The sequence below is a fragment of the Pseudomonas sp. RL_105y_Pfl2_101 genome (assembly GCF_963970585.1).
Lineage (GTDB): Bacteria > Pseudomonadota > Gammaproteobacteria > Pseudomonadales > Pseudomonadaceae > Aquipseudomonas.
On the sequence record NZ_CAXAPG010000014.1, the window covers coordinates 1 to 115,343 of the forward strand.

The window sequence follows — 115,343 nt, forward strand, 5'->3', positions numbered from 1 at the left end:
CCCAAGCAGATCATCTGTGCAGCGATGCGCAAGCTACTACATTTCGTTTACGCCGTTCTCAAATCGGGTCAGCCATTTGACCCAAAATTTGCCCTTGCTCGATGAGGGGCAAGACGGTATCTACAGGCCCAGCAGGAGCAAGCTCCCTCGCCACTAATCGGTGTGATGTCTTCTGAATTGTCTGGAGAGCCCACGTCCCATGCACAAGCTCGATCGCTACGACCTCAAGATCCTGCAGATCCTCGCCGAGGATGGGCGGATTACCAAGTCGAGCCTGGCCGAGGCCATCAACCTGTCGGTGACCCCGGCCTGGGAGCGGGTGCGCAAGCTGGAAGCGGCGGGCCTGATCATCGGCTACCGGGCGCAGATCGATTGGGGCGCGGTGTTCAAGCGTCAGCAGGTGCTGGTGGAGATCACCCTGGCCCGGCACACCGCCCAGGACATGCGCCGTTTCGAGCTGCGCATGATCGGCGCGCCAGAAGTGGCGTTCTGTTACGCCACTGGCGGCGGTGTGGATTACCTGGCGATGATCCAGGCGCCGGACGTCGATGCCTATCAGCGTTTCGTCGACCAATTGCTGCTCGAAGACCTCGGCATCGAACGCTACTTCACCTACATCGTGACCAAGACCATCAAGACCGCCGGGGCCTTACCGGCGGCGTTGGCCGAGCTGTCCTGAGCACCGCAGAAAACACGGTTTACCGCCCTCGATTCAGAAAAAACCCAGGGTTTGCCCCACGCTAAACCCTCAATTACCCAAGCGCCGCTGCCCTAGCATGGACTCACGCACACGCTCTGGAGTGAACGTCATGCCTTTCCAACATCCGCTGCTGTTCAAAGCGCTTTGCTACATCGACGGCCATTGGGTCCACAGTGACAGCGGCCACAGTGTGGCCGTCCACAACCCGGCCACCCGCACCGTCATCGGCCATGTGCCGATGCTGGATCAGCCGCAGATCGTCGCGGCGGTGGACGCGGCGCATCGCGCATTCCCGGCGTGGCGTGAGCAGAGCCTGGAGACCCGGGGCGCACTACTACGGCGCTGGGCGGCACTGATCGTCGAACACAGCGAAGACCTTGCGCACATTCTCAGCCTGGAGCAGGGCAAGCCGCTAGCCGAGTCTCGTGGCGAAATCGCCTACGCCGCCAGCTTCATCCCGTGGTTCGCCGAGGAAGCCTGGCGGTTGTACGGTCAGAACATCCCCAGCCATATCCCCAGTGCGCACTTGGGGACAATCAAGGAACCGGTAGGCGTCTGTGCACTGCTCACGCCGTGGAATTTCCCTTCGGCGATGATCACCCGCAAGGCCGCCGCTGCCCTGGCCGCCGGTTGCACCGTGGTGATCAAGCCGGCCCACGAAACGCCTTACTCGGCCTTGGCGCTGGCGCAACTGGCCGAGGAGGCAGGCTTTCCTGCCGGGGTGTTCAACGTGGTATTGGGCGAGCCGCAAATGGCCATGGAAACCCTGGTCAAGGATCGTCGCGTACGCTCGGTGAGCTTCACGGGCTCGACGCGGGTGGGCAAGCTGGTGTTGCAGGCGGCAGCCCAGGACGTGAAGAAAGTCGCGCTGGAACTGGGCGGTAACGCGCCATTTATTGTCTGCGCCGATGCCGACCTGGCCTTGGCGGTGAAAGTCGCCGTGGAGGCGAAGTTCCAGACCTCGGGGCAGGACTGCTGTGCGGCTAACCGAATCATGGTGCAGCGTCCGGTGTACCAGGCATTCCTCAGTCGTTTTGCTGCCGCGGTGCGCGCCTTGCGCGTCGGGCCGGCCATGGTCGATCAACAGGAACAGGAGGTGGAGATCGGGCCGTTGATGCATCAAGCGGCATTCGATGCGACCGCTGACCGCGTCGCCGATGCGCTGGCCCTTGGCGCTCAACGCCTGGTGGGCGGTGAGGCCCATGCCTTGGGCGGGTTGTTTTATCAGCCCACGGTGCTGGCCGACGTCACGCCGCAGATGCGCATCTACCGTGAAGAAAACTTCGCGCCCATTGCCGGGGTGATGCCATTCGACACCTTGGACGAAGCCATCGAAATGGCCAACGACACCGAGTATGGTCTGGCGGCCTATATTTGTTCCAACCGCCTGGACCTCATTTATCCGCTGATCCGCCGTCTCGACCACGCCATGGTCGCGGTCAATGGCGTCAAGTTCACCGGCCACCCGATTCCCTTCGGTGGCATGAAAGCCTCGGGCCTTGGTCGCGAGGGTGGCAGCGAGGGCTTCGAGCCCTTTGTCGAAACCAAATATTTTTGCCTGCACCATCAAGGCCAGTTCCCAGGAGAGTCCGCATGAGCCAAGAACTCAACATGCTGTTCGAACAAGACCGTGCGCATTTCATGCACCCCTCGACCCACGCTCACGATCACGCCAGCGGCGCGCTCAAGGGGCGGATCATCAAGAGTGCGTCAGGCATTCGCATTCGCGACCATGAAGGCCGTGAGTTCATCGATGCCTTTGCCGGCCTCTACTGCGTGAACATCGGTTACGGCCGCACCGAGGTGGCCGATGCCATCTATAAGCAGGCCAAGGAACTGGCCTACTACCATACCTACGTCGGCCATTCGAGCGAGGCGATCATCGAGCTGTCCAGTCGCATCATGGACTGGGCGCCGGAAGGGATGAAGAAGGTCTATTACGGTTTGTCCGGCTCCGACGCCAATGAAACCCAGGTCAAACTGGTGCGCTACTACAACAATGTGCTGGGCCGGCCGCTGAAGAAGAAAATCATTTCACGTGACCGTGGTTACCATGGCTCGGGCATCTTGACCGGTAGTCTGACGGGGCTTGCGACCTTCCACCAACATTTCGACCTGCCGGTCGAAGGGGTCAAGCACACCGTGTGCCCACACTGGTATCGCAAGGCCCCGGCGGGCATGGACGAGGCGGCCTTCGTGCGCTATTGCACCGATGAGCTGGAAAAAATGATCCTCGCCGAAGGCCCGGATACCGTGGCGGCGTTCATTGGTGAACCGCTGATGGGCACCGGGGGCATCATCGTTCCGCCCGCCGGTTATTGGGATGCGATCCAGGCCGTGCTGAAAAAATACGACGTGCTGCTGATTGCCGATGAAGTGGTCTGCGCATTCGGTCGCCTGGGTTCGAAGATGGGCAGCCAGCGCTACGGCATGAAGCCGGACCTGATCACCACAGCCAAAGGCCTGACCAGTGCCTATGCCCCCTTGTCGGCGGTGATTATCGGCGAAAAGGTCTGGAGCGTGATTGAAAAAGCCTCCCAGACCGAAGGGGCCATGGGCCATGGCTGGACCTATTCCGGGCATCCGATTTGCGCGGCGGCGGCACTGGCGAACCTCGACATCCTTGAGCGGGAAAACCTCACGGCCAACGCCGAGGATGTTGGCGGCTACCTGAATCGTCGCCTGCGTGAAACCCTTGAGGGGCATCCGCTGGTGGGCGAGGTGCGCGGTGACGGCATGCTGGCGGCGGTGGAGTTCATGGCCGACCTTGAACAGCGCACGGCGTTCGACTCGGCACTCAAAGTCGGCCCGAAGGTCTCGGCCGCCTGCCTGGAACGCGGCATGATCGCCCGCGCCATGCCCCACGGCGACATCCTGGGCTTCGCCCCGCCACTGATCCTGACCCGCGAGGATGCGGACCTGATTGTCGACATCACCAAAGGTGCTATCGATCAGGTGGCAGGTGAAGTGTTGGCTTAAGCCCGCTTTAAATGTGGGAGCGAGCCTGCTCGCGATAGCGGTCTGTCTGAACCGGCGATGTTGGATGTGCTGGCGCCTTCGCGAGCAAGCCCGCTCCCACAGAAGATTGTCAGTAGTCGCAGGATTTGTGTTCACTACGACCAAACTGTGGGAGCGAGCTTGCTCGCGATAGCGATCTGCCTGAATCGGTGATATTGGATGTGCCGGCCTCATCGCGAGCAGGCTCGCTCCCACAGGGGGGATTTTCTTGAGCCAATAAAAAGCCCGCCCGATCATGTGATCGGGCGGGCTTTTGGGGTGTTGCTTGGCGATTACTTCTTCAAACCGTAATGCTCATCGAGCATGCCGGGCGAATTCGGGGTCTTGGGGGCGTAGTCCCGGGGCGGTTCCTGATCCTTTGGCGGGGTCAGGCGTTCCCGTGGAACCTGCGTCGAATCGGCGTGCAGGGCAGCCAGCAGGCGTTGGCGAGTCTGCTCGTCCAGGGCTAGGCGATTGGCACCCTCGGACAAATGATCCTGGACTTCCTGGTAGCTCTGGGTGAGTTTTTTCACCAGGGATGCGGTGCTGTTGAAGTGAGTGACCACTTCATTCTGATAACTGTCGAAACGTTCCTGGATGTCGTCCAGCTGACGTTGCGTGCTGTTGGGCACCGCGTTGGGCAGCAGTCGGGCAAGCAGGAATCCAATGGCGACACCGGCAACCAGGGCAAGAGTCGGCAACAACCAAACTAAGAGCGAGTGTTCCACGAGTCCTTCCTCTATAAACGGCTTTGCTTTACGTTAACGGCTCGGACCTGCGCTGTATACCGCGAAGAACATCGCAATCATGCCAGGCACAGACTTTAGCTAGACGAGTCGACCCTATTCGAGGTCACGGAGTTCTTTCCCTTGCTTATGCGCGAAACCCCTGTAGTCATCGATGGCCCGGTGGGCCAACTGGAAGCCTTGTACCTGGACAGCGAGGCTCCCCGTGGCCTGGCGTTGATTTGCCACCCGAACCCGGTGCAGGGCGGGACCATGCTCAACAAAGTGATCTCGACCCTGCAACGCACCGCCCGCGATGCTGGCCTGGTTACGTTGCGTTTCAATTATCGTGGCGTGGGTGCCAGTGCTGGCACTCATGACATGGGCACCGGCGAAGTGGACGATGCCCAGGCTGTCGCCCAATGGTTGCGTGAAAAATACCCGCAATTGCCCCTGACCCTGTTCGGTTTTTCCTTCGGCGGCTTCGTCGCCGCCAGCCTGGGCGGGCGTCTGGAAGCCCAGGGTCAGGCGGTCAAGCACCTGTTCATGGTGGCCCCGGCGGTGATGCGTCTGGACGAGCAGTCGCCCTTGCCCACGAAGGGGGAGTTGACCGTGATTCAGCCGGAAACCGACGAAGTGGTCGATCCGCAGCTGGTTTACGAATGGTCCGACACGCTCCAACGCCCCCATGAGCTGCTGAAAGTGGCAGAATGCGGACACTTTTTTCATGGCAAGCTGACCGATCTCAAGGATCTGATCCTGCCTCGCCTCTCGAATTGACAGCAGTCTGACAAGCGATAACCCATGACGACGCGTACCCGTATCCTGACCGGCATCACCACCACCGGCACCCCGCATCTGGGCAACTATGCCGGCGCCATCCGTCCGGCGATCCTCGCCAGTCGCGAGAACAACGCCGATTCGTTCTACTTCCTGGCCGACTATCACGCCCTGATCAAGTGCGATGACCCGCTGCGTATCCAGCGTTCGCGCCTGGAAATCGCCGCCACGTGGCTGGCCGGCGGCCTGGACGTGGACCGCGTGACGTTCTATCGCCAGTCCGATATTCCCGAGATCCCGGAGCTGACCTGGCTGCTGACCTGCGTCGCCGCCAAGGGCCTGCTCAACCGCGCCCACGCCTATAAGGCGTCGGTGGACAAGAACGTCGAGGCCGGCGAAGACCCGGACGCCGGCATCACCATGGGCCTGTACAGCTACCCGGTGTTGATGGCCGCCGACATTCTGATGTTCAACGCCCACAAGGTGCCGGTCGGTCGCGACCAGATCCAGCACGTGGAGATGGCCCGCGACATCGGCCAGCGCTTCAACCACCTGTTCGGCCAGGGCAAGGAGTTCTTCACCATGCCCGAGGCGCTGATCGAAGAAAGCGTCGCCACGCTGCCGGGCCTCGATGGCCGCAAGATGTCCAAAAGCTACGACAACACCATCCCTTTGTTCAGCAGCGCCAAGGAGATGAAGGAGGCGATCTCGCGGATCGTCACCGACTCGCGCGCCCCGGGCGAAGCCAAGGATGCGGACAATTCGCACCTGTTCACCCTGTTTCAGGCCTTCGCCACTGCCGAACAGTCCGCGGAGTTTCGCAGCGAACTGCTGCAAGGCCTGGGTTGGGGCGAAGCCAAGAACCGTCTGTTCCAGTTGCTCGACAGCGAATTGGGTGAATCGCGCGAGCGTTATCACCAGTTCATCGAGCGTCCATCGGACCTGGAAGACATCCTGCAACTGGGCGCAAAAAAAGCCCGGGCCGTGGCTACGCCGTTCCTCACCGAACTGCGCGAGGCCGTTGGCCTGCGCTCGTTTGTCAGTCAGGTTCAGGTGACCGCCAGCACCAAGAAGAAAGCCACCAAGGCTGCCCGCTTCGTCAGTTTCCGCGAAGACGACGGCAGTTTCCGCTTCCGACTGCTGGCCGCCGACGGCGAGCAACTGTTGCTGTCGCGCAACTTTGCCGATGGCAAGGCTGCCGGCCAGGTCACCAAACAACTGCAGGCCGGCCAGCCGCTGGATGTGCGAAGCGCCGACCTGGGTTTCAGCGTCTGGCTCGACGGCGAGTGCGTGGCCAATAGCCCAGCCTTTGCTGACAGCGCCGCCCGGGATGCCGCCGTCGATGCGTTGCGCGTTGCCTTGACGCCTGCCCAGGACTGATCCCGGCGCATCACTCGACCATCGGCCCGAATACGGGCCGATTGCCATTCCTCTGGGCCATCGCTACAGTGACGGCCCGTTTTTGTTGCCTTGCTAACGAATATGACGCCCCTAGAACGATATCAAGCTGATCTGAAACGCCCGGAGTTCTTCCACGACGCAGCCCAGGAAACGGCGGTGCGGCATTTGCAGCGCCTGTACGACGACCTGGTCGCGGCGGCGAACAACAAGCCCGGCCTGTTGGGCAAACTGTTCGGAAAAAAAGACCAGGCTCCGGTCAAGGGCCTGTATTTCTGGGGCGGCGTGGGCCGTGGCAAGACCTACCTGGTGGACACCTTCTTCGAAGCGTTGCCGTTCAAGGAGAAGACACGGACGCACTTTCACCGCTTCATGAAGCGCGTGCACGAGGAAATGAAGACCCTGGGCGGCGAGAAGAACCCGCTGACCATCATCGCCAAGCGGTTTTCCGACGAGACCCGAGTGATTTGCTTCGATGAGTTCTTCGTTTCCGACATCACCGACGCCATGATCCTCGGCACCTTGATGGAAGAGCTGTTCAAGAACGGCGTGACCCTCGTCGCGACCTCGAACATCGTGCCGGACGGCCTGTACAAGGACGGCCTGCAGCGGGCGCGTTTCCTGCCGGCCATCGCGCTGATCAAGGAACACACTGAAATCGTCAACGTCGACAGCGGCGTCGACTACCGCCTGCGTCACCTCGAACAAGCGGAACTGTTCCACTTTCCGCTGGATGCCGCTGCCCAAGAGAGCCTGCGCAAGAGCTTCCGCGCCCTGACGCCGGAATGCACCCAGGCCGTGGAAAATGATGTATTGGTCATCGAAAATCGCGAAATCCGCGCCGTGCGCACTTGCGATGACGTGGCCTGGTTCGACTTCCGCGAACTGTGCGACGGCCCCCGCAGCCAGAACGACTACATCGAACTGGGCAAGATTTTCCACGCCGTGCTGCTGAGCAATGTCGAGCAGATGAGCGTCACCACCGACGACATCGCCCGTCGCTTCATCAACATGGTCGACGAGTTCTACGACCGTAACGTGAAGCTGATCATTTCGGCCGAAGTCGAACTCAAGGACCTCTACACCGGCGGTCGCCTGACCTTCGAATTCCAGCGGACCTTGAGTCGCTTGCTGGAGATGCAGTCCCACGAATTCCTGGCACGGGCGCATAAGCCGTAGGGAATACGTAAATACAGGCCCAGCGATTGCAGCGATGCTGTTCATTCAAGGCAAGTAAAGAACCGGTAGCGCGGGAGCTGGCTCCCGCCGAGCTGGGCAGCAGCCCCTCTCGCTACAACGACTCAGGTAAGTCTCAAGGCTACTGAAACTGGATGCCCTCTTTCAGATAGCGAGCCAAATCATTCTGTCGCTGGCAACCAATCAGTAGCCACAAGAGAATCCTGGCTTTGCGTGGACAGGTAAAGCCAGCCATTGATGCGCCTCGGCGAATCAAATCCATCTCGCCCCCCTTGAACCCGTAAGTTGAACGAGCCGTGGATCCTGATCCGCAGCGAGTTGCAATAATGACTGGGATTTTTTTGGCAATGGCATCAACCGGCGCAGTCCAGGTTTCAGAAAGGTGTCCTGCACCGAAACCGGCGATGACTAACCCGTCGTAGCCCAGCGTGAGAATGTTTTCCAACAACAGGGTGTCGGCGGACAGTGATGCTTGTAGCAAGGCAACTTTTTGTGTCGTTTGCTTCGGTAACGGCAAGACGTTGCGTTGCAGCGTCGGACGTAGGTAGTGAACGTTGCCTTCCAATAACAGACCGGTCGGGCCCACGATCGGTGAAGAAAAAGCCTGTAATGCCATCGAATCGGTTTTGCGAACAGCCTGCGCCGAATGAATCTGCCCGTTCATGACCACTTGAACACCACGCTGCCGGCTGCTCTTGGCCAAGCCAACCCGGCAGGCATCCAAAAGATTCCCCGGCCCGTCGGCGCCTGCCTGGGTTGCCGAGCGCATTGCGCCGGTCAGGACCAATGGTTCGTCGTGGTCCCATAGCAGATCGAAAAATGTCGCAGTTTCTTCCAGCGTATCCGTGCCTTGAGTGATGACAATCCCCACGGCACCTTGCTCGATTTGATAATTCGCCCAGCAGAGAACGCTCAATAAAAACTCGAAATCCAATGATGCGCTGGGCAACATTCCCAGTGTTTCGACGGTGACATGTGCCTGCGTCGTCAACTCCGGTACCGAAGCCAGCAGGGTTGCGCCACTGATGGTCGGGACTATTCCTTCTCCGGCGGCCCGGGCCTGCATGCTCACGGTACCGCCGAGTGACGCGATGGCCAGCTTGGGTAGGTCCATGTAATACCTCACTTTTGTAATGAGAAATGGCTGTACCCGCCTCAAGGTCGCAATACAGCCATAGGATGATGGGGTCAGTGGGTTATCAGAAATCCGATAAACGGAATGATAAGAAGGGTACTGATAGCCATGGACAGGACATTGGCGATGAAAGCGTGCATGTCGGCGGGTAACCGTTTGGCAATTGCGCACGCCAGCGGCGGCGCAATCAATGCACCCAGCAAAGCACTTGACCCAATCACCAGCCAACTGCCGCCGTAGGTCAAAATCGCCGCAGGTACGACAGATACCAACGGAATGTAGGTGGGATACCATCCGCGCAGCATCCACTGGCGACGCCAGATCATCACGCCCAGTGCCGAGGTCAGTGCTTGTGCGCCGATCAATTGGGGCAGCAAGCCCGAGCCGTAGACCGGGCTCATCGGGCTTAAGGTGTAAGCCAGCAACGCGCCCAGTATCAGTCCGAGGCTGGCCCATTCATTACCGAAGAACGGCGCTTCGGAAAAGTCTGCCAAGACCCGGCGCAAACTCCAGACGACACCGTAGTCTGGCGCCTTGGCTGTAGTGGGCAGCGATTGCGGTTCGGATGCTTTTCCGCACGTTTGCGACTGCATCAGGCTCGGCAGGTGGCGACACAGTAGAAACGCAATGACGCTGGCCACCGCCATTCCCGAGACATTGCCGATAACGACCGGCAATCCCAGTGGATTGCAGACGTAGTTGACGATCAACAAACACGCAGGGGTGACCAGCAAGGCGCCCATGATTGCGCCATTGACCGCTACCTTCCAGCCGCCGCCAAACATCAGCACCATCGCCGCGGGTAATGAAACGAAAGCTGCAAACGTGGGCTGCCAAGCTGTGGCTGTCACGGTCCAACCCCACAGAAGGTTACTCAGCAAGAGCCCAAGCAATGAACTGGTGACGAGCCACGGCCAAAGACCGCTGCCATAGCAGATGGAAAAGCCTTGCCAGGCTTTTCCTGTCCGATTGGCCCGGTACGCGAGATATGCTCCGGCGAGCAGTCCGATAGAGGCAAACTCATGTTTGTAGAACGCGACCTCGCTGATATCCCCCAACACCCAGCGTAACCAAGCACTTGGCTGCGGCAGGTTGGATACCATGTGGCTGTAGTCTGGCCAGTGGGCGGGCCAGGAGGCGCGGTTCGTGAACGAAAGCCAGATCACCAGCGCTATCGCGCCGAGCATTAACAGGATGATGGCGATATCCAGCGGTGATCTGGCGGTATGCTGGCGTTGGTCGAGCTTTTCGCTTGTAGTTTCCATTGATTCGCTCCCTTATCAGCGCGGCAGACAAGGGTGCTGGGTATAACCGAGCATTTGATCGTAAAGATCGGCTCGACGATCTCGGTGCAGGTCATTCAAATTGTTCCAGATGGCAGCGCTACGGGAACTGGTCAGGTCAATATCGGCAAAAAGAACTTCTTGTTGGTCAGCGGAGGCTACCGCGCTGATCGGCCAGCCGTTGGTGCCTGCGATCAACGAACAGCCCAGATAACGAGCACCTCTCTCTTCCCCTATGCGGCTTGCCGCTGCGATAAATACGTTGTTCACGTGCGCGGCTGTCATCGTCAGGTACGACGCCATGCATTTGCCGGCGTCATCGAATAGAGGCGGTGGTGTCCAGACCCAATTGTTCAGGCTGCAAATGATGTCCGCGCCTTGCTGGCTGAGAATTCTCGGTACTTCCGGGAACCAGATGTCCCAGCAGATCAACAACCCAATGCGGCCTATTGGCGTTTCGAATACTGGAAAACCCAGATCGCCTGGCGTGAACCAAAGTTTTTCCAGGTTCCATAAGTGTGCTTTTCGATACTTGCCGATAAAACCGTCAGGCCCTACCAGAACGCCAGTGTTGAAGAGGCGCATGCCCTCGCGTTCCGTCAAACCGGCCACCAGGTAAACCTTGTGTTGACGGGCGAAGTCCATCCAGGCCTGCACACTCTGCCCGCCGGGGATTGATTCTGAGTGTTCGAACGCATCCTGCCGGTTGCTGAATAAATAGCCGGTGTTTGATAGCTCGGGCAGAACGATGAGGTTCGCTCCACCGTTTACCGCATCCAGGGCCAGCGCAAGGCCACGGTGCAGATTCTCTTCACGATTTTTTATACCGACCTGGGGGTCGAATTGCACAACCGCTACACGAACAGGACTGGTTGGCTCGTTCATTTTCGTAAACCTCTTTTTATTGTTATTCACGCTGTTTAATGGCGTGTTCATAAGAGGTGAAACGGGCGCGGAGCGTAAGTCAGCCGTTTCCTTTTGGGCTGTAGGGCATCTCCCAAGATGAATGTGATGAGCCCTTGGCAGTAGGAAATGAAGGCGGAGCCAGTGCACGTCGTGCATGGCTCCAAGGGCAGAGTGGCGTCAGGGCGCGGTTCTGTAGTGCGGATAGTCGCTCATGGAAAAACCACCATTGAATATCGCGGCGGTTTTGTTGCAGATATGAATGACTGCGTCGACGGCGCCTCGAAAGCAAGGCTCTGTCCAGCCCGCATCCACTGAAAATGACTCGCCAGAAAAGTACAGGCCTGAATGATGTCCGAAATCCCTGTTGTACTTCATCAGGCCCACGGCATCGTAGTAGGTGCCAGGTCGGTATAGCTTTGCACAACCCAACGCATTTTTATCGGTCATCCACCGTTGGACCACGGCTCGATCGAGCCCGATGTAGGGAGAGATTCTCTCGCGGACATTGGTGCATTTCATGAGTATTCGATCCAGCTCTTTGGCGCACTTGGTTACCAGCTCCTTGTCGGTGAAGGAGGCGAGCTTGGTTGCGTCGTCTTCCCACGTGTAGCTCAGGAGAATGCAGTCATAACTGTAGTTATCGTTGTAGCGGTAGGTGTAGACGTCGTGAATGAAACTGTCGGTGACGATGGCCTGCGGAATTTTGCTGTTTTTCGAAAGGAATGATTTTTTCAATGGCGCAAAGACCTTGCAACTGGTCTCCCAATGGGCTGTTTTATAGGCATTGATTGTCTCGAAGGGCAGCATTTGCGGCGTGAAGTTTTCAAGCTCGATCCGAGTTTCGATCAGCCAGGAAGGTAGCGTCATGATGACGGAGTCGAAATCCTCAAAACGGTGTTGGGTCTGTTCGGGTTGGCTGTATTTCCAGTTGTAGTGGACGCGCGTCTTTTGGTTGGCCAGTTTTACCAGTTTTGTTACTGATGAATCCGTGAGCAAACCATTGTTTCTTTCGCGGCAGTGTTCGTAGAAAGACTTTCGAGTTTCATCGGTTTTCATGAATAGCAGGCACTCGTCCAATGCCGCGAGCCCGATGTAGCGGGGACTGTCGAAAATCAGGCCCTTGGAGTCAAAAACCGCTTCGCTATGCAGGTAGGGCGAGGCGAGCGGGTCACCCGTCGAGTCCACCCGACCATGAATCAGTTGCAGGTGACTGCTGAATCCAAAGATGGCGGTACGCAGGGGATAAAGCGAGCAGACGTCATAGAAGGCACCCCAGCTGCCATCGCCTATGCCAATCGCATAAAAAATCGCCGACTCTTCCAGGGACATTCCCATGCCGCCAAAGTCCCCCGGTGAGCGCTCATCCCAGGTTTGCAAGGCCGGCATAGTCACCAAGTCGCGAAACGAAACGCTTTCGTACTTTGCAACAATGGCGGCCCACATGGTTTCCCATCCCTCGCTGGCGTAAACCTCTGCGACGTGTCGAGTCATGCGGTCGGCAAAGGCTTTCCACTTGGAGTAGACTGCTGCAGTTCCTTGCCGGGAGGCGGTGTGTGACCGTCTTCATTCTTCCAGATTTGCATTTGCGGAGTCGGTTCACCGCCGATGCTGCCCTCACGCAGGTAAATACCTGTCGAGTGGACCCATTGGCTTCCTGGATTGGCGAAATCTGAAGTCGATAAGTCAAATGCCTTTGTGTAATAAGCCATCATCGACCGCCCTTCTGTCGGCGGCTCATCCGCCCGGTTAAAGAAGGGCATGCGCATCGCACCCATCTCAAAGGGTGTATGGCTCGCGGTGGAATGTTTGCTTCCGGGTACGGTCAGGTGCCTGCCGCCTATGCGCCTGGATTGCTCCATTAAGGTTATGTGGGTGAATCCGCAACGATAAAGCTCTCTGGCGGCAGTCAATCCGGTGATGCCGGCGCCTATGATGCAAATTCTGTGTCGTGGGTCAGTGGCCTTGGCGATGCCATTTTTTTGCTCGACCAGCATTCGGTAGTCGAAGCACAAATCGGGTGGGTTAGGAAAGCGAGCCGACCACTTGTTCTTAGCCGAACGTTTGGTTCGGGCGACCTCCTTGGCGGCAGCGGAGGGATAGTTGTAACTTGATCCGATGGTCATTATTGCTCTTCCCTGAAAGATTCTTCAGGGAGCGATGTTGCGATACTCATACGGTGATGTATGTGAGCAAAATCCCGCCCTCGGACGCTCTGCATTCCGTTTCTTATGTAGGAATATGCAAGAAAGGCTGGCCGTGTGCCGCACATGCTCGAAAGTGGGAGCGAACTGGCTCGCTCCCACAGTGGGTTTTTGCCATGACCTCGGGCTACGCCGCCTGCTGAAACTGCTGTCGATACTGGTTCGGCGACAGGTCGGTATGTTGCCGGAACAGCCGGGCGAAAAAGCTCGCGTCGTCGTAGCCGACTTCATAGCTGATGGTCTTGATGCTCTTGCGGCTGCCGGAGAGCAGGCCCTTGGCGGTCTCGATCCGCATCCGCTGCAGGTAATGCAGTGGTTTGTCACCCGTGGCGGTCTGGAAGCGGCGCATGAAGTTGCGGATGCTCATGCCATGTTCCCGGGCAACATCCTCGAAGCGGAATTTATCGGCGAAGTGCTCTTCGAGCCATTGCTGGATCTGCAGGATGATCACGTCCTGGTGCAGTTTCTGCCCGCCGAAGCCGATCCGCCCAGGCGAATAGCTGCGTTGCACCTCATACAGGATATCCCGCGCCACAGCCTGGGCGACGTTGGCGCCACAGAAGCGTTCGATGAGGTAAATGTAGAGGTCGCAGGCTGAGGTCGTGCCGCCGGCGCAAAACAGGTTGTCGGCGTCGGTCAGGTGCTTGTCCTGGTTCAGGTATACCTGGGGGAAGCGTTCCTTGAAAGCATTGAAGAAACGCCAGTAGGTGGTGGCTTCCTTACCGTCGAGCAGCCCGGCCTCCGCCAGCCAGAACACCCCGGTGGCTTCGCCGCAGAGTACTGCACCGCGCGCGTGTTGTTCGCGCAGCCAGGGCAAGACCTGGGGATAACGTTGGCAGAGGGTGGCGAAATCATCCCAGAAGGCCGGCAGGATGATGACGTCGGTGTTTTCCAGGCCACCGTCCACCGGCATGATCACATCGCTGAAGCTGTTCACCGGTTTGCCATCGGGGCTGACCAGTCGGGTTTCAAACGCCGGCGTCAGGCCGTGGCCCAGTTGTTTGCCATAGCGCAGGCTGGCCAGGTGGAAAAAATCCTTGGCTTGCATGAGGGTGGAGGCGAAGACCCGGTCGATTGCCAGGATGCTGACGCGCCGCAAGGGCGTGGAGGCGTGCATAGACATAATTCATCTTTATTTTTATAGGGGAAAGTGGTCAACAGACGGCTGGATCGTCTTATTTTTTGTCGGATGTGTCCAGTGTCCTGTCATACCCCACAGGCTTAGGCTCTGTCGGATAACCACGCCTAACAATAACCAAAGGTGCGCCATGATCCCAAGAACACTGTTCAGTCCCGAGCACGAACTGTTTCGCGACAGCGTACGAACCCTCCTCGAAAAAGAAGCCGTGCCGTACCACAGTCAGTGGGAAAAACAGGGGCATGTCGATCGCCAGCTCTGGAATAAAGCCGGGGAGGCGGGCATGTTGTGTTCGCACCTTCCAGAAGCCTATGGAGGGCTGGATGCCGACTTCCTCTACAGCACGGTGGTGATTGAGGAGATCGGGCGCCTGGGGCTGACAGGGATCGGTTTTTCGCTGCACTCCGACATCGTTGCACCGTACATCCTGCATTACGGTAGCGAAGCGCTGAAACATAAGTACCTGCCGAAGCTGGTGTCTGGCGAAATGGTCACGGCCATCGCCATGACCGAGCCGGGCGCCGGTTCCGACCTGCAAGGGGTGAAGACCACGGCGGTGCTGGACGGTGATGAATATGTCATCAACGGCTCGAAGACCTTCATCACCAATGGCTTCCTGGCAGACCTGGTGATCGTGGTCGCCAAGACCGATCCGAAGGCCGGCGCCAAGGGCACTAGCCTGTTCCTGGTGGAGGCGGGTACGCCGGGCTTTGAGAAGGGCAAGCGCCTGGAAAAAGTCGGCATGAAGGCCCAGGACACGTCGCAATTGTTCTTCCAGGATGTCCGCGTGCCGAAGGAGAACCTGTTGGGGCAGGCCGGCATGGGCTTCGCCTACTTGATGCAGGAGCTGCCCCAGGAGCGTCTGACCGTCGCCATAGGCGGCCTGGCATCGGCCGAAGCGGCGCTGCAATGGACCCTGGACTACACGCGCGAGCGCAAGGCGTTCGGCAAATCCATCGCGGACTTCCAGAACACCCGTTTCAAGCTCGCGGAAATGGCCACCGAAATCCAGATTGGCCGGGTCTTCGTCGATCGCTGCCTGGAGTTGCACTTGCAAGGCAAGTTGGACGTGCCGACGGCGGCGATGGCCAAGTATTGGGGCACCGACCTGCAATGCAAGGTGCTCGACGAGTGCGTGCAGTTGCATGGCGGCTACGGCTTCATGTGGGAGTACCCGATTGCCCGGGCGTGGGCGGATGCGCGGGTGCAGCGGATCTATGCCGGGACCAATGAGATCATGAAGGAGATTATTGCGCGTTCGCTTTGATGCCGTAGTGACTGTTAGGCCGCTATCGCGAGCAGGCTCGCTCCCACAGGGGTTGTATGTCGATCACAAATGAGTGGTCAGTCATCAATCCAATGTGGGAGCGAGCCTGCTCGCGATGAGGCCTATGGATCACGGCGCCGGGTTCGGCTGATCCTTGTGAATCGCCTCGATCCCCGCCAGCACTTCATCCGACAGTTTCAGCTCGACACTGGCGATGTTGCTGTCCAGTTGCTCCAGCGTGGTGGCGCCAATGATGTTACTGGTCACGAACGGCTGCCGGGTGACGAACGCCAGGGCCATTTGCGCCGGGTCCAGGCCATGTTCGCGGGCCAGGGCCACATAGCGGCTGCACGCCGCTTCCGATTGTGGATTGAAGTAGCGCATGAAGCGGCTGTATAGCGTCAGGCGGCCCTTGGCTGGCCGTGCGCCGTTTTCGTATTTACCTGACAGGAAGCCAAACGCCAGTGGTGAATAAGCCAGCAAGCCGCATTGCTCGCGAATGGCGATTTCCGACAGGCCGATCTCGAAGCTGCGGTTGAGCAGGTTGTACGGGTTCTGGATCGACACCGCCCGCGGCCAGCCACGGGCCTCGGCCAGGGCGAGGAATTTCATGGTGCCCCACGGCGTTTCGTTGGACAGGCCGATATGGCGGATCTTGCCGGCGCGGACCTGCTCGTCCAGGGCTTCGAGGGTTTCTTCCAGTGGGGTGAACGTTTCGTCGGCCTTGTGCTGGTAGCCCAGTTGACCAAAGAAGTTGGTGCTGCGCTCCGGCCAATGCAGTTGGTAAAGATCGATCCAGTCGGTCTGCAGGCGCTTGAGGCTGGCGTCCACGGCTTCGACGATGTGGCGGCGGTTGTGCTTGAGGTTCTTGTCGCGGATGTAGTCGATGGTGTTGCCGGGGCCGGCGATCTTGCTCGCCAGGATCCAGTCGGCACGGTCGCCACGGCTTTTGAAATAATTGCCGATGTAGCGCTCAGTGGTGGCGTAGGTTTCGGCCTTGGGTGGCACCGGGTACATCTCGGCGGTGTCGATGAAATTGATGCCGGCAGCCTTGGCGCGTTCGATCTGGGCGAAGGCCTCGGCCTCGCTGTTCTGCTCACCCCAGGTCATGGTTCCGAGGCACAGGGCACTCACGTTCAGATCGGTACGGCCTAGCGGGCGATAGTCCATCGGGAGCTCCTTGGGCAAAACAATCATAAAAGCAGGTTGAAATATTTTTCGCAATCTGCATAATTGCGCACCTCTTTCTGCAGTGGAAGTGATGCGCCGCCGCCGAAGAATCTTGCCGTTGAACGGACGCGCCGACCCGAGCCCCCGAAAGCGTCTGTATCCGGCTGCCTTTGACTTGTCAAAGTACGCACTATTCAGTAAGATCCGCCGTCTAATTTACAGGGCGGCCCCTGAGGCTATAAAGAATGAAAACTTTTACTGCTAAACCGGAAACAGTAAAGCGCGACTGGTTTGTCGTCGACGCTGCTGGTCAGACCCTGGGTCGTCTGGCCACCGAAATCGCGAGCCGTCTGCGTGGCAAGCACAAGCCTGAGTACACCCCTCACGTTGACACCGGTGACTACATCGTTGTGATCAACGCTGAGCAAGTACGTGTTACTGGCGCTAAAACCACTGACAAAATGTACTACTCCCACTCCGGTTTTCCTGGTGGCATCAAGTCGATCAACTTTGAAAAGCTGATCGCCAAAGCCCCTGAGCGCGTGATCGAGACCGCGGTTAAAGGCATGCTGCCTAAGAACCCTCTGGGTCGCGACATGTATCGTAAGCTGAAGGTTTATGCGGGCGCTGCTCACCCTCATACTGCTCAGCAGCCCCAAGAACTGAAGTTTTAACGGAATAGTTCATTATGTCGGCGACTCAAAATTACGGCACTGGCCGTCGCAAGACTGCAACCGCACGCGTTTTCCTGCGTCCGGGCACTGGTAACATCTCCATCAACAACCGCTCCCTGGATAACTTCTTCGGCCGCGAAACTGCCCGCATGGTAGTTCGTCAGCCGCTGGAACTGACCGAGACCGTCGAAAAATTCGACATCTACGTCACTGTTATCGGTGGTGGTGTAAGTGGTCAAGCTGGCGCAATCCGCCACGGCATCACTCGCGCCCTGATGGATTACGACGAGACTCTGCGTGGTGCTCTGCGCAAAGCCGGCTTCGTAACTCGCGATGCTCGCGAAGTTGAGCGTAAGAAAGTCGGTCTGCGTAAAGCGCGTAAGCGTCCGCAGTACTCGAAGCGTTAATTTCGCTTCCGCTTTCAAAAGGCGCCCAGTTCCTCACGGAGCTGGGCGTTTTTTTATGGGCAAAAGAATTGCTCTGTGACAACTTGCCACATTCGCAGAGCCCCTATACTACAAGGCTTGGCGGTTTGGCCGCATGGTAATTACCTTGTCAGAATTGGGGCTTTTCATTACCATTCGGCAAAATTTTTATAAGTTCAGATTTTTACTTAGTAGACGCCTGATCTAACAGGCCACAAAGCTGATGGGAGAGGACTGAATGAGCAATGACGGCGTGAATGCAGGCCGGCGTCGCTTCCTGGTAGCAGCCACATCCGTGGTGGGTGCTGCAGGAGCGGTGGGGGCTGCGGTCCCGTTCGTGGGGTCATGGTTTCCCAGTGCCAAGGCGAAAGCCGCAGGTGCACCGGTGAAAGTGAATGTCAGCAAGATCGAGCCAGGCCAGCAGATGATTGCTGAGTGGCGCGGCCAGCCGGTGTTCATCGTCCGCCGTACAGAGGAAATCCTGGGGAATCTGAAAAAGATCGAGGGTCAGTTGTCCGACCCGTCCTCCAAGAACTCGGTCCAACCGGAATACGTCAATCCTGAAACGCGTTCGATCAAGCCGGAAGTCCTGCTGCTGATCGGAATTTGTACGCACCTGGGTTGCTCGCCAACGTTCCGTCCTGAGGTGGCGCCTGCCGATCTGGGCAAGGACTGGGTCGGTGGTTATTTCTGCCCTTGCCACGGCTCCCACTATGACCTGGCTGGTCGCGTCTACAAGTCGCAGCCTGCACCTCTGAACCTGCCAGTTCCCCCGCATTCCTATGAGACCGACGACATCATTGTCATCGGCGTCGATACGGAGAAAGCGTGATGAGCAAATTCATGGATTGGGTTGATGCGCGCTTTCCCGCGACCAAAATGTGGGAAGACCATCTCAGCAAGTATTACGCTCCGAAGAACTTCAACTTCTTCTATTTCTTTGGCTCCCTGGCGCTGCTCGTTCTGGTCAACCAGATCGTTACCGGTGTCTGGTTGACCATGAGCTACACCCCGTCGGCGGAAGAAGCGTTTGCTTCCGTCGAATACATCATGCGCGACGTCGAGTACGGCTCGATCCTGCGTCTGCTGCACTCCACCGGCGCTTCGGCGTTCTTCATCGTGGTCTACCTGCACATGTTCCGTGGCCTGCTCTACGGTTCGTACCAGAAGCCTCGTGAGCTGGTGTGGGTCTTCGGCATGCTGATCTACCTGGCGCTGATGGCCGAGGCCTTCATGGGCTACCTGCTGCCGTGGGGCCAGATGTCCTACTGGGGGGCCCAGGTGATCATCTCGCTGTTCGGTGCGATCCCGGTCATCGGTGACGACCTGACCCAGTGGATCCGTGGTGACTACCTGATCTCGGGCATTACCCTGAACCGCTTCTTCGCCCTGCACGTGGTCGCCTTGCCGATCGTGATCCTCGGCCTGGTGGTGTTGCACATCCTGGCCTTGCACGAAGTCGGTTCGAACAACCCGGATGGCGTGGACATCAAGAAGCACAAGGACGAGAACGGCGTACCGCTGGATGGCATCGCTTTCCATCCGTACTACACCGTGAAAGATATCGTCGGCGTAGTGGTCTTCCTGTTCATCTTCTGCTCCATCGTGTTCTTCTTCCCGGAAATGGGTGGTTATTTCCTCGAGAAGCCGAACTTCGAGCAGGCGAACGCGTTCAAGACGCCTGCGCATATTGCTCCAGTTTGGTATTTCACGCCGTTCTACGCGATCCTTCGGGCAATTCCGGACAAGCTGATGGGCGTTATTGCCATGGGCGCAGCCATCGCCGTGCTGTTCGTCCTGCCGTGGCTGGATCGCAGCCCCGTCAAGTCGATGCGCTACAAAGGCTGGCTGAGCAAGATCTGGCTCTGGGTATTTTGCATCTCGTTCGTGATCCTGGGTGTGCTCGGGGTACTGGCGCCGACGCCGGGGCGTACGCTGCTCTCGCAGGTCTGCACGTTCCTGTATTTCGCCTATTTCATTCTGATGCCGTTCTACACCAGGCTCGAGAAGACCAAACCGGTTCCGGAAAGGGTGACTGGCTGATGAAAAAGTTATTTGCAGTTTTGATTCTGGCTGTGCTTCCTGCTGTCTCTTTTGCCAACACGCTTGAGCCTGAGCTTGAAAAGGTTGAAATTGACGTCGCTGATAAGGTCGCCTTGCAAGATGGTGCGCGTACATTTGCCAACTATTGCATGGGCTGTCACAGCGCGAAGTTCCAGCGCTATGAGCGCGTAGCCAAAGATTTGGATATCCCCGCAGATCTCATGCAGAGCCATCTGATATTCACGGGTGCCAAAATCGGTGATCACATGGAGATCGGCATGCAACCTGCGGACGCCAAGACCTGGTTCGGTGCCGCGCCGCCGGACCTGACCCTGGTCGCTCGTGTGCGTGGGACGGACTGGCTCTATGGTTACCTGCGTTCGTTCTACGAAGATCCTGCACGTCCATGGGGCGTGAACAACAAGGTCTTCCCGAGCGTCGGCATGCCTAACGTACTGGTCGGCCTTCAGGGTCGCCAGGTGGTAGGCTGCAAACAGGTTCAGATCGTCGAGGACGGCAAAAAGCAATTCGATCCGCTGACTGGCACCGCTTTGACTCATGAAGCCTGCGATCAGCTGACCATTGTGCCGAACACTGGCAGCCTGACGCCGGAGCAGTTCGACGAGAAGGTCAAGAACCTGGTGACCTTCCTGGCCTACTCGGCCAACCCGGTGAAGCTGGAGCATCAGCGCATCGGTACCTATGTATTGCTGTACCTGGCGTTCTTCTTCGTATTCGCTTACCTGCTCAAGCGTGAATACTGGAAAGACGTGCATTGATAAAGCTGTAAGCCATTGCTGTTAATCGTGCGCGCCCAAGGGCGTCTCTAGACATGTAACGAGCCTGGCCTGCCAGGTGTTACGGGAGACGCCCTCTGGGCGCGCTCGTTTTTCCGTTTTTCGATAATTTCAACAAGCGAGGAGGATCGCCATGGGCGTGACCAATCGGTTGGCCTGTTACTCCGACCCCGCTGACCACTATTCCCACCGGGTACGCATCGTACTGGCAGAGAAGGGTGTCAGCGCCGAGATCATTTACGTCGAAGCGGGCCGTCAGCCGCCGAAGCTGATCGAGGTGAACCCTTACGGCAGCCTGCCCACACTGGTCGATCGTGACCTGGCTTTGTGGGAGTCGACCGTGGTGATGGAATATCTGGATGAGCGTTATCCGCATCCGCCTTTACTGCCGGTGTACCCTGTCGCGCGTGCCAACAGCCGTTTGCTGATCCATCGCATCCAGCGTGACTGGTGCGGGTTGGTGGACCTGATCCTGGATTCCCGGACCAAGGAGCCGGCGCGGGTCGTGGCGCGCAAGGAGCTGCGTGAAAGCCTGACCGGCGTATCGCCGCTGTTCGTCGACAAGCCGTTTTTCCTCAGTGAGGAACAAAGTCTGGTGGATTGCTGCCTATTGCCCATACTCTGGCGTTTGCCGATTCTGGGTATCGAACTGCCGCGGCCTGCCAAGCCGCTGCTTGATTATATGGAGCGCCAATTCGCGCGTGAGGCATTCCAGGCGAGTCTGTCTGGTGTCGAACGTGACATGCGCTAAGGCTTAGGGAGCCGCTATGAACTCCAGTCGACCTTATCTGGTCCGCGCGCTCTACGAGTGGATTGTGGACAACGATTGCACCCCGCACATGCTGGTCAACGCCGAGTTTCCGTCGGTGCAGGTGCCGCAGGGTTTTGCCAATGACGGGCAAATTGTCTTGAACGTGTCGCCAGCCGCTGTGCGTCACTTGCATATGGATAACGATGCCGTCAGCTTCGAAGGGCGCTTCGGTGGCGTGCCGCACACTTTGTACGTGCCTATTGCTGCGATCCTGGGGATTTATGCTCGGGAGAATGGCCAAGGCATGGTGTTTGAGCTGGAAGCGCCGCTCGATGGCGAGGAAGCGTTCGAGCCGGATGATGACTTGCCGCCACCGGATGACGAGCCACCGCGTCCTAGCGGTCGGCCGAGTTTGAAAGTGGTGAAGTAGGTAGACATGTGCCAGATACAGGCTGTTTGAAAGCTTGGTGACTTGGTTAAGAAAATGCCCGTATCGTGAGATGTGGGCATTTTTTTTGTGTCATGGTTGGTGTGTATATCCGTTACCGCAGCAACGGATATACACACCAGCCAACCAAAACGAAGCGAAGCGATAAAAAAAACGGCGCATTCCTTTCCAGGAAAAAGCGCCGTTCTTGTACCTGCATTTATATCAGTCAATATACTCAAACAACTTGACGATTTTCTGCACCCCGGACACACCCTGCACCAAGTTGGTCGCCTGCGCAGCCTCTTTTTTGGTCAACAACCCCAGCAAATAGACAATGCCATTCTCGGTCACAACCTTGATACGCGAGCCGGGAATACTGGCGTCGGTGAGCATCTGGGTCTTGATCTTGGTGGTCAACCAGGCATCGTTCTGGCGTGCCAGCAGCGAGGAAGGTTGCAGGACCTGCAGTTCGTTGTGCACGGTCTTGACCCGTTGCACGGCGCTCGCTTCCTGTTCGGCCTTGGCCTTGAGGTCGGCGCGTGGGGTCTGGCCGGCCAGCAATACGACGCCGTTGAAGCTGGTGACGACGATGTGCGAGTTGTTGTCGAGGTCCGGGTCGGCCTTGGCGATGTTCACGCCTACCTTGGTTTCAATCAGGGAGTCGTCGATCTTGCTGCCGAAGGTGCGGGTGCCGCGGTCATCTTCAATCGGCTTTTCCCGGCTGGCGTTAACCACCGATGTGCAGCCGCTGATGCCGAGGCACAGGGTCAGGGCCAGAAGGCCTAGGCGATTAGGGGTCATTCTTCACTCCCGAACAGTTGGCTGTCGATCAAGTCGCAAAGGCAGTGGATCGCCAGCAGGTGGACTTCCTGGATGCGTGCGGTGACATTGGCCGGTACGCGGATCTCGACGTCTTCTGGCAATAGCAGGGACGCCATGCCGCCGCCGTCACGACCGGTCAATGCTACGACAATCATTTCGCGATCATGTGCGGCCTGGATCGCTTGAATAATATTGGCTGAGTTGCCGCTGGTGGAAATCGCCAGCAGTACATCGCCGGGTTGGCCCAGGGCGCGGATCTGTTTTGAGAATATCTCGTTGTAGCTGTAGTCGTTAGCAATCGAGGTGATCGTCGAGCTGTCGGTGGTCAGGGCGATCGCTGGCAGGCTCGGGCGCTCGCGTTCGAAGCGGTTGAGCAGTTCCGAGGAAAAGTGCTGGGCGTCGCCGGCCGAGCCGCCATTGCCACACGAAAGCATCTTGCCCTCGTTGAGCAAGGCGTTGACCATCACTTGGCTGGCTTGCTCGATGTGCGGTGCAAGTACGTCCATCGCCTGTTGCTTGGTGTCGATACTGGCCTGAAAAAGCTGGCGAATTCGCGATTGCATGTCCATCTGTGTGACCTTAAGTAGCGCGGCTTATCGGCACAAACATGTGCGGCGCGCAAAGCAAAGAGCAAAAAAGTTATGTGAGGGCATCCGGCTCGGCATGGGCGCTCAACTGTCGAAGGCGTTCTGCAGCCAGTTCAACTGGGCGGCGTTGCTGTCGATGGCAACCACGTCGAAGCGGCAGGGATGATCGGCCCAGCGGGGCTCGCTGTGCAGAAAATACTGCGCGGCGAAGACCAGCTTCTGGCGCTTGCGCTCGTCAATGCTGTCGAGCGCGCCACCCCATTGAGTATTTTTTCTGTAGCGAACCTCGACGAATACTACTGTATCGCCGTCAAGCATGACCAGATCAAGCTCGCCGCGTTTGCACAACCAGTTCTGCGCCACCAGCCGCAGGCCTTGTTGCTGGAGATGCGCGAGGGCCTGGCCCTCGGCATCCCGTCCGCTTTGTTGGCGTGATCGGTCGGGCATCAGCGCTGGGTATCCGGCAGGCGCTGCACCTGGCCGTTGACGAACTCGGCCCAAGGCAGTTGACGCTGTACGCGCTGGGTCGAAGACACTGCCAGGCTACCCGACAGGCCTTCGATGCGGCTGTCTGGCAGTGTCTTGAGCTGACCCAGACGCGGCGCCAGGCGATAGGCGTCTAGCCCCATCGCGTACAGCCGGCCCAGGCTGCCACCTGCCTGGGGCCACTGGGCGGTGACCTGCTTGCGCAGCGGGTCATTGGCGTCGAGCAGCCAAGGGGTTTCGCAGAAGCGGATACCGCCCATGTCTCTGTATTGGTTCTGGTCGCCGCTGGCGCTGAACACTGAAGACGTTGCGTAGACCGGTACATCGCCTGCGTACTGGAAGTTCAGGGTCGGCTTGATCTGCTGGGCCTGTTGCGGCGTCGAGGCCAGGAAGATGAATTCGATGTCCTGGCGATGGGACGGCTGGGCCGCGACCGTGGTGCCGACGGTGTTTTGCAGGCTCTTGGCGCGAGCTTCGCTCTTGCGCAGCTGGAACATGTCGGCGATCTGCTGGGCCAATTGCACCGGCTGGTCGATCCGTTCGATTGCGATGATGGTGCCGCCATTGGCCTGCCAGTCCTGGCTAAAGGCTTTCAGGACGCGATCGCCCCATCCACCCTTGGGTACCATGACGGCGGCGCGATGCAGGCCATCGGCGCGGGCGCGACGGGAGACTTCGCGGGCTTCATCCTCGGCTGCCAGGCCGAACTGGAACAGTTGCGGTGGCCCTTGTTCGCCTTCGCTGTAGTTCAGCGCCAGGGTGGTGATCGGCAGTTGCGTGTGGGTGCTGATCTGCTTGACCAGTGGTTTTTCCAGCGGTCCGACTACCAGTTGCACGCCGTCGGCCTGGGCCTTGCGATAGAACTCGTCCATGGAGGTCAGGCCGGAGCTGTCATAGAACTGGATGCTTGGTTGCTTCTGACCGGCCTGCTGGGCCTGGTAGTGCGCGGCCATGAAACCCTCACGCAAGGCCTTGGCAACCGCAGTCAGCTGGCCGTGCTGTGGCAGCAGCAGGGCGATCTTGCTCAGTGGCTGGCTCGCCAGTTCCTTGAGTTTGACCAGGGGTGTCGGCAGTTGTAGGGCGGCGGGGTGTTGTGGATTCTGTTCGCGCCAGTGGTCGATGGCTGCCTGCTGTTGTTCCAGGGTGCCAGCGATCTTGACGGCCTGGGCCAGGCTCAGCCAGCCGCCTAGGTCGTCGTTGGCGCTTGGCTGCAACTGGTCGGTGGGCAGCGAGGCGATCAACGACCAGATTGCTTCGTGGTTTTTGGCCGCCGCGTCATTTTCCAGCAGGGGCGCGATGAAAATACGTTCCTTGGCGGCGGCCAGGGTCTGGCCGTCGGCCTCCAGGGCGCGGGCGCGGACGGTACCGGTGCGGACCTGCTGCTCCACCGGCATTTCGCTCAGGTGTTGCAGGCTTGGGTGGCTCAGGGCGGTCAGTGCCGCCTTGGGCTGGTTGCGGGTCATCGCCAGCTCAGCCGACAGCGTGCTGGCGAAAATCTGCTGACCGGGCTTGAGTTGTTCCATCGGCACTTGTTGCAGGATCTGTGCGGACTGGCCGGCATTGCCCTGACGGTAGGCCAGGTCGGCAGCGCTCAGGCGCAGCAGGGCGGCTTTTTCCGGATTTTTGCTTTGAGTGGCCTGTTCGAGCAATTGCTCGATACTGGCATCCGGGGTGCGTGGAAGTTCGCCAAGGCTGGACGAGGGCGAGCTGGCGCAGGCCGCCAGGAGGGCAGCGAGGCAGAGGGCGGAGAGCAGCCGCAGGCAAGCGATCATGTAAGTGTTCCTGATACGAGATCAAATTAGCGTCGAATTGTACCCAAGCGCTGGCCGGGGCGCGATGTTAGTGGTGTGAATCGGTCAATTTAGGTCGTTCAGCGATCGCGACGCAGCACATAAAGAGCGGGTATTGAGTCCTTGTGGCGTTGTGGCAAGTGCCCGTTGGCCTCTGTGGGAGCGGCGCAGCCTGCGATCTTTTGATCTTTCGCTTGGGATTCAAGTATCTGGGGAAAGATCGCAGTCTCGCTTTGCTCGTCAGCTCCTACCTAAGCAGCCGAGGCGGCCGCTACACGCTACAATGGCGGTTTTTACCGATCATGAGGTGTGTGTCTTGACTGCTCCAGGTGCTTTGAATTCCGCTGCCGGCTCGCTTTACGTGGTGGCGACGCCCATCGGCAACCTGGACGATATCAGTGCCCGGGCGCTGAAAATCCTGCAAGAGGTTGCGCTGATCGCAGCTGAAGACACGCGCCACTCCCTGCGTCTGCTGCAGCATTTCGGCATTTCCACGCCGTTGGCGGCCTGTCATGAACACAATGAGCGGGATGAAGGCAGTCGTTTCATTACCCGGCTGCTGGCGGGCGATAACGTCGCGCTGATTTCCGATGCCGGTACGCCGCTGATTTCCGACCCTGGCTATCATCTGGTGCGTCAGGCCCGGGCGGCCGGTATCAGTGTGGTGCCGGTGCCGGGCGCTTGTGCATTGATCGCGGCACTGTCGGCGGCAGGCTTGCCGTCGGACCGTTTCATCTTCGAAGGTTTTCTGCCGGCCAAGGCGGTGGGGCGGCGAGCGCGCCTGGAGGCCATAAAGGAAGAGCCGCGCACGCTGATCTTTTATGAAGCGCCGCACCGCATCCTTGAGTGCCTGCAAGATATGGAGTTGGTGTTCGGCGCGGAGCGCCCGGCGTTGTTGGCTCGTGAGTTGACCAAGACCTTCGAAACTCTCAAGGGGTTGCCGTTGGCGGAGCTGCGGGCGTTTGTCGAAGGCGACAGCAACCAGCAGCGCGGCGAATGTGTCGTGCTAGTGGCGGGTTGGACAGCACCGGAAAGTGAAGACGCTGTCAGCAGCGAGGCGATGCGCGTCCTGAACCTGCTGCTCGAGGAAATGCCCCTCAAGCGCGCCGCTGCCCTTGCTGCACAGATCACTGGCGAGCGCAAGAACGTGCTGTATCAAGTTGCGCTGGAAAAACAGAAAGGCCCGTGAAACCGGGACACGGGGCTGGCCCATGGCTTTTAGCGCTTGTTCTTCAAGCGCTCTACCGTTAACCTTCGCGGCGGAGAGTCGATCGGACAGTCGCTGCCCTCTATGAAAATTAGGGGGGGGAGGAAAGTCCGGGCTCCATAGGGCGAAGTGCCAGGTAATGCCTGGGAGGCGTGAGCCTACGGAAAGTGCCACAGAAAATAACCGCCTAAGCGCTTCGGCGCCGGTAAGGGTGAAAAGGTGCGGTAAGAGCGCACCGCACGGCTGGCAACAGTTCGTGGCTAGGTAAACCCCACTTGGAGCAAGACCAAATAGGGTCCCAAGGCGTGGCCCGCGCTGGGACCGGGTAGGTTGCTAAAGATGTCCAGTGATGGCCATCGTAGACGAATGACTGTTCAAGACAGAACCCGGCTTACAGATCGACTCTCCACCTTTTCCCTCCCTGCCGGAATCACTGGCAGACGCAGTTCCTAATACCAAAAAAATCTTACTCTTAACAAATCACTTTAACTTGTGTGCGCAGCCCCCTGTGCTGCTTGAGTTTTTGGTGAAATTTCCTACGTCAAATTCTTGTTGCCCCTCCTGAAACGCTCCTAAATCTCCGATCTATAAGGCTTTTCCTTCATTGCGCGCCTTGACGGTGCGGTGGGCGCATTCCTATAGTGTGCGCAAGTGGCGGAAAGTGGCATGAAGTGGGTTTTTTTGAAGGTAAAACGCCAAAAAGTGGAGAAACGCAGACGTGTTTCGCGGAGCTAACGCTATCAGTCTCGATGCAAAAGGGCGGCTCGCCATGCCCAGCCGGTATCGTGACGAGCTCGTTTCGCGAAGTTCGGGGCAGTTAATCGTCACGATCGACGCCGTTGACCCATGTTTGTGCGTTTACCCTCTTGATGAGTGGGAAATCATCGAAACCAAACTGCGCGCACTGCCTTCGTTGCGTGAAGAAAATCGCCGCTTACAACGCTTGCTGATCGGTAATGCCGTCGACCTCGAGCTCGATGGCAGTGGTCGTTTCCTGGTGCCACCGCGCCTGCGCGAGTACGCCAAGCTGGACAAGCGCGCGATGCTGGTGGGCCAACTGAACAAGTTCCAGCTGTGGGACGAAGATGCCTGGAATGCGGTTTCTGCCGCTGACCTCGCTGCTATTCAACAACCGGGCGCCATGCCTGATGAACTGCGTGATTTGATCCTGTGACTATTGAAAGCGGCTTTAACCACATCACCGTACTGCTTGACGAAGCCGTCGAGGCTCTCGCCGTACGTCCTGATGGCTGCTATCTGGACGGCACATTCGGGCGTGGCGGACACAGCCGGTTGATTCTCAGCAAGCTCGGTCCGGGTGGCCGGTTGCTGGGGTTCGACAAGGATCCTCAAGCGATTGCCACCGGGCAAGCGCTGGCGGCCGAAGACGGCCGCTTTGTCATTGTGCAGCGCAGCTTTGCCGAGCTGGCTTCGGAAGTCGCCGAGCGTGGCCTGGCCGGCAAGGTCAGTGGCGTGTTGCTCGACCTGGGCGTGTCTTCGCCACAACTGGACGACCCGGAGCGCGGCTTCAGTTTCCTCAATGACGGCCCGCTGGACATGCGCATGGACCCGTCCCGTGGGATCAGCGCCGCCGAATTCGTCAACACTGCCTCGGTGGAAGAAATCGCCCGTGTCTTCAAGGAATACGGTGAAGAGCGTTTCTCCGGCCGCATGGCCCGTGCCGTGGTCGAGCGGCGCGACATCAAGCCATTCGAGCGCACCGGCGATCTGGCCGAGGTGCTGAAGGTTGCCAATCCGGCTTGGGAGAAAGGCAAGAATCCGGCGACCCGGGCTTTCCAGGGCTTGCGCATCCACGTCAATAACGAGCTGGGCGATCTGGAAGTCGGTCTCGAAGCGGCGCTTGAAGCGCTGGAGATCGGCGGTCGGCTGGTGGTGATCAGCTTCCATTCCCTGGAAGACCGCATCGTCAAGCTGTTCATGCGCAAACTCACCAAGGGCGAAGCCGATAACCTACCGCGCAACCTGCCGGTGCGTTTCGAAGCCTTCGTGCCAAAAATCAAGGTCCATGGCAAGGCGCAGTTCGCCTCCGAGGCTGAACTCAAGGCCAACCCGCGCGCCCGTAGCGCGGTCATGCGTGTTGCGGAGAAGTTGCGGTGAGCAGGCTCTTCGCCAAGCCTTTGCCTGGCGGCAGCTTTTTCATGCTGCTGCTGTTTGTCGGCGTGCTCGTGTCGGCCATCGCCGTGTCCTACAGCGCGCATTGGAATCGGCAGTTGCTCAATACCCTCTACAGCGAACTGAGCGTGCGCGACAAGGCGCAGGCCGAGTGGGGCCGGCTGATCCTGGAACAGAGCACCTGGACTGCCCATAGCCGCATCGAAGTCTTGGCCACCGAACAACTGAAAATGCGTATCCCTGGCGCTGCCGAAGTGCAGATGGTGACGCCATGATGAAACTCGAAGGGGCGCTGTTCCCGTGGCGGTTTCGCCTGGTCCTGGGCTTGCTCGGGATCATGGTGGCGGCCATTTCCTGGCGCATCATCGACCTGCAGGTCGTCGACCGTGCCTTCCTCAAGGAGCAGGGTGACGCCCGTAGCGTGCGACATATTCCGATCCCGGCGCACCGTGGTCTGATCACCGACCGCAATGGCGAACCCCTGGCCGTGAGCACTCCGGTGACCACCTTGTGGGCGAACCCCAAGGAAATGCAGTCGGCCAAGGAAAAATGGCCCGCACTGGCGGCGGCGCTTGGACAGGATCCCAAGGCCCTGGCTGAGCGCCTCGAAGCCCAGGCCAACAAAGAATTCATCTACCTGGTGCGCGGGTTGACGCCCGAGCAAGGCCAGAGTGTGCTCGACTTGAAAATCCCCGGTGTCTACGGCATCGAAGAGTTCCGGCGGTTTTACCCGGCCGGTGAAGTCACCGCCCACATGGTCGGGTTTACCGACATTGATGACCGAGGGCGGGAGGGTGTCGAACTGGCCTATGACGAATGGCTCGCCGGGATTCCCGGCAAGCGCCAGGTCATCAAGGATCGGCGCGGCAGGCTGATCAAGGATGTCCAAGTCACCAAAAACGCCAAGGCCGGAAAGCCCTTGGCGTTGTCCATTGACCTGCGCCTGCAATATCTGGCCAACCGTGAGTTGCGCAACGCCATCGTCGAGAACGGTGCCAAGGCCGGCAGCCTGGTGATCTTGGACGTGAAGACTGGCGAGATCCTGGCGATGGTCAACCAGCCGACCTACAACCCGAACAACCGTCGCAACCTGCAACCGGCGATGATGCGCAACCGCGCGATGATCGACGTGTTCGAACCGGGCTCGACCATGAAAGCGGTGTCGATGGCCGCCGCCCTGGAAACCGGGCGCTGGAAACCGAGCGACACGGTCGAGGTGTACCCGGGTACCCTACAGATCGGCAAGTACACCATCCGCGACGTGTCCAGGACTGAAGGCCCGGTACTCGACCTGACCGGCATCCTGATCAACTCCAGTAACGTCGGTATGAGCAAGATCGCCTTCGATATCGGCGGCGAGACGATTTATCACCTGGCCCAGAAAATTGGCCTCGGCCAGGACACCGGCCTGGGCTTCCCGGGCGAGCGTGTCGGCAACCTCCCGAACTACCGCGATTGGCGCAAGGCTGAAACCGCCACGTTGTCCTACGGCTACGGTGTTTCCGTGACAGCGATCCAGTTGGTCCACGCGTTTTCCGCGCTGGCGAACAATGGGCGGATGGCACCGCTGACCCTGATCAAGGCCGACAAGGCGCCGCAGACTACCCAGGTGATCCCGGAGAGCGTCGCCAAGACCATGCAGGGCATGCTGCAGCAGGTGATCGAGGCGCCGCGTGGTGTCTATCGCGCCCAGGTCCCGGCCTATCACGTGGCAGGCAAATCGGGTACGGCCCGTAAAGTCTCCGTGGGCATCAAGGGCTACGCCGAGAACTCCTACCGTTCGCTGTTTGCCGGCTTCGGCCCGATGAGCGACCCGCGCTACGCCATCGTCGTGGTCATCGACGAACCGAGCAAGGCTGGCTACTTCGGTGGCCTGGTCTCGGCGCCGGTGTTCAGCAAAGTGATGTCCGGGACCTTGCGCCTGATGAACATTACCCCGGATAACCTGCCGCCGACCCAGCAGGCCAATACCGCACCGGTCGTTCCCTTGAAAGCCGAAGGAGGGCGTGGCTGATGTCCCTGAGCCTGAACAAGATCTTTGCCCACGCCGGTCACGATCTGCTGATTCGTGAATTGGCCCTGGACAGCCGCAATGTACGCGCCGGGGACTTGTTCCTGGCGGTGCCGGGTGCCCGTGTCGATGGTCGCGACCATATTGCCGATGCCCTGAAACGTGGCGCGGCTGCCGTGGCTTATGAAGTGCAAGGCGCGACCGTGCTGCCGATCACCGACATTCCACTGATTCCGGTCAAGGGGCTGGCGGCGCAGTTGTCGGACATCGCCGGGCGTTTCTACGCAGAGCCGAGCCGTCACCTGAACCTGGTGGGCGTGACCGGCACCAACGGCAAGACCAGCGTGACCCAACTGGTGGCCCAGGCCCTCGACCTGCTCGGCCAGCATTGCGGCATTGTCGGCACCTTGGGCAACGGCTTCCATGGCGCACTGGAAAGTGGCCTGCACACCACGCCGAACCCGATTGCCGTGCAAGCGACCCTGGCGGACCTGAAGAAGGCCGGTGCCAAGGCCGTTGCGATGGAAGTCTCTTCCCACGGTTTGGACCAGGGCCGTGTGACCGCGCTGGCGTTCGATGTCGCGGTGTTGACCAACCTGTCCCGAGACCACCTGGATTACCACGGCACGATGCAGGCCTATGGTGAAGCCAAGGCCAAGCTGTTTGCCTGGAATGACCTGAAGTGCCGGGTCATCAACCTCGATGACGAATTCGGTCGGCAACTGGCTGCCGAAAAGCGCGAGTCCCGGTTGATCACCTACAGCCTGGAAGATGCCAGCGCCTACCTTTATGTACGCCTGGCGCAATTCAATGACGAAGGCGTGCGCGCCACGCTGGTCACGCCCCAGGGCGAGCACCATTTGCGCAGCACCTTGCTCGGCCGTTTCAACCTGAGCAACGTATTGGCGGCCATCGGCGCCTTGCTCGGCCTGGACTACGCGCTGGACGAAATTCTCAAGGTCTTGCCGAAGCTCGAGGGCCCGGCCGGTCGCATGCAGCGCCTGGGTGGCGGTACTCAACCGCTGGTGGTGGTCGATTACGCCCATACCCCCGACGCGTTGGAAAAAGTTCTCACGGCCCTGCGTCCTCACGCCAAGGGCAAGTTGCTGTGCCTGTTCGGCTGCGGTGGCGATCGCGATCGCGGTAAGCGCCCGCTGATGGCCGAAGTGGTCGAGCGCTTGGCTGACGGCGTGCTGGTCACCGACGACAACCCACGCAGCGAAGACCCGTTGCGGATCTTCGACGACATCCGCGCCGGTTTTGCCGCCGCGGATAACGTCACCTTCGTGGAGGGTCGCGGCCTGGCCATCGCCCAGTTGATCGCCAGCGCCTCGGCGGACGATGTCATCGTCCTGGCTGGCAAGGGCCACGAGGATTATCAGGAAATCAACGGCGAACGCCATGCTTTCTCTGATCTTGTGGAAGCCGATCACGCCCTGACCGCGTGGGAGGTGGCCCATGCTTAAAGCCCTGAAGCTCAGCGAACTGACCAGCGCCCTGAATGCGCGCCTCATTGCCGCGGACGCCACCTTCAACGGCGTCAGCATCGACAGCCGGGCGATCGCGTCGGGGCAATTGTTCGTCGCCCTGGCTGGGCCGCGCTTCGATGGTCACGATTACTTGAACGAAGTGGCGGGCAAAGGTGCGGTCGCGGCACTGGTCGAGCGCGAAGTGACCAACAGTACGCTGCCGCAATTGCTCGTCAACGATACCCGCCAGGCTCTGGGCCAGCTCGGTGCGCTGAACCGCGCGGCGTATGGCAACCCGGTCGCGGCCATCACCGGCTCCAGCGGCAAGACCACGGTCAAGGAAATGCTTGCCAGCATCCTGCGCACCCGCGGTCCCGTGTTGGCGACCCGTGGCAACCTGAACAACGACCTCGGCGTGCCACTGACCTTGCTGGAACTGGCGCCGGAGCACAGTGGCGCCGTGATCGAGCTGGGCGCTTCGCGGCTCGGCGAGATTGCCTATACCGTGGGCATGACCAAGCCCCACGTGGCGGTGCTTAATAATGCCGGGACCGCCCACGTCGGCGAGTTCGGCGGACCGGAAAAAATCGTCGAGGCCAAAGGCGAAATCATCGAGGGGCTGGATGCCGATGGCGTCGCCGTGCTGAACCTCGACGACAAGGCTTTCGAAATCTGGAAGACCCGGGCGGGTGGGCGCAAGGTGCTGACCTTTGCCCTGAACAACCTCGCCGCGAATTTCTACGCCAGCGACCTGGGCCGCGATGCTCGCGGTTGCCCGGCCTTCAACCTGCACAGCCCGGATGGCGCTGAGCGGGTGCAATTGAACCTGCTCGGCATTCATAACGTTGCCAACGCCCTGGCCGCAGCGGCTGCCGCCCATGCGCTGGGCGTGTCGCTGCCGGGCATTGTCGCCGGGTTGAACGCCGTGCAGCCGGTCAAGGGGCGCTCCGTCGCGCAACTGGCCAGCAACGGCATGCGCGTGATCGACGACACCTATAACGCCAACCCGTCGTCCATGTGCGCGGCCGTGGATATCCTCACCGGTTTCACCGGTCGCACCGTATTGGTGCTGGGGGACATCGGTGAACTGGGCGATTGGGCGCAACAGGGGCATCACGACGTCGGTGCCTATGCGCGCGGCAAGGTCGACGCGCTGTATGCGGTCGGTCCGATGATGGCCCATGCGGTCGCCGCGTTTGGCGAACACGCACGGCATTTCACCACTCAGGCTGAACTGATCCAGGCCTTGGGCGCCGAGCAGGACCCGAACACCACCTTATTGATCAAGGGCTCACGCAGCGCAGCGATGGAAAACATCGTCGCGGCGCTGTGCGGCGCCTCCACGGAGAAACATTGATGCTGCTGCTGCTAGCGGAGTACCTGCAACAGTTCCACAAAGGCTTCGCGGTCTTCCAGTACCTGACCCTGCGCGGGATCCTGGGGGTGCTGACCGCGCTGTCGTTGTCGCTGTTCCTGGGCCCGTGGATGATCCGCACCCTGCAGAGCCTGCAAATCGGCCAGTCGGTCCGTAACGACGGCCCGCAATCGCACCTGTCCAAATCCGGCACCCCGACCATGGGCGGCGCGCTGATCCTCTCGTCCATCGGCATCAGCACTTTGCTCTGGGCCGACCTGGCGAACCGGTATGTCTGGGTCGTGCTGCTGGTAACCTTGTTCTTCGGCGCCATCGGCTGGGTCGACGACTACCGCAAGGTCATCGAGAAGAACTCCCGTGGGCTGCCAAGCCGCTGGAAGTATTTCTGGCAGTCGGTGTTCGGCCTCGGCGCGGCGATCTTCCTCTATATGACCGCTGCTTCTCCGGTGGAGACCACCCTGATCCTGCCGATGCTCAAGGACTACAGCATCCCGCTGGGCGCAGGTTTCATCGTGCTGACCTACCTGGTGATCGTCGGTTCGAGCAACGCGGTCAACCTCACCGACGGTCTCGATGGCCTGGCGATCATGCCCACGGTCATGGTCGGCGGTGCCCTGGGGATCTTCTGCTACCTGTCGGGTAACGTGAAGTTCGCCGAATACCTGCTGATCCCCTATGTGCCGGGGGCGGGCGAGTTGATCGTGTTCTGCGGTGCGCTGATCGGTGCCGGCCTGGGCTTCCTGTGGTTCAACACCTACCCGGCGCAAGTCTTCATGGGCGACGTTGGCGCGCTGGCGCTGGGCGCGGCCCTGGGCACCATCGCCGTCATCGTTCGTCAGGAAATCGTCCTGTTCATCATGGGCGGTGTGTTCGTGATGGAGACCCTGTCGGTCGTCATTCAGGTTGCGTCCTTTAAATTGACCGGCCGCCGGGTATTTCGCATGGCGCCGATCCATCACCACTTTGAACTCAAGGGCTGGCCCGAGCCACGAGTGATCGTCCGTTTCTGGATCATCACCGTGATTCTGGTCCTGGTCGGCCTTGCCACCCTGAAGCTGAGGTAGAACGAGTGTCCCTGATCGCTTCTGACCACTTCCGCATCGTTGTCGGCCTCGGCAAGAGCGGCATGTCCCTGGTTCGCTTCCTGGCGAACCGGGGTGTGTCGTTTGCCGTGGCTGATACGCGGGAAAATCCACCTGAGCTGGCCACGCTGCGCCGTGACTATCCGCAGGTGGACGTGCGTTGTGGCGAGCTGGACGTCGAATTCCTGTGCCGCGCCGACGAGCTCTACGTGAGCCCCGGCCTGGCCCTGGCGACTCCGGCCCTGCAGGCGGCCGCTGCCCGTGGCGTGAAATTGTCCGGCGACATCGAGCTGTTCGCGCGTAATGCCAAGGCGCCGATCGTCGCCATCAGCGGTTCCAATGCCAAGAGCACCGTCACCACCCTGGTCGGCGAAATGGCCGCGGCGGCCGGCAAGCGCGTCGCCGTGGGCGGCAACCTCGGCACCCCGGCGCTGGACCTGCTCAGTGACGACGTCGAGCTGTACGTGATGGAGCTGTCGAGTTTCCAGCTGGAAACCACCGACCACCTGGGTGCCGAAGTGGCGACCGTGCTCAACATCAGCGAAGACCACATGGACCGCTACAGCGGCCTGCCGGCTTATCACCTGGCCAAGCACCGGATCTTCCGTGGCGCTCGGCAAGTGGTGTTCAACCGCCAGGACGCCCTGACCCGTCCATTGTTGGGCGACGGTATGCCGTGCTGGTCCTTCGGCCTGGGCGTTCCGGATTTCAAAGGTTTCGGGTTGCGCGAAGAGAATGGCGAGAAATACCTGGCCTTCGAGTTCCAGAACCTGATGCCGGTGCGCGAGCTGAAGATTCGTGGCGCTCACAACCAGGCCAATGCCCTGGCCGCGTTGGCCTTGGGGCATGGGGTCGGCCTGCCGTTCGACGCCATGCTCTCGGCCCTGCGCGCCTTCGCCGGTCTTGAGCACCGCTGCCAGTGGGTGCGCGACCTGAACGGTGTGGCTTGGTACAACGACTCCAAGGCCACCAACGTCGGTGCCGCACTGGCGGCCATCGAAGGGCTGGGCGCGGACATCGACGGCAAGCTCGTGCTGATCGCCGGCGGCGACGGCAAGGGCGCCGACTTCAAGGACCTGCGCGACCCGGTGGCGGCCAACTGCCGTGCCGTGGTGCTGATGGGCCGCGACCGCGAATTGATCGCCCAGGCGCTCGGCGACGCCGTGCCGCAGGTTCGCGTCGGCTCGCTGGACGAAGCGGTGCAGCAATGCCGCGCCCTCGCGCACCCGGGCGATGCGGTGCTGTTGTCACCGGCCTGCGCCAGTTTCGACATGTTCAAGAACTACGAAGAGCGTGGGCAGTTGTTCGCCCAGGCTGCGGAGGACTTGGCATGAACCTGCTGAGCATCATCAAGCCGTACCCGTCGCCGTTGATCACTGGGCGTGGCATCGACCTGGACTTTCCGATGCTCGTCGGTTGCCTGGCCTTGCTGGGCCTGGGCCTGGTGATGATCACGTCCGCGTCGTCGGAAGTGGCGGCGGTGCAGTCGGGCAACACGCTTTATCACATGATTCGCCACCTGATTTACCTGGTGATTGGCGTGGGCGCGTGCATCGTCACCATGATGGTGCCCATCGCCACCTGGCAACGCCTGGGCTGGCTGATGCTGCTCGGTGCCTTTGGCCTGTTGGTGATGGTGCTGTTGCCGGGGATTGGCCGCGAGGTCAACGGCTCGATGCGCTGGATCGGCTTCAGCTTCTTCAACGTACAGCCTTCGGAGATCGCCAAGGTCTTCGTGGTGATCTACCTTGCCGGTTACCTGGTGCGTCGCCAGAAAGAAGTGCGCGAGAGCTGGATGGGGTTCTTCAAGCCGTTCATCGTGTTGCTGCCGATGGCGGGCCTGCTGCTGATGGAGCCGGACTTCGGCGCCACGGTGGTGATGATGGGGGCGGCGGCGGCCATGTTGTTCCTGGGGGGCGTCGGGCTGTTCCGTTTCACCCTGATGGTCGCGCTAGCGGTGGGGGCCGTGACGGTGCTGGTACAGGCGCAACCGTATCGGATGGCGCGCCTGATCACCTTTACCGATCCGTGGGCCGACCAGTTCGGTTCCGGCTATCAATTGACCCAGGCGCTGATCGCCTTCGGTCGCGGCGAATGGCTGGGCGTGGGCCTGGGCAACAGCGTGCAGAAACAGTTCTACCTGCCGGAAGCCCACACCGACTTCGTGTTCTCGGTCCTGGCCGAAGAGCTGGGTGTGGTGGGTTCCTTGTGCACCCTTGCCCTGTTCGTGTTCGTCTGCGTGCGCGGCATGTACATCGGCTTGTGGGCCGAGAAGGCCAAGCAGTTTTTTGCCGCGTATGTGGCGTATGGCCTGTCATTCCTGTGGATCGGCCAGTTCCTGATCAACATCGGCGTGAACGTCGGCCTGCTGCCGACCAAAGGCCTGACGCTGCCGTTCCTCAGTTATGGCGGCAGCTCCCTGGTGATCTGCTGTGCCTGTCTGGGCCTGTTGCTGCGCATCGAATGGGAGAGTCGAACCCACCTGGGCAGCGAAGAGATGGAGTTTCAAGAGAGCGACTTTGCCGAGGAGCCGACTCATGGGCGCTAACGTACTGATCATGGCGGGCGGTACCGGCGGGCACGTATTCCCGGCGTTGGCCTGTGCCCGGGAGTTCCAGGCGCGCGGCTACACCGTGCACTGGCTGGGAACGCCTCGGGGTATCGAGAACGAACTGGTGCCCGGCGCCGGCCTCGAACTGCACCGAATCGACGCCAGCGGCCTGCGGGGCAAGGGCAAGTTGTCGTTGCTCAAGGCGCCGTTGATGCTGCTCAAGTCGGTCTGGCAGGCGCGGGCGATCATCCGTCGGTTGCGGCCGGTGTGCGTAGTGGGGTTTGGCGGTTATGTGACCGGTCCTGGCGGCGTTGCGGCAAAACTGGCCGGTGTGCCGGTGATCGTCCATGAGCAGAACGCCGTGGCCGGTACCGCCAATCGGTTACTGGTGCCGTTGGCCGCCCGGGTCTGTGAAGCCTTTCCCGACACCTTTACCCTGTCGGGCAGCCGCCGCACCACCGGTAATCCGGTGCGTACCGAGCTGTTTTTCGATACGCCGCGCCCAGCCCTGGCTGGACGCAAGGCACGTTTGCTGGTCCTGGGCGGAAGCCTGGGGGCAGAACCGTTGAACAAATTGCTGCCCGACGCCCTGTCGCAGGTCGCCCCCGAACTGCGCCCGGAAGTGTTTCACCAAGCCGGCAAAAACCACGATGAAGTGACCGCCGAGCGCTACCGCGCCGTCGGCGTCGAGGCGCAAGTGCAGCCTTTCATCAAAGACATGGCCCAAGCCTATGGCTGGGCCGACCTGGTGGTCTGCCGCGCAGGCGCGCTGACCATCAGTGAACTGGCTGCCGCCGGTCTGCCCTCGATGCTGGTGCCTTTGCCCCACGCCATCGACGATCACCAGACCCGTAACGCCGACTATTTGGCCCGTGAAGGCGCTGCCTTCCTGATGCCGCAAAGAACGACTGGCGCCGCGGATCTTGCCGCCCGCCTGACAGAGGTTTTGATGCAGCCGCAACGACTTGAAGACATGGCCCGTGCCGCACGCCGCCTGGCCAAACCCGATGCCACGACCCAAGTGGTCGATACCTGCCTGGAGGTGGCCCATGGTTGAGAATCGCAAAGCCATGCCGCAACCGGAAATGCGCCGTATCCGCCGCATCCACTTCGTCGGTATCGGCGGCGTGGGCATGTGCGGGATCGCCGAGGTGCTGCTGAACCTGGGGTACCAGGTTTCGGGTTCCGACCTGAAGGCCTCCCCGGTCACCGAGCGCCTGGAGTCCTTCGGCGCGCAGATATTTATTGGCCACCGTGCCGAGAACGCCGCCAATGCCGACGTGCTGGTGGTTTCCAGCGCCGTGAACACCTCCAACCCGGAAGTCGCCACCGCCCTGGAACGCCGCATCCCCGTGGTACCACGGGCCGAGATGCTGGCCGAGCTGATGCGCTATCGCCACGGCATCGCCGTCGCCGGTACCCACGGCAAGACCACCACCACCAGCCTGATCGCCTCGGTGTTCGCGGCCGGTGGCCTGGACCCGACCTTCGTGATCGGCGGTCGGCTGAATGCCGCGGGCACCAATGCCCAACTGGGCACCAGCCGCTACCTGATCGCCGAAGCCGACGAAAGCGATGCGAGTTTCCTGCACCTGCAACCGCTGGTGGCCGTGGTTACCAACATCGACGCCGACCACATGGCGACCTACGACGGTGACTTCAACAAACTGAAGAAAACCTTCGTCGAGTTCCTGCACAACCTGCCGTTCTACGGTTTGGCGGTGGTGTGCCTGGACGACCCAGTGGTGCGCGAGATCCTGCCACTGATCAAGCGCCCGACGGTGACCTACGGGTTTGGCGAAGAGGCCGACGTGCGCGCCATCAATGTGCGCCAGCAGGGCATGCAGACGTTCTTCACCGTGCTGCGCCCTGATCGCGAGCCGTTGGATGTGTCGGTGAACATGCCCGGCAACCACAACGTGCTGAACGCCTTGGCCACCATCTGCATCGCCACTGACGAAGGCGTCAGCGACGAAGCCATCGTCCAAGGCCTGTCCGGGTTCCAGGGCGTGGGCCGACGTTTCCAGGTCTACGGCGAACTGCCGGTGGACGGCGGCAACGTGATGCTGGTGGATGACTACGGTCACCACCCGACCGAAGTCGCGGCGGTGATCAAGGCCGTGCGCGGTGGCTGGCCTGAGCGCCGCCTGGTGATGGTCTACCAGCCGCACCGCTACAGCCGCACCCGCGACCTGTACGACGATTTCGTCCAAGTATTGGCCGACGCCAATGTGTTGCTGTTGATGGAAGTCTACCCGGCCGGTGAAGAGCCGATCCCGGGGGCCGACAGCCGCCAGCTGTGCCACAGCATTCGCCAGCGCGGGCAGTTGGACCCGATCTACATCGAACGCGGCGTGGACCTCGCGCCGCTGGTCAAGCCGCTGCTGCGCGCCGGCGACATCCTGCTGTGCCAGGGTGCCGGTGACATCGGTGGCCTGGCCCCGAAACTGTTGAACAGTCCGTTATTCGCCGGGGCAATCGTGGCTGCCAGCGAGGGGAAACTGAAATGATTGCTGCCTACGCCAACCTGGTCTCGACCCTTGATCCGAAAGCCTTCGGCCGCGTTGCCGTGCTGTTCGGCGGCAAGAGCGCCGAGCGCGAGGTGTCCCTCAAGTCCGGCAACGCCGTGCTGCAAGCCCTGCAAGGCGCCGGTGTCGACGCATTCGGCATCGACGTGGGCGACGACTTCCTGCAGCGCCTGCTGAGCGAAAAGATCGATCGCGCGTTCATCATTCTTCACGGTCGTGGCGGCGAAGACGGCAGCATGCAAGGCCTGCTCGAGTGCCTGGGCATTCCCTACACCGGCAGCGGCATCCTGGCTTCAGCCCTGGCGATGGACAAGCTGCGCACCAAGCAGGTCTGGCACAGCCTCGGCATTCCGACGCCGCGTCACGCCGTGCTGGCGTCCGAGGCCGATTGTATTTCGGCGGCCACGGAACTGGGCTTCCCTTTGATCGTCAAACCGGCCCATGAAGGTTCAAGTATCGGCATGGCGAAAGTGAATTCGCTGCCTGAGTTGACCACGGCATGGAAAGACGCCAGCTCCTACGATTCGCAAGTGTTGGTCGAGCAATGGATCACCGGTCCCGAGTTCACCATCGCCACCCTGCGTGACCAGGTGTTGCCTCCGATTGCGCTGGGTACGCCCCACACGTTCTACGACTACGACGCCAAGTACGTCGCCAACGATACCCAGTACCGCATTCCCTGCGGGCTGGACGCCGCCAAGGAAAAAGAACTGATGGAACTCACGGGCAAGGCCTGTGAGGCGCTGGGTATCGCCGGTTGGGGCAGGGCGGACGTGATGCAGGACGCCGATGGGCAGTTCTGGTTCCTGGAAGTCAACACCGCGCCTGGCATGACCGACCACAGCCTGGTGCCGATGGCGGCTCGCGCCGCCGGTCTGGATTTCCAGCAACTGGTGCTGTCGATCCTGGCCGCCAGTGTTGGCCATCAAGAGCCAAGAGGTTAAGCCATGCAAGGCGCATCGCTTCGTCATCAGCCATCCGCACCCGGTCGCAAGCCGGTGCCGCGGGGTGCCAGCCGAATGGTGGCCAAAGAGCCGATGTCGGCGCGCTTGCCGAAAGCCAATTTTGGCTTTCTCAAGAGCTTGTTCTGGCCGGTGCTGCTGGTGGCGTTGGGGTTCGGTACGTATGAAGGCGCGCAACGGTTGCTGCCTTATGCCGACCGCCCAATCGCCCGGATCAACGTCCAGGGCGACCTGAGCTACATCAGCCAGCAGGCCGTGCAGCAGCGGATCGCTCCCTTCGTCGCGTCGAGTTTCTTCACCATCGACCTGGCGGGCATGCGCAAGGAACTGGAGCAGATGCCTTGGATCGCCCACGCCGAAGTTCGGCGGGTGTGGCCTGACCAGGTGTCGATCCGCCTGGAAGAACAATTGCCGGTGGCCCGTTGGGGCGACGAATCGTTGTTGAACAACCAGGGCCAGGCGTTTACGCCGCGGGAACTGGCCAACTACGAACATTTGCCACAACTGTTCGGCCCACAGCGGGCCCAGCAGCAAGTGATGCAGCAATACCAGGTGTTGAGCCAGATGTTGCGGCCACTGGGCTTCTCCATCGCACGCCTGGAGTTGCGTGAGCGCGGCAGTTGGTTCCTGACCACTGGCGCGGGCAGCTCGGGGCCGGGCATCGAGCTGTTGCTCGGGCGCGGGAACCAGGTGGAAAAGATGCGCCGTTTTATCGCCATTTATGACAAGACGCTCAAAGAACAGATTACGAACATTGCGCGCATCGATCTGCGCTACGCCAACGGCCTGGCTGTTGGCTGGCGGGAACCTGTAGCGCCCACGACGGCCGAACCCGCCGTCGCGAAGAATTAAGAAGAGGCAGGACCCATGGCAAACGTGCAAAGCGGGAAAATGATCGTCGGTCTTGATATCGGCACTTCCAAGGTGGTGGCGCTGGTAGGCGAAGTCGCGGACGACGGCACGCTGGTCATCGTCGGGATCGGTACACACCCGTCCCGCGGCTTGAAAAAAGGCGTGGTGGTGAACATCGAGTCCACCGTGCAATCGATCCAGCGCGCCATCGAAGAGGCGCAACTGATGGCCGGTTGCCGGATCCACTCGGCGTTCGTCGGCGTGGCGGGCAATCACATCCGCAGCCTGAACTCCCACGGCATCGTGGCAATTCGTGATCGCGAGGTCAGTTCCGCCGACCTTGAGCGCGTACTCGACGCGGCCCAGGCCGTGGCGATCCCGGCGGACCAGCGTGTACTGCACACCCTGCCGCAGGATTACGTGATCGATAACCAGGAAGGCGTGCGTGAGCCCCTGGGCATGTCCGGCGTGCGTCTGGAAGCCAAGGTCCACGTGGTGACCTGTGCGGTGAACGCTGCGCAGAACATCGAGAAATGCGTACGTCGCTGCGGCCTGGAAATCGACGACATCATCCTCGAGCAACTGGCCTCGGCCTACTCGGTGCTGACCGACGACGAGAAAGAACTGGGCGTGTGCCTGGTGGACATCGGCGGCGGCACTACAGACATCGCGATCTTCACCGAAGGCGCCATTCGCCACACGGCGGTGATTCCGATTGCCGGCGACCAGGTGACCAACGACATCGCCATGGCGTTGCGCACCCCGACCCAGTACGCCGAGGAAATCAAGATCCGTTACGCCTGCGCCCTGGCGAAGCTGGCCGGTGCCGGCGAAACCATCAAGGTGCCAAGCGTCGGCGACCGTCCACCGCGCGAACTGTCACGCCAGGCCCTGGCCGAAGTGGTCGAGCCGCGTTATGACGAGCTGTTCACGCTGATCCAGGCCGAACTGCGTCGCAGTGGTTACGAAGACCTGATCCCGGCCGGCATCGTGCTGACCGGCGGTACGTCGAAGATGGAAGGCGCGGTCGAGCTGGCCGAAGAAATTTTCCACATGCCGGTGCGCCTGGGCGTGCCCCATGGCGTCAAGGGCCTGGATGACGTGGTCCGCAACCCGATCTATTCCACTGGCGTGGGCCTGTTGATGTACGGCTTGCAGAAACAGTCCGACGGGATTTCGTTTTCGGGCATCGGCAGCCGCGACAGCTACAGCAGCGACGAGCCGAAGGCTCCGCTGTTCGAGCAGCTCAAGGCTTGGGTCAAAGGCAACTTTTAAACAGTTTCAAAGCTTCAAGCGGCAGGTTTCAGGCTTGGCGCAGGAAGACGCAGCAAACGCAGTAGGCGAAAAAACTAGAGAATGAAAGGAGAGGGAAAATGTTCGAACTCGTAGACAACATCCCCGCTAGCCCGGTTATCAAAGTAATCGGTGTCGGCGGTGGCGGCGGCAACGCTGTCAACCACATGGTCAAGAGCAACATCGAAGGCGTCGAATTCATTTGCGCCAACACTGATGCTCAAGCGCTGAAAAACATCGGCGCGCGGACCATCCTGCAACTGGGTACCGGCGTGACCAAGGGCCTGGGTGCCGGCGCGAATCCTGAGGTTGGCCGTCAGGCTGCCCTGGAAGACCGCGAGCGCATCGCCGAAGTCCTGGCCGGCACCAACATGGTGTTCATCACCACTGGCATGGGCGGTGGTACCGGTACCGGTGCCGCCCCGATCATTGCCGAAGTGGCCAAGGAAATGGGCATCCTCACCGTTGCGGTGGTGACCCGTCCGTTCCCGTTTGAAGGCCGCAAGCGCATGCAGATCGCCGACGAAGGCATCCGCGCGCTGAGCGAAAGCGTCGACTCGTTGATCACCATTCCTAACGAGAAGCTGCTGACCATCCTGGGTAAAGACGCAAGCCTGCTGTCGGCTTTCGCCAAGGCCGATGACGTACTGGCCGGTGCCGTTCGCGGTATCTCCGACATCATCAAGCGTCCAGGCATGATCAACGTCGACTTCGCCGACGTACGCACTGTGATGTCCGAAATGGGCATGGCGATGATGGGCACTGGCTGCGCCAGCGGTCCGAACCGTGCGCGCGAAGCCACCGAAGCGGCTATCCGCAACCCGTTGCTCGAAGACGTCAACCTGCAGGGTGCCCGCGGTATCCTGGTGAACATCACCGCCGGTCCCGACTTGTCCCTGGGCGAGTACTCCGACGTGGGTAGCATCATCGAGGCGTTCGCTTCCGACCACGCGATGGTCAAGGTCGGCACCGTGATCGATCCGGACATGCGTGACGAGCTGCACGTGACCGTGGTTGCCACTGGCCTGGGCGCGAAAATCGAGAAACCGATGAAGGTGATCGATAACACCGTCCAGACCGCCATGGCCTCCCAGCCACAGCAGCAAGCCCCCGTTCGTCAGGAGCAGCCTGCGGTGAACTACCGTGACCTGGACCGTCCGACCGTCATGCGCAACCAGGCCCAGGCCGGTGCTGCGGCTGCCGCGAAGATGAATCCGCAAGACGATCTGGATTACCTGGACATCCCGGCATTCCTGCGTCGTCAGGCCGATTGATGAAATGTATCAGGGGGATACGGGTGATTGGTGTTCAGCAAAGGTCTGGTCTGCTATCATCGCCAGCCTTTGTTGATACCAGTTCGCAATTTGCGCTGAAGCGGCCCATGCCATGATTAAACAACGCACCCTGAAGAATATTATCCGTGCCACAGGTGTCGGTTTGCACTCCGGCGAGAAGGTCTACCTGACCCTCAAGCCCGCGCCTGTCGATACCGGCATCGTGTTTTGTCGTGCCGACCTCGACCCTGTGGTGCAGATTCCTGCTCGCGCGGAAAACGTTGGTGAAACCACTATGTCGACCACTCTGGTCAACGGTGACACCAAAGTGGACACGGTGGAGCATTTGCTTTCGGCCATGGCTGGCCTGGGCATCGATAACGCCTACGTCGAGCTCTCCGCGTCCGAAGTCCCAATCATGGATGGCAGTGCCGGACCCTTCGTATTCCTGATTCAATCGGCTGGCCTGGAAGAGCAGGACGCAGCCAAGAAGTTCATCCGTATCTTGCGGGAAGTGACAGTGGAAGACGGCGATAAGCGCGCCACTTTCGTCCCTTTCGAAGGATTCAAGGTGAGCTTCGAGATCGACTTCGATCACCCGGTTTTCCGTGACCGCACCCAGAGTGCAAGCGTGGATTTTTCCAGCACTTCGTTCGTAAAAGAAGTCAGCCGCGCCCGTACCTTTGGTTTCATGAGTGACATCGAGTACCTGCGCAAGCACAACCTCGCACTCGGCGGCAGCGTTGAAAACGCGATCGTGGTCGATTCCGATGGTGTATTGAACGAAGACGGCCTTCGCTATGAAGACGAATTCGTCAAACACAAGATCCTTGATGCAATCGGTGACCTCTACCTGCTGGGCAATAGCCTGATTGGTGAGTTCAAGGGCTTCAAGTCCGGCCATGCACTGAACAACCAGCTGCTGCGCAAGTTGATTGAGCAGAAAGATGCTTGGGAAGTCGTGACGTTCGAAGACGCCAGCACCGCACCAATCTCTTACATGCGCCCTGTTGCGGCCGTGTAAGCAAAAAACCTCTCTAGTTTTTGAAGGCTGCCTTTGGGTGGCCTTTTTTTATGGGTGCTTTCTTGTGTATATCCGTTAATTCGGTAGCGACGGCTTAGGGTTCCGCCCTTACGGCGCCTCGGTTAAGCTTTTGATCTGGAGCGTCAGGCATGCCGAGCCTAGGCGAGGCACCGGGTGGTGGGGCAGAGGCGTTTTGGTTACTTTCGCCTGGGCCGGCATTCCGGCTTTTCGAAAGTGACCCGCCGTCAGGGCGGAACCCTAAGTGGCCGTTACCAAAGAACGGATATACACCCCAATTAAGCGCCCTACAGCCACAGGGGAGCGTCACATCGCGCAAACCACACGATTTCGCCCACTGGCCTTAGCCTGGTACAGGGCCTTGTCCGCGGCGAGTAAAAGTTGCGGGAGTTCGCCATACGGCCCGTTCAGCCAAGTAGCGATGCCAATACTCACCGTCATGGGGGCTCCCCCCTTGATCATCGGTGGCAGTTGTTCAACCGCGTCACGAATGTTCTGGGCCATGGCGAACGCACCGGCGGTGGTGGTCTCCGGCAGCACCACCGAGAACTCTTCACCGCCATAGCGCGCTGCCAGGTCGGCGGGGCGTCGCACATGCTGGCCGATCAACTGCGCCAAGGCCCTCAGGGCCTCGTCACCCTGTTGATGACCATGGCGATCATTGAACGCCTTGAAATGATCGGCATCGATCATCAACACAGACAAGGGTTGGCCCGAACGTTGGGCGCGCAGCCATTCCTGTTGCAACGTTTCGTCCAGCGTTCGTCGATTGGCCAGGCCGGTGAGGGCGTCGACCGACGCCAGTTGGGCCAATTTCCGTTCAGCTCTGTAGCGGCGTCGCAATTCGCAGCGCAGCAGCCAGGTGAGCCAGAGCAAACCGATGCACAGCGCACCGGTGGCACCGCTGACCAGCAATGCCGTGCGTTGCCATGAGGCGAACACCTCTTGAGAGGAGAGCGCCACCACGACGATCAAGGGCAAGTTGCCCACCTGGGAAAAAGTGTACAGGCGCGGCGTCTGATCCTGGCCAGAAACGCTGGTAAAACTGCCATTGCCTTCGCGTAGGATCCGCATGAAATTCGGTCGGTGACTGAAGTCCTTGCCTGTCATGTCTTCGGCCAAAGGGGGCTCTTGAGCCAGGAGAATACCGTCTCGGCTGACCAGGTTGACCGTACCGTCATGACCGATGTTCAGACTCTTGAACAGTTGGTTGAAGTAGTTGAGGCGCATTGCGGCCTCGGCCACGCCCATGAACTCACCCCGTTCGTTGCTCAATCGATAGCTGAAACTGATGCGCCAGTCCTGCGCGTGACTTCTGGAGCGGAACGGGCGGCTGACCATCATGCCCGGGTTTGTATCTTGGATATGGGACTGGAAATACTCCCGATCGGCATAGTTGTCTTTACGCGGCGTGATCGAGGCGGAATCAGCGATCACATCGCCGCCTTTGTCCAGCAGCAGGATGTCGCCTTTGTAGGGGGCGGTGGTGGCGCGGTCGAACAGCGCCAGATGGCGAATCGCCGGCGATACGTCTTTCAGGTCTTCGCGTTTGGCGGCGCCGACCAAACCTTGCAGCGACAGATCGTAGAGCTCCACGTTACGCAGCACATCGGTGTTAATCAGTTGCACGATATTGGTCGCCGCACGTGTCGCTGCCTGTTGTGCGGCGCCATGTTCGCGAATCAGTAGGAAGGTCACGATGCTCAGGATGGCGATGACAACCAGCGAACTGGCCAGTACGAGTACCCGTTCTGAATGTATCGAAGGCGGGGTGTTGCCGGGTGTTGCACTGCGCGCGCTCATGGGGCCGATGTCTACGTTGTCATGTGGCTGGGATCCTTCCCAAAGGATTGCAAACCGGCAATGAAGCAGATGCTGGCCTTTTGCTGATTGTGCTTGGATCGGTGAGGGTGGGCAATCAGTGTTTGCGCAATAACTGGGAGGGGCTGGCGAAGGCTGCGATCTGTTGATTTTGATCCGGTTGGCTTTCGCCCGGCATTCAATGCAGGAAAAGACGCCACCTTGTGGCTGCCTCAGGCTGGCAAGCGGATCCCGAACGTGTTGGCGCCACTGTTGCTGCGCAAGGTCTCGACGCGATAGATGCACTCGAATAGTCGCGGCAGGTGTTCGCCGGCAATCGGTTTGCCAGGGTGGGGGACGGCTAACTGACAGGCTTGTCAGTTTTGTCCTGGCTTGCTGTCAGATGAATGGTTGTGCCAGATGAAACTGCCCTGCGCGCGGTGATATCGGGCAGGTATACTGCCGCCTTTCGCGGCTCGCCCTTCGGGCCCGACTTGCATGCATGACCCGGAGCCTTACATGACTTCCCCGACACCTTCGCCTGCAGACGAATTCCCTGGCGGCGAACAGGCCGACTTGTCCGACAGCGATGTTTCCAGCAACGAGGACGTCAAAGCGGCGATCCCTGCCTTCAAATTCCCGTTCAAACCCGGTGAACTGGCTGCGGCCAAGGGCGCCAGCCAGCAGCCGTGGTACAAGAACGGCGCGAAGAATGGCCACACCAAAACCCCGGGCGCCGCGCCTCCCGGCACGCGTCGTTCGATGGGTAAGCGCTGAAATCATCCTTCACGCACGGGGGCGACTTCAGTTCGCGACCCGTGCGCCCGCCAGGCTTCCACTCAATTCGTAAGCCGCCAGCTCAGACTGCTGTGCTGCGAGGATTTCCGGCAACGAGCCTCGCAGGTACTCGACCCAGGTCTTGATCTTCGCATCCAGGTATTGGCGCGAAGGGTAGATGGCATAGAGGTTCAGTTCCTGGGAGCGGTAGCTGGGCATGACCCGTACCAGCGTGCCGTTGCGTAAGCCTTCGATGGCCGCGTACACCGGCAATACCCCCACGCCCATGCCGCTGGTGATCGCGGTTTTCATCGCATCGGCGGAATTCACCAGGAACGGCGAACTGTTGATGGTGACCATCTCCTGGCCTTCCGGGCCGTCGAACACCCATTTTTCCAGCGCAATGACCGGGCTGACCAGGCGCAGGCAGGCGTGGTTGAGCAGGTCGCCGGGTTGTTGTGGGCAGCCGCTGGTTTTCACGTAGGCGGGCGAGGCGCAGACGATGCTGTAGGTGATCCCCAGGCGCTGGGAGACGAAGCCCGAATCCGGTAACTCGCTGGCGAGCACGATGGAGACGTCGTAGCCCTCGTTCAGGATGTCCGGCACCCGGTTGGCCAGGGTCAGGTCGAAGGTCACATCCGGATGCGTCTTGCGGTAACGGGCGATGGCGTCGATCACGAAATGTTGGCCGATGCCGGTCATCGTATGGACCTTCAACTGCCCGGCCGGTCGCGCATGGGCGTCGCTGGCCTCGGCTTCCGCTTCTTCGACATAAGCCAGGATCTGCTCGCAACGCAACAAATAGCGTTTACCCGCTTCGGTCAGGGCAATGCGGCGAGTGGTGCGGTTGAGCAAGCGGGTTTGCAGATGGGCTTCCAGGTTGGAAACCGCACGCGACACGTTGGCCGTCGTGGTGTCCAGTTGCGCGGCGGCGGCGGTGAAACTGCCCGCTTCGGCAACACAACTGAACGCGCGCATGTTTTGCAAGGTGTCCATGGAGGGCTCTCTTGGGAGGTGGCAAATTGTGACACGAAGTTACAGAGCAGCGGGACCCGACTAATGGATTATCGCGTTAACGGTAACAAAGATTCACAGAAAGGTCGGCTTATCGCCGGGGAGGGCGATGCCTAGAATTGCCGCCAATCCTGGGTCACTGATTCCTGTGGGAGCGAGCCTTTGTGGGAGCCGAGCTTGCTCCCACAGGTGTGTTACCAGGCATGCATTCTCATGATCGCTTCATGCCCCCCATCTCAGGAATTTTGCGCAAGTGCCGCGTTGCATCAGCAGAGAGCTGAAGACTCTCAGTGTTTGGGTTCTGACATTAACCATTAGCGGTTGCATCGGGACCGGCGGGATAGGGCCGCAAAACCAGGTATTGCCAGCCAACCAACTGGCTACCGATGCAGCCATCCGCGAGGCGGTTCGCGACGCCCACTGGCCCACCCGCCAGTGGTGGCAAGCCTACGGCGATCGGCAGTTGGATCGCTGGGTCGACCTGGCCATGCAGGACAGCCCGAGCCTGGCCATGGCCGCCGCGCGGGTGCGCCAGGCCAAGGCCATGGCCGGTATTGCCGAGGCCGCCGAGTCGCTGCAGATCAATGGCGAGGCGACCCTTAAGCGCCATCACTGGCCCACCGATCAGTTCTATGGTCCGGGTGAGTTGGCCGACACCACAACCTGGGACAACAACGCCGCCCTGGGCTTGAGCTACGCCCTGGACCTGTGGGGCCGCGAGCGCAATGCCAGCGAACGGGCGGTTGACCTGGCCCATGTCAGTGTCGCTGAGGCGCGTCAGGCGCAACTGGAACTGCAAAGCAACATTGTGCGCGCCTACATCCAGTTTTCATTGCACTACGCCCAGCGCGATATCGTCGCCGCGACCCTCCACCAACAAGAGCAGATTCTCGACCTTGCGCAGAGGCGCCTGGACGGCGGCATCGGCACTCATTTCGACGTCAGCCAGGCCCAGGCACCGCTGCCCGAGACCCATCGTCAATTCGACGCTCTGGACGAAGCCATCGCCTTGAGCCGCAATCAGTTGGCGGCCCTGGCCGGCAAGGGGCCGGGGGTGGGGGCGCAATTGCAACGCCCGACCCTGGCCCTCGGCGCGCCCTTGAAGCTGCCGTCGGCCTTGCCCGCCGAACTGCTCGGCCAGCGTCCGGATGTGGTTGCCGGGCGTTGGCAGGTGGCGGCCCAGGCCCGGAGCATCGAGGTGGCCCGGGCCGGTTTTTATCCCAACGTCGACCTGGTGGGGAGCCTCGGCTACATGGCCACCGGCGGTGGGGCGCTGGAGTTCTTGACGGGTAAGAAGCTCACCTACAACGTCGGGCCGGCGATCACGTTGCCGATCTTCGATGGCGGGCGCTTGCGTTCGCAGTTGGGCGAGGTGGCGGCCGGTTATGACATCGCTGTGGCGCACTACAATCAGACACTGGTGAACGCCCTCAAGGGGATTTCCGATCAGTTGATCCGCCGTCAATCCATGGACAAGCAGCAGGTCTTCGCCGCCGAATCGGTGGCCGTCGCCCAGCGGACCTACGACATTGCAATGGTGGCGTTCCAGCGCGGGCTCACCGATTACCTCAACGTGCTCAACGCCCAAAGCCTGTTGTTCAAGCAACAACAGGTGCAACAGCAAGTGCAGGCGGCGCGCTTGAGTGCCCATGCCGACCTGGTGACGGCGCTGGGTGGCGGGTTGGACCCTGTAGGAGCTGCCGAGTGCAACGAGGCTGCGATCTTTCCTCAGGCACCTGAGTCCCAAGCGAAAAGATCAAAAGATCGCAGCCTTTGGCAGCGCCTACACAGCTGCGACAAGGCACAACCCAAGCGGGAGCAAGTTCCCTCACCACGATGCGGGGTATGCCTTCCTTGACGTCTTTACTTTGGCTGTACCGTCTCCAATGGCGCCGTGGTTTCTTCGACTGGGCCCGCAGCGACGGGGTGACCTGGGTCTACATCTTCAAGGTTCTGTTTGCCGCATTCCTGACCTTGTGGCTGGCAATGCGCCTGGAGTTGCCGCAACCACGCACGGCCATGATCACCGTGTTCATCGTCATGCAGCCCCAGAGCGGCCAGGTGTTCGCCAAGAGTTTCTACCGCTTTGTTGGCACTCTGGCCGGCTCGGCGGTGATGGTGGCGTTGATCGCCTTGTTTGCCCAGAACACCGAGCCGTTCCTCGCTTGCCTGGCGGTCTGGGTTGGTCTCTGTTCAGCAGGGGCGGCGCGTTATCGCAACTTCCGGGCCTATGGTTTTGTGCTGGCCGGCTACACCGCGGCGATGATCGGCCTGCCGGCCCTGGCCCATCCGGAAGGCGCGTTCATGGCGGCGGTCTGGCGGGTGCTGGAGATTTCCCTGGGGATCCTCTGCGCCACCCTGGTCAGCGCCGCGATCCTGCCGCAAACCGCCAGTGCAGCCATGCGCAATGCGTTGTACCAGCGCTTTGGGGTATTTGCCCTGTTTGTCACTGATGGCCTGCGTGGGCGCAGCCAGCGGGAGGCATTCGAAGCGCGCAACGTGGGCTTCATCGCCGAGGCGGTGGGCCTGGAAAGCCTGCGCAGCGTAACCGTGTTCGAAGACCCGCACATGCGTCGGCGCAACGGTCGGCTCAGTCGCTTGAACAGCGAGTTCATGGGCATCACCACCCGCTTTAACGCTTTGCACCAGTTGCTTGAGCGCTTGCGCAGCAGTGCGGCGGATCATGTGGTCAATGCCATCAAGCCGGGTTTGCAGACGTTGGCCGAACTGCTGGACGGTTTCAGTGGTCGCACCCTGATCGACGCCGATGCGGCCCGTCTGGCGGCGGCGCTGGCCGAGTACAAGGCCGAGCTGCCGGCCCAGGTGCGAAGGCTGCGGGCGTTGTTCCAGGAAACGGCGCCCAGTGATGGGCAGCAACTGGATTTCCATACCGCCTACGAGCTGCTTTATCGCTTCGTCGACGACTTGCACGGCTATGCCCTGACTCACGCCTCCCTGGCCGATCATAGCCACGAACGTGAGCGCTGGGATGAACCGTTCGTGCCGCAGACCAACGGGCTGGCCGCCACGGCATCGGGTGTTCGCGCCGCCTTCATCCTGTTGGTACTGGGGAGTTATTGGGTCGCCACGGCCTGGCCGAGCGGCGCGACCATGACGATGATCGCCGCCGCCACCGTGGGCTTGTCGGCCGCAACACCGAACCCCAAGCGCATGGCTTTCCAGATGGCCTGCGGCACGTTGTTCGGGGCGTTGATCGGCTTTGTCGAGATGTTCTTCATCTTCCCGTTGATCGACGGCTTCCCTTTGCTCTGCGTGATGCTGGCGCCGGTGATCATGCTCGGTTCGTTCCTCAGTTCGCGACCGAAATACGCCGGGGTCGGGCTGGGTCTGCTGATCTTTTTCAGCACCGGTTCGGTGCCGGACAACCTGACGGTCTACAACCCCTACGCCTTCATCAACGATTACATCGCGATGATTCTCGGCATGCTGGTGTGTGCCGCGACCGGGGCAATCATTTTGCCGCCCAACAGCCGTTGGTTGTGGCGCCGGCTCGAACAGGATTTGCGTGAGCAAGTGGTGTTTGCCATCAGTGGCAAGCTCAAGGGCCTGGCGTCGAGCTTCGAAAGTGGTACTCGCGACTTGCTGCATCAGGCCTACGGGTTGGCGGCGGGGCAGCCTCGGGTGCAACGGGACTTGCTGCGCTGGATGTTCGTGGTGCTGGAGGTCGGTCACGCGATTATCGAGTTGCGCAAGGAACAGGCGATTTTGCCGGTGCATCCGGCTTATGCGCAAAGCCAGCCGTGGCGCCAGGCGATTCGTGTGATGGGGCGGGCGCTGGTGCGCCTGTTCCGCCAACCGAGCCAGAGCAATCTGGGGCGTGCCCTGGTGGCAGTGGACCACGCCATCGGCCGCGTGCAGGCCACCGACGAACCCTTCGCCCCGCATTTCGACACCTCGGCCCTGCGCCGCGTAAAAAGCTACCTGCATTTCATCCGCACTTCTTTGCTCGACCCGCAATCGCCATTGGCCGGCTATGCCAGGCCGCACGCCGCACCGCTGCTCCAGGAACCTGAACATGCCCCGTGAGATCGCTTTCCATGGTGTGTACATGCCCACCATGACCCTGATGTTTTTCATCGCCGCCGCCCTGGCCTGGGCCTTGGATCGTTTTCTGTCGGGGTTGGACCTGTACCGCTTCTTCTGGCACCCGGCGTTGCTCCGCCTGAGTCTGTTTACCTGTCTGTTCGGCGCGCTGGCGCTGACGGTGTACCGTTGAGATCGATGCGATGAAAAAGTTTTTCAGCCTGTTGGCGACGCTGTTGGTACTGGCCCTGGCGCTGTGGGTCGGCCGTACGCTGTGGGTCCATTACATGAACACGCCCTGGACCCGCGATGGCCGGGTGCGGGCCGACATCATCAATGTGGCGGCCGATGTCAGCGGCGAGGTGGTCGAGGTGCCGGTGCGCGACAACCAACGGGTGACAAAGGGCGACCTGCTGATGCGCATCGACTCCGAGCATTACCGCATCGCCGTGAAGCAGGCTCGCTCCCTGGTGGCGTCGCGCAAGGCCACTTGGGAAATGCGCAAGGTCAATGCCCATCGGCGTGCCGACTTGGACAGCCTGGTGATCTCCCGGGAAAACCGCGACGACGCCAGCAATATCGCCGACTCCGCCCTGGCCGACTACCAGCAGGCCCAGGCGCAATTGGAGGCCGCGGAGCTGAACCTGTCGCGCACCGAAGTGCGCGCGGCGGTGGATGGCTACGTCACCAACCTCAATGTGCACCGCGGCGACTATGCGCGCATTGGCGAGGCGAAAATGGCTGTGGTGGACATGAATTCGTTCTGGGTCTACGGCTTCTTCGAAGAAACCAAATTGCCCAAGGTGCGGGTCGGCGATTCGGCGCAGTTGCAGTTGATGAGCGGTGAGGTGCTCAAGGGGCACGTGGAAAGTATTTCCCGAGGGATCTACGACCGCGACAACCCCGAGAGCCGTGAGTTGATTGCGGACGTGAATCCCACGTTCAACTGGGTACGCCTGGCCCAGCGGGTGCCGGTGCGCATCCATCTCGATGAAGTGCCCGACGCTGTGCTGCTGGCGGCGGGAATGACTTGCACCGTTGTGGTCGAGCCGCACGTCGGACGCTGAGGTTTTTTCCAATGTAGTAACTATCTACCACCAAGCCTGTCCCAAGCCCGTTCAAGCTTGTGTCTTCGACTGAAGGAGCTCTCGATGACCCAGCTGACTCACCATCATTTCATTCGCCGCCGGCTGCCCATTTGGCTGCTGGATGCGAACCAGACCGAACAGGCAAAACTACGACAGGCCGCCCTGGACCTGGTCGAAGCAGGGTATGGCTTCAACCAAGCGATGAGTGTTATCCCGTCGTTGCGCGACTTTGCGCTGTCGCGCATGCAACCCTCCATGGATCGTTTTTTCGGCACGCACATCGACTTGGAACGTTCTGAACTGACCAGGCACTTTCGCGATGAATGCGCGACCTATCCGATACCTGGAGGAGGGCTCTCAACGCCGGTATGTGCCCCCCATCCCCCCGAAAAGCGATCGCTGCTGGAACACGCATTGATCAATTTCACCGTCTCCGATACTCAGGCGCAGGCTTTTATCGGAGGCAGTCGGTTCACGCTTTACCCTGACCCTGACCCTGACCCTGGCAGCACTGGCAGCGTACACATTCACGATTTTGCCAAGCTCTGTCGTGATCTCGATACAGGAACAGCTTACGGTCACGAGCTGCGACGCCAACTGCCCCAGCTTTCCCATGATGCGGTTGCTTTGCCAACCTTCGCGGCAACGTACATCGAATACAAAAAGACGCAGCTGCGACACGACGCCCAGCAAGCCCGCATGCAGGGTTTGTTGGATATCACGGGCGAACGCATCCTGGCGTCCTTTGGCGTGCATCTCGATGCATCCACCCCCCTAGAACCGTTGTCGACGGCGTTCGCCAGCGGTCTTGAATTGAGCGACCGTTGGCGGGCGGAGCATCGCATCATCCTGCCAGGGGGGCGTGTATTTTGGGGCGATCGCCAGACCGCCGGGCGACAGGTGCCAATAGTGGTCCATATGCCTGGCGATCCTGTCTCGCCCATCAAGCAATATGCCAACTCGGCCGCGTTCCAGGCGGATCTGGTCGAGCGTTTGAAAGACCTTCGATATGCGGCATTTTTCTCCCGACTTTTGCCGCTGCCTCATAGAAACTGGAGCGACCCGGCGCTGGTTCAACTATTGCGCAAGGGAGAAACCAACCTGCTCAAGGCCCACGAACTACGCGGGGACTTCTGGCAAGGCCTGTACCGTGAGTGGCGTAGCGTTGTGCTGAGCAGTGCATTGAGCCAGGCCCGCTCAGTGGCTGATATTGACCGAGACGTTCTGATTGGCGAAGCCTGGATGTGGCTGGGCGCCGGGCTGCAATTTTTCAGCGGTATCAGCATGTTCCTGCCGGGCGTCGAGCCACTGGCCTGGGCAGGGGTTGCGCTGGGGATGGGGCAATTCATCCTGGATGTCTATGAAGGCGCCCATGCGCTCAACCTGGGAGAGCGGCTAGAAGCGATCCAGCATCTGTTCAGCGCCGCGATGAGCGCCGCGACCTTCGCGGTTGGGGCCTTGGGGGCCAATCATCTGCTTGATGACATGAACCCGGTGGTCACGACCAATGGCAATGAGCGGCTTTGGCACGGTCGCACCGAGGCGTTCGCCAGCCTGCGGTCGCCGCCGGACTACGCGACGGTCGACCCCTATGGCGTCTGGCGCGCTGCGGATGATGCCTGGGTAAAGATAGATGGACGTTTCTACGAGGTGACCGGCGAAGAACTTGATCTGCATCTCAGGCTTCCCCCCGATCACCGTGGCGTAGTGCCGGCCGTGGAGTGGCGCCGACCGACAGGGTGGCGCTGGATGCATCGCGATCCCTTGGGCATGCAAGGCGCACGGTTGCTGCGGGACATCGATCCCCAGTTGCAATCCTTGACAAGCGCCGCCCTGGACGATGCTCAGCGACTGGTCGGTATCAGTGATGATCGACTGCGCTACCTGGCAGTGAACGGCGAGCCACTCCCGATACTTTTGCCGTACATGGCTCGGCGTCTTGCCGCCGGGGCGCAAATAGCGGACGCGATCACCCGACTGCGTGCCGATCAAGCCTTACCGAATGTGCCCCTGGGGGTTGCGCAATTACTCACGGAGTTGCCCGGTTGGCCGGCCCGTCGTGCGTTTCGCTATTTGGACGCACGAGCCTCTTTTTTCATCGCAGGAGAAGCCCCCGAGCTGCATCTCGACGGTGCCGCGTTCAACACCGGCCAATGGCAGGAACGGTTGTTGGGGCAATTGGAGGCGCGCGAGAAGAGCGCTTTGCTGGGGCCTGAAACCCCCTGGGAGGCCCCAGCCATCACCCATCGCCGCCTCGCCAACCTGTTGGCCGATAGTCTGGAGCGCTACGGCTACCGGTTGATCGATAACTTCGCCAGTCTTGCAGCCCGACATCCGAACGCAGTGCGCTTGCGTCGCGACTTTCCCAGTTTGCCGGAGCCCCTGGCGGATGCCCTGCTGTCGAGTATGAGCGTCGAAGAACAACATGGCCTTAGCACTGGTCGCGTACCACAGAGCCTTGCCCTACGAACGGTCGAAGTGCTGCGTGAGTTACGTGTCGTGCGTGCATTGGAAGCGTTGAAGGACGGTGTGTCCGGTAATGACCGGGACCGTTTGGTCATGCGGCTGTTGGCATCCGAGCTGGCGGAACTGGTAGAGCCGGTAGGTGTGCAACTGCTGCTCGATGGCGGTTTTGTCGAGCCGTTGCAAGCCGGTGACGCTGGGCCGCTGAAGACGATTCGCCGCCGCGACGGTCGCTACGAGCCTTTCGACCAGACGGGTAACGAGCTCAGCCCACCCACAGACCTGGAAGATGCTTTGCTGCGGGCCTTGCCGGACTCGGCCCGTCGCCAGTTGGGTCTGGATATTTGGCAGCAGGACAGGCTGCGTGGCCGTCTGATGGAGCGTGCCTTGAGCAGCCGCGAGCCGTTGCGCTCCGCGTTGGGCATTCGGCCATTGCAACTTGCCGGTGTACGTTCCCTTGAGCGAGTGGGTGAGCACCTGGGCTACCCGATGAGTGGGCGAGGCCTGGGGGGCTGGCAGCGCAGACCCACCGTGCAATCTCGCCTTCAGACGCTCTACCCGGACGCAACGATCAGCGCCCGGATGATGACCGAACTCCAGCTGCGCAGTGAGCACACCGGCAGATCCCTGGCCCTGCTGATCAGTGAAAAAGAAGCCGAATGGAAGACCCTCGATGAGAGCCTGGAGATCTGGGAGCAAGCCCAGGGCAAGCACCATGCCGTGGAACATGATGATCCGGGCGTGAGGACGGCGATCCGCCAGAACGTAGGCAGGGCGTTGCGCCGCAGTTGGCGCCGTGAGATCCGTTTTCCCGTTGGGCCACGCGAAGTGCTGAGTTTGGCGGTGGAGGCTTGCCCAATAGGGGAGCTGCCGAGGCTTACCGCTGATTTCAGCCATGTTGAGGTGATCTCACTCAAGGGGCTGGCTTTAAGTGAAGATCCCTCGGATTTCTTGAGTCGCTTTCCCTCACTCGTCGAGCTCACGCTGACCAATAATCGCCTCTCACGTTGCCCCAGCGCCGTGGCTGGCATGACAGGGCTGCGGTTTCTGTTATTGAACGAGAACCCGCTCGTTTTCAACGATCAGGTTTTCGCGCCCCTGCTCGCGCCAACCCCCAGCGCCACGCTGGAATGGCTTGAGCTTTCCGGCGTGTCCGGCGGCCTGGAGCCTGCGCTCGTTCAAGGCGCCGTCTCGGCGATCGAGGCGCTGGCAGCGTTGCCGCGGCTCAAACACTTGGTGTGGAAAAATAACCTCTCGTTCGGGCCCCAGCTGCTGCAAGCCATTGGACGCCTGAGGCAATTGGAGGCCCTCAGCCTGGGCGATAGCAGGCTGGTCTTGGATGAGCAAAACCATTCGTTCCTGGGCCATCTCAATCGCCTTGTCGCACTGGACCTGAGCGGCAATCGCGTGATTGATTTACCGAATATGGCGGGATTCCCCCAGTTGGAATTGGTGAACTTGGCCCAGTCGAAACTCAGAGAGATTCCTGCGGCACTCATCGAACTATTACAGCGCATCCCCTCCCGCAAGCTATTTTTGATCTTGCGCGAAAACGCCATTACCAATCTGGACGCCCTGCTATCGGTGTTGCCCCACAATGCGCAAGGCAGCCAGTCGCTGGGTGTGAACCTGGATGACAACCCGCTGCCGGTGAGCCAGATCGCCAGGCTGCGAGCAGCGGGTTATCGCTTTGCGTATACCCGTGACCTCTGGGTCTCGGACACGAGGCTGCGCGGCAGTTTCGAACAGCTTCGCGAAAACCCCTCCAGTGCGAGATTCCTCGACTGGCTCAGCGATGAGATAACCCGCCTTGGCGGGGTGCAGGAGATCGGACTCAACACTTCCGGGCCGAACTACCGCGGCGTGACAGCCGCCGAGCGTCTTTTCAATCTGGACGGTTCCATGGAGTTCACACGTCAGCGTGTCACCGACCTTGATGAGCGCTTCAAGGCCTTGCGGTCACGTATTTATTCGCGTCTGGAGCCCAGCATGCGCCATCGGACATTTACGTTGGGTGAGCTGGAGAGGCATCTGCAATCATTCCGCTACTTCTGCTTGGACCTGGCGGGTCCCAAGCCGAACGATTTTCCCCGGTTCATTTCGCAGCACTATCAAGTTTGGGCTGATCTACAGGCCATCAACGATGGGTGGAGCCCCCAGGTATTCAACGCTCGCGCAACCGAGGCGCTTTTCGTCAGCCATCTGTTGAAAGATTTCACGGAAGGAGAACCGCAATTCGAGACGCTTTCCTGGGCACCCTACCTCAAGGAAATGTCGCCCATTTGGCGTGCATTCGAGGAGGGATGGGAGTCTATTGTCGACAGCCTGAGCAACGCTTCTTTTGGTGACCCTCTGGATACCTCGCCATGGCCTCGCGAGCTTCTCGACAGCATGACCCACCCGCCCCAGACGCAACCGCCTTTGGAACCGGTACAAGGGGTGGAGTGGGGACGCGGTGTCATTGAACTCGATTCCGAACAGCTACGTCGGGCATCGTTGATCATTAAATTTGTCCAGGCGACCGAAGCTAGACGTGTGGCAACCCAGGCTACCGAGGCGTTGGTGCGGGGCTGGTGGCCGATCAGACCTGCCATCTGATCTTCGACAGGCGCTGTCTTTCAGCGAGCTCATCTGGCTACAAGGCGCCATGCAACCCAAAGCGCCTCATCAACCCCTTCTGTAGCAAACCAGTGGGTAGCCATGTCGCGATGAACGGCAACGCCCGGCTGCCATTGCCCAGGCGCAGCAGCCGGGGAGGCTTGGGTTGTTGCGCGGCCTTGAGCAAGTTGGCGGCGAATTCGGGGGCCGGGGTCGGGTTGTCCTGGGAGGCCTTGGCCCGGGCGCGGATGCCGTCGCGCAGGGGCCACCAGGGCGATTGTTCGCTGATCAGCTGTTCGGCTTCATGGCCGGCATTCTTGGCAAAGCTGGAAGCGATGGCGCCGGGTTGGACCTCCATCACGCGGATGCCGAACGGTGCCAGTTCCATGCGCAAGGCATCGCTCAAGGCATGCACCGCGGCCTTCGAGGCACAGTAGGCCCCGGCAAACGGCGTGACCAGCACCCCGGAAACGCTGCCGATGTTCACCACCAGCCCTTTGGCCTGGCGCAACACCGGGAACAGCGCCCGGGTGACCCCGACGATGGCGAACACGTTGGTTTCGAACTGGCGCTGCATGGCCGGCACGCCGCCGTCCAGTAGCGGGCCCATGGCGCCGTAGCCGGCATTGTTGACCAGCACATCCAGGCGGCCATGCTGCTGGTTGATTCGCTCGTTCAGTTGCTCCAGGGCCTGGCCGTCGTTGACGTCCAGTTGCACGGCGGTGAACCCGCCAGCGTTGAGCGTGACTACGTCTTCAACTTTGCGCGCCGTGGCCCAGACCTGATAACCCGCAGTCTTGAAGGCGTCGGCGAGGGCGCGGCCAATGCCGCTGGAACATCCGGTAATCAGCGCAACAGGCATGGCGCATTCCTTGTGCAAAAAGTGGGAGAGAGCAGTCAGTTGGAAAAGCTACCGTGCAAGCGCTCGGCGCGAAACTCCAGGGTCTGCGGGCGATAACCCGGACGCAGGGGCGGCAGCGGCAAGCAGTCTTGCCAGTCAGCGCCGGCCTGCAATTGGCCGGGGCCCCGGTAGCGCGGTGCGTCGTAGGGGGTGTCGGCCAGGTTGATGGTGTCGCCAGGCGCATAGGCCGCGACCCGCCAGCGCAGCACGATCAGTGGCACGTCATTGGTGTTTTTCAGCTTCAGCGACAGCGGTCGGTCGGCGGGGCATTGTCCGGGGGCATAGGTGAGGCGTATTTCCAGGCGTTCCAATTGCCGGGTTTCGCGGTTTTCCTGCCAGAGCACCCAGGCGGCGACCAGTCCCAGCCCGATGAACGCCGCCAGGGAGACCGGCAAGGCTTTGGCCGGGTAGCGCAACAGCAGGATGAGCCAGGTGATGACCAGCAAGACGCCGATAAGCATGGTGGAAGCCTCCGTTACCGTAGGTACATCCTACCGAAGGGAGCAGGCAATGTTGAAACAATGATGCCTGCCCATCACGTACCTCAAAAAAAAGCCCCCACCCAGCCCACTGCGGATAGGGGACGCAGTGGGCTGGATGGGGGCTTCTGGTGCGGCTGATCGTTACCTAGTTACTGTGCGATAGTCTTCACCGAGACGCCGCGTTCGATCGGGGTGGAGCGACCGTAGATGTCTTCGAAACGCTCGATGTCGTCTTCGCCCAGATAGCTGCCGGACTGCACTTCGATGATTTCCAGTGGGATCTTGCCCGGGTTGCGCAGGCGGTGGACCGACGCGATCGGGATGTAGGTCGACTGGTTTTCGCAGAGCAGGAACACGTTCTCGTCGCAGGTCACTTCGGCGGTACCGCTGACCACGATCCAGTGTTCGGCGCGGTGGTGGTGCATCTGCAGCGACAGGCACGCGCCCGGCTTGACCGAGATGTGCTTGACCTGGAAGCGCCCGCCCATGTCCACCGAGTCATAGGAACCCCAAGGGCGATAGACCTCGCAGTGGTTCTGGGTCTCGGTGCGACCTTGTGCGTTGAGGGTGTTGACCATCTGCTTGACGCCTTGGACCTTGTCCTTGTGGGCGATCATCATGGCGTCCTTGGTTTCGACCACCACGATGTTGTCCAGGCCGATCACCGACACCAGTTTGCCGTTGCCGTGAATCATGCAGTTGCGGCTGTCCTGGACCACCACATCGCCCTTGGTGACGTTGCCATTGGTGTCTTTTTCGTTGACTTCCCACAGCGACGACCAGCAGCCGACATCGCTCCAACCCGCCGACAGCGGCACCACGCAGGCGCGCTGGGTTTTTTCCATCACGGCGTAGTCGATGGAGTTGTCCGGGCAGCAGGCGAAGGTGGCTTCGTCGAAGGTGATGGTGTCGGCCGTCTGCTCACTGCGCTCCAGGGTCAGCAGGCAGGTGTCGTAGATGTCCGGATCGTGCTTTTTCAGCTCTTCGAGGAAGCGGCTGGCGCGGAACAGGAACATGCCGCTGTTCCAGAAGTAACCGCCGGCCTCGACGAACTCGGTGGCACGCTTGACGTCGGGTTTTTCGACGAAGTGCGAAACGCGGCTCACGCCTTCAGGCAGCAGCGCGTCGTTGGTCGACTTGATGTAGCCGTAGCCGGTTTCCGGTTTGGTGGCCGGCACGCCGAACAGCACCATTTCGCCACGCTCGGCGGCCACGGTGGCCAGGGCCAGGGCGCGTTGCAGGGCTTTCTGGTCTTCCAGCACGTGGTCGGCCGGCAGCACCAGCATCAGCTCGTCGCGGCCTTCGTTGACCAGCATCATCGCGGTCAGCGCCACGGCCGGTGCGGTGTTGCGTCCGAACGGCTCCATCAGGATGCGCTGGACTTCGAGCTTACGGTTGTTCAACTGCTCGTTGACGATGAAGCGATGGTCTTTGTTGCAGACCACGATCGGCGTGTCCATGCCTTCGAACACCAGGCGCTCGAGGGTTTGCTGGAACAGCGTGTGTTCACCGGTCAGGGCCAGGAACTGTTTAGGGAATTGCTTACGCGAAAGCGGCCAAAGACGTGAGCCACTACCACCTGACAAGATCACCGGAATCATGTTTGTTACTCCTTAAAGCGAAATGGTTGTTAGAGCTACTGCGTTCTGTCGTTTCACTCTCTTGTTCTTGTTCCGTACCCGAATGACTGACCCTCTGTAGGCGCTGACGAGCGCAGCGAGGCTGCGATCTTTCCCCTAACACTTGAATCCCAAGTGAAAGATCAAAATCAAAAGATCGCAGCCTACGGCAGCGCCTACACAAAAGGTGCTCAGCCCTCAGGAAAACTCATCAGCGGGTGGACACTGGGCGTTTGACCCACACTGGCGACAGGTTGCTGCCTGAACCTGTGACGTACAGCACGGCCGCTTCGCCGCGCTCCAGGGCCACGGGTTTGAGGTCGCCGACTTTCTTGTCGCCTTCGAACAGCGCCAGGGACACTTTCACTGGGTTGATTTCACGTTCGCCCCGGCCCTTGGCGGCCACGTTCGCCACCACTTCGGTCTTGCCGTCGGCGGTCTTGAGGGTCAGTGCCTTGTCGCTGAGGTTCTGTACGCGAACCAGGGACTTCTGCTTGTTCTTGAACGGCGGCTCTTCGATCAGTTGAGGCTGACCGCTGGCGTTGTTGACCAGGGTGTAATAGTGATCGGAAGCCAGTTTCACCGGCACGGTCTGGCTGCCGACCTTGGCGCTGTAGTCGCCACCGGGCATGAAGCTGAAGTCGCTGCTGGCCAAGGGGGCTACGTCGTTGATGTTGGTGCTGCCGACGGCGGCGCTGACTTCGGCGTTGCTGGCGTTGTACACCCGCACGAAGCTCGAGCCTTTTGGTGCGACCGGGCCATACAGGGCCGAGTCGCCGGCAAAGGCGGACAGTGAGAGGGCGCTCATGCTGGCGACGAGAGCAACGGCCTTGAAGGAGCGAGCAGCGAGACGGCGAGGAGTAGTGTTCAAAGTCATGGTGGACCTCTCTTTCAGTTTTGCGCCCGGTCGGGCGTCTCGGATGGGGTGTTGGCGGCTACGTTCTGTTGGCGCGCGCCGACTTGCTTAAGCTCTGCGACCCACTGCGGGTCGGCGTCGCCGATTTCGTTGTTCACGGGCAGATAACGTTCAGGGAACTCCCAGATCAGCACCTGTGGCGGGCTGTTCTTGAAGGCGTCGCTTCTGAGGTAGCTGAGCATCGGCAGAATCGGGCCATGGCCGTCTTCGGCGAAGTTGACGACGTCGCTGTGCAGGGCTTGCTTGAGTGCGCCGACGAAGTTCCAGTTGGGGTTGGCGCTATAGCTGGTGCCGATCAGGGCCACGGGCACCTGGGCGTCGGCGAACAGCGCGTCGTCGCCGGCTGGCTGGTCGTCGGCTTCGCGGGTGTTGCGCTTGACCAGTGGTTCCTGGGCTGGCATCAGGTTTTCGAACAGCGGGTCCAGGGGCAGGAACTGGCGCAGGTCGCCCTTATGGGTGATTTTTTCTGCAGGTTCCGTGACGAAGCGTTGTGGCTCACCGTTGAGCGGAGCGCGTTCGGCAATGGCCTTGGCCAGGTTCTCGGCAGCGACCTGGGCACCTTCCGGCGTCCAGTGAGTGTCGGTGCGCAGGAACACTTGCTGGCCGCCTTGCTTGGCCTGTTGCAGCGGGCCGAGCAGGTCCGGCGCGAGAATCTTGTCGGCCGCCACGCGAGCGTGGAAATCCTGGTAGAGGTTGGCGTGGATGCTCGATGGCTTCACGTCACCCAGGTGCTCAGGGTACAGCCGTACCTTGGCCGGCACGATCGCCATAACCAGGGTCACGCCTTGTTCCTTAAGCTTTTGGCGCACGCCTTCGACCAGCGCGTAGTTGCCTTGCAGGTTCAGCTCTTCGTTGACGATCGGGTTGAACTCTTCGTCGCTGTACAGCCACTGGTCGCGGCCCAGGACCACGCCTTTGCGGCCTTCGTTGAACAGCTTGTAGTCCAGCGCAGCCCAGATGTTGGTGCCCAGGCGCTTGATCGGGAACTCGTCGTCGTAGTGCGTTTCCACGGCCTTGCTCCAGCGCCCGTTGAGCACGGTGGCGTCGGGGTTGGTGCTGAAACCGAAGAAACTGCGCATCGACCACAGGCCCAGTGCTGTCAGGATCAGCATGAACAGTGCGATGTAAAAGATGCGTAGTGAGCGGGTCATGTTCAGATCCCTCAGAACTGGAAGTAGAGGAACGGCGAGAAGCTTTGCGCCGAGAGTTTGAGAATCGAGGCGATGAACAGCAGCAGCACCAGGGCGCGCATCACGTAGCGTGACCAGTCCACGGTCCAGTAGGCAGGTTGCACCTGGGCTTCGACACCCACGGTGTAGCCCGGTTCATGGATCGTCGCGGGGTTGTCACCCGGTACGGCCTTGATCATTCCCGGTTGTGCGGTGGCCGGGCCGTTGGCTTCGGTATTGACCTCGGGTTTGGTCTTGACCGGCGGACGGTTGGTGTAGAAATCCCGCAGGCCGAAGAAGGCGAGGGTGACGTAGGCCACCACCAGCGTGGCGATCTGCAGGCCGGTGAGGTTGGCGCGGGTCAGTTCCGACAGCGACCAGTCGCCGAAGCTGAACATGGCGCCGTACATGCGACCGGCCACGTGCAGGTTCTCGGCACGGAAAATGACCCAGCCCATCACCACCAGCAGGAAGGTCAGCGCCCAGCGGATCGGGTTGATGCTACGTGGCGTGGTGTTGATGCCCACCGCTTTTTCGATGGCCAGCCACATGCCGTGCCAGGCACCCCAGATGATGTAGGTGAAGTTCGCGCCGTGCCACAGACCACCGAGCAGCATGGTCAGGAACAAGTTGCGATAGGTCATCAGCGTACCTTTGCGATTACCGCCCAGGGTGATGTAGAGGTAGTCGCGCAGCCAGGTGGACAGGCTGATGTGCCAGCGGCGCCAGAACTCGGTGATCGACTGGCTGATGTAGGGCTGCTTGAAATTTTCCATGAAACGGAAACCCATCATCAGGCCCAGGCCGATGGCCATGTCACTGTAGCCGGAGAAGTCGAAGTACAGCTGCGCGGTGTAGGCCAGGGCGCCAAGCCAGGCATCGCCCGTGGTCGGGTTCTGCAAGGCGAAGCAATGGTCGGCCACCACCGCCAGGGTGTCGGCGATGAACACTTTCTTGATGAAGCCCTGCATGAAGCGCGTGCAGCCTTCGGAGAACTTGTCCAGCGTGTGGGTACGGTTGTTGAACTGGTCGGCCAGGTCGCGGAAACGCAACACGGGGCCGGCGATCAGGTGCGGGAAAATGGCCACGAACGCTGCGAAGTCGATCAGGTTGCGGGTCGCCGGCGTGTCACCGCGATAGACGTCGATGATGTAGCTGATGGACTCAAAAATGTAGAACGAGATCCCGATCGGCAACAGCACGTGGGTCAGGATGAACGGGTTGAGACCGAAGCCGGTGATGATTGCGTTGAGGCTGTCCACGCCGAAGTTGGCGTACTTGAAATAGCCCAGGATGGCCAAATCCACGCCCACGCCGAGCAACAGCCAGCGCTGGGCCGGTTTGGTGCGCACACCGGCGGCACCGACTTTCAGGCCGATCCAGTAGTTCCACAGGGTGACGCCGGCGAACAGTGCCAGGAAGTCCACCCGCCACCAGGCATAGAACACATAGCTGGCGATCAGCAGCAGCAGGTTGCGATAGCGTTGCCCGCTCAAGTAGTACAAGCCGAGAAAGATCGGCAAGAACAGAAACAGAAACACATTGGATGAAAATACCATCCCGATCTCTCCATGTTGAATCACAGTCAAGGGCCAGAGCCCCCCCCAACCCCCCCCATGAAAACCGGGGGGCTATTGCATTTCAGTCGCCGTGAATACTGTGGGAGCACGGCTTGCCCGCGATGAACGATGGCGCGGTCCATTCAGTGCCCCCGCGTCATGGCTATCGCGGGCAAGCCTTGCTCCCACAGGTCCCTTGCCAGGCAAGGGATATGACATCAGCTTCCTTTTTCACCTTTCTCCCGCGAAGGGTCATACACCCGGGTCAAGTCGCCGCCGAGGCGGAAGGTCTTGAACGGTTGCATCTCATGCTTGCGCTCCAGCACATCCTCGGAGCAGGTGTAGAGGCTGCAGAACGGTTCGAGCCAGGCGAATTTCGAATCGATCTTCAGGTCCTTCATGTCCTGCTCTTCGCCGTTCTTCTCTTCGAAGATGTCCGGGTCTTCCACCCCGGCCAACACTCGGTCGCCCAGTCGCTTGAGGGCGCCGTTGTTTTCCTGGCGCAGGTCCACACCGTTGACCTGGGCAAAACTGGCGATCATCGCCAGGGGCGGCAGGGCATAGTTGTGGTAGGACAGGGCGCGTTGCTTGCGCTTGAGTTCGTTGGGCAGGAAACCGTCGGCATCAACCTGGTTGACGCCGACCTTGTATTGCTTGATGGCCCAGTCAAACAGATCGCGGCGGTTGGTCGCCACGGAGGTGGCCATCACCGACCAGGCGGCCCAGTAGGAGTGGTTGTTGGTCTTATCCAGCGGCAGGTTGTCCCAGTCGCTGACCACCTGATCGGCCATCCGGCTGAACCAGCTTTCGATCAGTTGCGCCTGCTCCGGGTGATTGGCCAGTGGGCGGGACTCGGAGAACTTCAGGCGCACATAGGCCGAAGCCATGCTGCCCAGCGCCCATTTGCGCATGGACTTGCCGGTGTGGTTGAAGTCCTTGGACATCAACGCATCGGCTTGGGCCCACGCGGTCAGCCAGTTGAGGGTGCATTCCAATTGTTCGGGACGGCCGTCACGCATGAATTGCATCACTTGCTTGCTGACGCCACGCTCTATCTTGGTGATGTCGGCGGTGCTGTCGCGGAAGGCTTTTTCCGATTGTACGTTCAGGGTCGCACGGGCCTTGTCGGAGCCCTCGTACTTGCTGCGAAATTGCAGGGAGCCGGTGTAGGGCGTTGGTGTGGCGTTGCAGCCTTGGGCTGCTTCGCCGGCCTTGACCTTTTCGATCGGCGCGAAGTAACCCTGTGGCGGGCGCAGCGGGGCCGCCGCCTGCGTGGCCCCAGCGAACATCGCCAGGGTCAGCAGGGAGGGCGCCAGCAGCGTTTTCAACGTTCGGGTACGCGTGGTACTGGTCATGAGACGAGACCTCATTGTCCGATTTGAGCCGTTTGTTGCCCGGCTTGCCCAGATGCATTGCGTTTGCAGACTTTCGCTTCGATTTGCAGTGGCTCTTTACCGGCTTCAGGGCCCTGGACTTCAACGGCTAGCAGGTTCTGTGAAGCCCAGTCCTCGTCGGTGCGCAATTGGAAGGCGAAACGCCCGTCGGTTTCTGCGGTATCCGGTTTTTCGATCTTGATATCCTCGTGGCGCCCGTTCATGTACCAGAGGGTGGCTTGCAAGGTTTTCACCGAGGTGTCGGCGAAGCGGATGTCGACCTGGAGGCTGCCGTTACGCAGGTCCATGTTCTTGCTGTTGACCATCAATTCGTTCTTGCCCGGCTTGAGCGCGGTCTTGCTGCTCATCAATGCCGGCTTGCCTTCACAACCGTTGTTGTCCAGCAGCGCCATCATCTGGCGATAGATGGTTTCCTGGTCCAGGCGATACAGCGGCGAGAATTCCCAGATGAGGATTTTCGGCGGGCTCTTCTGGAACTCTTCGCTGCCCAGGTACTGGATCATCGCGCCCTCGAAACCGCCGCCGGGGAAGGCCACGTTGAGGATGTCAGCGCCGATGGCTTCCTGCAGGAAGCCGGCAAAGTTGTAGTTTTTGCCGCTGTGACTGGTGCCCACGAGGGTGATTTGCGGGTTGCCGGAATCGCCAAACAGGTCACCGTCGCCGGCCTCGCCCTTAGGTTCGGTGGTGAACTGGTCCATGTACTGGACCGCATAGCTGGTGCCGCACAGCTGCCCGGCCATGTTGTGCAGGGTGCCGGTCTTGCCCATGCGGCCGGACTTTTTGGTCTCGAACTCTTGCTTGGGAATATCGGCGAAGGCCGGGATCTGCTTGACCTTCTCGGCGACGATTTTGGCGGTGCGCTGGGCGCCGTATGGTGTCCAGTGCTGGTCGCCACGGAAATAGAAATCGTGGGCCGGCAGGGTTTCGGGCAGGTTCTCGTTGGTCAGCGGCGACAAGTCCGGCACCACGTAACCCATCTGGGCGAAACGGCCGAGCATGGATTTGTAGTTGGTCAGGGCCTTGTCAAAGTTGAAGCTGGCCTTCTCCTGCGCATTGAGCTTGTTGCGGTTCACCAGGCCCCGGGTCGGCTGATAGACGAGCACCAGCTCGACGCCTTTTGCCTTGAACGCATCGTGCAATTGTTGCAGACGCTTGTAGCCGGCCGGGGTGGTGTTGAATTCGGTGCGCAGGTCTTCCTGGGTCCGGAACAGCCAGTCGCCCTGGGCTTGTACCAGTGTGGTGAAGTTCTGCTGGTAGCGCGTGGTGTAGTTCTTTGCGTCATGGGCTGCCGGGCACAGGTTGCAGCACGGCTCGGCGGTAAAGGTCGGTGCCTTGATTTCATCGGCACGGGCGCCGCTTGCAGCGGCCAGAATGCCGGCAGTCAGGGCAGACAGGCCCAGGAGTTTGATCATCTGTGGGTTCATAAAGGTCATCCTCAGTCCCGCATTTCGGTCTGGCGTTCGACAGGGTCGATCAGCACGGCTTTCTGCTGGCGCACCAGCAGGTCGAGAATTTCATCCTGGCGTTCGCCGAGGATTCCCGAGAAGCTGATGCCGCTGGATTTGGTCGGTGCGAGCATGGACACGCGGTAAAGCTCGACGCTCAACGGCGAATCGATGGACAGCGGACCGCTGCCGTTGGCAGCCAGTTCGCCGCCGACCACGATCAGCGAGACTTCGGCGTCGAACGGGTCGAGCTCGATGTCCCGGTCGGTGTCGGACAGGTCTTTGATGTGACCGTAGAGACCGGTCAGGCCGTTGGCCATGGACACGTTTTCGTAGAGGCGAATGTTCACGCTGTTACGAATGCGGATGCCGTGGCGGCGGTTGCTGATCACTTTGTTGCCCCACAGCAGGTTGTCACCACTCTCGTAGAGCGTGATGCCGTCGGTGTGGTTCTTGTAGATCTCGTTGTAGGCGATCAGGTTGTTCACGCTGTTACGGTCGATCACCAGGCCCGAGAGTTTGTTGTCATAGCTGCGGTTGTTGAAAATGAAGCTGTCGTTGACCTCGCGGGAAATAATGATCCCGTGCTTCTTCTTGGTCCCGTAGACCGTGTTGTCGGCAATGATCAGCCGATGGGAACGGTCATGGGGGTCGATGCCGTAGACGATGTTGTCTTTATAGGTATTGCTCTTGACCACGAAGTCGTTGGTTTCATAGCAGTAGAAGCCGTACCACATGTCCGAGAACTCGGAACCGATGATCCAGCCGGTCGGTTCCGGGCGCTTGAGGACCTTGGCCATGTTCGGCGTGTACTGGGAGATACTGACCCCGTACGACTTACTGTTGGCGTAGCCGAAGCTCGCCATCTTGGTGTTGACGATGTAGGTCTCGGTGCCGCCCCAGGACAGCAGGAACGGACGGAACTCTTTGGGCGAACGGAACGTGGCGGGGCCATTTTCCTTTTCGCGCCAGCCGGTGACCTTGGTGTCGCGGATGAACATCTGGCCATCGTTGACCAGGAATGAGCCGCCCTCTTGGGACAGGCGCAGTTCCTGGGTCTGTTTGTCGATTTCCAGGATGCCTTTCTGGCCGACCACGATCGGAATCTTCGCCAGGTACACACCCGGCGAGGTTTCGATAACGTACTTGGGCACCTTCTTGGCCAGGTCCTTGAGGTTCATGTAGCCGTCATCAACGAAGATGGCTTGTGGGATGCCGTGCTGGCGCACCACCCATTCGGCCATCTTATTGTCGCCGCCGATGAAGTCCTTCAAGGCGTTTTCCTGCATCATCCGCCGTACGCTGATCTTGCCGGGCTTGCTGCGCACGATCTTGGCCGCGACCGCTTCGGCGGTATAGCCTTTGAGGTCGGGCAAGGTCGGCGCGGCCAGCTCCAGCGGTGCGGTTGGCGCGCTGCTGACGGTGTAGGTCTTGGCTTGTTGCAGTTCCTTGACCACTTTGCCCGGTTTGACCACCGGTTCAACGTTGGCGAACACCGGCGAGCCGGCCAGCAGCATCGCTGCGACCAACAGGCTGATCGAACCTTTCATCACCTGGCTGTTCCTGAGGTAGCGGTTCATATCGGGCACTCCCATGGCCATTCGCATCAGAAGCGCCAGATCACGTCGACAAAGGCGCGATGCATGTACGAATCGACCTCTTTGCCGTAAGCGTCGCCTGGCTTGAACACGCCGCCACGAAAGCGCACCAGCGCCGACGGCTCATCAATGGACTGACTCAGCGCGGCTGGCAGCAGGCCTTGCTTGAAGTACTTGGTGACAACCAGGTCGACTTCCTGGCCCAGGTCCTTGTTGCCATCACGCAGCGGCAGGGTCGAGGTGGACAGGATCGCGCCGGTCACATCGTCGGTGTTGTTTTCCACGGCGTTGATGCCGTTGCTGCCCACCGGCTTGTTGCCGTCCACGCGCCAGAACTTGTGGTACACAAGGCTGGCGTCGTATTCGTCACGCAACTGCCAGGAACCGAACAGGCTGGCGCTCTGGGTGTTGGCCATTTCCCCACGGAACGCTTCGCCGAAACGATGCACGCGCGAGCGGGTACCGGTGAAGTTCGAACGGTTGCTTTGCAGGCCGTTCTGTTCGTAGTCCTCGCTGGCGCGGGCATAGGCCGCACCGACTTGCCATTGCGGGTCCAGACGCAGGCGGATACCCAAGTCAGTGGCCCAGCCGTCCACGTCATCGCTGTGCTTGGCTTGCGCCGGGCGCGTGCCGTCGGCGTTGAGCGGGTTGACGCTGTCACGTTCGCCGGTCATGCCGGTAAGGCTGGCCCAATAGTTGACGGTGTTGGTGTTGCGCCAGTTGTAGGCGTCGCTGTTGGCTTCCAGGCCGAGCCAGGTCAAGTCACCGTTCTCGGTCTTGTCCAGGGTGTCGGTGGCTTCGCCCGGGGTCGGGTAGTCGAGGCTGCCGTCGTCATGGGAGTGGTGGGCACGGATACCGGCCCACTGGCCTGGCATCCACTGGTAGCCCACGTCGCCGTAGACGTGCAGGCGGTCCTTGTCCTTGGGGGACAATTCCTTGAGGTCGGTGCGGTATTCGCTGAAGCGTTCGGCCACGCCGAGGTTGGCCCGCAGCAAGGTGGTGTCGAAGGTCCAGTTCAGGGCTTCGATGTTGGTGTCGCGCCATTGGCCGTCGTCATTGCGCAGGCGCTGGCGACCGAACTTCAACTGCTCGCCCGGGTAGGGGGTCAGGCCACTGTAGCCAATCCAGAACTCACGCATGGCCAGGTAGCTTTTCTTGGCTTCGCGATCACCGCTGTCGGTTTGCTGGGTGCTGCCATCGGACTGTTGCAGGGTGTCGGTCTCGATGATGTCGCTGGACGTCACGGCCTGGGCCATGGCATAGGCGCTCCAGGCGCCGCTTTCACCGTAGACCCACGGACGCAGATCCAAGCCGACACCGTTGACGTCGCCACCGCTCTGGGTGCCGAGGTCGCGGTCGTCTTCGGACTGGCCGGTGATTTTCACTTCCAGGCCGAAATTCTTGCTCTCGGTCAGCGCCGCCAGGGTCGGGCAGGACCACAGCAGGGCAAACGACAGGCCAATACCAGCCTGCACAAAAGGATTGAGCTTCAAAAGCTTCATAGAGGTTCCTCGCCGTCATCTTCTTTTAGGGCTTGCAGTTCCAGCGTATCGGGGCTCATCGAGCCGCGAACGGCCTGCTCTTGTTGCAGCAGGCGTTGCGCTTGTGCAAGTTGCTGCGGCGGCAATTGTGCTTCGAGGGTTTGGGCAAGCTCGATGGCTTGCGGGGTGTTCTGCACCTTGGCCAACTGGCTGAACACATAGGCGTTGACCGGGTTGGGCTTGGTGCCCTTGCCCTGGGAGAACAGCTGGGCAATGGCAAAGTCGGCGCTGTTCTGGCCGTTGCGGGCGGCCTTGAGCAGGTGGTCCAGGGCTTTTTGCGAGTACACCTTGCCCAGGTAACCGCGGCGATAGATCTGGCCGAGGTAGTAGTCGGCGGCCACTTCGCGGCCAACGGCTTTCTGGAAATGCGCCTCGGCGACCTTGGCATCGGCCGGGACCCACTTGCCTTCGTAGTAAAGTTTGCCCAGCAACAGCTCGGCGCGCGGCTGATCGGCGGCGCGGCCGTTTTCCAGGTACTGCATCATCTTGTCGACGTCACCCCGTTCCGGGAAGTCGTAGAGCAGCTGTGCCAGGCTGACCCAGGCAGCGGGATAGCCCGGGGCGATGCCTTCGAGCAACGACTGGGCGGTTTTTTCGTCGGTCTTGCCCAGGCTGGCATCGGCCAGGACGCTGGCGACGCTGTCCACGCGTTGAGCGGATACGACGCCACGGGCGTGACCGTCTTGCATCTGCTTGAGCAACTCGGCCTGCTGTTCCGGCTGGCCGCGCTTTTGATAGACCGTGGCCAGTTCGACGTAGCAGATGTCCGTGGTCGCCAGCGCGGCCTTGCAGACTTTCTCGACTTCGTCCAGGTGCTGGTCGTAGGTGCCTTGGGTGCGGTAGAGCAGAATCTGCGCCAGGCCCGCTTCCGGGTAACCGGCACTGCGCCATTGGTTGATCTGCTGCTGAGCGTTCACGTTCGGGAAGCTGTGGGGATATTGCAGGTACAGCATCGCCAGCGGGATCAGGGTGCCACCTTGACCGTTGGCGAAGGCTTCCTTCAGCAGGCCTTCGGCTTCGTGCTTTTCAGCTTCAGTGGAACCGGGCTTGGCCACCAGCAGGCGACCCAGGCGAGCCTGGGCCCGTGGCGAGATATCGGCGGCAGCGCGGTAAGTCGCCTCGGCTTTTCTCATCTGCTCGGGGTCGCGGCTGTCCACCTGGATGTCGGCCAGGCCGACCTGGGCTTCGCTGTAGCCCAGGTCTGCCAGTTGCTGATAGTTCTGCTGCGCCAGCGCCGTGTCGCCGCGCTTGAGGGCTTCGTTGGCCAGGCGTTGATCGGGCAGGCCGGCGCAACCGGCCAGGCTCACGGCCAGCGCCAGCGCACAGAATGCACGTGTGTGGGAGCGAGCCTGCTCGCGATGCAGGCCGCTCGGTGTACCAGACAGACCGCGTCGATCCCATCGCGAGCAGGCTCGCTCCCACAGGGAATGCGGTGCATTGTTGTTTTGTGGAGTGATCACGGGCATATCCTCGACTTAAATACCGACGGCCATGGCTTTGTCGATCAGCCAGTTCAGGTTCGGGCCACGGTCGCTGGTGACTTCTACCGGCCGGCCGGCCAGCGAGCTGTCCAGGGGTTCGTCAGGTTGGATCAGCACACGGATATCGGAGGACAGGTCGGCACTTTTCAGGCTGGTGCTGTTGACGATCTTGCCGGTTCGGGTGGTGTCTTCACCGGCGACCTGGAAGCTGACCGCAGTGCCTGGGCGTACGTCGCCGAACTGGCGATAAGAGAAGCGCGCTTCGACGTTGGCTTCGGTGCCCCGTGGGACCAGTTGGAAGATCACGTCGCCCTTGCTGGCGTACTGACCGTCGGACACTAACTGTTGGGTCACGATGCAGTCGCACGGCGACGTCAGGGTGCCGGTCATTTGCTTACCGAACAGCTCCTCGACCTTGGCCGGCTGCAACTGGTTATCGTCCAGGTGACCCTTGAGCACATCGAGCATGCTGGTGCTGAAGGTCGCCAGCGGGGCGCCTTTGGCGGCCACGCCGTCGGCCTGGACCAGGCTCTGCACGGTGCCGTCACGCGGCATGGTAATGGCCATGCCCGGTACGTTCACCAGGCCGGCCTGGGCATGGCTGACGAAGTACATGCCGTACACCGACTTGAAGACGAAACCGAACGCTGCCACGCCAACGACGAATATCCCCAAACTGAAGGTCACGGCGCGCAGGCGGCCGAAGGCGCTCATGCCACCGTTTTCGTCTTTCTGCTTGCGAGCCTTGGTGAAGTTATCGCGCTGCAGGGTTGCCAGCACGTCGCCGACACCGACGATGTCGCCGGCCAGGTGCGAGGTGATGATGTGACGCAGTGTCGAGATGTCCCGAGGCTCCAGGTTCTGGAACTGGCAACCGGTGCGGCCGGTCTGGCGGTCGTAGGAACGGATCTGCAATTCCACGTCTATGGCCAGGCCAAGGTTGTCGATGACGAACTGCAGGCGACCCTTGTAGGCCTCCCCGGTCTTGAGGGCCATCTGGCCGGCGTTGAAGCTCAGGCCACCGGCGGACAGGTCCAGGACCTTGACTTCCATCGGCGTACGGTCAGGGCCGAAGAAGCGCAGCTTGGCCGGGATTTTGACCCGGGCGTGTTGGCGCTGGGCTTCGGATTCATGCACTACGTTGACATTCACGGCGGTGTTCATAGGGGCGATTTCCTAGTTAATTCATTCAAGTCCGGTCAGACCATCGTCAGCAGCACGGCGACAAAAATGCTGCCGGCGGAGAAGGTCATGGTCCGAGACGACCAAGTGTTGAACCACCGTTGAAAGCTGGCGAGATCACGGGTCAGGTGGGTGGGCTGGCGGGTCCAGGACTGTTGATCGAGGCGGAAGAACACGTAGATCTTCACCAGGGCCCCGACGATCTGGTTGTAATAGAGAATCGCCGGGTAGGCAGGGCCGATCCGGTGTCCGGAGCACGACAGCAACAGGGTCAGCAGCAACCGCGTGATGCCGATCCACAGCAGGTACACCAGGATGAACGCGGTGCCGTACTTGAAGCTGGCGATCAGTGCCACGGTCAGGCCCAGCAGCGAGGTCCACATCGACACGCGCTGGTCGAACAGCACCACCGAGGTGAATAGACCCAGACGCTTCATGCCCAGGCCAAGTGCCCGGGAGTTCTGCCGCAGGTTGTTGCCGTACCAGCGGAACATCAGCTTGCGACTGGCCTTGATGAAGCTCTTCTCCGGCGGGTGCTCAACGGTGTTGATCGCCGCATCGGGCACGTAGAACGTGTCGTAGCCCAGGCGCATCAGGCTGAACCAGCTCGATTTGTCATCGCCGGTCAGGAACTTGAAGCGACCCAGGCGCCAGTGTTGCAGCGAGTCGCTTTCCACGTCGGCGATGAAGTCCGGGTTGGTGACCACGGTGGCGCGGAACACCGACATGCGGCCGGTCATGGTCAGCACGCGCTTGGACAAGGCCATGGAGCACATGTTGATGTGACGCTGGGCGAAACGCAGCTTGTGCCATTCGCTCATGATGTAGCCGCCGCGCACTTCGCAGAACTCGTTGGTGGTCAGGCCGCCGACGTTGCCGAACAGCTGGAACCAGGGCACGGTCTTGCGCACGACGCCTTCGGCGAGCACGGTGTCGCCGTCGATCACCGCTACCACGGCGCGGTCGTCCGGCAAGTGGCGGGAGATGGCGCGGAAACCAAAGGCCAGGCCGTCGCGCTTGCCGGTGCCAGGGATGCGCACGAAGTCCAGCTTGACCCGTGCTGGCGGGTTCATGCGGGCCCAGAGGCTCTTGACCAGCAGTTCGTCGGACATTTCCACGATGGAGCAAACCACGGTGGTGGGCAGCCCGCATTCGATGGCCTCGCGAATCACCGAGCCATACACCTGAGCGGTGGTCAGCGCATCGATCCGGAAGCTGGTGACCATCAGGTACACATGGGACGGATCCGCCGCCTTGCCCAGCTTGCGTACCTTGCGGCGCAGGTGCGGGTAGACGATGTACAGGAAGATCATGCCGCGCACGAAATGCGTTGCTCCCATGGAGTAACGCCAGATGCCCACGGCGCCGATCAGGAAGATGAAGTCCTTGGATTCGGAGTCGAACGTGGACGTGGGCAGCGCCATGGCGATGCCCATCAATAAACTCAAGTAAAACAGCCAACCGGCGGCCTGAAGCAGGCCGTGCTTTAGCCTGTGCATAATCTGCATCCGTCTCTATCTCGGGCGGGCCTTGTGGGCGGCCCGATGGGTTAAGGCAGGCGAAAGGCCGGCCGGGGCATGCCCCGGCCGGCAAACAGACTTACCAGCAGATGCCTTCGGTCCGGCCACTCGGGTTGGTGGCCTTGGACATGAAGCCGACCAGGTCGATGACCTGCTTGCCTTCCGGTACGTTCTCGGTCAGCGCGCGGAACTTCTCGTCGCGGTTGCCCAGGATGATGATGTCGGAGCTGTCGATCACCGAGTCGAAGTCGGCGTTGAGCAAGGACGAGACGTGAGGAATCTTCGACTCGATGTAATCCTTGTTCGCACCGTGGACGCGGGCGTATTCGACGTTGCTGTCGTAGATTTTCAGGTCGAAACCCTTGCCGATCAGCATTTCCGCCAGCTCTACCAGCGGGCTTTCACGCAGGTCGTCGGTACCGGCCTTGAAGCTCAGGCCCAGCAGGGCGACTTTGCGCTTGTCGTGGCTGGAAACGATATCGAAGGCGTTCTGCACCTGGGATTCGTTGCTGCGCATCAGAGAGTTGAGCAGCGGCGCTTCCACGTCCAGGGAACCTGCACGGTAGGTCAGGGCGCGAACGTCCTTGGGCAGGCAGGAGCCGCCGAAGGCGAAGCCTGGGCGCATGTAGTACTGGGACAGGTTCAGGGTCTTGTCCTGGCAGACCACGTCCATCACTTCACGGCCATCGACGCCGACGGCCTTGGCGATGTTGCCGATCTCGTTGGCGAAGGTCACCTTGGTGGCGTGCCAGACATTGCAGGTGTACTTGATCATCTCGGCGACGGCGATGTCCTTGCGGATGATCGGCGCATCGAGCTCTTCGTACAGCGATTGCAGAACGTCACCGGAGGCTTTGTCGAACTCACCGATGACGGTCATCGGTGGCAGGTCGTAGTCCTTGATCGCGGTGCTTTCACGCAGGAATTCAGGGTTGACCGCGACGCCGAAATCGACACCGGCTTTTTTGCCGGAGCAGTCTTCCAGAATCGGAATGACCACATTCGCCACGGTGCCTGGCAGCACGGTGCTGCGAACCACGATAGTGTGGCGGGTGGTCTTGTCACGCAGGACAAAACCGATCTCGCGGCACACAGCTTCGATGTAGTTCAGTTCCAGGTCGCCGTTCTTTTTGCTCGGTGTACCGACACAAATCATCGACAGGTCAGTATCGCGAATGGCTTCGGCGAAGTTGGTCGTGCCGCGCAGTCGGCCTGTTTGAATGCCCTGCGCCAATAGCTCGCCAAGACCTGGTTCAACGATTGGCGATTTGCCAGCGTTGATCATGTCGATTTTGTCTTTGGCGACATCTACGCCAACTACATCATGGCCCCGTGCAGACAGGCAACCGGCACATACTGCACCGACGTAACCCAAACCAAATATGCTAATGCGCATCGCATTTCCCTCTGTTTTTCGTGCCACTAAAATGGCCGGAGTTAATAGTGTTCAGCGGTCATAGTGCACTCGGAAGTGTGGAATGCAGGCGCCACAATACCGCGTGCAGGCATACTAAGTTCCGAGTGTCTAAATAAATGCACTCAAGTTGTGCGCAATGTGGCCTAGTTATTATGACCTGCCCTGTTATGCAGCCAGTCCTCGTTGTCGAGAACGCTTGTGCAAAGGTCCTTTACTTCCGATCTCTGGCAAAAAGCCGACAAAATCAGAAGCTTGTGTGCTCGGGTGAGCACGTTGTAGGGGCGCAGCCTTGGCCTTGTAGGGGATAGTAATGGTGCGTTATCTCCTGTCCTTATAAGGGTGAAGCTCAATAGGCGACCGTTTCGCTAAGTTGCCGTGACAACTTGGTTAATCCGTTCGCCATCCTTTGTAAGTTATCTCGTACACGCTCGCCGAGAATCGTTACGGATGGTATGAGCCATGCGATTTCACATAGTTCCGATCCACTCATCACGATTTTCGAAATTTTTCGAAATATTATCGAAGATGGCACTGCCTTCAATATGATGGCACTTGCCGTTTCGTCCTTTATTAATGGGGAGTTAGGAGGGGTGGATAGTTTTGTGCCACTACCGATGAAAAAAATCGGTGCCACTACGCAAAAAACGTACGAGTGTCGAGTGAAGGAAAAGTTAGCGTAGAAGATGGTCGGTTTATTGGCGCCATAAAGTCGGCAATTCGGGCGGGGGGATAAGATGGCAAATAGGGAGGCCCCCAATCAGGGGGCGGTATAAAGCTTGTGCCTTATTCAGGGGCGTGATCGCGCAGGAAAACCAGTTTGTCCCGGCTCGACTGTTGAGCGTTGAAGCGGTAGCCCTGTACATCGAATTGGCTGAGTGCTGCTGGGTCGTCGATCCGTTCCTGAATCACGAATCGACTCATCAGGCCTCGGGCTTTCTTGGCGTAGAAGCTGATGATTTTGTACTGGCCATTTTTCAGGTCGCGGAATTCGGTATCGATGACGCGCGCTTTCAGTGCGCTGCGCTTGACCGCCGAGAAGTATTCATTGGAAGCCAGGTTCAGCAGTACGTCGTCGCCCTGGTCGGCGAGGGCTTCGTTCAGCCATTCGCTGATGCGCGTGCCCCAGAACGCATAAAGGTCCTTGCCCCGGGCATTGGCCAGCTTCGTGCCCATTTCCAGGCGATAGGGTTGCATCAGGTCCAGTGGCCGCAGCAGGCCATAGAGGCCAGAGAGCATGCGCAGGTGCTGCTGGGCGTAGTCGAAGTCGGCGTCGCCAAAGCTTTGCGCATCGAGGCCTGTGTACACGTCGCCCTTGAAGGCCAGCAGTGCCTGCTTGGCATTGGCCGGGGTGAACGCCGGCGTCCAACTGCCGAATCGCGCGGCATTGAGGCCGCCGATCTTGTCGGAGACGTGCATCAGCTCGCTGATCTGTGCTGGCGAGAGTTCACGCAGTTGCTCGATCAGCGCCTGGGAGTGATCCAGGTACTGCGGCTGGGTAAAACGCTCGGTGGCCGGCGGTGTTTCGTAATCGAGGGTCTTGGCGGGGGATATCACCATCAGCATGAAATCGTCTCCTTGAGGGTGCGGCGATTCTAGGGGGTTGTCCGGGTGGACTCCAGCTATTGGGGTGATAGGTGATGGATGGGCGAGTATTGACGGGCATTTTTGGTGAGGGCGTTGTGGGCGCAAGACTTGCTCGCGATTGCGGCAACTTGATTTCTGAAGGCGCGCGTCTCTGCTATCGCGGGCAAGTCTTGCTCCCACAGCGTCCTCTGGCCACAAGGGTATTGCGCCAGGATCGTCTATGATGCTGCGCGGGTTTCGTTATGGAGACATCCCTTTTGCGTATCGCTCTTCTGTTATCGGCCTGGCTGTTGAGCCTGGCTGCCATTGCCGCGCCCAACGACGTCGCGACCCTGGACCGCAGCACCTGGCCGGAACAGCTCACCAGCCCGACGCTGTTCGACGTGGCCTCGCGGGCCGAGATCCTGATGTTCGCCCGGGTCTTGCTGGACGTCGATGCCATGGACGAAATCGCGCTCAAGCAGTACCTGGGGTTGCGCACGGTCAATATGGTTGCGATCGACGCGCTTCGTGCCCGGCTGTGGCAGCGGCTGCTGGTCAATTACAACTTTGCCCAGCGCAGCTGCGATCAGGACGCGTCCTTCTGTTACCTGGTCGAGGACATGGCGAGCCTGCGCGAAGAGGCGCGCAGGTTCCATCTGGATGACAACTCCTACTACATCAAGTGGGCCGCGCCGAGCCAGATTTTTCATACCCAATATCGCGACGAACTGCTGCGTAAAGCCGCACTTTTTCCGCAAACGAGCAGCGAAGTCGAACGTTTCGGCGATTACGAGCGAAACGGCGACGACATGAACGACCGCCTGTTCCTGCTGACCTTCGACAGCGCCGCCAACGCCGTGCCGGACAACACCCCGTGGCTGGCCGAATACCTGCGCAAGGCGAACATCAATGGCACCTTCTTCGTGCTGGGCAAGGACATCCAAGCGCGGTTGCAAGAGGGGTCGGTCAACAATCTCCAGGCGTTGTATTCGAGACAATGTGTGGGCGTGCAGGGGTGGGAGTTCCGCTCCCACAGCTATTGGCAGGACTGGCAAGACTCGGTCCGACGCAGTGTCGAGCTGGTCAAGGGCAAGCTGCCCGAAAATTACGTACCGCTGTTCCGTCCGCCCCAAGGCCAGCGTCGTGGCGACGCGCAAGCGTTCTTCCGCCAGCAGGGCTTGCAAGTGGCGCTGTGGGACATCGACCCCCAGGACAGCAACAATCGGCTCAAGCCTGAGCAAAGCGCCCAGCGCGTACTGACCCTGATGCTGCTGTGGCGCCACGGGGTGATCAATTTCAATGCCAAGCAGGATGGGGTAAAAACGGCAATGCCCTGGCTCATGGCGCAGACGGCGCAAAGCGGGATCGGTTGGGCGGACTGCCAGGAAGCGTTTCGCTGAAACCTGAAAAGGCCCGGAAACATTGGAGAAAGAGGGAAAACCGGCGCGCAATCATGACAACCGGACTTCCGACTTTAACGGCGCAACGGCGGTACGCCAAGGGTTATTCGTCACTCTGAAAAATAAACTTCAAAAAAGCGTCAAAGTGCTTTTTCCTGTCATGGTTTTTGGAGTATCAAGAAGTCAGACCGCCGAAACCTGCAACACAGGTGGCGTCTTCCAAGACCCAGATTGTGTGCAGTTCACCTGAATCCTCGCGGGTGAATTCGGTGGCTACCTCGAGGCGCAGCACTGTCACGGTATTGCGTCGAATGGCCCCCACATAGGTGACCGAGTATGGATGACCACGGACGTAGCCCTTCCTCCAACCAGCCAATCCTCTATGTACTCGATACCAACGTATTGATCCACGACCCAAACGCCCTGCTGAACTTCGAAGAACACCACGTTGCCATCCCGATGACCGTGCTTGAGGAACTGGACAAACTCAAGGGCGGACACCACAGCGTAGCGGCCGAATGTCGGCAGGCGATCCGCCTGATCGACAAGACCCTGGGTGATGCCTCTCCGGAGGACGTTGAGCTCGGCGTTCCGATCCAGCGCGGCAAAAGTGGTCCCAAGGGCCTGCTTTCGATCCTGATGAGCAAGCGCACCGAACCCAACCTGGTGCTGCCTGAACACCTGAACGACAACATCATCATCAACCAGTTGATCGACCTGCGCGCGCGCGCCCAGGACCAGGCCGTGGTGCTGGTGACCAAAGACATCAACATGCGCCTCAAGGCCCGCGCCTGCGGGATCGCGGCGGAAGACTACAGCACCGACCAGCTGGTCGACGACGTCTCGCTGTTGCCCAATGGCTACCACACCATGACAGGCTCCTTCTGGGACCGTGTGAGCAAGGTCGAGACCCGCCAGGACCACGGCCGCACCTGGCACCAGGTGCAGTTGATCGACAACCTGCCGGCGGTGCACATCAACGAGTTCATCATCGACGAACAAGGCTTCGTCGGCTGGATCAAGGAAATCCAGGTCGACAAACTGCTGATCCTCGACTTGCACCAGGAACCGCTGCTGCACCAGGAAGCCTGGGGCCTCAAGCCTCGTGACATCTACCAGAGCCTGGCCCTGTTCGCCTTGCTCGACCCGGATATCCACCTGGTCAACCTGTCCGGCGCCGCCGGTTCCGGCAAGACCATCCTGGCCCTGGCCGCTGCCATCGAGCAGACCATGGTCAGCAAGCGCTACCGGCGCATCATCGCCACCCGCAGCGTGCAGGGCCTGGACCAGGAAATCGGTTTCCTGCCCGGTACCGAAGCGGAAAAAATGGAGCCGTGGCTGGGGGCGATCACCGACAACCTCGAAGCCTTGCACATGGATGACGAAAGCACCCATGGCAGCGTCGACTACATCCTCAGCAAAGTGCCGTTGCAGTTCAAATCCCTCAACTACATTCGCGGGCGCAGCTTCCAGCAGAGCCTGATCCTGATCGACGAATGCCAGAACCTGACCCCGCACCAGATGAAAACCATCATCACCCGTGCCGGTGCCGGTTCCAAAGTGGTGTGCCTGGGTAACCTGGCGCAGATCGACACCCCTTACCTGTCCGCGACCAGCTCCGGGCTGACCTACCTGACCGAACGCTTCAAGGACTTCCCCAACGGGGTCCACATCACCCTGCAAGGCGTACCGCGCTCGATCCTGGCTGAATACGCCGAATCTCACCTGTAACCCCAGCCAAACCGGGCGACCCTATGGTCGCCCGGTTTTTCTGGGTAAACGAAAACCCTGTGCGAGCTTGCTCCCACAGGGGATTTGCAGTTACAGAGCCAATAGGGAAGCAGGTGCGACAATCAGCCCTGCCGGAATCTGACCCACGGGTTTACAATCGACACTCCCGATCAGGAGTAACCCTGTGCTGACTCATCTCGATTCCCAAGGTCGCGCCAATATGGTCGACGTGACCGACAAGGCCGTGACGTTCCGTGAAGCCACGGCCGAGGCCTTTGTGCACATGCTGCCCGACACGCTGAAGATGATCGTCAGCGGCGGTCACCCCAAGGGCGATGTGTTCGCCGTCGCACGCATTGCCGGCATCCAGGCTGCCAAGAAAACCAGTGACCTGATTCCGCTCTGCCACCCGCTGCTGCTCACTGGCGTCAAGGTCGAGCTCAATGCCGAAGGTGAGGACCGGGTGCGCATCGTCGCCCGTTGCAAACTGTCGGGGCAGACCGGCGTGGAAATGGAGGCCCTCACCGCCGCCAGTGTCGCGGCACTGACGATCTATGACATGTGCAAGGCCGTCGACCGTGGCATGACCATCGAAGGCGTGCGGGTGCTGGAAAAACTCGGCGGCAAGAGCGGTCACTTCCAGGCGGATGCGTCATGAAAATCACCGTGAAGTTCTTTGCCCGTTACCGTGAAGCGCTTGGCGTGGATTCGGTAAAGGTGGAAGGCGATTTCGCCACGGTCGACGATGTGCGCGTGCTGCTTGCCCAGCGTGACGGGGCCGAGGTGCTGAAGGAACAAAACCTGATGTGCGCGCGCAATGAAGACCTGTGCCAACTCGACGAACCGCTGGCGGACGGCGATGAAGTGGCGTTCTTTCCCACCGTGACCGGAGGCTGAACCATGGCTATTCGTGTGCAGGTCGAACCGTTCGACGCAGGGGATGAAGTCAACGCGATGCACGCGGCCAATGTCGGCGTGGGTGCGGTGGTGAGTTTTGTCGGCTACGTGCGTGACTTCAATGACGGCCTCGATGTGTCCGGGATGTTCCTGGAGCATTACCCGGGCATGACCGAAAAGGCCCTGGGCAAGATCGCCGTCGAGGCCGAGCAGCGCTGGCCGCTGCTCAAGCTGGAGGTGCTGCACCGTATCGGTGCCCTGGAACCGGGCGAGCCAATTGTCTTCGTCGCAGCGGCCAGTGCCCATCGCCAGGCGGCGTTCGATGCCTGCGCCTTTGTCATGGACTACCTCAAGACCCGAGCGCCGTTCTGGAAGAAAGAAAACACGGTCGACGGTCCGCGCTGGGTCGAAGGGCGGGACAGTGATCATGCGGCGGCGGATCGCTGGAAGCAGTGAGCAGCTTGATGGTCCGCTATCGCGAGCTGGCTCGCTCCCACATTTGATCGGCGTGGCACACGAATGTCGTGTACGACACGGATTCCCCTGCTCGCGAAGGGGCCAGCAACCTCCCATCACATTCCCCTGTTTCCCCAATTGACGGTATGTACATTAAAGTCCAGTATGGACTTATAAGTACATACAAAGTCATCGCCCTACCTTTCTCTGCCAAACCAACAACAACCCGCGAGAGATCGATCATGAAAAAACTCCCCCTCATCACCGGCCTGGCCTTGAGCCTGTTGGCCTCAAGCAGCCTGTTCGCCGCTGAGAAAACCTTGCGCATCGGCATCGAGGCGGCGTACCCGCCCTTTGCTTCCAAGACCTCGGAAGGGAAGATCGAGGGCTTCGACTACGACATTGGCAATGCCCTGTGCGCGCAGATGCAGGTCAAGTGCGAGTGGATCGAAGGTGAGTTCGACGGGCTGATTCCGTCGCTCAAGGTGAAGAAGATCGACCTGGCGCTGTCGTCCATGACCATCACCGAAGAACGCAAGAAATCGGTGGATTTCACCCACAAGTATTACTTCACCTCATCGCGCCTGGTCATGAAGGAAGGGGCGGTGGTCGATGACCAGTACGCCAGCCTCAAGGACAAGACCGTCGGTGTGCAGCGGGCCACCACCACTGACCGCTACGCCACTGAAGTCTTCGAACCCAAGGGTGTGATCGTCAAGCGCTACAGCAACAACGAAGAAATCTACATGGACCTGGCATCCGGTCGCCTAGACGCGATTTTCGCCGACACCATTCCGCTGGAGGACTTCCTGTCGATGCCCCGTGGCAAGGGTTACGCCTTTGTCGGCCCCGAGCTCAAGGACCCAAAATACGTCGGCGAAGGCGCCGGTATCGCGGTGCGCAAGGGCAATACCCAACTGGTGACGGACTTGAACAAGGCCATCGATGGGATTAGGGCCAATGGGGAGTATCAGAAGATTCAGGGCAAATATTTCAAGTCAGACATCTACGGCGATTGATCAATCGCTATCGCGAGCAGGCTCGTTCCCACAGGGGATTTGCGTCGTACACGATGTCTGTGTGCAATGAGATCAAATGTGCGAGCCTGCTCGCGAATGCGTCAGGCCAGGCAACACAAAACCTCAGCCCTTCAACTCCTTCAAATGCTTGTACACCGTCGCCCGCCCCATGTTCAGCACATTGGCCACGTAGTTGGACGCGCTCTTGCCCTTAAACGCGCCCTCGGCATGCAGCGCCAGCACCAGCTCGCGTTTGTGGTCGCGGGTCAGCAGGTTCAGGCTCAATTGACGCTCGCGCATCCAGGCATGCAGGAAGGTGTTGATTCGCTCCTGCCAGTCATCGCGAAACAGTGAATCCGGCTGAGGAATCAACTTGCCGGGCGACAGGAACAGATCCAGCGCGGCCTTGGCATTCTCGAACAGCGAAATATTCAGGTTGATGCACAGCACCGCCAGCGGATGCCCGTCGGCGTCGCGCAGTACGCTGCTGAGGCTGCGAATCTTCTGTCCGTCCCAGTTCAATTTTTCGTAGGGCCCGATGTTACGTTCGCTGACGTCCTCGCTGAGCATGTCTTCCAGGGACGAGTCATCGCCAATTTCACGTTTGGACAGGTTATTGGCAATGTAATCGACTTTCTGGCTGCGCAGGTCGTGCAGTACCACTTCGGCGTGGGGGTAGAACAGCGTGGCGATAGCGTCGGCGATGGTACGGAAATTATCCAGTGCCGGATCGGGGTGAGGGGTGTTCATGGCAGGGCTCCAGGCAGCGTCGGCGCCCCGTGAAGCAGGGGCGCGGGGGAGTGTGCCGCAATCGTGGCGATGCGTCACCTGAGTGGGTTCATCCCAGGCGCCTGGGTGACAGCATGGTGCTGGTCAGGCCGAAACGGGCCAGGGCCTCGGGCAGCGGTTCGCCACGCACCAGCGCCGCGCTGGCTTGGCCCATGGCCGGCGAAGTCTGGATGCCGTAGCCACCCTGGGCCGCGACCCAGTACAGCCCGGGCACCTGAGGATCGAAACCGGACAGCAGGTCACCGTCGGGGACGAAACTGCGCAAGCCGGCCCAGGTGCGGGTCGGGCGGCGGATGGTCAGGGTGGTGGCTTCTTCGATCTGGTAGATGCCCATGGCGATGTCCAGCTCTTCCGGCTGTACGTCATGGGGTTCCACCGGGTCGGCGTTGGCCGGCGAGCCGAGGAACATGCCGGCGTCGGGCTTCATGTAGAAGGATTCGTCCAGGCTCACCAGCATCGGCCAATCATGGATGTCCACACCTTCGGGCCCGGCGAAGATGAAGGCCGCACGCCGTTTGGGCTGCAGCCCCAGCTTCCGGGCGCCGGCCATTTCGGCAATGTGATCGGCCCATGCACCTGCTGCATTGATCAGAAGCGGTGCCGTGAACGTCTGGTTGGCGGTTTTCACCTGCCATAACCCCTGGTCATCGCGGCTCAATTGCTGCACCTCGTTGTGGGTGTGCACTTCACCGCCATTGCGACGAATACCGCGCAGGTAGCCTTGGTGCAACGCATCGGTGTCGATGTCGCAGGCCGTGGGGTCGTAGATCGCCCCGTGGACCTTGTCCCGTCGCAGGATCGGCAACCGCACACAGGCTTCGTCGGCGTTGAGCAGTTGCATCTGCGGCACCGTGGCCTTGGCGCTGAGGTACTGGTTGTTCAACTCGGCCGGGTCACCGGTGAAGTCCACGGTCATTTCGCCCCGCGGGGTCAGCAGCGGGTGCTCGCAGAAACCGGCTGGCGGCGCGTCGAAAAAATTCCGGCTGGCCTGGGTCAGCGCCCGCACCTGAGGGGTGCCGTAGGCGGCGGTATACAACGCCGCCGAGCGTCCGGTGGAATGGTAGGCCGGATGGGATTCGCGTTCGAGCACAATGACCCGGCCGTGGGGCGCCAGCCAGTAACCGGTGGAAGCACCAGCAATGCCGCCGCCGATGATGATGAAATCTGCTGAGGTCATGAAGCTCTCCTGTCGAGCACATTGCTGGGCGTTTCCGAGAACCTGTGGGGGCGAGCCTGCTCGCGATAGCGGTGTGTCAGCCACATATTTTTATCTGATACACCGCTATCGCGAGCAGGCTCGCTCCCACAAGGGGAAATGGGTGTGTCAGTTATGCAACCGGTAAAGCGCATTCGCCAGCGCAACGTCTTCCAGCCCCAGGCCAATGGAACGGAAGAACACATGGCGTTCATAGCTTGGGCGCGCCACCCGTCCGCTGAGCAATTCGGGCAAATCGCCGACAATGCGCGACGCGTCCCAGCCATGCAGTTCGCCGGCCATCAGCATCTCACCGGCCGAGCCCGGGGTGGTCTGACGATAGTCGCAGAACACGTCCATGTCGTTGAGGCTTTGAGGGGGGACTTCATGGGCGCGTGGGGCGTTGGTGCTGATGGAGGTGATCAGCGCCGGTTTGCCCAGGGTCTGCGGGTCGAGTACCGCTTTGGCGGACGAGGTGCAGAGCATCACCACGTCGGCGTCATGCAGCGCGGCTTCAAGGGAGTCGGCGATGTGCAGGCGTGGGTCCAGGCCGGTGATGGAGGCAAGTGCTTGCGCTGACTTGGTCTTCAGGCCTGGTGAATAGAGGCTGATCGCTTGCCAGTCCCGCAGGCCCTTGACGTATTGCACGTGTGCCCGCGCCACGGCACCGCTGCCAATGACCGCCAGGCGCCGGGCGTTGTGCGGGGCGAGGGCATCGACGGCAACAGCCGTGGTGGCAGCGGTGCGGGCGGTGGTCAACTCGGCGGCATCGCACAGCAGCAGCGGCTGGCCGGTCTGCATCGACATCAGCAAGGTCCAGGCGGTCACCAGCGGGCCTTGCTCGCGCACGATGTAGGGCGAGGTCTTGACCCCGTAGACCTGGTCTTCAGCCAGCACCCCGAGGTAGTTGATGAAGTCCCCGGCGCCCTGGGGAAATACCACCAGTTGCTGGGGCGGCTGCACTGCTTGTCCGGCGGCGAGGTCGCGGAACAGCTTGCGCAGGATGTGCGGTACGTCGATTTGCCCGAGCAGTTCTCGGGCCTGGGCTTGGGTGATGACATAAGGCGTGCTGGACATCGTGGACTCCGGAGCGCTTTTATAAACTATTTTGTCTATTATGGACTTTTAGTTTTGTTGGGCAATATCCCGAGGCAAAAAAAGCGCAGCCTGTCTGGCTGCGCTTTTTCTGTGGTGCGCCAGGCATGGCGCGTAGTGCCGTGACTGGCGCTGTTCAGCTCACTATGGTGGTGAGCCGAACGACTTGGAGGTGAAAGTCCTCTACACACCCGGCAAGGGGAAGTGTTAGCCAGAGGCAAGGGTGTCGCGGGTGACTGCGAATCTGAAGGAAGCCCGAGGCAAAATGCTGGCCTGACGAATAGGAAGCGGATGAGGCGGCACAGTGGGGTAAGACGGCCACAATCGTCAAAGCCCGATACTTGCACAGAACGTGTGACGTATATCCGACAGGCATAAGCAGGAAGGTCGCGCGAATTACCCTGGGAGATCTGCACGCTTGCCAGTGTGCTACCGAGCGTCGAGAGGCGGCGGGATGAGCGTGCAGAAGTCAGCCGAGGCCGTGGTAAGTGACGAATGACTCTGTCACCAAGGGCCGAACAGGTTATGCCGCCAGTAGGCGTCAGAGTCTCGTCGAATGTCAGAAAAGCAGAAATCTCTCCACAAGAGGGCTGTAACCCCAGGCTCTGGACGGAATCCAGGGTTTGCGGCTGGCAGTGCGCAGGCATCGACGGCGTCTGTGACGTGGACGAACGCGGAGCCGGACACGCTGATGGAGCGGGTGCTTGCACCGGCCAACCTCAGGCGTGCTTATCGACGAGTGGTCAGCAACAAGGGCGCACCGGGTGCCGATGGCATGAAGGTCGATCAACTGGCGGACTACACGAAACAGTATTGGCCGACTCTCAAGGCTCGGTTGCTGGCCGGCGCGTATCACCGGCAAGGTGTGCGCGCTGTTGAAATCCCAAAACCCAAAGGTGGAACACGGCAGTTGGGCATACCCTGTGTCGTGGATCGCCTGATCCAGCAGGCCCTGCTGCAACAGCTCACGCCGATCTTCGACCCTCTGTTCTCGGACTACAGCTACGGTTTTCGTCCGGGTAGAAACGCTCATCAAGCCATTGAAACTGCCCGTGCCCATGTGGTGGTGGGTCACCGCTGGTGCGTGGAACTTGATCTGGAAAAGTTCTTTGACCGGGTCAATCACGATGTATTGATGGCCTACATCGAGCGTCAAATCGAAGACAAGCGTGTGCTCAGACTGATCCGTCGCTATCTCGAAGCGGGAACGATGTCAGGCGGACTCGTCAGCCGACGGCAGGAAGGGACGCCACAAGGCGGCCCGCTCTCGTCGTTGCTGTCGAACATCCTGCTCAACGAACTCGATCGCGAACTGGAACGGCGGGGTCATCGCTTCGTGCGTTATGCCGACGATGCGAACATTTATGTGCGCAGTCGCCGTGCTGGCGAACGAGTGCTGGCCGGGGTTGAGCGCTTCCTGAATCAGCGTTTGAAACTAACGCTGAATCGGGAAAAGAGCCGTGTGGCGCGGCCATGGGTCTGTGATTATTTGGGTTACGGGATGAGCTGGCATAAACAGCCGAATCTGAAAGTAGCAACGATGAGCCTGAATCGCTTGCGTGATCGGCTCAGAGAGCTGCTGCACGGCGCACAGGGTTGCAAGATGGCTACGATCATCGAGCGAATAAATCCGGTACTACGTGGTTGGGCGGGCTATTTCCAGCTTAGCCGAAGCAGAAGGCCACTTGAAGAACTGGACGGCTGGGTGCGGCGCAAGCTTCGCTGCGTCCTCTGGCGTCAATGGAAGTGGCCCTCCACGAGGGCACGCAACCTGATGCGCCTGGGACTCAAAGAGGAGCGGGCCTGCAAATCAGCGTTCAATGGCCGCGGCCCATGGTGGAACTCGGGAGCGTCACATATGAATCAGGCGCTGGCGAAGAAACGATGGGACAACTTCGGCCTGGTCTCGATACTGGACACGATAAACCGACTTAACCGTATAACCTGAACCGCCGTATACGGAACCGTACGTACGGTGGTGTGAGAGGACGGCGGATGTGAATCCGCCTCCTACTCGATGAGAGACGGTTAAGGGCGCTTGCGCTCAACCGGTCGCAACAAATGCGTCGGTGGCATTTCACAACTGATCTTGCGACCCAGCAGCGCCTCGATCGACGGCAACTGATAAGAGTCATCTTCACCAGCGAAGCTGATCGAAACCCCGGCGGCCCCGGCGCGACCGGTACGGCCGATGCGGTGCACGTAGTCGTCCGGCACTTCCGGCAGGGTGAAGTTGATCACGTGGCTGATGCCGTCGATGTGGATGCCGCGACCGGCCACGTCAGTGGCGACCAATACACGGATCTTGCCTTCGCGGAAGCCTTCGAGGGTCTTGATGCGCTTGTGTTGCGGCACGTCGCCCGAGAGCTGGGCCGCGTTGACGCCATCGCGCACCAGGCGTTCTTCGATACGCCGCACTTCATCCTTGCGGTTGGCGAACACCATCACCCGTTCCCAACCGTTGTCGTTGACCAGGTTGTAGAGCAGCTTGTACTTGTCGGCACCGGCGACTGCGTAGATGTGTTGCTCGACGTTTTCGCTGGCGACGTTCTCGGCTTCGATCTCGACGATGGCGGGGTCGGTGGTCCACTGCTTGGCCAGGTTCATCACGTCTTCGGTGAAGGTGGCGGAGAACAGCAGGGTCTGGCGTTCGCTTTTCGGTGGGGTCTGGCGAATGATCTGGCGTACTTGGGGGATGAAGCCCATGTCGAGCATGCGGTCGGCTTCGTCCAGGACCATCACTTCGACCATGTCCAGGTGCACGTCGCCGCGCTGGTTGAAGTCCAGCAGGCGGCCCGGCGTGGCGACCAGAATGTCGCAGTGGCGGGCTTCGAGGTGCTTGAGTTGCTTGTCGAAGTCCATGCCGCCCACGAACGTCATGACGTTCAGGCCGGTGTACTTGGTCAGGTCGGCGGCATCCTTGGCGATCTGCACCACCAGCTCGCGGGTCGGCGCGATGATCAGCGCCCGTGGCTCGCCCATGTAGCGTTCCTTGGGCGGCGGGGTCTGGAGCAACTGGGTGATGATGGAGATCAGAAACGCGGCGGTCTTGCCGGTGCCGGTCTGGGCGCGACCGATGGCGTCTTTGCCCGCGAGGGTGAAGCCCAGCACCTGCGCCTGGATCGGCGTGCAATACGGGAAACCCAGGTCCTGGATGGCATGCATCAGTTCCGGGGCGAGCTTGAAGTCGTGGAAGCGGGTCTTGCCTTCCTGGGGTTCTACGACGAAGTCCTCAAGCTTCCAGGCGACGACCGGCGGTTTCGGTGCGCGTTCACGCCGTGGCCTGGGGGCTTCGTTGCGTGGCTTTTCCGCTGCCGGGGCGGTGACAGGCTGGGCGGTCGGCGGCGTCACCGACTCTTTTGTCGCGCCTGCAACAGGTGCAGTGCGGCGCGGTTGTTGTGCATCGGTACGGCTCGGGCCGTGGGTCGGCGCAGTGGAGCCAGGCGCGAGTTGCTCGGCCTCGCTTTTACCGAACATCTTCTTGAGTGCTTTGAGCACGGTCATCTCATCGATTGGTTAAGGAATGTACGCCGGCCAGTGTAATGCAAGAAACGGGCGCGGCGTAGTGTGATCGTCAAAGGACCGGTGTGGTGATCAGCCTCATTAGCGCAACCGCTCGGCCAGCCAGGTGCCGATGTCGCGGATCTCTTCGGGTAACACTTCGTGGCCCATTGGGTATTCTTGCCATATCACGGTGACACCATGTTGCGTTAAATACTCTTTCGCGGTTCGGCCCATGGGGTTGAGTACCACTTCGTCGTATTGCCCGTGCAGCGCCAGGACCGGAATGCGTTGCTGGCTGGCCGACAATTGCAGTTCATCGCTGAAAGTCGGTGCATAAGTAGACAGTGCGACCACGCCGCCCAGAGGCCCCTGCCATTTCACGAATGCCGTGTGATAGACCACCGCGCCGCCCTGGGAGAAACCCGCCAAAAAAATTCGCGAGGCGTCTATTCCGCAGGCTCGCTGGGTTTCGATCAAATCGATGACCCGTTGTGCCGAGACTTCGAGTTGCTGTTCGTCAATGGCCCGCGCCGGGCTCAAGGCCCGGATGTCGTACCAACTGGGCATGGCGTAGCCGCCGTTGATCGTAACTGGTTGGGTCGGTGCCTGGGGTAGAACGAAACGTGTGCTGAGCAAACTGTGCTGCAGGATTTCGGCGACCGGCAGGAAATCAAAACGATCGGCGCCCAGGCCGTGGAGCCAGATAACACACGCGTCGGCGGTGCTTTCGGGCTCGAGAATCAGGGGGTCGGTCATGGTTGTGCTCCAAATCTGTGCGGGCGCGCCCAATCAGTGCGTTATTACAGTGCGTGCCCGGTGTCTCAGTTAATTAGATGTCGCAACGTTGAAAGTTTTTGTCTTGACGTGTTTTCCAAGGGCTAAGCGCAGCGGTCTGGTACGGGCTTTGCTATGTGTGTACCTGAGTGATGATTCTTACGCTGTGCGGTAACACTATCAGTTCACCGCTACGCATGGGATATCAGAAATCCGGTGATGAATGTTCGCCAACAGCCGCTACGGGCTTCGCGAACGTGAAGGGCTACAGCCCGTTCGGCCGATTGGTGAGAGATGGGCATGACCACTGTTTACGGACATCCTCATTATTAGACTCATAGCGAAGGTCCAGACGTCGGTTGACCCTAAAAAAAGCCAACAAGGGTCGGCAATGCCCCAAAAGGGTGCGACAGGGCTCGAGCTCCGACACAACAAGAGCAAAACTGGAGGTTTGAATGAAGTTACTGAAATCCACCCTGGCCGTCGTGACTGCAGCAGCAGTACTTGGTGTCAGCGGGTTCGCTCAGGCGGGTGCAACTCTGGATGCCGTGCAGAAGAAAGGTTTTGTGCAATGTGGTGTGAGTGATGGCCTGCCGGGTTTCTCGGTGCCTGATTCGACCGGCAAGATCCTGGGCATCGACGCTGACTTCTGTCGTGCTGTGGCCGCCGCCGTCTTCGGCGACGCGAACAAAGTGAAATTCAGCCAACTGAACGCCAAGGAGCGTTTCACCGCACTGCAGTCTGGTGAAATTGACATCCTGTCGCGCAACACCACCATGACCAGTTCCCGTGACTCGGGCATGGGCCTGAAGTTCCCAGGCTTCATTACTTATTACGACGGCATCGGCTTCCTGGTAAACCAAAAGCTGGGCGTCAAGAGCGCCAAGGAACTGGACGGTGCAACCATCTGCATCCAGGCCGGTACCACCACCGAACTGAACGTTTCCGACTACTTCCGCGGCAACGGCCTTAAATACACCCCGATCACCTTCGACACCTCCGATGAAAGCGCCAAGTCGCTGGAATCTGGCCGTTGCGACGTACTGACCTCCGACAAGTCCCAGCTGTTCGCCCAGCGCAGCAAGCTGGCTTCGCCGAAGGACTATGTGGTTCTGCCGGAAACCATCTCCAAGGAGCCCCTGGGCCCGGTCGTGCGTAATGGCGATGACGAGTGGCTGGCCGTTGTGCGTTGGACTGGCTACGCCATGCTCAATGCTGAAGAAGCCGGCATCACTTCGAAAAACGTCGAGGCTGAAGCCAAGTCCACCAAGAACCCTGATGTGGCTCGTATGCTCGGTGCCGACGGTGAGTACGGCAAGGACCTGAAACTGCCGAAAGACTGGGTCGTGCAGATCGTCAAGCAAGTCGGCAACTACGGTGAAGTGTTCGAGCGCAACCTCGGCAAAGGCACCGCGCTGGAAATCGATCGCGGCTTGAACGCGCTGTGGACCAACGGCGGCATTCAATACGCACCACCAGTGCGCTGATGGTTCTGTCACCCGGTGGGCCAACCACCGGGTGATGTTCTGTTCCATTCTTTGCGGGGCACTTCATGCAAAATTCAATCGGCGCACCTAAGCAGAGGCTCAGCCTCAGCGATCCACGAGTGCGTGCGTGGGTATTTCAGATCGTCACCATCGTGGCGGTTATTTCGCTGGGTTGGTTTCTGTTCGATAACACGCAGACCAACCTCGAGCACCGGGGCATCACTTCCGGTTTCAGCTTCTTGGAGCGTAGTGCCGGTTTCGGCATCGCTCAAACCCTGATCGACTATACCGAGGCGGACAGTTATGCCCGCGTCTTTGTCATCGGGCTGCTCAATACGCTGCTGGTGACATTCATCGGTGTCATCCTGGCGACGATTCTCGGTTTCATCGTCGGTGTGGCCCGACTGTCGAAAAACTGGATCATCGCCAAAGTAGCGACGGTTTATGTGGAGGTTTTCCGCAACATCCCGCCGCTGCTACAGATCCTGTTCTGGTACTTCGCGGTGTTCCTGACCATGCCGGGGCCGCGGGCCGCCCATAACTTCGGCGACGCTTTCTTTGTCAGCAGCCGGGGTTTGAACATGCCGGGCGCGCTGATTGCGGACGGGTACTGGCCGTTTGTGGTCAGCGTCGTGCTGGCCATCGTTGCCGTAGTGCTGATGACGCGCTGGGCGAATAAGCGTTTCGAAGCAACCGGCGAGCCGTTCCACAAATTCTGGGTTGGCCTGGCGCTGTTTCTGGCAATCCCGGCACTGTGCACCCTCATCTTCGGCGCGCCTGTGCGTTGGGAAATGCCGACGCTGCAAGGCTTCAACTTCGTCGGTGGTTGGGTGCTGATCCCGGAATTGCTGGCCTTGACCCTGGCGCTGACGGTGTACACCGCGGCGTTCATCGCCGAAATCGTGCGTTCGGGCATCAAGTCGGTGAGCCATGGTCAGACCGAGGCGGCTCACTCGCTGGGCCTGCGCAACGGGCCGACCCTGCGCAAGGTGATTATCCCGCAAGCCATGCGTGTGATCATCCCACCGCTGACCAGCCAATACCTGAACCTGGCGAAGAACTCTTCGCTGGCGGCCGGTATCGGTTACCCGGAAATGGTTTCGCTGTTTGCCGGCACGGTGTTGAACCAGACCGGCCAGGCCATCGAGGTGATCGCGATCACCATGAGCGTGTACCTGGCGATCAGTATCAGCATTTCCTTGCTGATGAACTGGTACAACAAGCGCATTGCGCTGATCGAGCGGTGAGGAAAAGCGCATGACATCCCATACTTTCAAACCTGATATGCCGCCGCCGAGCAAAGTGTTCGGGCCGGTGGCATGGATGCGCGCGAACATGTTCTCCAGCTGGCTCAATACGCTGCTGACGCTGTTCGCCTTCTACCTGATTTACCTGGTGGTCCCGCCGATCCTCAGTTGGGCGATCCTCGATGCCAACTGGGTCGGCACCACGCAGGCCGACTGCACCAAGGACGGCGCCTGCTGGGTGTTCGTCCAGCAGCGTTTCGGCCAGTTCATGTACGGCTATTACCCGACGGGCCTGCGCTGGCGCGTTGATCTGACCGTGTGGCTGGCCGTGCTCGGTGTTGCGCCGCTGTTCATCTCGCGCTTCCCGCGTAAGGCGGTCTACGGCCTGAGCTTTCTGGTACTGTACCCGATCATCGCCTGGTGCCTGCTGCACGGTGGCGTATTCGGCCTGAAGACCGTGGCAACCAGCCAATGGGGCGGCCTGATGCTGACCCTGGTGATTGCCACCGTCGGTATCGCCGGTGCATTGCCGCTGGGTATCGTCCTGGCCCTGGGTCGGCGCTCGAACATGCCAGCGATTCGCGTCGTCTGCGTGACGTTCATCGAGTTCTGGCGCGGCGTGCCGTTGATCACTGTACTGTTCATGTCGTCGGTGATGCTGCCGCTGTTCCTGCCCGAAGGCATGAACTTCGATAAGCTGCTGCGGGCGCTGATCGGGGTGATCCTGTTCCAGTCGGCCTACGTGGCCGAAGTGGTGCGCGGTGGCCTGCAAGCCATTCCCAAGGGTCAGTACGAAGCGGCTGCGGCAATGGGCCTGGGTTACTGGCGCAGCATGGGCCTGGTGATTTTGCCGCAAGCCCTGAAGCTGGTGATTCCGGGTATCGTCAACACCTTCATTGCATTGTTCAAGGACACGAGCCTGGTGATCATCATCGGTCTGTTCGACCTGCTCAACAGCGTGAAGCAAGCCGCCGCCGACCCGAAATGGCTGGGCATGGCGACTGAAGGCTATGTGTTCGCCGCCCTGGTGTTCTGGATTTTCTGTTTTGGTATGTCCCGCTATTCCATGCATTTGGAACGCAAGCTGGACACTGGCCACAAGCGTTAGGAGTTGACTCATGAGTGAAGCGATCAAACAGCCTGTGAGCCCTGAAGGCATTATTCAGATGCAGGGCGTAAACAAGTGGTACGGCCAGTTCCACGTGTTGAAAGACATCAACCTGAACGTCCAGCAGGGCGAGCGTATCGTGTTGTGCGGCCCGTCGGGCTCCGGCAAGTCCACCACCATCCGCTGCCTCAACCGCCTGGAAGAGCACCAGCAGGGCCGTATCGTGGTCGACGGTGTGGAACTGACCAACGACCTCAAGCAGATCGAAGCGATCCGCCGTGAAGTCGGCATGGTGTTCCAGCACTTCAACCTGTTCCCGCACCTGACCATCCTGCAGAACTGCACCCTGGCGCCGATGTGGGTTCGTAAGATGCCCAAGCGCAAGGCCGAGGAAATCGCCATGCACTACCTGGAGCGCGTGCGCATCCCAGAGCAGGCGCATAAGTACCCGGGCCAACTCTCCGGCGGTCAGCAACAGCGCGTGGCCATCGCCCGTGCGCTGTGCATGAAGCCGAAAATCATGCTGTTCGACGAGCCGACCTCGGCCCTCGACCCGGAAATGGTGAAAGAGGTACTGGACACCATGATCGGCCTGGCCGAAGACGGCATGACCATGCTCTGCGTGACCCACGAGATGGGTTTTGCCCGCACCGTGGCCAACCGCGTGATCTTCATGGACAAAGGTGAAATCGTCGAACAGGCCGCGCCGAACGACTTCTTCGACAACCCGCAGAATGAGCGTACCAAGCTGTTCCTGAGCCAGATCCTGCATTGATCCGGTCTTAGGCAGTGAAATAAACCCGGACTTGTCCGGGTTTGTTTTTAATGGGCCGCTCAGCAAGCCGTGAGGGTCTCGTGTTCCTTGTGCACCGTCGTTTTGAATTGCCGCAAGTCTGCGTCTTCAGCGAAGGCATGGGCATCGGCAAGCAAATGCGGATAGCGATCAAGCAGGCGCATCAGCAAGATCAACGCCTTGGGTGGCACTACTTCGCCGCGCTCGTAGCGGGAAAACGCATTGTGTCCACCGCCCGATAGCAGCAGTACCGCTTCCTTTTGCGATAGATGCAGTTTGCGCCGGACACGTTTGATCTCTTCGCCGATCATTCGCCTGGCCGCATTGACCAGCTCATCACCCGCGTGGTCGTAGCGGTCCGAGCAGCTTGAATCGAGCTCGACTTCGCCGCACATCTGACATTCCCAGCCAGACAAGTCATCGACCCGGCGTTCCAGTCCCTTGACGCTCATGGTTTCGCCGCGACCTTCGAAATGCAACATGCCCTCCGGGGCACCACAGCTGAAGCATTGCTGGTGTTTCATGAGTTTTTCTCCTTGAAGGAAATTACCGGTGGGCCTCCGCTGGGGCGCTACGTCACCTTCAGGTAAATCTCCAGGCCGTGTGAATTGGCGTGGTAGACGTCATGCCAGACTCGATGATCGTCATAGGCGGTCATCGATTTGTAGAACTGTTTTCGCTCAAGCCCATGGATGACCTGCTGCATGTCCGAGACGTTTAAACCGAGCGTCCGAGCAGTGTTCTTCCCAGTGCTGGTGAAAGCTATCCCTTTAAGCCGCCTGACATCCGCCTGTATCGCCACCAAGGCGTAATGGGGTGTGTTCTTTTCCATTGAACGGTGTGCCTTGTCCTTGAAGTTACCCATAAAGGGTAATTTTGACCAATCGAAAATTTCGCTCCTTTTCCCTCATATTGACCTTAGGCGGTTGCCGTCCCACAAGAAGCTGACTAATCTGTCAGAAAATTCAGCCCGTGATGACGACCCCGCGCCCAGTGAACCCTATCGCGACTTTTCCGCCGTGCTCGGTGCACAGTTGCGCCAGAGCCTCAACATCATTCCCCGCCATCAACATGTGTTCGACCTGCACGTCGAAATCCTCGAAGCCGTCGAACGCCAAGACCCGGAGCAGGCCAAGGCCCTGTGCCGGCAGTTGATCAATGAACCCTGAAGCAGAGCTTTCCATGTCCCGCGATCCGCTTGACCGCACCCCTTTGACGGCGCCCAAACGCGCCGCCGAACTCGAAGAATTGCTGATCGATGCCGAAGCCGATGACGAGCAGGCCCAGCAGCGCCATCCGTTGGTGCATCGTCCCTGGCTGTTGCTGCTCGGGTTGATCCTGGTGGCGCTGAACTTGCGTCCGGCGTTGTCGAGCATGGCGCCGTTGCTCAGCGAAGTGTCAGCAAACCTCGGCCTGTCGGCGGCCCAGGCCGGTTTGCTGACCACATTGCCTGTGCTTTGCCTGGGCCTGTTCGCGCCGCTGGCACCGGTGCTGGCGCGGCGCTTCGGTGCCGAGCGCGTGGTGCTGGGGATCTTGTTGACGCTGGCGGGTGGGATTGTGTTGCGCAGCGCCTTCGGTCAGGTCGGGCTGTTTGTCGGCAGCATCCTGGCCGGCGCGAGTATCGGTGTGATCGGCGTGCTGCTGCCGGGCATCGTCAAGCGCGACTTCACCAAACAGGCTGGCGCCATGACCGGCGTCTACACCATGGCTTTATGCCTGGGCGCGGCGATGGCGGCCGGGGCGACGGTGCCGCTGAGCGAGCACCTTGGCCACAGCTGGGCCTTGGGGCTGGGGTTCTGGGCGGTCCCGGCGCTGCTGGCCGCGGTGTTCTGGTTACCGCAAGTGGGTGAGAAACACGGTGCCCACCAAGTGGCGTACCGGGTTCGCGGCTTGCTGCGTGATCCCTTGGCCTGGCAAGTGACGTTGTACATGGGGCTGCAATCGTCCCTGGCCTACATCGTCTTTGGCTGGCTGCCGTCGATCCTGATTGGACGTGGCCTGACCCCGACCCAGGCCGGGCTCGTGCTGTCCGGTTCGGTCATCGTGCAGTTGATCAGTTCCCTCGCGGCGCCCTGGTTGGCCACACGCGGCAAGGACCAGCGCCTGGCCATCGTGATCGTCATGCTCATGGTCCTGGGCGGGTTGTTCGGCTGCCTCTACGCTCCGCTCGATGGCTTGTGGGGGTGGGCGATCCTGCTGGGCCTGGGGCAGGGCGGATCATTCAGCCTGGCGCTCACCCTGATCGTGTTGCGCTCGCGGGACGCCCACGTGGCCGCCAACCTGTCCAGCATGGCTCAGGGCTTCGGCTATACGCTGGCGTCGCTGGGGCCGTTCGCGGTGGGTGTGGTCCACGACTTGACCGGCGGTTGGAGCGCCCTGGGCTGGATCTTCGGCCTGGTTGGCCTGGGGGCGATCATTGCGGGCATCGGTGCGGGCCGGGCGTTGTACGTGGGGGTCAGCAGCGAGAGGCTCACAGACCTTCGTTGATATCATTCTCATGGCGAATGACGATAGTCTTCCCGACGGTGGCCGATTATCGTGCAGGCCTACTGAAACATTTTTCGGAGCCTGTCCATGAGTGATGCCCACAACGCCTTGATCTTCCGTTTTTATCAGGCGTTCCAGCGCCTGGACGCCGAAGCCATGAGCGCTTGCTACACCGACGACGTGCTGTTCAGCGACCCGGCGTTCGGCGAACTGCGCGGGCGCGATGCCGGCGATATGTGGCGCATGTTGACGACCCGGGCCAAGGACTTTTCCCTGACCTTCGATAACGTGCACAGCGATGAGCGTACCGGTGGTGCGCATTGGGTGGCGACGTACCTGTTCAGCCAGACCGGCAACATCGTGATCAATGACATTCAGGCGCGCTTCGTTTTTCGCGACGGCAAGATCTGCGAACACCACGACAGCTTCGATCTGTGGCGCTGGTCTCGCCAGGCGCTGGGCACCAAGGGCCTGCTGCTGGGCTGGACACCGCTGGTGCGCAATGCCGTCAGGGCCCAGGCACTCAAGGGGTTGCGGGCGTTCCAGGCCAGTCGCTGATAAGATTGCGGCTTGTCTTTGCCGACCTGTTGAACAGCTTGTGACGACTGCCGACCCTTCTCTCGATCTGCCTGCTCAAGGCCCCGCCGAACCGGGCAAGCCCTGGTTCGTCTACCTGGTGCGGGCCGCCAACGGTTCGCTGTACTGCGGCATCAGTGATGATCCGGTGCGGCGTTTCGCCAAGCATCAGAGCGGCAAGGGGGCACGCTTCTTCCTGTCCAGCCCAGCAGTGGCTTTGGTGTACACCGAGGCTTGTCGCGACAAGGGCGAGGCCCTGCGCCAGGAGCGACTGATCAAAAAGCTCAAGAAAAGCGCCAAGGAATGCCTGGTGGCCAGTGTGTTGTCGCTACATCAGCCGGGCTGATGGACCTTTATCAGGCCGGTAGGCTGTCCCGGTCAGGCACGCTAAGCTGTAAGACTTCATTCCTGCAGTGGTTAATCTCATGTCAGAGCTGATCCTTCATCATTACCCAACGTCTCCTTTCGCGGAAAAAGCCCGGCTGCTGCTGGGTTTCAAAGGACTGTCCTGGCGTTCGGTGAGCATCCCGCCGATGATGCCCAAGCCTGACCTGACGGCGCTGACGGGTGGCTATCGCAAGACGCCGGTAATGCAGGTCGGCGCGGATATCTATTGCGATACCTCGCTGATGGCCCGCCGCCTGGAGCAGGAAAAAGCCTCGCCGGCGCTGTTCCCCGAAGGCCGGGAAATGCTTGCCGCGTCCTTTGCGGCGTGGGCCGATTCGGTGGTGTTCCAGCATGCGGTGAGTCTGGTGTTCCAGCCTGAATCGGTGGCGGTGCGGTTCGCCAAGCTATCGCCTGAGGCGATCAAGGCGTTCATCAGCGACCGCGCCGGCCTGTTCAGTGGCGGCACGGCCACGCGCCTGACCGCCGAGCAGGCCAAGCACCAATGGCCGACGATCATGGCGCGCCTTGAGCAGCAGTTGCAGCGCGAGGAGGGCGATTTCCTGTTGGGTGATCCGTCGATTGCCGACTTCGCCATGGCCCATCCACTGTGGTTTCTCAAGGGCACTCCGGTCACCTCGCCGCTGGTGGATGCGTATCCGGCTGTTTCGGCATGGCTGGCACGGGTGCTGGGTTTCGGCCATGGCGCGTCGAGCCAGATGAGTGCCGAAGAGGCCTTGGACGTTGCCCGCAACGCTACGCCGGCCGCGCTGCCGGATGAGACATTCGACGAGCCGAACGGGTTCACGGCAGGGCAACAGGTGAGTATCGCCGCGACGGACTATGGCGTTGATCCGGTGGCTGGGGAGTTGATGTTTGCCGGTAGCGAGGAATTGATTCTGCGTCGCGAAGATGCGCGTGGCGGGGTGGTGCACGTGCACTTTCCGCGGCTTGGCTTCCGGATCGAGGCGGTCTGACCTTCCCTAAGGAGGTGGCTGGTCCACCGCTATCGCGAGCAGGCTCGCTCCCACACTGGATCTGCGGTGATCATCGGATTTATGTCCGCCGCGAATCAATGTGGGAGCCTGCTCGCGATTAGGCCTTCAAATCCTGCACCATCCTTGCCGGACAACCTATATCGCGGACAATGCCCTGAGAATATTCTCCGGCTCATACCCACGAATCAACGTGCCGTTCACATCCAGGATCGGAATTCCCCGGCCACCCAGCGCCTCATAAGCCTTGCGCGCCTCGCTGTCCTTCTCGATATCGAACTCGTGAAATGGCACGCCTTTCTCATCCAGGAACCGCCGGGTGGCCTTGCAGTAGCCGCACCAGTCGGTGGCATACAGCACGACGCGGGCGTGGCTGAGAATCTGCTCGGGAACCCTCTGCGAGGGGTTGAACATCCGCTCGATCTTGCCCCAGTTCTGATAGGCCACCACCACCAGCAGAATCAGCAGGAATTTCTTCAGCACCCCACCCAACATCAATTACGACGCTTGAGCTGGTCGGTCAGCGACGTGGGCAGGCCCTTGATGATCAGCGTACCGGCTTCCTCGTCATACTCGATCTTGGAGCCCAGCAGGTGCGCTTCGAAGCTGATGGACAAGCCTTCGGCGCGGCCGGTGAAGCGGCGGAACTGGTTGAGCGTGCGTTTATCGGCGGGGATTTCTGGCGATAGGCCATAGTCCTTGTTGCGGATGTGATCGTAGAAGGCTTTCGGGCGTTCTTCATCGATCAGTTCGGAGAGTTCTTCCAGGCCCATCGGCTCGCCGAGCTTGGCCTGGCTGCTGGCGTAGTCGACCAGGGTCTTGGTTTTTTCCCGGGCATCGTCTTCAGGCAGGTCTTCGCTTTCGACGAAGTCACTGAAGGCCTTGAGCAGGGTGCGGGTCTCGCCGGGGCCGTCGACACCTTCCTGGCAGCCGATGAAGTCACGGAAGTATTCCGAGACCTTCTTGCCGTTCTTGCCCTTGATGAACGAGATGTACTGCTTGGATTGCTTGTTGTTCTGCCATTCCGACACGTTGACTCGCGCCGCCAGGTGCAATTGGCCCAGGTCCAGGTGGCGGGACGGGGTCACGTCCAGCTCATCGGTCACCGCCACGCCTTCACTGTGATGCAGCAGGGCGATGGCCAGGTAATCGGTCATGCCTTGCTGGTAATGGGCGAACAGTACGTGACCGCCCACCGACAGGTTGGACTCTTCCATCAGTTTTTGCAGGTGTTCCACCGCCACCCGACTGAACGCGGTGAAATCCTTGCCACCGTCCAAATACTCCTTCAGCCAGCCGCTGAACGGATGCGCCCCGGACTCGGCATGGAAAAAGCCCCAGGCCTTGCCTTGCTTGGCGTTATAGCTCTCGTTGAGGTCGGCGAGCATGTTCTCGATGGCCGCGGACTCTGCCAGTTCGGAGTCGCGGGCATGGAGCACAGCAGGGGTGCCGTCGGGTTTTTTGTCGATCAGGTGGACGATGCAATGACGGATCGGCATGGATTTCTCGGCTGATGAAAGAGAGGAGGACGCGCGCCCCGAAAAAGGGCCCAGTGTACCGCAATCACTGGTTTTGGAACCCGGCAAAGGCCCTTTCAGACCCGTCCGACAGCCTATATGCATTTTTTTAACGTTTTAGCGCAAGAAAGCTGACCAAATGGGTAGCTAGAAGCGGATATTTCAGAGGCGTTGTGCTAGTTTTGCCCGGTCTTACGCGATGTCACTGCGTTAAGCGTGCATTCAGCATCTGTCAGGTCGAACCAAACCCGGTTTTCGGCATCTATTACCCCGATCCGTCGCGGTGATTGCCGAGGGTGCCTGATCAACAGAGATCGGGCTCGATGGCTGACACTGCACTCTGCAATCCATATGAATTTGATAGGGAAGGAACACTACATGGCTCTTACTAAAGACCAACTGATCGCTGATTTGGCTGAATCTGTAGACGCACCAAAAGCTACCGTGCGTTCGCTGCTGGACCAACTGGGCCAAGTCGTTGCCGATCAGCTGGAAAATGGCGGCGAAATCACTCTGCCAGGTGTTGGCAAGCTGAAAGTCACCGAGCGTCCTGCCCGTACCGGCCGTAACCCTTCGACTGGCGCTGCCATCGAAATCGCTGCCAAGAAAGTGATCAAGCTGGTTGTGGCCAAAGGCCTGACCGACGCGGTCAACAAGTAAGACCGCAGTAAAAAAAACCGTGCCTCGGAGCGATCCGGGCACGGTTTTTTATTGCCTTGAAAATCACCGGTAGGCGCTGCCGAGCGAAGCGAGGCTACGATCTTTCCCCTGACCGTTGAATCTCAGGCGAAAGATCAAAAGATCGCAGCCTCGCTTCGCTCGGCAGCTCCTACAGTAGAGCCGTATCTTTCTAATCCTTGCGGACCCAGCGCGACTGGCGCCAAGCTTGTTGCTGCGCCTCAGTCTGGAAGGTCCAGGCCACGAAACGACTCTGCTTCTGGCCCTGGGACATCTCCACCACCTGGCTGTGCAGCGCGCCGGCCTTTTTCAGCGCGGTTTGAATCGCTGGCAGGTTCGACGCCTTTGATACCAGGGTGCTGAACCACAGCACCTGCCCGGCCACCTGCGCACTCTCGCCGATCAGTTGCGTCACGAACCGGGCTTCCCCGCCCTCGCACCACAACTCCGCAGCCTGACCGCCAAAATTCAGCACCGGCAGCTTGCGCTTCGGATCGGCCTTGCCCAGCGCCCGCCACTTGCGCTGGCTACCCTTGGTGGCTTCCTCCAGGGAGGCGTGGAACGGCGGGTTGCACATCGTCAGGTCGAACCGTTCGCCGTCTTCCAGCAGGCCCAGGAGGATCTGCTTGCGGTTGGCTTGCTGGCGCAACTGGATGGCCTTGTTCAAGCCATTGGACTGGACGATGGCCTTGGCTGAGGCGATGGCCGTCGGGTCGATCTCCGAGCCGAGGAAGTGCCAGCGGTAGTCGCTGTAACCGATCAGCGGATAGACACAGTTGGCGCCGGTGCCAATGTCCAACACCTTGACTGCCGCCCCGCGGGGGATTTCACCTACATTGTGGCTGGCGAGCAAATCGGCGAGGAAGTGCACATAGTCCGCCCGACCGGGCACCGGCGGGCACAGGTAGTCGGCCGGGATATCCCAGTGGGCGATGCCATAGAAAGCTTTGAGCAACGCCCGGTTGAACACCCGCACGGCGTCGGGGCTGGCAAAGTCGATGCTTTCCTTGCCATAGGGGTTGATGATCACGAACTTGGCCAATTCAGGCGTGGACTTGATCAACGCGGGGAAGTCGTAGCGGCCCTGGTGACGGTTACGCGGGTGCAGGCTGGCCTTCTCCCGCGGCGCCACGGGTTTGGCCTCGACGGCGGGCTTGGGCTTCTGGCGGGTAGGTTTTGGTGCGCGAGGGGCGGTCATGGGCGGGTCGATTCGGGGGTGGCTCAAAAAGTGGCGGGCATTGTCCCACATCCGGCCCGGTCTTGATGGTAGCGCGGATCAAATTGTGGGAGCGGGCTTGCTCGCGAAGGCGTCGGTACATTCAAAGCAGAGGTAAGCTGACCCACTGCTTTCGCGAGCAAGCCCGCTCCCACAAGGAATGTTCATTGTCTGCTAGAAAATGACGGGCATAAAAAAGGAGGTCCAACGGGACCTCCCTTTTCATTGCGAACCGCCGTTACAGGCTGGAGATCCGCCCATGCTGCTCGGCCAGCTTGCCCAAGGCCTGTTCCGCCTCGGCCAGTTTGGCCCGTTCCTTCTCGATGACTTCGGCTGGCGCCTTGTCAACGAAGCCGGCGTTGGACAGCTTGCCGCCGACCCGCTGTACTTCGCCTTTGAGGCGCAGGATTTCCTTGTCCAGGCGCGCCAGTTCCGCGGCCTTGTCGATCAGGCCCGCCATCGGCACCAGCACTTCCATCTCGCCGACCAGGGCGGTGGCCGACAGCGGCGCCTCTTCGCCGGTTGCCAGGACCGTCACCGACTCGAGCTTCGCCAGTTTCTTGAGCAGCGCCTCGTTTTCGTTGAGGCGGCGCAGGTCTTCGGCGCTGGCGTTCTTCAGGAACAGGGCCAGTGGCTTGCCCGGGCCGATGTTCATTTCGGCGCGGATGTTACGCAGGCCAAGCATGAAGGTCTTGAGCCACTCGATGTCGTCTTCGGCCGCCGAATCGATGCGGGTTTCGTTGGCCACCGGCCAAGGTTGCAGCATGATCGTCTTGCCTTGGGCGCCTGCCAGCGGTGCGATGCGCTGCCAGATTTCCTCGGTGATGAACGGCATGAACGGATGCGCCAGGCGCAGGGCCACTTCCAGCACGCGCACCAGGGTGCGACGGGTGCCGCGCTGGCGTTCGACCGGTGCGTTTTCGTCCCACAGCACAGGCTTGGACAGCTCCAGGTACCAGTCGCAATACTGGTTCCAGATGAACTCGTACAAGGCTTGCGCGGCCAGGTCGAAACGGAACTGATCGAGCTGGCGAGTTACCTCGGCCTCGGTGCGTTGCAACTGGGAAATGATCCAGCGATCGGCCAGGGTCAGCTCAAAGGTTTCGCCGTTCTGGCCGCAGTCTTCGCCTTTGTCCAGCACGTAGCGCGCGGCGTTCCAGATCTTGTTGCAGAAGTTGCGATAGCCTTCGACGCGACCCATGTCGAACTTGATGTCGCGACCGGTGGACGCCAGCGAGCAGAAGGTGAAGCGCAGGGCGTCGGTGCCGTAGCTGGCGATGCCCTCGGCGAATTCTTCGCGGGTGGCCTTCTCGATCTTCTTCGCCAGTTTCGGCTGCATCAGGCCGGAGGTGCGTTTCTGTACCAGGGTTTCCAGGTCGATGCCGTCGATGATGTCCAGCGGGTCGAGGACGTTGCCCTTGGACTTGGACATCTTCTGGCCCTGGCCGTCGCGCACCAGGCCGTGGACGTAGACGGTCTTGAACGGCACTTGCGGCGTGCCGTCTTCGTTCTTCATCAGGTGCATGGTCATCATGATCATCCGGGCGACCCAGAAGAAAATGATATCGAAGCCGGTGACCAGCACGTCAGTGGAGTGGAATTTCTTCAGGAACTCGGTCTGCTGCGGCCAGCCCAGTGTCGAGAAGGTCCACAGGCCCGAGCTGAACCAGGTGTCGAGAACGTCGTTGTCCTGCGCCAGGGCAACGTCCGGGCCGAGGTTGTGCTTGGCGCGGACTTCGGCTTCATCACGGCCGACATAGACCTTGCCCGACTCGTCGTACCAGGCCGGGATGCGATGGCCCCACCACAGTTGACGGCTGATGCACCAATCCTGGATGTCGCGCATCCACGAGAAGTACATGTTTTCGTATTGCTTGGGCACGAACTGGATGCGGCCGTCTTCCACGGCGGCAATCGCGGGCTCGGCCAGCGGCTTGGTGGACACGTACCACTGGTCGGTCAACCACGGTTCGATGATGGTGCCGGAGCGGTCGCCTTTCGGGACTTTCAGGGCGTGATCGTCGACGCTGACCAGCAGGCCGGCGGCTTCGAACGCCGCGACGATCTGCTTGCGTGCTTCGAAGCGGTCCAGGCCGGCGTATTCGGCCGGGAGCTGACCATCGATGCTTTCGTTCAGGGTGCCGTCGAGGTTGAACACCTGGGCCGCCGGCAACACGTTGGCGTGCTTGTCGAAGATGTTCAGCAGCGGCAGGTTGTGGCGCTTGCCGACTTCGTAGTCGTTGAAATCGTGGGCCGGGGTGATTTTCACGCAGCCGGTGCCGAATTCAGGGTCGCAGTAATCATCGCCGATGATCGGGATGCGACGACCAACCAGCGGCAACTCGACGAACTTGCCGATCAGCGCCTGGTAGCGTTCATCGTTCGGGTTCACCGCCACGGCGGAGTCGCCCAGCATGGTTTCCGGACGCGTAGTGGCAACGATCAGGTAATCCTTGCCTTCGGCGGTCTTGGCGCCGTCGGCCAGGGGGTATTTCAGGTTCCACAGGAAACCTTTCTCGTCGTGGTTCTCCACTTCGAGGTCGGAAATGGCCGTGTGCAACTTGGTGTCCCAGTTGACCAGGCGCTTGCCGCGGTAGATCAGTCCGTCTTCATGCAGGCGCACGAAGGCTTCCTTCACCGCCTCCGAAAGACCGTCGTCCATGGTGAAGCGCTCGCGGCTCCAGTCCACGGACGAGCCGAGGCGACGGATCTGGCGGCTGATGTTGCCACCGGACTCGTCTTTCCACTCCCACACTTTCTCGAGGAATTTCTCGCGACCCAGGTCATGGCGACTCTGGCCCTGGGCTTCGAGGCGACGTTCCACCAGCATCTGCGTGGCAATACCGGCGTGGTCGGTGCCCGGTTGCCACAAGGTGTTGCGACCTTGCATGCGCCGGAAACGGATCAGCGCGTCCATGATCGCGTTGTTGAAACCGTGGCCCATGTGCAGGCTGCCGGTGACGTTCGGCGGCGGGATCATGATGGTGTAGGAATCGCCCGCGCCTTGCGGAGCGAAATAATTCTCGGACTCCCAGGTGTTGTACCAGGAAGTTTCAATGGCGTGCGGCTGGTAGGTCTTATCCATGCGCGGCGGGACCCTATTGGCATTTATTCAGGAAAAGCCGGGAAGTATAACGGGGCGTGGGGCGCAGGGCGAGTCAGTACGCAGTGAGTGCGTATTAACATGCGTAACAAATCCCTGTGGCGAGGGCGCTTGCTCGCGCTGGGCTCTGTAGGCGCTGGCGGAGCCTGCGATCTTTTGATCGTGATCTTTTCGGTTTTCGCTTAGGACTCAATTGTCCGGGACAAGATCGCAGCCTCGTTGCACTCGACAGCTCCTACAGCGCGCCCGGCGCGAGCAAGCGCCCTCGCCACTAAACATATATAAACCGGGTTATTCGTACTGACTGAGCAGCCGTTCCATCCGCGCATCCAGCCGACGCTTGATCTCGGTCTCGATGTGCGGGGCGAAGTCGTCGATGACGTCTTGCATGATCAACTGCGCCGCAGCGCGCAGTTCGCGGTCCAGGTGCAGCAGGGCATCGGGGCCCTTGGCTTCGGTCTTGGCCGCCGGCTTGGGTTCGGGCTGGCCGTTGATCGGTTCGAACAGCAGGGGGATCTGTTCGTCATGCGCCGGCTCGTGCGCGACCGTGTCGGTCAGCAGTGGCGGTTGCAGGTTGTCGTCGCCGAGCAGTTGGCGGATCGACTCGAGGTCGTCCAGCAGGTGCGCGGGCTTTTGTGGCGGTTTTGGAGTGTCCATCGTAGGGCTCAGAGTCGCTGTAAACGGTGGTCTTGCAGAGGATAGCCCTGTTCGCGGTAGAAGCGGAAACTCTCCCGCGCGGCTTGCCGGATGGCCGGGTCTTCGACCACCACTTCCGCCACACGGGCGAAGCGCTGGGCAAAGGTCGGTACTTTCAGGTCGAGGTTGACCAGCAGGTCCTGGTGCTGGCCGCAGTCATCCCCCAGCCCCAGTACGATCAACCCTTCGGGTTCGCTCTCGGCTGGGCCGTGGGGCACGAAGCTCTCGCCCTTGAAAGCCCACAGGCGTGTGTCCAGGTCCTCGCGCTGGGCGGCATCGCTGCAATGCAGGTAGATGCGGTGCCCCATGCGCCAGGCCTTTTCAACGAGCTTGCAGGCGAAATCCAGCCGCGCCGATGGATCGGCGCTGGGCAGGATATAGAAATCGACTTTGGTCATTGCGGTTCCTGAGCCGCCGATGACGTCACCCCGGGGGCGACGCCAGCGACGGTCATTGGTGTCAGGCCTTGGCGCGGTCCAGCAGGTACTGGGTCAGCAGGGGCACCGGACGACCGGTGGCGCCCTTGTCCTTGCCGCCGCTGGTCCACGCTGTGCCGGCGATGTCCAGGTGCGCCCAGTTCAGGTTCTTGGTAAAGCGCGACAGGAAGCAGGCTGCGGTGATGGTCCCGGCTTTCGGGCCACCGATGTTGGCGATGTCGGCGAACGGGCTGTCCAGTTGTTCCTGGTACTCGTCGAACAGTGGCAACTGCCAGGCGCGGTCGTCGGCCTGTTGGCCGGCGCTGAGCAGTTGGCCGATCAGCTCGTCGTTGTTGCCCAGCAGGCCCGAGGTGTGGGAGCCGAGGGCGACGATGCAGGCGCCGGTCAGGGTTGCGATGTCGATCACCGCCTGCGGCTTGAAGCGCTCGGAATAGGTGAGGGCGTCACACAGCACCAGGCGGCCTTCGGCGTCGGTGTTGAGGATTTCCACGGTCTGACCGCTCATGGTGGTGACGATGTCACCCGGACGCGAGGCCATGCCGCTGGGCATGTTCTCGGCGCAGGCCAGGATGCACACCAGGTTGATCGGCAGTTGCAGTTCGAGCACGGCGCGCAGGGTGCCGAACACGCTCGCGGCGCCGCCCATGTCGTACTTCATCTCATCCATGCCAGCCCCCGGCTTGAGGCTGATGCCGCCGGTGTCGAAGGTGATGCCCTTGCCGACCAGTGCGTACGGCTTCTCGGATTTCTTGCCGCCGTTGTATTGCATCACGATCAGGCGTGGCGGCTGGGCGCTGCCCTGGCCGACGGAATAGAACGAACCCATGCCCAGGTCCTTGATCTTCTTCTCGTCGAAGACTTCGACCTTCAGGCCCTTGAACTCCTTGCCCAGTGCCTTGGCTTGCTCGCCGAGGAACGTCGGGTGGCAGATGTTCGGCGGCAGGTTGCCCAGGTCGCGGGTGAACGCCATGCCGTTGGCAATCGCGGTGGCGTGGGTCACGGCACGCTGGACTTCAGCCTGGGCCGCCTTGATGGTCAGCAGGGTGATTTTTTTCAGGGCGCGGGGTTCGGCTTTCTGGCTCTTGAACTGGTCGAACTGGTATTCGCCGTCTACCAGGGTTTCGGCCAACAAGCGGTTCTTGCCGTAGCTGTCGCGGCCCTTGATCACCAACTCGTCCAACGCCAGGGCGGCCTCCGCGCCGCCAAGGCCCTTGAGGGTGCTCAGCACGCCGGCAATGATTTTACGCAATGGACGATCGCCCAGTTCAGCGTCCTTGCCCACGCCCACCAGCAGTACGCGTTCGGCCTTGAGGTTGGGCAGGTTGTGCAGCAACAGGCTCTGGCCGACCTTGCCGGCCAGGTCGCCGCGCTTGAGCACGGCGCTGATGGCCCCGCCGCTCAGGGTGTCGAGCTGGGTGGCGACCACGCCGAGCTTGCGGTTTTCACCGACGGCGACTACCAGTGTGGCGGTTTTCAACGTTTCTGGGCTGACGCTTTTTACAACCAGTTCCATGTCCGGATCCCTGAGTCAATGGTCAAGAGGCCAGGCGCCGAGACAGTGGCGCGCTGAGCAGCTGTCTTCTATATAAGAGAAACGCCGGTAGGTGCCGGCGACAAAGGCCGCAGTTTGAACCCCGGCGGCCGAGCCTGACAACCCTGGTAGCGGTTAACTTTTTGACTGTGAAGCGTCTGCTTAAAGCGTGCGCAGTGACAGGCGCCTCCAATCACAGGATAATGCGGCTCTTTTTTGCGCGGCTCGCTGCATGAGCTGGCTCGATACGTTTCTTGTTTGGCCGCCTTAGCCTGACAATCCTGGAGTGTCTGGTTTGATCGTCTTCCGTTATTTATCCCGTGAAGTCCTGCTGACCCTGAGCGCCGTCAGCGCCGTGCTGCTGGTCATCATCATGAGCGGGCGCTTCATCAAATACCTCGCCCAGGCGGCCTCCGGCGCCCTGGACCCGGGCTCGCTGTTCCTGATCATGGGGTTCCGTCTGCCGGGCTTCTTGCAGTTGATCCTGCCGCTGGGGTTGTTCCTCGGCATCCTGCTGGCGTACGGGCGCTTGTACCTGGACAGCGAAATGACCGTGCTGTCGGCCACCGGCATGAGCCAGCAGCGCCTGTTTCGCATGACGCTGTTCCCGGCCACGTTAGTGGCTCTGGTGGTGGCCTGGCTGAGCCTGAGCCTGGCCCCCCTGGGCGCCAATCAGTTCCAACTGCTGATCAACCAGCAGGACGCCATGACCGAGTTCGACACGCTGGTGCCAGGGCGTTTCCAGGCCCTGCGCGACGGTACGCGCGTGACCTACACCGAACAGCTCTCGGAGGACCGGATCGACTTGGGCGGCGTCTTCATTACACAAAAGAACCTGTCTGCGGATACCAAGAAGGACCGTGGCATTTCCGTGCTGGTGGCCGAGAAGGGCCGGCAGGAAATCAACCCCGACGGCAACCGCTACCTGATCCTGGAAAACGGCTATCGCTATGATGGCAAGCCGGGGCAGGCCGATTACCGGGCCATCAAGTACGACACCTATGGCGTGCTGTTGCCCAAACCCGAGGTCAGCGATGAAGTCACTGACCGCGACGCGATGCCCACCGCCAGCCTGCTGGGCAACAACGACATTCGTGCCCGTACCGAGCTGCAATGGCGCCTGTCCTTGCCGTTGCTGGTGTTCATCGTGACCCTCATGGCGGTCCCACTGTCGCGGGTCAACCCGCGCCAGGGGCGTTTCCTCAAGCTGCTGCCGGCGATTCTTCTATATATGGCTTACCTGACCATCCTGATTTCCGCCCGCAGTGCATTGGAGAAAGGCAAGATCCCGCCAGCCCTGGGGCTGTGGTGGGTGCACTCGATTTTCCTGGCTATCGGCCTGGGGTTGCTCTATTGGGAGCCGCTACGCCTGAAGCTGGCCAGTCGTCGCAGCGCGCTGGAGGTGGCCCGTGGTTAAACTCGATCGCTACATCGGCAGCAGTGTGTTCATGGCGATCCTTGCGGTGCTGGGGATCATCCTAGGCCTGGCGACCTTGTTTGCCTTCATCGATGAAATGGGCGACGTCAGCGACACCTACACGCTGATGGACGTGGCGAGCTACGTGCTGCTGACGGCGCCACGGCGCTTGTACGACATGCTGCCGATGGCCGCGCTGATCGGTTGCCTGATCGGCCTGGGCAGCCTGGCCAGCAACAGCGAGCTGACCATCATGCGCGCCGCCGGCGTGTCCATTGGTCGGATCGTCTGGGCGGTGATGAAGCCCATGCTGGTGTTGATGCTGGTAGGTGTGTTGATCGGCGAATACATCGCGCCAGCCACCGAAAATACCGCCCAGGCCAACCGTTCCCTGGCCCAGGGTGGTGGCGACGCGCAAAGCGCCAAGCATGGCCTGTGGCACCGTCAGGGCGACGAGTTCATTCACATCAACTCGGTCCAACCCAACGGCATTCTGTACGGCGTGACCCGTTATCGCTTCGACGACCAGCGGCACATGCTGTCGTCGAGCTTCGCCAAGCGCGCCAAATTTGCCGAGGATCACTGGCAACTGAATGATGTCACCACCACCGTGTTCCATGACAACCGCACCGAGGTGGTCGCCGCCCCGCAGGAGCGCTGGGACGTGTCGATCAGCCCGCAGTTGCTCAGCACCGTGGTGATGGCACCTGAATCCCTGTCGATTACCGGTTTGTGGGGGTATATCCACTACCTGGCGGACCAGGGCTTGAATAACGGCCGCTACTGGCTGGCTTTTTGGGTCAAGGTGTTGCAACCCTTGGTCACCGCCGCCCTGGTGTTGATGGCGATTTCCTTCATTTTCGGTCCGCTGCGTTCGGTGACCCTGGGTCAGCGGGTGTTTACCGGCGTGCTGGTGGGCTTCACTTTCCGCATTGTCCAGGACTTGCTGGGGCCGTCGAGCCTGGTGTTCGGCTTCTCGCCGCTGTTTGCGGTGCTGGTGCCGGCCGGTGTCTGCGCGTTGTCCGGGCTTTGGCTGATGCGTCGGGCCGGTTGATTTCAGAAATCGAGGGGGCTGTTTCGCGAGCAAGCTTTGCTCCCACTTGCGCGGTGTATCAGGTACAATTCCCGGCTATTTTTCGGCGGGCTATGCCTGCAGCCTTTTTGAGTGTTGATCCGTGAGTGATTTGAGTCATATCCGCAATTTCTCCATCATCGCCCACATTGACCATGGCAAGTCGACGCTGGCCGATCGCTTCATCCAGATGTGCGGCGGTCTGGCCGAGCGTGAAATGGAAGCCCAGGTCCTGGATTCCATGGATCTCGAGCGTGAGCGCGGGATCACCATCAAGGCCCACAGCGTTACCCTTTACTACAAGGCCGGTGACGGCATCACCTATCAGCTGAACTTCATCGACACCCCAGGCCACGTCGACTTCACCTATGAAGTCAGCCGGTCGCTGGCGGCCTGCGAGGGTGCGCTGCTGGTGGTCGATGCTGGCCAGGGCGTCGAAGCCCAGTCGGTTGCCAACTGCTACACGGCCATCGAGCAGGGCCTGGAAGTCATGCCGGTGCTGAACAAGATCGACCTGCCCCAGGCCGATCCGGACCGCGTGAAGGAAGAAATCGAGAAAATCATCGGCATTGACGCCACCGACGCGGTTACTTGCAGTGCCAAGACCGGCCTGGGCGTGGCCGAAGTGCTCGAGCGCCTGGTGCGCACCATTCCCGCGCCGACCGGCAACATCGAAGATCCGCTGCAAGCGTTGATCATCGACTCCTGGTTCGACAACTACCTGGGCGTGGTTTCCCTGGTTCGCGTGCGCCATGGCCGCGTGAAGAAGGGCGACAAGATCCTGGTCAAGTCCACCGGCAAGATCCACCTGGTGGACAGCGTCGGTGTATTCAACCCGAAACACACCGCCACCGTAGACCTGAAAGCCGGTGAAGTGGGCTTCATCATCGCCGGCATCAAGGACATCCACGGGGCGCCGGTTGGCGACACCCTGACCTTGAGTTCCACCCCCGACGTCGATGTACTGCCAGGTTTCAAACGCATCCAGCCGCAGGTCTATGCCGGCCTGTTCCCGGTCAGCTCCGACGATTTCGAGGATTTTCGCGAAGCCCTGCAAAAGCTGACCCTGAACGACTCGTCCCTGCAATACACCCCGGAAAGCTCCGATGCCCTGGGCTTCGGCTTCCGCTGCGGGTTCCTGGGCATGTTGCACATGGAAATCATCCAGGAGCGCCTGGAGCGCGAGTACGACCTGGACCTGATCACCACGGCACCGACGGTTATCTTCGAACTGTTGCTCAAAAATGGCGAAACCCTCTACGTCGACAACCCGTCCAAGTTGCCGGACCTGTCGGCCATCGAGGACATGCGCGAGCCGATCGTGCGGGCCAACATCCTTGTGCCTCAGGAACACCTGGGTAACGTCATTACCCTGTGCATCGAGAAGCGCGGTGTGCAGCACGACATGCTGTTCCTCGGCACGCAGGTCCAGGTGACCTACGACCTGCCGATGAACGAAGTGGTGCTGGACTTCTTCGACCGGCTTAAATCCACCAGTCGCGGCTATGCTTCGCTGGACTATCATTTCGATCGTTACCAATCGGCTAATCTGGTGAAGCTGGATGTGCTGATCAACGGTGAGAAAGTCGATGCCCTGGCCTTGATCGTGCACCGTGACAACGCGCACTACAAAGGTCGTGCATTGACCGAGAAGATGAAGGAACTGATTCCGCGGCAGATGTTCGATGTGGCAATCCAGGCCGCCATTGGCGGGCAGATTGTGGCGCGTACAACCGTCAAGGCGCTCAGAAAGAACGTATTGGCCAAATGCTACGGTGGCGACGTCAGCCGTAAGCGCAAGCTGTTGGAAAAGCAGAAGGCCGGTAAAAAACGCATGAAGCAGGTCGGTAACGTGGAAATTCCACAGGAAGCCTTCCTTGCGGTGCTCAGGTTGGATAGTTAGGTCCTATGTCGCTAAATTTCCCGCTGTTGCTGGTTATCGCCGTGTTTGTCTGCGGCCTGTTGGCGTTGCTTGATCTGTTGTTCCTGGCGCCTCGGCGCCGGGCGGCCATCGCCTCTTATCAGGGCAGCGTCAGCCAGCCTGATGGTATGGTGGTCGAAAAACTCAACAAGGAACCGCTGCTGGTCGAATACGGCAAGTCGTTCTTTCCGGTGCTGTTCATCGTGCTGGTGCTGCGTTCGTTCCTGGTGGAACCGTTCCAGATCCCGTCTGGCTCGATGAAGCCGACCCTGGACGTGGGCGACTTCATCCTGGTGAACAAGTTCTCCTACGGGATCCGCCTGCCGGTGATCGACAAGAAGGTCATCGAGGTGGGTGACCCGCAACGCGGCGATGTTATGGTGTTCCGCTTCCCGAGCGACCCGAGCGTCAACTACATCAAGCGTGTCGTCGGCTTGCCGGGCGACACGGTCCGCTACACCGCCGACAAGCGCCTGTTCGTCAATGGCGAATCGGTGGCTGAACAGCTGATCGGCTCCGAGCCGGGCACATTGGGCAGTGCCGAGTTCTACCAGGAAAAACTCGGCGAGGCCGAGCACCTGATCCGCAAGGAAATGAGCCGCTACCGCGCTGCACCGGACCATTCGTGGACCGTGCCGGCGGGGCACTACTTCATGATGGGCGACAACCGCGACAACTCCAACGACAGCCGGTACTGGGATGATCCGAACATTCCCAAGGACCTGCTGGGCATGGTCCCGGACCGGAACATCGTCGGCAAGGC

Annotated in this window: 98 protein-coding genes, 1 other RNA gene and 3 pseudogenes (1 of these 102 running past the window's edge); 60 read left to right on the forward strand and 42 right to left on the reverse strand. The window is 60.5% G+C overall.

Going from position 1 to position 115,343, the window contains the following annotated elements; genetic code table 11:
• Positions 1–199 precede the first annotated feature (199 nt).
• The 3 genes from AACY31_RS16375 (at position 200) to AACY31_RS16385 (ending at position 3,679) form a co-directional block, all read left to right on the forward strand.
• Complete coding sequence (locus AACY31_RS16375; protein ID WP_339478040.1) at positions 200–679, forward strand: Lrp/AsnC family transcriptional regulator; 480 nt, start codon at positions 200–202, stop codon at positions 677–679.
• Between the two features lie 130 nt (positions 680–809).
• The gene (locus tag AACY31_RS16380; RefSeq protein ID WP_339478043.1) at positions 810–2,297 is read left to right on the forward strand and encodes an NAD-dependent succinate-semialdehyde dehydrogenase; all 1,488 of its coding nucleotides are present in this window, start codon (positions 810–812) and stop codon (positions 2,295–2,297) included.
• The gene (locus tag AACY31_RS16385) at positions 2,294–3,679 is read left to right on the forward strand and encodes an aspartate aminotransferase family protein (RefSeq protein ID WP_339478046.1); all 1,386 of its coding nucleotides are present in this window, start codon (positions 2,294–2,296) and stop codon (positions 3,677–3,679) included. Before AACY31_RS16380 ends, AACY31_RS16385 begins: the two co-directional genes overlap by 4 nt.
• Positions 3,680–3,990: 311 nt before the next feature.
• Here the strand turns inward: AACY31_RS16385 and AACY31_RS16390 are convergent, their stop codons facing one another.
• Positions 3,991–4,425, reverse strand: a complete 435-nt coding sequence (locus AACY31_RS16390; RefSeq protein ID WP_339478047.1) for a YhcB family protein — start codon at positions 4,423–4,425, stop codon at positions 3,991–3,993.
• A 147-nt stretch (positions 4,426–4,572) separates the two neighbouring features.
• On the opposite strand from AACY31_RS16390, the gene AACY31_RS16395 reads away from it, so the two are divergent.
• The 4 genes and pseudogenes from AACY31_RS16395 to AACY31_RS28950 all read left to right on the forward strand — a co-directional run.
• Positions 4,573–5,202, forward strand: a complete 630-nt coding sequence (locus AACY31_RS16395; protein WP_339478249.1) for an alpha/beta hydrolase — start codon at positions 4,573–4,575, stop codon at positions 5,200–5,202.
• A 24-nt stretch (positions 5,203–5,226) separates the two neighbouring features.
• Positions 5,227–6,582, forward strand: coding sequence for a tryptophan--tRNA ligase (locus AACY31_RS16400; RefSeq protein ID WP_339478049.1), 1,356 nt, complete (start codon positions 5,227–5,229; stop codon positions 6,580–6,582).
• Between the two features lie 102 nt (positions 6,583–6,684).
• A complete protein-coding gene (zapE, locus tag AACY31_RS16405) occupies positions 6,685–7,779 on the forward strand; it encodes a cell division protein ZapE (protein WP_041476132.1) in 1,095 nt (364 codons plus the stop codon).
• 41 nt (positions 7,780–7,820) lie between these two features.
• Positions 7,821–7,906 (forward strand): annotated as a pseudogene (locus AACY31_RS28950) (hypothetical protein); the annotation flags it as partial.
• Between the two features lie 12 nt (positions 7,907–7,918).
• On the opposite strand, the gene AACY31_RS16410 reads toward AACY31_RS28950, so the two are convergent.
• From AACY31_RS16410 to AACY31_RS16430, 5 genes and pseudogenes are all read right to left on the reverse strand, one after another.
• On the reverse strand, positions 7,919–8,911 hold the full coding sequence (locus tag AACY31_RS16410) for an asparaginase (RefSeq protein WP_339504789.1): 993 nt from the start codon (positions 8,909–8,911) through the stop codon (positions 7,919–7,921).
• A 74-nt stretch (positions 8,912–8,985) separates the two neighbouring features.
• Entirely contained in the window at positions 8,986–10,197 is a 1,212-nt protein-coding gene (locus AACY31_RS16415; protein WP_095974484.1) for a hypothetical protein, read from the reverse strand.
• Between the two features lie 15 nt (positions 10,198–10,212).
• Entirely contained in the window at positions 10,213–11,100 is an 888-nt protein-coding gene (locus AACY31_RS16420) for a nitrilase family protein (RefSeq protein WP_079302577.1), read from the reverse strand.
• Positions 11,101–11,298: 198 nt separating this feature from the next.
• Positions 11,299–13,244: pseudogene (locus AACY31_RS16425) on the reverse strand (flavin monoamine oxidase family protein).
• Positions 13,245–13,449: 205 nt separating this feature from the next.
• Entirely contained in the window at positions 13,450–14,346 is an 897-nt protein-coding gene (locus AACY31_RS16430; RefSeq protein ID WP_339478251.1) for a GlxA family transcriptional regulator, read from the reverse strand.
• A gap of 244 nt (positions 14,347–14,590) precedes the next feature.
• Between AACY31_RS16430 and AACY31_RS16435 the strand changes: the two genes are divergently transcribed.
• Positions 14,591–15,727, forward strand: coding sequence for an acyl-CoA dehydrogenase family protein (locus AACY31_RS16435; protein WP_339504797.1), 1,137 nt, complete (start codon positions 14,591–14,593; stop codon positions 15,725–15,727).
• Between the two features lie 129 nt (positions 15,728–15,856).
• On the opposite strand, the gene AACY31_RS16440 is transcribed toward AACY31_RS16435, so the two are convergent.
• Positions 15,857–16,897, reverse strand: coding sequence for an NADP(H)-dependent aldo-keto reductase (locus AACY31_RS16440; RefSeq protein WP_339478059.1), 1,041 nt, complete (start codon positions 16,895–16,897; stop codon positions 15,857–15,859).
• Between the two features lie 245 nt (positions 16,898–17,142).
• Between AACY31_RS16440 and rplM the strand changes: the two genes are divergently transcribed.
• The 7 genes from rplM (at position 17,143) to AACY31_RS16475 (ending at position 22,017) form a co-directional block, all read left to right on the forward strand.
• Positions 17,143–17,571: a 50S ribosomal protein L13 gene (gene rplM, locus AACY31_RS16445; RefSeq protein ID WP_003205365.1), complete on the forward strand. Its 429-nt coding sequence runs from the start codon at positions 17,143–17,145 to the stop codon at positions 17,569–17,571.
• Between the two features lie 14 nt (positions 17,572–17,585).
• On the forward strand, positions 17,586–17,978 hold the full coding sequence (gene rpsI, locus AACY31_RS16450; RefSeq protein WP_003205364.1) for a 30S ribosomal protein S9: 393 nt from the start codon (positions 17,586–17,588) through the stop codon (positions 17,976–17,978).
• Positions 17,979–18,234: 256 nt separating this feature from the next.
• Positions 18,235–18,828: a ubiquinol-cytochrome c reductase iron-sulfur subunit gene (gene petA / locus AACY31_RS16455; RefSeq protein WP_003205363.1), complete on the forward strand. Its 594-nt coding sequence runs from the start codon at positions 18,235–18,237 to the stop codon at positions 18,826–18,828.
• Complete coding sequence (locus AACY31_RS16460; protein WP_058545584.1) at positions 18,828–20,039, forward strand: cytochrome b; 1,212 nt, start codon at positions 18,828–18,830, stop codon at positions 20,037–20,039. Before petA ends, AACY31_RS16460 begins: the two co-directional genes overlap by 1 nt.
• Positions 20,039–20,818 (forward strand): cytochrome c1, encoded by a 780-nt coding sequence (locus AACY31_RS16465; protein WP_339478063.1) that lies wholly within the window; start codon positions 20,039–20,041, stop codon positions 20,816–20,818. The genes AACY31_RS16460 and AACY31_RS16465 overlap by 1 nt, the downstream gene beginning before the upstream one ends.
• Positions 20,819–20,969: 151 nt before the next feature.
• On the forward strand, positions 20,970–21,587 hold the full coding sequence (locus AACY31_RS16470; RefSeq protein ID WP_003178195.1) for a glutathione S-transferase N-terminal domain-containing protein: 618 nt from the start codon (positions 20,970–20,972) through the stop codon (positions 21,585–21,587).
• A gap of 16 nt (positions 21,588–21,603) precedes the next feature.
• Complete coding sequence (locus tag AACY31_RS16475) at positions 21,604–22,017, forward strand: ClpXP protease specificity-enhancing factor (RefSeq protein ID WP_339478065.1); 414 nt, start codon at positions 21,604–21,606, stop codon at positions 22,015–22,017.
• A 222-nt stretch (positions 22,018–22,239) separates the two neighbouring features.
• On the opposite strand, the gene AACY31_RS16480 is transcribed toward AACY31_RS16475, so the two are convergent.
• The 4 genes from AACY31_RS16480 to AACY31_RS16495 form a co-directional block, all read right to left on the reverse strand.
• A complete protein-coding gene (locus AACY31_RS16480; protein ID WP_003178201.1) occupies positions 22,240–22,818 on the reverse strand; it encodes a BON domain-containing protein in 579 nt (192 codons plus the stop codon).
• A complete protein-coding gene (locus AACY31_RS16485; protein ID WP_007904374.1) occupies positions 22,815–23,408 on the reverse strand; it encodes a phosphoheptose isomerase in 594 nt (197 codons plus the stop codon). Before AACY31_RS16485 ends, AACY31_RS16480 begins: the two co-directional genes overlap by 4 nt.
• Positions 23,409–23,510: 102 nt before the next feature.
• Complete coding sequence (locus AACY31_RS16490) at positions 23,511–23,873, reverse strand: YraN family protein (RefSeq protein ID WP_339478067.1); 363 nt, start codon at positions 23,871–23,873, stop codon at positions 23,511–23,513.
• Complete coding sequence (locus AACY31_RS16495; protein ID WP_339478069.1) at positions 23,873–25,684, reverse strand: penicillin-binding protein activator; 1,812 nt, start codon at positions 25,682–25,684, stop codon at positions 23,873–23,875. Before AACY31_RS16495 ends, AACY31_RS16490 begins: the two co-directional genes overlap by 1 nt.
• A gap of 301 nt (positions 25,685–25,985) precedes the next feature.
• Between AACY31_RS16495 and rsmI the strand changes: the two genes are divergently transcribed.
• From rsmI to lpxC, 18 genes are all read left to right on the forward strand, one after another.
• Positions 25,986–26,891: a 16S rRNA (cytidine(1402)-2'-O)-methyltransferase gene (gene rsmI, locus AACY31_RS16500; protein WP_339478071.1), complete on the forward strand. Its 906-nt coding sequence runs from the start codon at positions 25,986–25,988 to the stop codon at positions 26,889–26,891.
• 74 nt (positions 26,892–26,965) lie between these two features.
• Positions 26,966–27,319, forward strand: an RNA gene (gene rnpB / locus AACY31_RS16505) — RNase P RNA component class A.
• A 308-nt stretch (positions 27,320–27,627) separates the two neighbouring features.
• A complete protein-coding gene (mraZ, locus tag AACY31_RS16510; protein ID WP_003205355.1) occupies positions 27,628–28,083 on the forward strand; it encodes a division/cell wall cluster transcriptional repressor MraZ in 456 nt (151 codons plus the stop codon).
• Positions 28,080–29,027, forward strand: coding sequence for a 16S rRNA (cytosine(1402)-N(4))-methyltransferase RsmH (gene rsmH, locus AACY31_RS16515; protein ID WP_445261549.1), 948 nt, complete (start codon positions 28,080–28,082; stop codon positions 29,025–29,027). Before mraZ ends, rsmH begins: the two co-directional genes overlap by 4 nt.
• Positions 29,024–29,317 carry a cell division protein FtsL gene (gene ftsL / locus AACY31_RS16520; RefSeq protein WP_339478073.1) on the forward strand — a complete coding sequence of 98 codons (294 nt, stop codon included), beginning with the start codon at positions 29,024–29,026 and terminating at the stop codon, positions 29,315–29,317. The genes rsmH and ftsL overlap by 4 nt, the downstream gene beginning before the upstream one ends.
• Positions 29,317–31,056, forward strand: a complete 1,740-nt coding sequence (locus tag AACY31_RS16525; RefSeq protein WP_339478255.1) for a peptidoglycan D,D-transpeptidase FtsI family protein — start codon at positions 29,317–29,319, stop codon at positions 31,054–31,056. The genes ftsL and AACY31_RS16525 overlap by 1 nt, the downstream gene beginning before the upstream one ends.
• On the forward strand, positions 31,056–32,519 hold the full coding sequence (locus AACY31_RS16530; RefSeq protein WP_339478076.1) for a UDP-N-acetylmuramoyl-L-alanyl-D-glutamate--2,6-diaminopimelate ligase: 1,464 nt from the start codon (positions 31,056–31,058) through the stop codon (positions 32,517–32,519). The genes AACY31_RS16525 and AACY31_RS16530 overlap by 1 nt, the downstream gene beginning before the upstream one ends.
• On the forward strand, positions 32,512–33,879 hold the full coding sequence (locus AACY31_RS16535; protein WP_339478077.1) for a UDP-N-acetylmuramoyl-tripeptide--D-alanyl-D-alanine ligase: 1,368 nt from the start codon (positions 32,512–32,514) through the stop codon (positions 33,877–33,879). The genes AACY31_RS16530 and AACY31_RS16535 overlap by 8 nt, the downstream gene beginning before the upstream one ends.
• Positions 33,879–34,961 (forward strand): phospho-N-acetylmuramoyl-pentapeptide-transferase, encoded by a 1,083-nt coding sequence (gene mraY / locus AACY31_RS16540; RefSeq protein ID WP_339478079.1) that lies wholly within the window; start codon positions 33,879–33,881, stop codon positions 34,959–34,961. Before AACY31_RS16535 ends, mraY begins: the two co-directional genes overlap by 1 nt.
• Positions 34,962–34,966: 5 nt before the next feature.
• Positions 34,967–36,313 carry a UDP-N-acetylmuramoyl-L-alanine--D-glutamate ligase gene (murD, locus tag AACY31_RS16545; RefSeq protein WP_339478081.1) on the forward strand — a complete coding sequence of 449 codons (1,347 nt, stop codon included), beginning with the start codon at positions 34,967–34,969 and terminating at the stop codon, positions 36,311–36,313.
• Between the two features lie 2 nt (positions 36,314–36,315).
• Entirely contained in the window at positions 36,316–37,527 is a 1,212-nt protein-coding gene (ftsW, locus tag AACY31_RS16550) for a putative lipid II flippase FtsW (protein ID WP_339478258.1), read from the forward strand.
• Positions 37,517–38,587, forward strand: coding sequence for an undecaprenyldiphospho-muramoylpentapeptide beta-N-acetylglucosaminyltransferase (murG, locus tag AACY31_RS16555; protein ID WP_339478084.1), 1,071 nt, complete (start codon positions 37,517–37,519; stop codon positions 38,585–38,587). The genes ftsW and murG overlap by 11 nt, the downstream gene beginning before the upstream one ends.
• Entirely contained in the window at positions 38,580–40,040 is a 1,461-nt protein-coding gene (gene murC / locus AACY31_RS16560; RefSeq protein ID WP_339478086.1) for a UDP-N-acetylmuramate--L-alanine ligase, read from the forward strand. The genes murG and murC overlap by 8 nt, the downstream gene beginning before the upstream one ends.
• Positions 40,037–41,002, forward strand: coding sequence for a D-alanine--D-alanine ligase (locus tag AACY31_RS16565; protein ID WP_339504799.1), 966 nt, complete (start codon positions 40,037–40,039; stop codon positions 41,000–41,002). Before murC ends, AACY31_RS16565 begins: the two co-directional genes overlap by 4 nt.
• Positions 41,003–41,005: 3 nt before the next feature.
• Positions 41,006–41,872: a cell division protein FtsQ/DivIB gene (locus AACY31_RS16570; RefSeq protein ID WP_339478091.1), complete on the forward strand. Its 867-nt coding sequence runs from the start codon at positions 41,006–41,008 to the stop codon at positions 41,870–41,872.
• Between the two features lie 15 nt (positions 41,873–41,887).
• Complete coding sequence (gene ftsA, locus AACY31_RS16575; protein ID WP_024618465.1) at positions 41,888–43,147, forward strand: cell division protein FtsA; 1,260 nt, start codon at positions 41,888–41,890, stop codon at positions 43,145–43,147.
• Positions 43,148–43,245: 98 nt separating this feature from the next.
• Complete coding sequence (gene ftsZ / locus AACY31_RS16580) at positions 43,246–44,439, forward strand: cell division protein FtsZ (protein ID WP_339478098.1); 1,194 nt, start codon at positions 43,246–43,248, stop codon at positions 44,437–44,439.
• 112 nt (positions 44,440–44,551) lie between these two features.
• Entirely contained in the window at positions 44,552–45,463 is a 912-nt protein-coding gene (gene lpxC / locus AACY31_RS16585; protein ID WP_030139673.1) for a UDP-3-O-acyl-N-acetylglucosamine deacetylase, read from the forward strand.
• A 324-nt stretch (positions 45,464–45,787) separates the two neighbouring features.
• Here lpxC and AACY31_RS16590 read toward each other — a convergent pair whose 3' ends face one another.
• The gene (locus AACY31_RS16590) at positions 45,788–47,284 is read right to left on the reverse strand and encodes a sensor domain-containing diguanylate cyclase (protein WP_339478101.1); all 1,497 of its coding nucleotides are present in this window, start codon (positions 47,282–47,284) and stop codon (positions 45,788–45,790) included.
• Between the two features lie 516 nt (positions 47,285–47,800).
• Here AACY31_RS16590 and AACY31_RS16595 point away from each other — a divergent pair.
• A complete protein-coding gene (locus tag AACY31_RS16595) occupies positions 47,801–48,058 on the forward strand; it encodes a hypothetical protein (RefSeq protein WP_339478103.1) in 258 nt (85 codons plus the stop codon).
• Positions 48,059–48,085: 27 nt separating this feature from the next.
• On the opposite strand, the gene AACY31_RS16600 is transcribed toward AACY31_RS16595, so the two are convergent.
• Positions 48,086–49,054, reverse strand: a complete 969-nt coding sequence (locus tag AACY31_RS16600; protein WP_339492595.1) for a LysR family transcriptional regulator — start codon at positions 49,052–49,054, stop codon at positions 48,086–48,088.
• Between the two features lie 271 nt (positions 49,055–49,325).
• Between AACY31_RS16600 and AACY31_RS16605 the strand changes: the two genes are divergently transcribed.
• The 5 genes from AACY31_RS16605 (at position 49,326) to AACY31_RS16625 (ending at position 59,265) form a co-directional block, all read left to right on the forward strand.
• Entirely contained in the window at positions 49,326–50,930 is a 1,605-nt protein-coding gene (locus AACY31_RS16605; RefSeq protein ID WP_445261550.1) for an efflux transporter outer membrane subunit, read from the forward strand.
• Complete coding sequence (locus AACY31_RS16610) at positions 50,918–53,119, forward strand: FUSC family protein (protein WP_445261551.1); 2,202 nt, start codon at positions 50,918–50,920, stop codon at positions 53,117–53,119. Before AACY31_RS16605 ends, AACY31_RS16610 begins: the two co-directional genes overlap by 13 nt.
• Positions 53,109–53,309: a DUF1656 domain-containing protein gene (locus AACY31_RS16615; RefSeq protein WP_024617598.1), complete on the forward strand. Its 201-nt coding sequence runs from the start codon at positions 53,109–53,111 to the stop codon at positions 53,307–53,309. Before AACY31_RS16610 ends, AACY31_RS16615 begins: the two co-directional genes overlap by 11 nt.
• Positions 53,310–53,319: 10 nt before the next feature.
• Positions 53,320–54,183 carry an HlyD family secretion protein gene (locus tag AACY31_RS16620; RefSeq protein ID WP_339478111.1) on the forward strand — a complete coding sequence of 288 codons (864 nt, stop codon included), beginning with the start codon at positions 53,320–53,322 and terminating at the stop codon, positions 54,181–54,183.
• A gap of 84 nt (positions 54,184–54,267) precedes the next feature.
• On the forward strand, positions 54,268–59,265 hold the full coding sequence (locus AACY31_RS16625; protein ID WP_339504803.1) for a leucine-rich repeat domain-containing protein: 4,998 nt from the start codon (positions 54,268–54,270) through the stop codon (positions 59,263–59,265).
• A gap of 37 nt (positions 59,266–59,302) precedes the next feature.
• On the opposite strand, the gene AACY31_RS16630 is transcribed toward AACY31_RS16625, so the two are convergent.
• The 15 genes from AACY31_RS16630 to yaaA form a co-directional block, all read right to left on the reverse strand.
• Positions 59,303–60,127, reverse strand: a complete 825-nt coding sequence (locus AACY31_RS16630; RefSeq protein WP_339478115.1) for an SDR family oxidoreductase — start codon at positions 60,125–60,127, stop codon at positions 59,303–59,305.
• Positions 60,128–60,162: 35 nt separating this feature from the next.
• Complete coding sequence (locus tag AACY31_RS16635; RefSeq protein ID WP_339478118.1) at positions 60,163–60,627, reverse strand: multidrug transporter; 465 nt, start codon at positions 60,625–60,627, stop codon at positions 60,163–60,165.
• A 170-nt stretch (positions 60,628–60,797) separates the two neighbouring features.
• Positions 60,798–62,249, reverse strand: coding sequence for a mannose-1-phosphate guanylyltransferase/mannose-6-phosphate isomerase (locus tag AACY31_RS16640; protein WP_339478120.1), 1,452 nt, complete (start codon positions 62,247–62,249; stop codon positions 60,798–60,800).
• Between the two features lie 229 nt (positions 62,250–62,478).
• Entirely contained in the window at positions 62,479–63,144 is a 666-nt protein-coding gene (locus AACY31_RS16645; protein WP_339478123.1) for an alginate O-acetyltransferase AlgF, read from the reverse strand.
• 14 nt (positions 63,145–63,158) lie between these two features.
• Positions 63,159–64,334 carry an alginate O-acetyltransferase gene (locus AACY31_RS16650; RefSeq protein WP_339478126.1) on the reverse strand — a complete coding sequence of 392 codons (1,176 nt, stop codon included), beginning with the start codon at positions 64,332–64,334 and terminating at the stop codon, positions 63,159–63,161.
• A gap of 11 nt (positions 64,335–64,345) precedes the next feature.
• The gene (locus AACY31_RS16655; RefSeq protein ID WP_339478129.1) at positions 64,346–65,911 is read right to left on the reverse strand and encodes an MBOAT family O-acyltransferase; all 1,566 of its coding nucleotides are present in this window, start codon (positions 65,909–65,911) and stop codon (positions 64,346–64,348) included.
• A 218-nt stretch (positions 65,912–66,129) separates the two neighbouring features.
• Positions 66,130–67,266, reverse strand: a complete 1,137-nt coding sequence (locus AACY31_RS16660; RefSeq protein ID WP_339478132.1) for a mannuronate-specific alginate lyase — start codon at positions 67,264–67,266, stop codon at positions 66,130–66,132.
• Positions 67,267–67,277: 11 nt separating this feature from the next.
• Complete coding sequence (locus tag AACY31_RS16665; protein WP_339504805.1) at positions 67,278–68,729, reverse strand: alginate O-acetyltransferase; 1,452 nt, start codon at positions 68,727–68,729, stop codon at positions 67,278–67,280.
• Positions 68,730–68,740: 11 nt separating this feature from the next.
• Complete coding sequence (gene algG, locus AACY31_RS16670; RefSeq protein ID WP_339504807.1) at positions 68,741–70,330, reverse strand: mannuronan 5-epimerase AlgG; 1,590 nt, start codon at positions 70,328–70,330, stop codon at positions 68,741–68,743.
• 26 nt (positions 70,331–70,356) lie between these two features.
• Entirely contained in the window at positions 70,357–71,841 is a 1,485-nt protein-coding gene (locus AACY31_RS16675) for an alginate export family protein (protein WP_339478260.1), read from the reverse strand.
• A gap of 5 nt (positions 71,842–71,846) precedes the next feature.
• Positions 71,847–73,349, reverse strand: coding sequence for an alginate biosynthesis TPR repeat lipoprotein AlgK (gene algK / locus AACY31_RS16680; RefSeq protein ID WP_445261552.1), 1,503 nt, complete (start codon positions 73,347–73,349; stop codon positions 71,847–71,849).
• 15 nt (positions 73,350–73,364) lie between these two features.
• On the reverse strand, positions 73,365–74,534 hold the full coding sequence (locus AACY31_RS16685; RefSeq protein ID WP_339478143.1) for an alginate biosynthesis protein Alg44: 1,170 nt from the start codon (positions 74,532–74,534) through the stop codon (positions 73,365–73,367).
• A gap of 35 nt (positions 74,535–74,569) precedes the next feature.
• Positions 74,570–76,051 carry a mannuronan synthase gene (gene alg8, locus AACY31_RS16690; RefSeq protein ID WP_445261553.1) on the reverse strand — a complete coding sequence of 494 codons (1,482 nt, stop codon included), beginning with the start codon at positions 76,049–76,051 and terminating at the stop codon, positions 74,570–74,572.
• A gap of 100 nt (positions 76,052–76,151) precedes the next feature.
• Positions 76,152–77,468 (reverse strand): nucleotide sugar dehydrogenase, encoded by a 1,317-nt coding sequence (locus AACY31_RS16695; RefSeq protein WP_339478145.1) that lies wholly within the window; start codon positions 77,466–77,468, stop codon positions 76,152–76,154.
• 804 nt (positions 77,469–78,272) lie between these two features.
• Entirely contained in the window at positions 78,273–79,052 is a 780-nt protein-coding gene (yaaA, locus tag AACY31_RS16700) for a peroxide stress protein YaaA (RefSeq protein ID WP_339478149.1), read from the reverse strand.
• Positions 79,053–79,330: 278 nt separating this feature from the next.
• Here yaaA and AACY31_RS16705 point away from each other — a divergent pair, with 278 nt between their 5' ends.
• The 6 genes from AACY31_RS16705 to AACY31_RS16730 all read left to right on the forward strand — a co-directional run bounded on the left by AACY31_RS16705 (position 79,331) and on the right by AACY31_RS16730 (position 84,558).
• On the forward strand, positions 79,331–80,455 hold the full coding sequence (locus AACY31_RS16705; protein WP_339478151.1) for a polysaccharide deacetylase family protein: 1,125 nt from the start codon (positions 79,331–79,333) through the stop codon (positions 80,453–80,455).
• 336 nt (positions 80,456–80,791) lie between these two features.
• The gene (locus AACY31_RS16710) at positions 80,792–82,186 is read left to right on the forward strand and encodes a PhoH family protein (RefSeq protein ID WP_339478153.1); all 1,395 of its coding nucleotides are present in this window, start codon (positions 80,792–80,794) and stop codon (positions 82,184–82,186) included.
• Positions 82,187–82,370: 184 nt separating this feature from the next.
• Entirely contained in the window at positions 82,371–82,844 is a 474-nt protein-coding gene (moaC, locus tag AACY31_RS16715) for a cyclic pyranopterin monophosphate synthase MoaC (protein WP_339478157.1), read from the forward strand.
• Positions 82,841–83,083, forward strand: a complete 243-nt coding sequence (locus tag AACY31_RS16720) for a MoaD family protein (protein WP_339478160.1) — start codon at positions 82,841–82,843, stop codon at positions 83,081–83,083. Before moaC ends, AACY31_RS16720 begins: the two co-directional genes overlap by 4 nt.
• 3 nt (positions 83,084–83,086) lie before the next feature.
• Complete coding sequence (moaE, locus tag AACY31_RS16725) at positions 83,087–83,539, forward strand: molybdopterin synthase catalytic subunit MoaE (RefSeq protein ID WP_339478162.1); 453 nt, start codon at positions 83,087–83,089, stop codon at positions 83,537–83,539.
• Between the two features lie 242 nt (positions 83,540–83,781).
• Positions 83,782–84,558 carry an ABC transporter substrate-binding protein gene (locus tag AACY31_RS16730; protein ID WP_339478164.1) on the forward strand — a complete coding sequence of 259 codons (777 nt, stop codon included), beginning with the start codon at positions 83,782–83,784 and terminating at the stop codon, positions 84,556–84,558.
• A gap of 123 nt (positions 84,559–84,681) precedes the next feature.
• Here the strand turns inward: AACY31_RS16730 and AACY31_RS16735 are convergent, their stop codons facing one another.
• From AACY31_RS16735 to AACY31_RS16745, 3 genes are all read right to left on the reverse strand, one after another.
• The gene (locus tag AACY31_RS16735; RefSeq protein ID WP_339478167.1) at positions 84,682–85,308 is read right to left on the reverse strand and encodes a helix-turn-helix transcriptional regulator; all 627 of its coding nucleotides are present in this window, start codon (positions 85,306–85,308) and stop codon (positions 84,682–84,684) included.
• A gap of 88 nt (positions 85,309–85,396) precedes the next feature.
• The gene (locus AACY31_RS16740; RefSeq protein WP_339478169.1) at positions 85,397–86,524 is read right to left on the reverse strand and encodes an NAD(P)/FAD-dependent oxidoreductase; all 1,128 of its coding nucleotides are present in this window, start codon (positions 86,522–86,524) and stop codon (positions 85,397–85,399) included.
• 147 nt (positions 86,525–86,671) lie between these two features.
• Complete coding sequence (locus AACY31_RS16745; RefSeq protein WP_339478172.1) at positions 86,672–87,619, reverse strand: ornithine cyclodeaminase family protein; 948 nt, start codon at positions 87,617–87,619, stop codon at positions 86,672–86,674.
• Positions 87,620–88,295: 676 nt separating this feature from the next.
• Here AACY31_RS16745 and ltrA point away from each other — a divergent pair.
• Entirely contained in the window at positions 88,296–89,585 is a 1,290-nt protein-coding gene (gene ltrA / locus AACY31_RS16750; RefSeq protein WP_445261554.1) for a group II intron reverse transcriptase/maturase, read from the forward strand.
• Positions 89,586–89,665: 80 nt separating this feature from the next.
• On the opposite strand, the gene rhlB is transcribed toward ltrA, so the two are convergent.
• The gene (gene rhlB, locus AACY31_RS16755) at positions 89,666–91,141 is read right to left on the reverse strand and encodes an ATP-dependent RNA helicase RhlB (RefSeq protein WP_339493014.1); all 1,476 of its coding nucleotides are present in this window, start codon (positions 91,139–91,141) and stop codon (positions 89,666–89,668) included.
• A 99-nt stretch (positions 91,142–91,240) separates the two neighbouring features.
• Complete coding sequence (locus AACY31_RS16760; RefSeq protein WP_339478177.1) at positions 91,241–91,897, reverse strand: alpha/beta hydrolase; 657 nt, start codon at positions 91,895–91,897, stop codon at positions 91,241–91,243.
• Between the two features lie 473 nt (positions 91,898–92,370).
• Between AACY31_RS16760 and AACY31_RS16765 the strand changes: the two genes are divergently transcribed.
• The 4 genes from AACY31_RS16765 to AACY31_RS16780 all read left to right on the forward strand — a co-directional run bounded on the left by AACY31_RS16765 (position 92,371) and on the right by AACY31_RS16780 (position 96,532).
• Positions 92,371–93,402 carry an amino acid ABC transporter substrate-binding protein gene (locus AACY31_RS16765; RefSeq protein ID WP_339478180.1) on the forward strand — a complete coding sequence of 344 codons (1,032 nt, stop codon included), beginning with the start codon at positions 92,371–92,373 and terminating at the stop codon, positions 93,400–93,402.
• A gap of 65 nt (positions 93,403–93,467) precedes the next feature.
• Complete coding sequence (locus AACY31_RS16770; protein ID WP_339478182.1) at positions 93,468–94,649, forward strand: amino acid ABC transporter permease; 1,182 nt, start codon at positions 93,468–93,470, stop codon at positions 94,647–94,649.
• Between the two features lie 10 nt (positions 94,650–94,659).
• Entirely contained in the window at positions 94,660–95,757 is a 1,098-nt protein-coding gene (locus AACY31_RS16775) for an amino acid ABC transporter permease (RefSeq protein ID WP_339478184.1), read from the forward strand.
• A 10-nt stretch (positions 95,758–95,767) separates the two neighbouring features.
• The gene (locus AACY31_RS16780) at positions 95,768–96,532 is read left to right on the forward strand and encodes an amino acid ABC transporter ATP-binding protein (RefSeq protein WP_256230591.1); all 765 of its coding nucleotides are present in this window, start codon (positions 95,768–95,770) and stop codon (positions 96,530–96,532) included.
• Between the two features lie 59 nt (positions 96,533–96,591).
• Here the strand turns inward: AACY31_RS16780 and AACY31_RS16785 are convergent, their stop codons facing one another.
• Positions 96,592–97,074 (reverse strand): type II toxin-antitoxin system MqsA family antitoxin, encoded by a 483-nt coding sequence (locus AACY31_RS16785; protein WP_304554432.1) that lies wholly within the window; start codon positions 97,072–97,074, stop codon positions 96,592–96,594.
• A 47-nt stretch (positions 97,075–97,121) separates the two neighbouring features.
• Positions 97,122–97,382, reverse strand: a complete 261-nt coding sequence (locus AACY31_RS16790; RefSeq protein WP_339478190.1) for a type II toxin-antitoxin system MqsR family toxin — start codon at positions 97,380–97,382, stop codon at positions 97,122–97,124.
• Positions 97,383–97,533: 151 nt separating this feature from the next.
• On the opposite strand from AACY31_RS16790, the pseudogene AACY31_RS16795 reads away from it, so the two are divergent.
• From AACY31_RS16795 to AACY31_RS16815, 5 genes and pseudogenes are all read left to right on the forward strand, one after another.
• Positions 97,534–97,719: pseudogene (locus AACY31_RS16795) on the forward strand (FCD domain-containing protein); the annotation flags it as partial.
• Positions 97,709–99,037, forward strand: coding sequence for a CynX/NimT family MFS transporter (locus AACY31_RS16800; protein WP_445261555.1), 1,329 nt, complete (start codon positions 97,709–97,711; stop codon positions 99,035–99,037). The pseudogene AACY31_RS16795 and the gene AACY31_RS16800, both read left to right, overlap by 11 nt.
• Before the next feature lie 87 nt (positions 99,038–99,124).
• Positions 99,125–99,595, forward strand: a complete 471-nt coding sequence (locus tag AACY31_RS16805; RefSeq protein WP_339504810.1) for a nuclear transport factor 2 family protein — start codon at positions 99,125–99,127, stop codon at positions 99,593–99,595.
• A 40-nt stretch (positions 99,596–99,635) separates the two neighbouring features.
• Positions 99,636–99,959 (forward strand): GIY-YIG nuclease family protein, encoded by a 324-nt coding sequence (locus AACY31_RS16810; RefSeq protein WP_339478199.1) that lies wholly within the window; start codon positions 99,636–99,638, stop codon positions 99,957–99,959.
• 79 nt (positions 99,960–100,038) lie between these two features.
• Positions 100,039–100,974, forward strand: a complete 936-nt coding sequence (locus AACY31_RS16815; RefSeq protein WP_339478201.1) for a glutathione S-transferase family protein — start codon at positions 100,039–100,041, stop codon at positions 100,972–100,974.
• Between the two features lie 156 nt (positions 100,975–101,130).
• Here AACY31_RS16815 and AACY31_RS16820 read toward each other — a convergent pair whose 3' ends face one another.
• Positions 101,131–101,487 carry a glutaredoxin family protein gene (locus AACY31_RS16820; protein ID WP_339504812.1) on the reverse strand — a complete coding sequence of 119 codons (357 nt, stop codon included), beginning with the start codon at positions 101,485–101,487 and terminating at the stop codon, positions 101,131–101,133.
• Positions 101,487–102,491: a nucleoid-associated protein YejK gene (gene yejK, locus AACY31_RS16825; RefSeq protein WP_339504813.1), complete on the reverse strand. Its 1,005-nt coding sequence runs from the start codon at positions 102,489–102,491 to the stop codon at positions 101,487–101,489. The genes AACY31_RS16820 and yejK overlap by 1 nt, the downstream gene beginning before the upstream one ends.
• A gap of 396 nt (positions 102,492–102,887) precedes the next feature.
• Here yejK and AACY31_RS16830 point away from each other — a divergent pair, with 396 nt between their 5' ends.
• Positions 102,888–103,169, forward strand: a complete 282-nt coding sequence (locus AACY31_RS16830; protein WP_003205289.1) for an HU family DNA-binding protein — start codon at positions 102,888–102,890, stop codon at positions 103,167–103,169.
• A 190-nt stretch (positions 103,170–103,359) separates the two neighbouring features.
• On the opposite strand, the gene rlmF is transcribed toward AACY31_RS16830, so the two are convergent.
• From rlmF to AACY31_RS16855, 5 genes are all read right to left on the reverse strand, one after another.
• Positions 103,360–104,385 (reverse strand): 23S rRNA (adenine(1618)-N(6))-methyltransferase RlmF, encoded by a 1,026-nt coding sequence (rlmF, locus tag AACY31_RS16835; RefSeq protein ID WP_339504815.1) that lies wholly within the window; start codon positions 104,383–104,385, stop codon positions 103,360–103,362.
• 256 nt (positions 104,386–104,641) lie between these two features.
• Positions 104,642–107,488: a valine--tRNA ligase gene (locus tag AACY31_RS16840; protein WP_339478208.1), complete on the reverse strand. Its 2,847-nt coding sequence runs from the start codon at positions 107,486–107,488 to the stop codon at positions 104,642–104,644.
• Between the two features lie 309 nt (positions 107,489–107,797).
• Positions 107,798–108,163: a DNA polymerase III subunit chi gene (locus tag AACY31_RS16845; protein ID WP_339478211.1), complete on the reverse strand. Its 366-nt coding sequence runs from the start codon at positions 108,161–108,163 to the stop codon at positions 107,798–107,800.
• Between the two features lie 8 nt (positions 108,164–108,171).
• Positions 108,172–108,600 carry a DNA polymerase III subunit chi gene (locus tag AACY31_RS16850; RefSeq protein ID WP_339478214.1) on the reverse strand — a complete coding sequence of 143 codons (429 nt, stop codon included), beginning with the start codon at positions 108,598–108,600 and terminating at the stop codon, positions 108,172–108,174.
• Between the two features lie 61 nt (positions 108,601–108,661).
• Positions 108,662–110,152, reverse strand: a complete 1,491-nt coding sequence (locus AACY31_RS16855; protein ID WP_339493017.1) for a leucyl aminopeptidase — start codon at positions 110,150–110,152, stop codon at positions 108,662–108,664.
• Between the two features lie 313 nt (positions 110,153–110,465).
• Here AACY31_RS16855 and lptF point away from each other — a divergent pair, with 313 nt between their 5' ends.
• The 4 genes from lptF to lepB all read left to right on the forward strand — a co-directional run.
• Positions 110,466–111,587 carry an LPS export ABC transporter permease LptF gene (lptF, locus tag AACY31_RS16860; RefSeq protein ID WP_339504817.1) on the forward strand — a complete coding sequence of 374 codons (1,122 nt, stop codon included), beginning with the start codon at positions 110,466–110,468 and terminating at the stop codon, positions 111,585–111,587.
• Complete coding sequence (lptG, locus tag AACY31_RS16865; protein WP_339478223.1) at positions 111,580–112,641, forward strand: LPS export ABC transporter permease LptG; 1,062 nt, start codon at positions 111,580–111,582, stop codon at positions 112,639–112,641. Before lptF ends, lptG begins: the two co-directional genes overlap by 8 nt.
• A gap of 121 nt (positions 112,642–112,762) precedes the next feature.
• Entirely contained in the window at positions 112,763–114,562 is a 1,800-nt protein-coding gene (gene lepA, locus AACY31_RS16870) for a translation elongation factor 4 (protein WP_339478225.1), read from the forward strand.
• Between the two features lie 5 nt (positions 114,563–114,567).
• A protein-coding gene (gene lepB / locus AACY31_RS16875) for a signal peptidase I (protein ID WP_339478228.1) crosses the window boundary here: on the forward strand, positions 114,568–115,343 show its 5' portion. Its footprint extends 79 nt past the window's final position; the window shows 776 of its 855 coding nt (coding positions 1–776); it begins with the start codon at positions 114,568–114,570; its stop codon lies off the right edge, out of view.

What these genes read in the sequence shown, in the direction of transcription:
- algG (WP_339504807.1), bottom strand. Translation starts at nt 70,330, where the DNA reads ATGAACCGCTACCTCAGGAACAGCCAGGTGATGAAAGGTTCGATCAGC.
- AACY31_RS16695 (WP_339478145.1), bottom strand. Translation starts at nt 77,468, where the DNA reads ATGCGCATTAGCATATTTGGTTTGGGTTACGTCGGTGCAGTATGTGCC.
- AACY31_RS16765 (WP_339478180.1), top strand. Translation starts at nt 92,371, where the DNA reads ATGAAGTTACTGAAATCCACCCTGGCCGTCGTGACTGCAGCAGCAGTA.
- AACY31_RS16645 (WP_339478123.1), bottom strand. Translation starts at nt 63,144, where the DNA reads ATGACTTTGAACACTACTCCTCGCCGTCTCGCTGCTCGCTCCTTCAAG.
- rplM (WP_003205365.1), top strand. Translation starts at nt 17,143, where the DNA reads ATGAAAACTTTTACTGCTAAACCGGAAACAGTAAAGCGCGACTGGTTT.
- AACY31_RS16745 (WP_339478172.1), bottom strand. Translation starts at nt 87,619, where the DNA reads ATGTCCAGCACGCCTTATGTCATCACCCAAGCCCAGGCCCGAGAACTG.
- AACY31_RS16420 (WP_079302577.1), bottom strand. Translation starts at nt 11,100, where the DNA reads ATGAACGAGCCAACCAGTCCTGTTCGTGTAGCGGTTGTGCAATTCGAC.
- AACY31_RS16855 (WP_339493017.1), bottom strand. Translation starts at nt 110,152, where the DNA reads ATGGAACTGGTTGTAAAAAGCGTCAGCCCAGAAACGTTGAAAACCGCC.
- AACY31_RS16490 (WP_339478067.1), bottom strand. Translation starts at nt 23,873, where the DNA reads ATGCCCGACCGATCACGCCAACAAAGCGGACGGGATGCCGAGGGCCAG.
- rlmF (WP_339504815.1), bottom strand. Translation starts at nt 104,385, where the DNA reads ATGACCGCCCCTCGCGCACCAAAACCTACCCGCCAGAAGCCCAAGCCC.
- AACY31_RS16655 (WP_339478129.1), bottom strand. Translation starts at nt 65,911, where the DNA reads ATGGTATTTTCATCCAATGTGTTTCTGTTTCTGTTCTTGCCGATCTTT.
- yejK (WP_339504813.1), bottom strand. Translation starts at nt 102,491, where the DNA reads ATGCCGATCCGTCATTGCATCGTCCACCTGATCGACAAAAAACCCGAC.
- AACY31_RS16525 (WP_339478255.1), top strand. Translation starts at nt 29,317, where the DNA reads ATGAAACTCGAAGGGGCGCTGTTCCCGTGGCGGTTTCGCCTGGTCCTG.
- rpsI (WP_003205364.1), top strand. Translation starts at nt 17,586, where the DNA reads ATGTCGGCGACTCAAAATTACGGCACTGGCCGTCGCAAGACTGCAACC.
- AACY31_RS16435 (WP_339504797.1), top strand. Translation starts at nt 14,591, where the DNA reads ATGATCCCAAGAACACTGTTCAGTCCCGAGCACGAACTGTTTCGCGAC.
- AACY31_RS16620 (WP_339478111.1), top strand. Translation starts at nt 53,320, where the DNA reads ATGAAAAAGTTTTTCAGCCTGTTGGCGACGCTGTTGGTACTGGCCCTG.
- rhlB (WP_339493014.1), bottom strand. Translation starts at nt 91,141, where the DNA reads ATGACCGTGCTCAAAGCACTCAAGAAGATGTTCGGTAAAAGCGAGGCC.
- AACY31_RS16485 (WP_007904374.1), bottom strand. Translation starts at nt 23,408, where the DNA reads ATGGACATGCAATCGCGAATTCGCCAGCTTTTTCAGGCCAGTATCGAC.
- moaE (WP_339478162.1), top strand. Translation starts at nt 83,087, where the DNA reads ATGGCTATTCGTGTGCAGGTCGAACCGTTCGACGCAGGGGATGAAGTC.
- mraY (WP_339478079.1), top strand. Translation starts at nt 33,879, where the DNA reads ATGCTGCTGCTGCTAGCGGAGTACCTGCAACAGTTCCACAAAGGCTTC.
- rsmI (WP_339478071.1), top strand. Translation starts at nt 25,986, where the DNA reads ATGGCGGTTTTTACCGATCATGAGGTGTGTGTCTTGACTGCTCCAGGT.
- AACY31_RS16840 (WP_339478208.1), bottom strand. Translation starts at nt 107,488, where the DNA reads ATGGATAAGACCTACCAGCCGCACGCCATTGAAACTTCCTGGTACAAC.
- AACY31_RS16790 (WP_339478190.1), bottom strand. Translation starts at nt 97,382, where the DNA reads ATGGAAAAGAACACACCCCATTACGCCTTGGTGGCGATACAGGCGGAT.
- AACY31_RS16780 (WP_256230591.1), top strand. Translation starts at nt 95,768, where the DNA reads ATGAGTGAAGCGATCAAACAGCCTGTGAGCCCTGAAGGCATTATTCAG.
- AACY31_RS16595 (WP_339478103.1), top strand. Translation starts at nt 47,801, where the DNA reads ATGACTTCCCCGACACCTTCGCCTGCAGACGAATTCCCTGGCGGCGAA.
- alg8 (WP_445261553.1), bottom strand. Translation starts at nt 76,051, where the DNA reads ATGCACAGGCTAAAGCACGGCCTGCTTCAGGCCGCCGGTTGGCTGTTT.
- AACY31_RS16785 (WP_304554432.1), bottom strand. Translation starts at nt 97,074, where the DNA reads ATGAAACACCAGCAATGCTTCAGCTGTGGTGCCCCGGAGGGCATGTTG.
- AACY31_RS16740 (WP_339478169.1), bottom strand. Translation starts at nt 86,524, where the DNA reads ATGACCTCAGCAGATTTCATCATCATCGGCGGCGGCATTGCTGGTGCT.
- AACY31_RS16565 (WP_339504799.1), top strand. Translation starts at nt 40,037, where the DNA reads ATGATTGCTGCCTACGCCAACCTGGTCTCGACCCTTGATCCGAAAGCC.
- AACY31_RS16650 (WP_339478126.1), bottom strand. Translation starts at nt 64,334, where the DNA reads ATGACCCGCTCACTACGCATCTTTTACATCGCACTGTTCATGCTGATC.
- AACY31_RS16850 (WP_339478214.1), bottom strand. Translation starts at nt 108,600, where the DNA reads ATGACCAAAGTCGATTTCTATATCCTGCCCAGCGCCGATCCATCGGCG.
- petA (WP_003205363.1), top strand. Translation starts at nt 18,235, where the DNA reads ATGAGCAATGACGGCGTGAATGCAGGCCGGCGTCGCTTCCTGGTAGCA.
- yaaA (WP_339478149.1), bottom strand. Translation starts at nt 79,052, where the DNA reads ATGCTGATGGTGATATCCCCCGCCAAGACCCTCGATTACGAAACACCG.
- murG (WP_339478084.1), top strand. Translation starts at nt 37,517, where the DNA reads ATGGGCGCTAACGTACTGATCATGGCGGGCGGTACCGGCGGGCACGTA.
- AACY31_RS16610 (WP_445261551.1), top strand. Translation starts at nt 50,918, where the DNA reads ATGCCTTCCTTGACGTCTTTACTTTGGCTGTACCGTCTCCAATGGCGC.
- AACY31_RS16535 (WP_339478077.1), top strand. Translation starts at nt 32,512, where the DNA reads ATGCTTAAAGCCCTGAAGCTCAGCGAACTGACCAGCGCCCTGAATGCG.
- AACY31_RS16590 (WP_339478101.1), bottom strand. Translation starts at nt 47,284, where the DNA reads ATGAGCGCGCGCAGTGCAACACCCGGCAACACCCCGCCTTCGATACAT.
- AACY31_RS16815 (WP_339478201.1), top strand. Translation starts at nt 100,039, where the DNA reads ATGTCAGAGCTGATCCTTCATCATTACCCAACGTCTCCTTTCGCGGAA.
- AACY31_RS16630 (WP_339478115.1), bottom strand. Translation starts at nt 60,127, where the DNA reads ATGCCTGTTGCGCTGATTACCGGATGTTCCAGCGGCATTGGCCGCGCC.
- AACY31_RS16400 (WP_339478049.1), top strand. Translation starts at nt 5,227, where the DNA reads ATGACGACGCGTACCCGTATCCTGACCGGCATCACCACCACCGGCACC.
- AACY31_RS16660 (WP_339478132.1), bottom strand. Translation starts at nt 67,266, where the DNA reads ATGACCAGTACCACGCGTACCCGAACGTTGAAAACGCTGCTGGCGCCC.
- AACY31_RS16730 (WP_339478164.1), top strand. Translation starts at nt 83,782, where the DNA reads ATGAAAAAACTCCCCCTCATCACCGGCCTGGCCTTGAGCCTGTTGGCC.
- AACY31_RS16735 (WP_339478167.1), bottom strand. Translation starts at nt 85,308, where the DNA reads ATGAACACCCCTCACCCCGATCCGGCACTGGATAATTTCCGTACCATC.
- AACY31_RS16760 (WP_339478177.1), bottom strand. Translation starts at nt 91,897, where the DNA reads ATGACCGACCCCCTGATTCTCGAGCCCGAAAGCACCGCCGACGCGTGT.
- murC (WP_339478086.1), top strand. Translation starts at nt 38,580, where the DNA reads ATGGTTGAGAATCGCAAAGCCATGCCGCAACCGGAAATGCGCCGTATC.
- AACY31_RS16615 (WP_024617598.1), top strand. Translation starts at nt 53,109, where the DNA reads ATGCCCCGTGAGATCGCTTTCCATGGTGTGTACATGCCCACCATGACC.
- AACY31_RS16770 (WP_339478182.1), top strand. Translation starts at nt 93,468, where the DNA reads ATGCAAAATTCAATCGGCGCACCTAAGCAGAGGCTCAGCCTCAGCGAT.
- AACY31_RS16625 (WP_339504803.1), top strand. Translation starts at nt 54,268, where the DNA reads ATGACCCAGCTGACTCACCATCATTTCATTCGCCGCCGGCTGCCCATT.
- AACY31_RS16410 (WP_339504789.1), bottom strand. Translation starts at nt 8,911, where the DNA reads ATGGACCTACCCAAGCTGGCCATCGCGTCACTCGGCGGTACCGTGAGC.
- AACY31_RS16845 (WP_339478211.1), bottom strand. Translation starts at nt 108,163, where the DNA reads ATGGACACTCCAAAACCGCCACAAAAGCCCGCGCACCTGCTGGACGAC.
- AACY31_RS16465 (WP_339478063.1), top strand. Translation starts at nt 20,039, where the DNA reads ATGAAAAAGTTATTTGCAGTTTTGATTCTGGCTGTGCTTCCTGCTGTC.
- ftsA (WP_024618465.1), top strand. Translation starts at nt 41,888, where the DNA reads ATGGCAAACGTGCAAAGCGGGAAAATGATCGTCGGTCTTGATATCGGC.
- AACY31_RS16640 (WP_339478120.1), bottom strand. Translation starts at nt 62,249, where the DNA reads ATGATTCCGGTGATCTTGTCAGGTGGTAGTGGCTCACGTCTTTGGCCG.
- ftsZ (WP_339478098.1), top strand. Translation starts at nt 43,246, where the DNA reads ATGTTCGAACTCGTAGACAACATCCCCGCTAGCCCGGTTATCAAAGTA.
- AACY31_RS16495 (WP_339478069.1), bottom strand. Translation starts at nt 25,684, where the DNA reads ATGATCGCTTGCCTGCGGCTGCTCTCCGCCCTCTGCCTCGCTGCCCTC.
- AACY31_RS16440 (WP_339478059.1), bottom strand. Translation starts at nt 16,897, where the DNA reads ATGGACTATCGCCCGCTAGGCCGTACCGATCTGAACGTGAGTGCCCTG.
- AACY31_RS16800 (WP_445261555.1), top strand. Translation starts at nt 97,709, where the DNA reads ATGAACCCTGAAGCAGAGCTTTCCATGTCCCGCGATCCGCTTGACCGC.
- lpxC (WP_030139673.1), top strand. Translation starts at nt 44,552, where the DNA reads ATGATTAAACAACGCACCCTGAAGAATATTATCCGTGCCACAGGTGTC.
- AACY31_RS16475 (WP_339478065.1), top strand. Translation starts at nt 21,604, where the DNA reads ATGAACTCCAGTCGACCTTATCTGGTCCGCGCGCTCTACGAGTGGATT.
- AACY31_RS16415 (WP_095974484.1), bottom strand. Translation starts at nt 10,197, where the DNA reads ATGGAAACTACAAGCGAAAAGCTCGACCAACGCCAGCATACCGCCAGA.
- AACY31_RS16600 (WP_339492595.1), bottom strand. Translation starts at nt 49,054, where the DNA reads ATGGACACCTTGCAAAACATGCGCGCGTTCAGTTGTGTTGCCGAAGCG.
- AACY31_RS16460 (WP_058545584.1), top strand. Translation starts at nt 18,828, where the DNA reads ATGAGCAAATTCATGGATTGGGTTGATGCGCGCTTTCCCGCGACCAAA.
- AACY31_RS16530 (WP_339478076.1), top strand. Translation starts at nt 31,056, where the DNA reads ATGTCCCTGAGCCTGAACAAGATCTTTGCCCACGCCGGTCACGATCTG.
- AACY31_RS16665 (WP_339504805.1), bottom strand. Translation starts at nt 68,729, where the DNA reads ATGAACCCACAGATGATCAAACTCCTGGGCCTGTCTGCCCTGACTGCC.
- AACY31_RS16805 (WP_339504810.1), top strand. Translation starts at nt 99,125, where the DNA reads ATGAGTGATGCCCACAACGCCTTGATCTTCCGTTTTTATCAGGCGTTC.
- AACY31_RS16470 (WP_003178195.1), top strand. Translation starts at nt 20,970, where the DNA reads ATGGGCGTGACCAATCGGTTGGCCTGTTACTCCGACCCCGCTGACCAC.
- AACY31_RS16395 (WP_339478249.1), top strand. Translation starts at nt 4,573, where the DNA reads ATGCGCGAAACCCCTGTAGTCATCGATGGCCCGGTGGGCCAACTGGAA.
- AACY31_RS16385 (WP_339478046.1), top strand. Translation starts at nt 2,294, where the DNA reads ATGAGCCAAGAACTCAACATGCTGTTCGAACAAGACCGTGCGCATTTC.
- AACY31_RS16820 (WP_339504812.1), bottom strand. Translation starts at nt 101,487, where the DNA reads ATGTTGGGTGGGGTGCTGAAGAAATTCCTGCTGATTCTGCTGGTGGTG.
- AACY31_RS16375 (WP_339478040.1), top strand. Translation starts at nt 200, where the DNA reads ATGCACAAGCTCGATCGCTACGACCTCAAGATCCTGCAGATCCTCGCC.
- AACY31_RS16720 (WP_339478160.1), top strand. Translation starts at nt 82,841, where the DNA reads ATGAAAATCACCGTGAAGTTCTTTGCCCGTTACCGTGAAGCGCTTGGC.
- AACY31_RS16775 (WP_339478184.1), top strand. Translation starts at nt 94,660, where the DNA reads ATGACATCCCATACTTTCAAACCTGATATGCCGCCGCCGAGCAAAGTG.
- AACY31_RS16480 (WP_003178201.1), bottom strand. Translation starts at nt 22,818, where the DNA reads ATGACCCCTAATCGCCTAGGCCTTCTGGCCCTGACCCTGTGCCTCGGC.
- AACY31_RS16685 (WP_339478143.1), bottom strand. Translation starts at nt 74,534, where the DNA reads ATGAACACCGCCGTGAATGTCAACGTAGTGCATGAATCCGAAGCCCAG.
- AACY31_RS16830 (WP_003205289.1), top strand. Translation starts at nt 102,888, where the DNA reads ATGGCTCTTACTAAAGACCAACTGATCGCTGATTTGGCTGAATCTGTA.
- AACY31_RS16570 (WP_339478091.1), top strand. Translation starts at nt 41,006, where the DNA reads ATGCAAGGCGCATCGCTTCGTCATCAGCCATCCGCACCCGGTCGCAAG.
- AACY31_RS16635 (WP_339478118.1), bottom strand. Translation starts at nt 60,627, where the DNA reads ATGCTTATCGGCGTCTTGCTGGTCATCACCTGGCTCATCCTGCTGTTG.
- AACY31_RS16380 (WP_339478043.1), top strand. Translation starts at nt 810, where the DNA reads ATGCCTTTCCAACATCCGCTGCTGTTCAAAGCGCTTTGCTACATCGAC.
- zapE (WP_041476132.1), top strand. Translation starts at nt 6,685, where the DNA reads ATGACGCCCCTAGAACGATATCAAGCTGATCTGAAACGCCCGGAGTTC.
- AACY31_RS16710 (WP_339478153.1), top strand. Translation starts at nt 80,792, where the DNA reads ATGGATGACCACGGACGTAGCCCTTCCTCCAACCAGCCAATCCTCTAT.